Below are 84,218 nucleotides of genomic sequence, written 5' to 3'. Positions count from 1 at the left end.
GCATCGTGACAAACTTCATATCACAACCACCTGGACCTTCGATTCCCTGCGAGGGCCGTCCTGCCTGGCTCTCCAGCTACCGAAACGAACCGCTAACCCCTTACTTCCCGCTTCTCTTCGCCTCATCCAGAAGCGAAGAGGCCGAATTCTAGTGGGTGCTTCGGGGTTGCGCAAGGGGTTTGTGAAAAGAATATTAAAGGCGCGCAGAAAGCGTCTGCCGTCATGAGATACCGAGGACTGGATTCGTACCGAATAACCGTAGTGCGCCTCACACGATGATCACGTCGCGCATGCGCTGTCCCAGAGATCTCGTCTACGGAAGCTATCAGTCTTCCGACTACCATCCAGCGCGCGGCAAACCGCCAACGAGCAATTCACAAAAGCATTCGACGCTCACTCTGGGTTCAACGCCTCGCACAAGCTGGAAAAGAAAAAACCCCGCAGACCGTTACCGGGCGCGGGGTTGAACAACGTCTTGGTACTTCATGAAAAGCTAAACTGGTGCCGGCTGCAGGACTCGAACCCGCCACCTTCTGATTACAAATCAACTGCTCTACCTGATGAGCTAAGCCGGCGAAGTCAGCGATTTTACTTCATTTAACGACCTTGAGGTGACCTCGACCAGGCGATTTAGATCCATCGTCGTCGGGAGGAGGCTCGTCATCGCCTCGCGTGGACGCCGTCGTCTCACGATGCTCGATCCGCTCAGCCCCACTTTCCTCCGGACCCAGCTCCGACGAACGCGGTCCGTCCTCGCCCGACACATCCGGTGCCGCGCCGATCGCAGCGGAATCGACGGGAAACGCCATGCCCTGGCCATTCTCTCGTGCATAAATAGCGAGCACGTTGGTGACCTGCACCTCGATCTTGTGCGACTTGCCCGAAAAGCGCGCGCTGAACTCGATCCACTCATTGCCCATCTGCAGTTGGCTTGTGGCCTCGAAGCTGATGTTCAGCACGATCTCGTCGTTGCGCACGAACTGGCGCGGCACGCGCGTGCCGTTGTCGACCCGCACCGCGATATGCGGCGTAAAGCCGTTATCCGTGCACCACTCGTAGAGCGCGCGCAGTAGATAAGGCTTGGTGGATATTTCTTGCATCGACTTGCCCTCTATCGATGCGGAGCACCACCGGTCGAGCCGGCAAGCCCCGCAGTCGAATACGTTAGCGACGCATCACTTTTTCCGAAGGCGTCAGCGCTTCGATATAAGCCGGCCGGCTGAAAATCCGCTCGGCGTACTTCATCAACGGCGCAGCGTTCTTCGACAGCTCAATGCCATAGTGATCCAGACGCCACAACAACGGCGCAATGGCGACGTCGAGCATGGAAAACTCTTCGCCGAGCATGTACTTGTTCTTCAGGAAAATGGGGGCGAGTTGCGTCAGGCGATCGCGGATGGCATTGCGCGCCTTCTCGTGATTCTTTTCCGCTGCCTTGCCCTTCTCGTTTTCCAGCGTGCCAACGTGCACGAACAGCTCTTTCTCGAAGTTCAGCAGGAACAGGCGGGCGCGGGCGCGCTGCACCGGATCGGCGGGCATGAGTTGCGGATGCGGAAAACGCTCGTCGATGTATTCGTTGATGATGTTCGATTCGTACAGGATCAGGTCGCGCTCGACCAGGATCGGCACCTGTCCGTACGGATTCATCACCGCGATGTCTTCCGGCTTGTTGAACAGGTCAACGTCGCGGATTTCGAAGTCCATGCCCTTTTCGAACAACACCAGCCGGCAGCGCTGGGAGAACGGGCAAGTAGTGCCGGAGTACAAAACCATCATGATTAAAAGTCCCTTCAGAAAAACATAAGGGCCAGCGTGCGAAAAGCGCCTGCTAGGAGGCGCTTTGACGACGCTGACCCACACCGATCGCGGCGTGTTATTTAATCTGCTTCCAGTATGCCGCGTTGAGGCGCCACGCCAGAAAACTCAAAATACCCAAGAACATCAGGACCCAGACGCCTAGCTGTTTTCGCGTCTGCTGGGCCGGTTCCGACATCCACGACAGGTACGAAACCAGATCGGCCATAGCCGAATCATAATCTACTGGCGACATCGTCCCCGGAGTCACTTGGGTATAACCCGCGAAATGTTTGACCTTTTCGCCGGTTTTCTCATCGACTTCGGTATCGAATTTCGCCGTCCGCACGCCCTGCAATTCCCACAGCACATGCGGCATTGCGACGTTTTCATACACAAGATTGTTCCAGCCGGTCGGCCGGGTATCGTCGCGATAAAAACTCCGTAAGTACGTGTAGATCCAATCCTTGCCGCGTGCCCTCGCCTCCACCGACAAATCCGGCGGCGACGCCCCAAACCACGTTTTTGCATCGTCGGGGCGCATGGCGATCGTCATCGTGTTGCCGATCTTGTCCGTGGTGAACAACAAATTCGCCTGGATCTCCTTCGGATCGATGCCGATGTCCGTTAGCCGGTTGTAACGCATCAAATTCGCACTGTGGCAATTCAGACAATAGTTTACAAACAATTTAGCGCCGTGTTGAAGCGAAGCAAAATTATCGGCGCTATCGGGTGCGGCATCGAGCGGCACTTCTTGCGCATGCGCCGGGGTCAAGCCGAGCGCAATCAGCGCCGCGCCAATCACCGCGAGGGTAGAAAACCATTTTTTCATCGCGTGTCTCCTGTCGACCAGAGTTGGCGCTTTAGCGCCTTACTCTGGTCCCATGCAAGTTTGCTCGCGGTCGACCAGAGTTAACCTCTGGTCGCTGCAACGTGGTTGCTGTCTGGGGGCGCGGGGTCAGTGCGGCTTGAACCGCACGCGATCCGGCGGCTGCTTGAAGCGGCCACGCGTCGTCCAGAAGGGCATGCCGAGGAAAAACCCGAAATAAATCAACGCACAGATCTGCGCGATCAGCGTGCTGGCCGGCGACGGCGGTTTCGTGCCGAGATAGCCGAGTACCAGGAACGCAAACACGAAGACGCCATAGAAGATCTTGTGGAAGAGCGGACGGTATCGGATGGATTTAACGGGACTACGGTCAAGCCACGGCAGGAAGAACAGCGACACTACCGCAGTCCCCATCACCACCACGCCCCAGAACTTCGATTCCGTCAGCGCCATGAACACTACGACCAATAACGCCAGCACCGGCAATCCCAGCCGCCATTTGCCGCGCGCTCGCAGCAGCGCCAGCACGCCCAGCGCCGCAATTACGATCATCAGCACGATCTTGAACGGATCCGTGGTGGCACGCAGCATGGCGTAGAAAGCCGTGAAGTACCAGACCGGCGCGATTTCAGGCGGTGTCTGCAGCGAATTTGCAGGTACGAAATTGTTGGCTTCGAGGAAATAACCGCCCATTTCCGGCGCAAAGAAAATGATCGCAGCGAAGATGAACAGGAACACGCAGACGCCCATGAAATCGTGAACGGAGTAGTACGGATGGAACGGGATGCCGTCGAGCGGAATGCCCTTTTCATCCTTCTTCGCCTTGATCTCGATGCCGTCCGGATTATTCGATCCCACTTCGTGCAGCGCCACCAGGTGCGCGACGACCAGGCCGATCAGCACCAGCGGAATGGCGACCACGTGGAACGCGAAAAAGCGGTTGAGCGTCACGTCCGACACGACGTAGTCACCACGAATCCACAGCGACAGATCCGGCCCGATAAACGGAATCGCCGAGAACAGATTCACGATCACCTGCGCGCCCCAGAACGACATCTGACCCCACGGCAAGAGATAACCGAAGAATGCTTCGGCCATGAGGCACAGGAAGATCGCGCAGCCGAAGATCCACACGAGTTCACGCGGCTTGCGGTACGAGCCGTACATCAGCCCGCGGAACATGTGCAGGTAGACGACGACGAAGAACATCGACGCGCCCGTGGAGTGCATGTAGCGGATGAGCCAGCCCCACGGCACTTCGCGCATGATGTATTCGACCGATGCAAATGCGAGCGTTGCGTCGGGCTTGTAGTTCATCGTCAGGAAGATGCCAGTGACGATCTGGTTCACCAGCACAAGCAGCGCCAGTGAGCCGAAGAAGTACCAGAAGTTGAAATTCTTCGGCGCGTAGTACTCGGAAACGTGCGTCTTCCAGGTCGATGTCAGCGGAAAACGCCGGTCGATCCAGCCCAGGAAACCCGTTGTTTCCACTTCTTTGTCGGTCGCCGCCATTACGCTTCTCCCTTTTCGTCCTTGCCAATCACGAGTGACGTCGCCGAAGTGAACATATAGGGCGGGATGTCCAGGTTTTGCGGTGCCGGCTTGTTCTTGAAGACACGGCCAGACAGATCGTAGGTCGAACCATGGCATGGGCAGAGAAAGCCGCCTGGCCAGTCGTCGGGGAGATTGGGTTGGGCGCCTTCCTGGAAGCGCGGGGTAGGAGTACAGCCAAGGTGCGTGCAGACTGCTACGGCAACCAGCACGTTCTTGTGATCCGCGCGCGAACGGTACTCGTTGTTGCAGTACTCCGGCAGCGGCATCGTGAATTCTTTCTTCGACTGCGGGTCGGCGAGTTCCGGATCGGCTTTCTTGACATCGGCGAGCATTTCGTCGGTGCGGTTCAGAATCCACACCGGCTTACCGCGCCAGGCAACCGTCATCAGGTCGCCAGGCTTGAGACCTGATATATCCACTTCGACCGGCGCGCCCGCTGCCTTGGCTTTTTCCGACGGTGCAAACGACCCGACGAACGGGACACAAGCGGCTACGCCGCCCAGTCCGCCCGCTACGGTCGTCGTGATCAGCCAGGTTCGGCGGCTGCCGTCGACGCGTTGATCTTCGTTGTCTCGCATCACACGCCCCACTTCTAAGTTGGATTTATACCGTCAGTTCGTTCTACCGACGCTAGTGTGCGCGAATGGAGTCGTCATTTACAAGAGTTGAATAGCAAAAAACGCTCGAAGTCCTTCATTCTTAAGGGTTTCCCCGCACTTATCGCGACTATCGAATGAAGGGGTTATTTAACCCATCTCGATTATTTATTGCAGCGCAAGATAATCAGACAGGATTATCGATATCGATAAAGACATGCTCGATATCGAAATGCTCCGCCACATGGGCGCCGAGCGCCTGAACGCCGTATCGCTCGGTGGCATGATGCCCCGCCGCAATGTAGGCCACGCCGCTTTCCGCCGCGATATGCATGGTCTGCTCCGACACTTCACCGCTCACGTAGACGTCGGCGCCGGCGGCAATGGCTTCGTCAAAGAAGCCCTGCGCGCCGCCCGTGCACCATGCAACGCGACGCAGTTCCCAGTCCGGATTGCCGAACACGAGCGGCTTGCGTCCGACTTCGTTTTCGACCGTCGCGGTGAAATGTTCGAGCGACAACGGCACGGGCAACGACGCGATCCAGCCAAGATCCTGGTCGCCGAAACGGTTGTCCGCGATCAAGCCCAGACGCGCGCCGAGCTGGGCGTTGTTGCCGAACTCGGGATGCGAGTCGAGCGGCAGGTGATAGGCGAACAGATTGATGTCGTGAGCGAGCAGCGTTTTCAGGCGCTGATATTTGCGCCCCGTGATCTGCGGCGCTTCGTTCTTCCAGAAGTAGCCGTGATGCACGAGCACGGCGTCGGCGCCCCACTCGATCGCGGCCTCCAGAAACGCCCGTGAAGCCGTTACGCCCGTTGCCAGTTTCCCAACGCGGCGCGAGCCTTCAACCTGCAGACCATTCGGGCAATAGTCCTTGAAGCGCCCGATTTCAAGCAGATTGTTCAGATACAATTCTAGTTCGATCCGATCCATGAATTCCTCTATTCCATCAAATGCTTAGACGCTTCTGGCTGTTTTTTGCCCAAGCGGTGACCGTGCTTTTGGCGCTGATGTTCATCGTCGCGACCTTGAAACCGCAGTGGCTTCAACGCCAGGGAACGTTCGGCAAGCAGCTCGCCGAGCCGATCGTTGCGTTGCAGGAAGTTGCGCCGAGCATCGGTTCCCGGCCCGCCCAGTCGTCCTATGCGGATGGCGCGCAGAAAGCGATGCCCGCCGTGGTTAACGTGTTTTCGAGCAAGGACGGCTCACTACCGCCTGATCCGCGCGCGAAAGACCCGCTGTTTCGCTATTTCTTCGGCGACAAGAACAAGCGCAAGGGCGAAGAAACACCGGCGTCGAATCTCGGCTCAGGCGTGATCGTCAGCTCCGAAGGTTACATTCTAACGAACCAACATGTCGTGGATGGGGCTGATCAGATTGAAGTTGCCTTGGCTGACGGACGGACGTCGACGGCGAAAGTGATCGGCGTGGATCCGGAAACCGACCTCGCCGTGCTGAAGATCAACATGACGAACCTGCCCATCATCACGCTCGGCCGCATGGACCAGACGCGTGTGGGCGACGTGGTGCTGGCGATCGGCAATCCGTTCGGTGTCGGGCAAACGGTGACCATGGGGATTGTCAGCGCGCTTGGACGCAATCACCTCGGCATCAATACGTTCGAGAATTTTATCCAGACCGACGCCGCGATCAACCCGGGTAATTCAGGCGGTGCGCTTGTCGATGTGAACGGCAATCTGCTCGGCATCAATACGGCAATCTATTCGCGCAGCGGCGGCTCGCTCGGGATCGGCTTTGCGATTCCCGTGTCGACAGCGCGCAGCGTGCTGGAAAGCATCATCACCACAGGCACGGTCACGCGCGGCTGGATCGGCGTGGAACCGCAGGACGTCACGCCGGAGATCGCGGAATCGTTCGGACTCGAGCAAAAGTCCGGCGCGATCGTGGCAGGCGTGCTGCAAGGCGGACCGGCCGACAAGGCCGGCATCAAGCCGGGCGATATCCTGATCAGCATCAACGACGACACGATCACCGACACCACGCGCTTGCTGAACGTTGTCGCGCAGATCAAGCCGGGAACGTCGGTGAAGGTGCATCTCATGCGCAAAAGCAAAGAACTGGACCTGGCCGTGGTGATCGGCAAACGGCCGATGCAGCCCAAGCAACCCCAGGCGCCCGACGACCAAGGTGGTGGCGATCAGGGCGGGGATCAGAGTGACGAGTGAGGTAATGGCGGTGTTGTCCGCTCGTTGATCTGCGACTCTACGTGTCGCGCGCAATAAGAAAAAGGCCGTTTCTAACTCACGTTGGAAACGGCCTTTTCTCTTTCATATCGGGGCATCAATCACCCGCCACCTGAAACCCTCAATCCCCATCCCGCTTAGCGTCCTCCGCGGCTTCCGTTTCCTGCTCCTTGATCTTGTCCTTGCCCACGATAATTCGCGCCGCAATGATGCCGACCTCGTAAAGAATAATCAGCGGCACAGCCAGGATCAGTTGCGAGAACACGTCCGGCGGCGTCACCACCGCAGACACCACAAACGCGCCGACAATCACATACGGCCGGATCTGCCGCAACTTCTTGATCGTCACGAACCCCATTCGCGCCAGAATCACCACGATGATCGGCACCTCGAAGGTCACGCCGAACGCTAGAAACATGGTGAGGACAAAGCTCAGGTAATTATCGATATCCGTCGTCATTTCCGCACCGAGCGGCGCGTTGTAATGCGCCATCACGCGGAAAATGGTGGGGAACACGACGAAATACGCGAACGCCATGCCGCACAGAAAGAGGAAGTAGCTGCTCCCGACCAGCGGCACGACCAGCTTCTTTTCATGCTGATACAGCCCTGGCGCGATAAACGCCCAGATCTGGTACAGCACGATGGGCAGCGCAATAACCAGCGCGACCATCATGGTCACTTTCATCGGCACGAAGAACGAGCCGGTGACGTCGGTGACAATCATCTTGCCGTCCTTCGGCAAGTTTTGCATCAGCGGACGGGCGAGCAACCGGAAGATGTCGGGTGCCCAATAAACCAGGCCGATGAACACGACGATGACTGAAGCGCCTGCGCGGATGATACGGTCGCGCAGTTCGACCAGGTGCGAGATAAACGTCTCTTCGACGGGCTCGTCTTTAATCTGTTGCGGGTCGCTCACGCCGGCCCTCTGCTGGGATTCATCGATGGAAGGGAAAGTGGTAGACGCGCAATGAAAGCGTGGAAAACATCAGAAAAACCGCGTGGGACGGCGCAGCGTCTCAGGGGTATGCCGCGCCACGCGCGCCGCGCCTGATTGGACACGCGTCTTGCGCAACGTGGTGCGCTTGTACCAGTTCGGAATGGCGGTCTGCTTGACGCGCCAGTTCTTGCGTTTCGTGGGCGACGCGTTGCTGCTATTCGTGGAAGAACTCCAGGTGTCGCCCGAAACGTGAGTCAGATTCGGATCGCCACCGCCCGCCACACTGTCCGACACCGATGTGCCCTGGTTCCAGGCGTCGTTGAGTTCGTTTTCATGCTGGCGCAGATTGTCGTGAATCTTGTTCTCGACATTCGATGCCGCCGTTTCGAACTCGGTCCGCATCTTCTTCAACTCGTCGAGTTCCATCTCGCGCGAGACTTCGGCCTTGACGTCGTTGATATACCGCTGCGCGCGGCCGAACAGCGCCCCGGCCGTTCGTGCCACGCCGGGCAAACGTTCCGGCCCAAGCACTACCAGCGCGACGACGCCTATCAGCGCCATTTTGGTCAGACCAAGGTCGAGCATGGAATCGAAGATCCTGAAGGTGGCGAGTGGATGTGGCCGGTGCCGTGCTTACCGTATTTAAGCAGCTTGATTAGCGGTAGTCGCTCGAACGGGTCTTGTCCTTCGCTTCGACGTCGACCGCACCGTTGCGCGGCAGTTCACGCTGCTCAGCCGGCGTGGTTTCGCCTTCCTTCATGCCTTCCTTGAATCCCTTCACCGCACCGCCCAGATCGCCGCCGATGTTACGCAGCTTCTTCGTGCCAAAAACCAGTGCCACGATCAACAGAACGATCAACCAATGCCAAATACTCAACGAACCCATGACTGAAAACTCTCCTTGGCCTCGCCGCGCATGTTGCTCGCGACGAAGAATGTGGACCTTGCGGCCCGAGTCGGAGCATCGACGCCCCGATGTTTAAACCGATATTTTGCGCGCGCAATATTGCGATGGAAAGACGCTTTCGTTTTCATTACAGCCCAATTGCGCGATCAGGCGTATCCATCGAAAAATCCGTTCAGCCCATCCGGCGCCACGGACGCTCCCCAGCGAGGATGTGGGCGTGGATGTGATACACCTCTTGCCCGCCGCCCGGTCCTGTATTGATGACGGTCCGAAAACCGGTATCGCCGCCGGTGTACGCCACACCTAACTCGCCGGCAAGCCGTGCTGTCAGGCTCAGCATTCTACCAAGCAGCGGCGCATCGGCTTCGGTGCAGCTCGAGAGCGTCTCGATGTGTTTACGCGGGATCACCAGCACATGGACGGGCGCGGCCGGATTGATGTCGTGAAAAGCAACAAATTCATCGTCCTCATGGACTTTCTTGCTCGGAATTTCTCCCGCGGCGATCTTGCAGAAAATGCAGTTCTCTTGGCTCATGTGTCTCGCGGGATATCCCGATATGAATGAGGATTAAACGTTCAACATCAAACCCAGGCGCGCGGTTGCAACGGCTTGTTTTCGTACAAAAACAGCCAGCCCTTTATAACGCGATAAAGCGTCCAGATTCCGACAACGAACAAAATGGGGAAGCCGATGAACACCCAGAGCAACGCTACACCGATCACATGACCGAGCAGCGCCAGCCAGAAGGTGCGGATCTGCCATCGGAAATGTGCCTCATAGGGCGTACCGGCGACGTCATCGCGTTTCAGATAATTGATGATGATCGCGATCAGCACAGTCAGTCCACCGGTCAGCCAATACGCGGCGTAGAGCGCGTATAGCACATGCGTCAACGTACGCAAGCTGCGCAGGCGTTCCGATTCGGGCGAGTTCTCATAAACAGGCGGCGGATAAGGCTCGTAAGACTGATTCATTTCATCCTCCTCGGCGACCGGTCGAACTTGACCCGACCGTGTGGCTTAGCCGCCGTTTTCGTTCTGCTCGCGATCGCGGGATTTGCGCAACGCCTTCTCTTCGATCCCCGACATCCCTTCCCGCCGTTCAAGTTCGGCAATGACGTCTGCCGGACCGAGGTCGAAATGGGACAACATCACGAGACAATGGAACCACAAGTCGGCCACTTCGCCGACAAGCGCCTTGGGTGCGCCGCCGTGCCGCGTGTCCTTCGCGGCCAGCACGACTTCGGTGGCTTCCTCGCCGATCTTTTTAAGGATAGCGTCGTCACCTTTATGAAAGAGTCGGGAAACGTAGGATTGTTCCGGATCTCCACCCTTGCGGCTATCGATAATTGCGGCGAGGCGCAGCAGCGTGTCTTGCGTGGAAAGCGTGGCTTGAGTCATTACTTATAGATATGTTCGGGGTCTATCAAGACCGGATCGACCGCGACCCAGTCGCCCGTTTCCACCGATCCCTCGAATTTCTGGAAAAAGCACGAATGGCGTCCGGTGTGGCATGCAATGCCCGACACCTGCTCCACTTTCAACAAAACGACGTCTTCGTCGCAATCAAGCCGGACCTCATGCACGTGCTGGACGTGCCCCGATTCCTCGCCCTTGAACCATAAGCGTTGGCGTGAACGCGAGTAATACACCGCGCGCTTCAATTCGATGGTTTTCGCCAATGCTTCACGGTTCATCCACGCGAACATCAGCACGTCGCCAGTCGTCGATTCCTGCGCGATCACCGGCACGAGGCCGTTCGCGTCCCATCTGACTTTCTCGATCCAGCCCGCTTCTTCAGTTTGTGCAGTCACAGCTTAAATCCTCACCGAGATGCCCTGATCGGCCATGAAGCGTTTTGCCTCGCCGACCGTGTGTTCGCCATAGTGGAAGATGCTGGCGGCAAGCACCGCATCGGCGTGACCTTCGGTGATGCCGTCGGCGAGATGCGCGAGCGAACCCACGCCGCCCGATGCGATCACCGGAATAGAAATGGCGTCCGAGACCGCACGAGTTAGCGCAAGATCGAAGCCGCTTTTCGTGCCGTCGCGATCCATGCTGGTCAGCAGGATTTCACCGGCGCCGAATTCCGCCATCTTGCGCGCCCATTCGATCACGTCGAGCCCGGTGTTCTTGCGGCCGCCATGCGTGAATACTTCCCAGCGCGGGGTTTCGCCCGCGGCGCTGACACGTTTCGCGTCGATGGCAACCACGATGCACTGCGAACCATGTTTATCCGACGCATCGCGCACGAGTTGCGGATTCGACACCGCCGACGAATTCATGCTGATCTTGTCGGCGCCCGCGTTCAGCAGCCGGCGCACGTCTTCCACCGCGCGCACGCCGCCGCCAACGGTCAGCGGAATGAATACTTGCGATGCCACCTGTTCGATGATCGGCAGAATCAGGTCACGCTGGTCCGAGGTCGCCGTGATGTCGAGAAACGTGAGTTCGTCGGCGCCCTGGTCGTCGTATCGGCGTGCGATTTCCACGGGATCGCCCGCGTCGCGCAATTCGAGGAAGTTGACACCCTTGACCACGCGGCCAGCGGTGACGTCGAGACACGGGATGATACGTTTAGCGAGAGCCATGTTCTTGCGAGTGCCGTTTTTCTGCGAGTGAGTGCTTACGAAAGCGAGGCGGTTTGGTTGCCATTGTGCCCCGGCGCGGAAAGCACGCCGCACCGTCTGAACCGACTTGCGGCGCGCAGCGTCGACACGCTGAGCAGCAAGCCGTCCTGCATGGATTGGCCACCGGCAGGAAGCGCATAAAACGCTTAAATCAGGCGTGCTGAAAAGCTCACCGGGTGGTCGTCAAATTTACCCACGACTACACGGCGCGCTTCGCAACGCACGTCGATCAGGCGTCGTCGGCTTCGCGCAGTTTGTCGGCGCGTGCTTGTGCTGCAGCGAAATCCAGATCGCCCGAATAAATCGCACGTCCGCAGATCACGCCTTCAATGCCTTCGTCTTCCACTTCGCACAAGGAGTCGATGTCGCCGAGATTAGACAATCCGCCGCTCGCGATCACCGGGATCTTGACCGCTTGCGCCAGCCGCACAGTGGCTTCAATGTTGATGCCTTGCAACATCCCGTCGCGGCCGATATCCGTGTAGATGATCGCCTCGCAGCCGTAGTCCTCGAACTTGCGGCCGAGGTCGATGACTTCGTGACCGGTCAGCTTGCTCCAGCCGTCTGTTGCGACCTTGCCGTCCTTCGCGTCCAGCCCAACGATGATATGACCCGCGAACGCGGTGCACGCATCCTGCAGGAAGCCCGGATTTTTCACCGCGGCCGTGCCGATGATCACATACTCCAGACCGTCGTCGAGATACCGCTCGATGGTGTTCAGGTCGCGAATGCCGCCGCCGAGCTGCACCGGGATGTCGTTGCCGACTTCCTGGATGATCGCGCGAATGGCGTCTTCGTTTTTCGGCTTGCCGGCAAATGCGCCGTTCAGGTCGACGAGATGCAGCCGACGTGCGCCCCGATCGACCCATAGCCGGGCCATTGCCGCCGGATCTTCGGAAAAAATGGTCGCCTGGTCCATATCGCCTTGTTTAAGGCGTACGCAGTGACCGTCTTTTAGATCGATGGCCGGAATGAGCAACATAGAAATAGCGTTATCGGATAAGGGTTAATCGAACGGTTACAAACTTTGGCACAGCGCCTGTTTTGCCTACCGTTTCGCTAGTGTAGTACAAGTAATGCAAGGCTCGCGGCTGCAAACGGCATAAGCCAAAACGTTAAACGCGCGCTAAAACACCATCAAAACCGCGAACTTTACGGTTTCCAGTGTACGAAGTTTCGATACAGCCGCAAGCCCGCGTCAGCGCTCTTCTCAGGGTGAAACTGGGTCGCGAACAGATTGTCCCGCGCGATGGCCGAGGTGAACGGCGCGCCGTACGTCGTTTCGCCGGATGTATGCGCCGGATTGTCCGGGACGCCGTAATAACTGTGCACGAAATAGAAAAACGATTCGTCGGGCACGCCGTCCCAAAGCGCATGCCGCTGCGTCTGGCGCACGCGATTCCAGCCCATCTGCGGGACTTTGAAACGCGAACCGTCGTCCTGCAGCCTGCCTTCCAGTTCGAAGCGCACGACCTTGCCGGGTACCAGACCAAGGCCGTTCGTTCCCTTCGAGTCCCCTTCCTGACTCCAGTCGAACAGCATCTGCTCGCCGACGCACACGCCCAGCATGGGTTTGTCGCGGGCGGCTTCGATCACCGCTTGCTGCAGACCGGACGCGGCGAGATGCGCCATGCAGTCGCGCATGGCGCCCTGCCCCGGCAATACGACACGGTCGGCTGCGCGGATGGCTTCCGGCTGCTCGACGATCGCCACGTCCGCTTCCGGCGCCGCCTTGCGGAGCGCCTGATACACGGAGCGCAGGTTGCCCATGCCGTAATCCACGATTGCTATCGAAGTTTTCATCGAAGTATTCAGTTCAGCACGTTCTAGAACGCTATTTCAAAGAGGGCAGCAACGCCTTCAATCCGTTGACGATAAATTCCACCGCCAGCGCCGACAGCATCAAACCCATCAGCCGCGTACCGATGTTAATGCCGGTGCGGCCGACCCACCGTGCAATCGGTTCGGCGAGGCGCAGCGCACCGAAACACAGCACCGCCAGCACCGCGCCGATCATGACCAGCCCGATACGGTCATACCAGTGCGCCACACTTGCAGAATAGACGATCACCGTGCTGATAGAGCCCGGTCCCGTCAGCAGCGGAATGGCAAGCGGCACGACCGCGATGCTGTTTTTCATCTCGGCTTCGTGGCGCTCTTCCGGCGTGGACCGCGTGTTGCCGACCTGCGCGTTCAACATGTTGATCGCCATCAGCAACATGATGATGCCGCCGCCCACTTCAAGAGAGCCGACCGAAATCCCGAAGAACGCGATGATCTGCTGTCCGAGCAGCGCCGTCACGGCAATCACGCAGAAGACCGAAATGGACGCGATCCGGATCGTGCCAGCCTTTTCCGAGCTGGACATATCGGTCGTCAGGCTCAGGAAAAACGGGATCGCGCCGACCGGATTGATCAGCGCGAGCAACGAAATAAACGATTTGAGTAGATTCATCGCAGCCTGTCATGGCTCGTATCGACGCGGACGGCCCTGACGTGCTCAATCACGCTTGAGAACACGCCCGGTGTGTGCCGGCTTTCCGCGTTATTTAGAAGGCGCTTAAAGGCTGCCCTTGGTCGATGGAATCTGCCCTGCCGCGCGCTCGTCCAGTTCGACAGCCATGCGCAGCGCGCGTCCGAAAGCCTTGAAGACGGTTTCCACCTGATGATGCGCGTTGATACCGCGCAAATTGTCGATGTGCAGCGTCACGCCCGCATGATTCACAAAGCCGCGGAAGAACTCGATGGTGAGATCGACGTCGAACGTGCCGATGCGCGCACGCGTGAACGGCACGTGGAATTCCAGGCCCGGACGGCCCGAAAAATCGATCACGACGCGCGACAGCGCTTCGTCGAGCGGCACGTAGGAATGGCCGTACCGGCGAATGCCCTTGCGGTCGCCAATAGCCTTCGCCACCGCCTGGCCCAGCGTGATGCCGGTGTCTTCCACCGTGTGATGGTCGTCGATATGAAGGTCGCCATGCGCTTCGACTTCAAGGTCGAAGAGGCCGTGACGCGCGATCTGGTCGAGCATGTGGTCGAGAAACGGCACGCCGGTAGCAAGCTTTTGCTTGCCCGTGCCATCCAGATCGAGCTTCACACGGATCTGCGTTTCGCTGGTGTTGCGAACGACTTCCGCAATACGCATGGTGTTTCCTTGGAGACTTTTAAGAGATTTCAGTGCAGCGCGAGTTTCAGTGCGGCGATCATTTGCGCGTTCTCTTCCGCCGATCCCACCGTCAAACGCACGCAATTTGCCAATAACGGATGCATTTTACTCACGTTTTTGACTAAAACCCGCGATGTCAGCAGGGTTTCGAAGACGACGGCGGCATCGGGAACGCGAACGAGCAGGAAGTTGCCCGCGCTCGGAAAAACTGTCGCGCCGGGCAGCGCCTTGATCGCGTCTTCCAGATGCGTGCGCTCAGTACGAAGTTCGGCGGCCTGGGCATCGAGGACGTCGAGGTGATCGAGCATGAAGTCCGCCGCCGCCTGCGTCAGCACGTTGACGTTGTACGGGGGGCGCACTTTGTCGAATTCCGTGGTCCATGACGCCTTGCCCGCCAGGTAACCGAGACGGATACCGGCGAGGCCGAGTTTGGACATCGTCCGCATCACGACCACGTTGTCGAAATCAGCGGCGCGCGGCAGCCAGCTTTGCTGGGCGAACGGCTGATACGCCTCGTCGATCACGACCAGGCTCTTCGATGCCGCCGCGATCACGCGTTCAATATCCGCGTCGTCGTAAAGCGTGCCGGTCGGATTATTCGGATACGCGAGATACACGAGCGCGGGCGCGTGTGTTTCGATGGCGGCGATCAGCGCGTCGGCGTCGAGCGTGAAGTCGGCGTTCAACGGCACACCGATAAACTCGAGTTGAGCGAATTTCGCCGACATGGCGTACATCACGAAGCCGGGAACCGGCGCGACCACTTTGGCCCCGGGTTTCGCACACGCCGTCGACATCATGCTGATCAGTTCGTCCGAACCATTGCCGAGCAGCACTTCGCATGCGGCGGGCACCTGCATCGCGAACTTGATTTTCTCGAGCAACGCGGTGGGCCGCGGTTCCGGATATCGATTCAACGCAACGTCCGCGAGCCGTTCGCCCAACTCGGCGGCCAGTTTCGCCGGCAGCCGATACGGATTTTCCATCGCGTCGAGCTTCACGAGGCCGGTTGAGTTCGGCACGGGATAGCACGTCATCGCGAGGACGTCGGGGCGGAGAATGTCTTGTGGTCGTGTCATGATATTGCCGGACTCCAGCGCCGGACGTCGAGCGGCTCTAAGGCCGCCTCAATGTTGGATTTACTGCGACGTATTTTTCATCCGATATTCGGCGCTGCGCGCATGCGCCTGCAAGCCTTCGCCATACGCCAGTTCCGCGGCAATCTCGCCGAGCGTCTGCGCGCCTTCCGCGCTGACTTCAATCACGCTCGAGCGCTTTATGAAGTCGTACACGCCCAGTGGAGATGAAAACCGCGCGGTGCGCGACGTCGGCAACACGTGGTTCGGTCCCGCGCAGTAATCGCCAAGGCTTTCGCTCGTATAGCGCCCGAGGAAGATCGCGCCCGCGTGACGGATCTGCGCGGCCCAGTGATGCGGATCGAGCGCGGAAATCTCGAGGTGTTCCGGCGCGATGTCGTTAGCGATCGTGCAGGCTTCGTTCATGTGCGCGACCTTGATCAGCGCGCCGCGGTCTTCGAGCGAGCGCTGGATCACATCGCGACGGGGCAACGTGGGCAGCAATTCGTTGATCGCGTCTTCCACGCGCTGGATGAACGCAGCGTCCGGACACAGCAGGATGGATTGCGCGAGTTCGTCGTGTTCGGCTTGCGAGAACAGGTCCATCGCGACCCAGCGCGGGTCCGTGGTCGCGTCGCAGATGATCAGGATCTCTGACGGTCCCGCGATCATGTCGATACCCACCGTGCCGAACACGCGGCGTTTCGCCGACGCCACGTACGCGTTGCCGGGACCGCAGATTTTATCGACAGCAGGAATGGATTGCGTGCCGTATGCCAGCGCGCCAATCGCCTGCGCGCCACCGATGGTGAATACACGATCCACGCCGCCCAGCAACGCCGCCGCGAGCACGAGCGGATTCTTCACGCCGTCCGGCGTGGGCACGACCATCACGATTTCCTTCACGCCGGCCACACGCGCGGGAATCGCGTTCATCAGCACTGACGACGGATAGGCCGCCTTGCCGCCCGGCACGTAGATACCGGCACGATCCAGCGGTGTAACTTTCTGGCCGAGCACGGTGCCGTCGGCTTCCGTGTATTGCCAGCTATGGCTACCGCATTCGATCCGCTGCTTCTCGTGATAACCGCGCACGCGCGCCGCCGCCGCTTCCAACGCCGCACGCCGTTTCGGCTCAAGCCCTTCGAGCGCAGCTTCCAGTTCGGCCAGCGGCAATTCCAGCGACGCGACGCTCTCCGCTTTCAGCCGGTCGAACTTGTTCGTGTAGTCCAGGACGGCGTCGTCGCCACGCGTTTTGACATCGGCGAGGATGTGCGCCACCGAGCGCTCGATGGCTTCGTCCTCGCTCGCCTCGAACGCGAGCACCGCGTGCAGCGCCGTGTGAAAACCGTTGGCGCTGGAATCGAGTTTGCGAATCTTGATAGACATGCTGGTATCCGTTTGTTTGCCCTGCTTTTACGCGCCGACCGATGCGCGTTCGAACGCATCGAGATACGGCTTCAACGCAGCGCGCTTCAACTTCAGCGCGGCCTGATTGACGACCAGACGCGACGATATTTCCATGATTTCTTCAACTTCGACCAAATCGTTCGCACGCAAGGTATTACCGGAACTGACCAGGTCGACAATGGCATCGGCCAGACCGACCAGCGGCGCCAGTTCCATCGATCCATACAACTTGATCAGATCGACGTGCACGCCCTTCGCCGCGAAATGCTCACGTGCCACTTCAACATATTTTGTCGCGACCCGCAGCCGCGCACCTTGTCGCACCGCAGTTTCGTAATCGAAGCCATTCTTCACCGCCACCGACATGCGGCAGCGCGCAATATTCAGATCGATCGGTTGATACAAACCACCGCCGCCGTGCTCGATCAACACGTCTTTCCCCGCAACGCCGAAATCGGCAGCGCCGTATTCGACGTAGGTCGGGACATCGGTTGCACGCACGATGATCACGCGCAGGTTCGGGTTCGTGGTCGGCAGGATCAGCTTGCGCGACGTTTCGGGATCTTCGGTTACTTCCACGCCGGCTGCGGCGAGCAGCGGCAGGGTTTCATCGAAGATGCGTCCCTTCGACAACGCCAGCGTCAACATGGCGCCAGCCGGCACTGACGCAGAGGTTTGCAGCGAACTCATTGCTCGCTCCCGCTGCCCTTGATGCGCCGCACATTCGCGCCAACGGCCGTCAGCTTGCTTTCCATCCGGTCGTAACCGCGATCGAGGTGATAGATACGATCGATGAGCGTCTCGCCTTCCGCGCACATGGCCGCAATCACCAGACTCGCCGATGCCCGCAGATCGGTCGCCATCACCTTCGCGCCCGATAGTTTCTGCACGCCGTTCACCAGCGCCGTATTGCCGTCGATGGTAATGCTCGCGCCCAGCCGGTTCAGTTCCTGCACGTGCATGAAACGGTTTTCGAAGATCGTTTCGACAGCTTGCGACGTGCCGGTCGCGAGCGTGTTGAGCGCCATGAACTGCGCCTGCATGTCAGTGGGGAACGCCGGATATTCCGAGGTGCGGAAGCTGACGGCGGTCGGCCGTTTATTCATCCGCACGCGAATCCAGTTCTCACCTTCTTCAACCGATACACCCGCTTCGTGCAGCTTTTCGATCACCGCTTCGAGCAGCGAAGGATTCACGTTATGCAACGTCACATCGCCGCCGGTTGCTGCAACGGCGCACAGGAATGTGCCCGCTTCAATGCGATCCGGCACGACCGAATGACGCGCGCCGTGCAGCTTCTCGACGCCCTGGATCACCAGCCGGTCCGACCCGATCCCATCAATTTTCGCACCCATCGCGACAAGCAGATTCGCGAGATCGCTGACTTCCGGCTCGCGCGCCGCGTTCTCGATGACCGTTTCGCCTTCCGCCAGCACCGCCGCCATCAGCAGGTTTTCCGTGCCTGTGACGGTGATCATGTCGGTGACAATGCGCGTGCCCTTCAACCGCTTCGCCCGCGCTTCGATAAACCCATGCTCGATCACGATCTCGGCGCCCATCGCCTGCAAGCCCTTGATGTGCTGATCGACCGGACGCGCACCGATCGCGCAGCCGCCCGGCAACGACACCTTCGCTTCGCCGAAACGTGCGAGCAGCGGTCCGAGCACGAGAATCGATGCGCGCATGGTCTTGACCATTTCGTACGGCGCAACCAGATTGTCGACCTTCGATGCGTTCAGCCAGACCTTACCGTCCGCCGATTCCGAGCGCAGGCCCATCTGGTTGAGCAATTTGAGCATCGTGCGCACGTCTTGCAGGTTGGGCACGTTCTCCAGATGCACGTCGTCTGCCGTGAGCAGACTGGCGCAAAGAATGGGCAATGCCGCGTTCTTCGCACCCGATACGACGATTTCGCCCGAGAGCTTCGCGCCCCCGACAATCACGAGTTTGTCCATGCTTGGCGTTCCTTCTACGGAGCTTCCTGCTGCGGCGCCGTTATCGGCGTCGCGGTTGTCTTGAGTGAATCGCACTAAATTGTCAGCCAGTCGGTTACGGGTGGTGCTTTAACTTCAAATATGAAGAACGCTCAGGCGGGTTTCCACTCGGCCGGCGTCAGCGTTTTCATGCTCAGCGCGTGGATTTCCGCGCGCATGCGATCGCCAAGCGCCGCATACACGAGTTGATGACGCGCGATCGGCCGCTTGCCTTCGAACGCGTCGCTCACGATGGTCGCGAAGAAATGCTGGCCGTCGCCTTCTACTTCGACATGCTGGCATGCAAGGCCGCCGGCAATGTATTCCTTCACTTGTTCCGGAGTCGGCAACATGGAAGTCTCCTGAAAATTAAGCGAACTGATTAGTGACGCAGTTTGTAACCGCTTGCCAGCAGGCGCATCGCGATTCCCGCCAGTACGACGAAAAACCCACCGACTATGCCCAGGCTCGCGAGCGGACTCACGTCGGACATGCCGAAGAAGCCGTATCGGAAACCGTCGATCATGTAGAAAAACGGATTCAGCCGCGACACTTCGCGCCAGATTGGCGGCAGCGTATGCGTGGAGTAAAACACGCCCGACAGGAAAGTCAGCGGCATGATCAAAAAGTTTTGGAACGCGGCGAGCTGGTCGAATTTATCGGCCCAGACACCGGCGATCAATCCGAGTGTTCCTAGAATTGCCGAGCCGAGAATCGCGAAAGCCAGAATGTAGAGCGGCGCGGCGAAGCTCATGGGAATGAACCATACCGTGACGATAAACACGCCGAAACCCACCGCTATCCCACGCACCACCGACGCCAGCACATAGGCAAAATACATCTCCCAGTGCGACAGTGGCGGCAGCAGGACGAACACGAGATTGCCCGTGATCTTCGACTGGATCAGCGACGACGAACTGTTCGCGAACGCGTTCTGCAACACGCTCATCATGACGAGGCCCGGCACGAGGAAACTCGTGTAAGCCACGCCGGGATACACCTCGACGTGACTCGTCAGCGCGTGTCCGAAGATCATCAGGTACAGGAGCGCCGTGATGACCGGCGCGAGCACCGTTTGAAAGGCAACCTTGTAGAAGCGCAGGATTTCTTTGTAGAAGAGAGTACGAAAGCCGCTCATGAAAGGCCCTCGATGACTTCCGGCTCGTTCATCACCTGCACGAACACGTCCTCCAGATCGGCTTTGCGCACATCGATTTCATCGAACGTGCAGCCAGCCGCGCGACATTTCGCGAGAATCGGCTCGACGTCGTCGTAGCTTGCCAGCCGTAACAAATGATTCGTCCCGGACGCGGCGCGTGGATCGACCTCCAGCGAACGCAACTCGGCGGGCAATACGCCCTGCGAAAAACGCAACGCAAGCTGCATCCCGGCAAAGCGCTGCAACAGCGTGCTGGTTCGTTCCAGCGCGACCACTTCACCGCGACGCAGCATGGCAAGCCGGTCGCACAGCGCCTCGGCTTCTTCAAGATAGTGCGTCGTCAGCACGATGGTGTGACCTTCGCGATTCAGCCGCGAGATGAACTTCCAGAGCGTCTGGCGCAATTCGACATCGACACCTGCGGTCGGCTCGTCGAGCACGATCACCGGCGGCTTGTGCACCAACGCCTGCGCCACCAGCACACGACGTTTCATGCCACCTGACAGCGCGCGCGTGTTGACGTCGGCTTTCTCGGTGAGATCGAGATTGGCCATGATTTCATCGATCCAGTCGTCGTTCTTGCGCAGGCCGAAATAGCCGGACTGAATGCGCAACGATTCGCGGACGGTGAAAAACGGATCGAAGACGAGTTCCTGCGGCACCACGCCCAGCGAGCGGCGCGCTTGGCGGAAATCCGTGACCACATCGTGGCCGAGCACGGAGATGGCTCCGCTATCGGCGCGCGCGAGACCGGCGAGGATGCTGATGAGGGTAGTTTTACCGGCGCCGTTAGGGCCGAGCAGCCCGAAAAACTCGCCTTCTTCTACGACCAGGTTCACGCCTTTGAGCGCTTGCAGCTCTTTGTAGCGCTTTTTGACGTTACGTATTTCTATGGCTGACATGACAGTGCGCGCGCCAGTGGGGGCGGCGCCTCAATGTGTGCGGATCGGAACCGGAACCGGCCTTTACAAAAATGAAAGGCGAATAGCAGACCGAAAAAACGGTTGATTATAGGCCAAACGCGGCAGAGGTTCGCCGCAAGCGAGTCCGTAACAACCCTGTCAGGCGCGTTCGATCAGTAACGAACACGCCGATGACTCAACAGGACAGGGTCAATGTCGGAAGGTGAGGAGCGTGTCTACGCCATAGGCTTGCGCAAGACTGGCAAGCCCGGAGGGAAGGTTGATGACAACCAACGCCGCGCCGCGCGCCGCAGCCGCGCGTTCCCACGCGAGCAGCACGGCGAGCGCCGACGAATCGAACTGTTTGAGCGGCGCGCAATCCACTTCGGTTGCGCCCGCAGCGATCCGCGACAAACCCGCGTCGAGTGCGCTCCTGGCGCTGTCGTGCGTGAGCGTCGCGGCGGTTTCGAAGCGACTCACGATGCTTTGCCGCTCGCAAGTTGCTGATTACGCTGGGTGAGGAACTGCAGCAGCCCGTCCACGCCGTGTTGCTGGATCTGTTCGCTGAACTGCTGCTGGTAAGCCTGAATCAGCCACGCGCCGAGTACGTTGATGTCATAGACTTTCCAGCCCTGCGGCGTCTTGTACAAACGATAGTCGAGCTGGATCGGCGAACCGTTGTTGACCACCACCGAGCGCACCACCACGTCCGTATCGCTAGGATCTGCGCGGAACGGCTTGTACTCGACCTGCTGGTTGCGAACCTGCGCCAGCGCACCGGAATACGTGCGAATCAGCAACAGCTTGAACTGCTCGACGATCTGCTTCTGCTGCTCCGGCGTAGCCGTATTCCAGTTGCGGCCCATGACGAGACGCGTGGTGCGCGTGAAGTCCGTGTACGGCAGGATCTTCTCGTTCACCAGTTCCGTAATGCGCGTGATGTTGCCCGACTGGATCTGCTTGTCGGCCTTGATCTGGTCGAGCACCTGCGACGTGACCGTCTTCACCAGCCCGTCGGGGGTGGACATGTCGCCAGCCTGCGCGAACGCACCACTACAAAACGCCATCAGCACAGCAAACAGGGGAAGTAAAAATAGTTTTTTCATTACGGACTCTGCAAAAAAAGTGGCCTGGGTTTGAGCGCGGTGTTCACCATGAGTTCATCTTCCGCGCTCTATTCAGCCGTCATAACACTTTCGTTATATTACTGGTCAGCCATGATCCACGCTCACCGCAGCTTGAACGACGGGAACGACGGGATCCGCGGGGGCACCATTTGATCCGGCCGCACAGAAGTCGCGCCGGGCTCGCTCGCCGCAGCCGCACCGGAAGCCGCTTCCGATCCCGACGCCGCCACAGCCGGCGCCGCTGTAGCACTTGGAGCAGGCGCCGCGCCCACATCTTCGTACTTCGGCAAAGACTCGGTGCTGTCGCTCGCGCTGTTGTCGCCGCCGATCAAATACTGGCGGCGCTGCAGATACGCGTTGCGCACGAACGAATACTTGTCGAGCGCGGCGCCCGAAAGCACATCGCCGGCGCCAAGCAGGTTGGCCCGCGTGTTGATCAGTTGCACGCCAAAGAGCGTGGTGCGGAACCAGGCTGGGTCCACATAGCTCGTCACACTGCCGAAATAGTCGACAACCGTGCCCGCCGTATCGCGAACCGTACTCGGTCCCAGCAGCGGCAGCACCACGTACGGCCCCGCCGGCACGCCGTAATGGCCGAGCGTCAAGCCGAAGTCCTGGGTGTGCTTCGGCAGCCCGGCAACGCTCGCCACGTCGAAGAGGCCAGCCACGCCGAAGATCGAGTTCATCACAACACGCATGATGTCCGACACGCCATCCGCAATCTTCAACTGCACCAGGTTGTTTGCGGCCGTATAAATATCGCCGATATTGCCGAAGAAGTTCGTCACGCTGTCGCGCACCGGCTGCGGCGTTACATATACGTAACCCTTCGCAAGCGGCTTGAGCGCGACCTGATCGATCTTGTCGTTGATCGTGAACATCGTCCGGTTGTAACTCTCGAACGGATCGCCCTTGGTCGGCGTCGTTACGGTAGCGCACCCGGCAAGCATCGCCACCGCGACCATCACAGCCGCGCTATTTACGCGCATCGCCTGCATTTCTTCTTCTCCTTATTGATGCTGAGCCGAAGGCTGGCCCGTTTCGCGAGATCGGCCAAGTTTCGACTGCCTGGATTTGCACGACTCACTTACTTAGCCGTCGCGCTCGCACCCATCGCGCTCGCTGCGCCGGGAAATGCGGGCGCAGCAGGCGTTGCAGGTGCAGCGGGCGTTGCCGGGCTTTTCGATGCACCCGAATCCGCTGCCTTGTTGTACAGAAATTGCCCGATCAGATTCTCGAGAACGACCGCCGATTGCGTCATCGAAATGGTGTCACCGGCCTTGAGCATCTGGTCGTCGCCACCCGGCTCCAGGCCAATGTACTGCTCGCCGAGCAAGCCCGACGTCAGGATTTTCGCCGACGAATCTTTCGGAAACTGATATTGCTTGTCGAGATCGATCGTGACCAACGCCTGATACGTGTTCTGGTCGAAGCCGATCGAATTGACGCGGCCAACCGTCACGCCCGCGCTCTTCACCGGCGCGCGCGGCTTTAGGCCGCCGATGTTGTCGAATTTCAGCTTGACCTCGTAGGTCGGCTGAAACGACAGCGAACTCATGTTGCCCGCCTTCAGCGCGAGGAATAACAGCGCCACAAAACCCAGCACCACGAAGAGGCCGACCCAAAAGTCGAGAGCAGCAGTCTTTTTCATCGTCTTCCCAAAGAATCTTGTCGCAGTTTTTTGCGTGAAGGACAGTGCCCTCCACAACGTCCACGAACCGGTGAGCCGAATCGCCACGCAGGGGCGCAGCGGTCTCGACCGGAGTCGTTAATTGAACATCAGCGCGGTCAGCAGGAAATCCAGCCCGAGCACGGCCAGCGACCCGTACACCACCGTTTTCGTGGTCGCGCGCGACACGCCTTCCGGCGTCGGCTGGGCTTCATAACCCTGGAACAGCGCGATGAACGTGACGGCGAAGCCGAACACCACGCTCTTGATCACGCCATTGCCTACGTCACTCCATACATCAATGCCGCCTTGCATCTGCGACCAGAACGCGCCCTCATCCACGCCGATCATCAGCACGCCGACCACGTAACCGCCGAAAATGCCGACCGCGCTGAAAATGGCGGCCAGCGCCGGCATGGCGATGATGCCCGCCCAGAAGCGCGGCGCGACAACCACCTTGAGCGGATCGACAGCCATCATTTCCATGGCCGTGAGTTGCTCGCAGGCTTTCATCAAGCCGATCTCGGCCGTCAGCGACGTGCCCGCGCGGCCCGCGAACAGCAACGCGGTCACGACCGGCCCGAGTTCGCGCACCAGCGACAGCGCGACCAAGAGGCCAAGCGCTTGCTCGGAGCCGTACCGGTTAAGGGTGAGATAACCCTGCAAACCGAGCACAAAACCGACGAACAAGCCGGAAACCGCGATGATCAGCAGCGAATAGTTACCGACAAAGTGGATCTGTTTCGTGACAAGGCGCGGCCGGCGCAGTAATGGAAAGAATTCGACGACCAGGCGCAGAAACATGCGCGTGGCATAACCGATTGTGCCGAAGCCGCCGAGCACCGTGCGTCCGAGGGCGCTGATCATGCCTTCGCTCCGAGTCCAAAGTCCGCCGCCAGCGGCGTCGTACTGGAATAGTGAAATTTGAACGGACCGTCTGGCGTACCGTCGATGAATTGCCGCACCGACGGTTCCTGCGACGCCCGCAATTGCGCCGGCGTACCTTCGGCCAGGATCCCGCCGTTCGCGATGAAATACACGTAGTCCGCAATGGCGAACGATTCCGGCACATCATGCGTCACAAGAATCGACGTGGCGCCGAGTGCGCTATTCAGCGTGCGGATCAAATTAGCCGTAATGCCGAGCGAAATGGGATCGAGGCCGGCGAACGGCTCGTCGTACATCATCAGTTCGGGATCGAGCGCGATGGCGCGGGCAAGCGCCACGCGGCGGGCCATGCCGCCCGATATCTCCGATGGCGCCAGATCACGCGCGCCGCGCAGGCCGACCGCGTTGAGCTTCATCAGCACGAGGTCGCGCAGGAGTTCGTCGGGGAGGTCGGTGTGTTCTCGCAGCGGGAATGCGACGTTGTCGAACACGGTCTGGTCGGTGAAAAGCGCACCGAACTGGAACAGCATGCCCATTTTGCGGCGAAGTTCGTAGAGGCCTTCGCGGGTTTGCGTGCCGACGTCCTTGCCGCCGAACAACACCTGGCCGCGCTTGGCCTTGACCAGGCCGCCGATCAAACGCAGCACGGTCGTCTTGCCACAGCCGGAGCCGCCCATGACAGCCACGACCTGACCGCGCTTGAAACGCATGTTCAGGTTCGATAAAACGAGCCGGTCGCCGTAGCCAAAATCGACGTCGCGAAGCTCTAGCAAGGTCTCGGGAGAAGCTGACACGGGGGCTGGCAATCCTTTTACGCAAGAGGCCGAATTATAGGGCCTCTGCGTGACAGGTGTCGTGGCGGTCCCTTTCGACTGGTTTAACGATCCGAACTTTTTTCCGATTCCGGCGCATTATCGCGCGAATTCGTGTTGCAGCGCAGAAATGGCCGCCGGCACGTCTGCCGCTTCTGTAACAGCCCGCACGACTGCTGCACTGCCGACACCGGTTGACAAAATTTGTCGCAGAACGGAACCGTCAATGCCGCCGATTGCGACCAGCGGCACAACGCCGTCGAGCAGGCGTACATAGCGTGTCAGACGGGACAAACCTTGCGGCGCCGTTGGCATGACTTTCGTCGTAGTCGGGAACACCGCCCCGAGTGCGAGGTAGCTCGGTTTGAAATGCAATGCCTTCAGCATTTCGTAGTAGCCGTGCGTGGACAGGCCGAGCCGCAAGCCCGCTTCGGCAATCGCGTTCAGGTCGGCCGTTTCCACGTCCTCCTGCCCCAGATGCACGCCGTATGCACCGGCTTTGATAGCTTCGCGCCAATGATCGTTGATAAAAACTTGCGCGTAATGCCGGGCGCCCGCGGCCACGGATCGCTCGATTTGCTGCTTGAGATCGCCGGAATCGGTGGTTTTACGGCGTAATTGCGTCGTTTTAACGCCGTGATCGAGAACCCGCTCGACCCAGTCCGCGCTCGGCAGGACGGGATATAAGCCCAGCCTGTCCGGGCAATGGGGGAACGGTTTCGAAGGCGGCGCGGGCAAATTCGCCACCGTCGGGAAGACGGAAAATTCGACGGGCCACGCATCGAGTTCATCCAGGTTGGCCGGACGCCACGCGAGCGCCAGCACAAGCGCGTCGTGCGGCTCGAAACCGCAATCGAGGAACGCAGCCAGCGCGGCCGGCCAATCATCGGACCATTCACCTTTCAGCGTGTAATCGGCGCTGTTCAGCTTCAGCGTGGCCAGGCCCGCTTCCAGGTTCAGCAGACCGACGCCCTCCGGCAGCGGTTTTTCAAGGCCACCGCCCACGATCAAATCCCCTTCCGACGGATGATCCGGCGTGCTCAGGCAAATTCGCCATTGTTTCGATCCCGCCGGCCAGTCGCCCAGCCGCCGCCGGATCTGCTCGGCGGCTTCCAGCAGTTCATCGGCGGGCGGCCAAAACACTTCTTTCTCTTGCGACAACATGCTCATGCAGCGCTCCCGTCTTGATGCCAGAACGGCATGCCGACCACCGGCGTGCTCGCTTGTGCGCTATCACGCTCGGCCATTGGCCCGGCGAGATAGGCCATTCGCCCCGCCTCGACGCCCAGCGCAAACGCACGCGCCATCTGCGGCGGGAACGTCGCCTGTGAGACGGCTGTGTTCAGCAACACGCCGTCGAAACCCCACTCCATCACCTGGCACGCGTGCGACGGCACGCCAAGACCGGCATCGACGATAAGCGGCACATCCGGCAGCCGCTCACGCAAGGTGCGCAATCCGTATGGGTTCGTTACCCCTTTACCCGTGCCGATAGGCGCGCCCCACGGCATCAACGCCTCGCAGCCGACATCGAGCAGGCGCCGGCCAATCACGAGATCCTCTGTGCAGTACGGCAGCACCTTGAAACCGTCGCGGATCAGCTTCTCGGCAGCTTCCACGAGGCCGATCGGATCGGGTTGCAGCGTGTAGTCGTCGCCGATAAGTTCGAGCTTCAGCCACGGGGTATCGAAGAGTTCGCGCGCCATGTGGGCCGTGGTCAGCACTTCGTCCACTGTCTGGCAGCCCGCGGTGTTCGGCAGCAACGCGACGCCGTGACGCTTGAGGACATCGAAGAAACCGGCCTCGCCCGTGTTCGACTGGCGCCGCAACGCGACGGTGACCATGCCGGGACGGGCGGCATCGATGGAATCCGACAGCGATTGCAGCGACGGATAGCGCGATGTCCCCAGCAGCACCCGGCTCGGGAATGACGTGCCGTAGAGCGTGAGGGTATCGGCGGTGGTGATCGTGGAAGTCATGATTCGATTCCTTTAGTTACGCTCAGCCGCCGGCGACTGGCGAGACGATGTCGAGTTTGTCGCCGGCGTTGAGCGCCTTCGATGCATGTTCGGCACGCGCGACGAATTGCCCGTTCAGCGCCACGGCAAACGGCGGTTTTGCGCCGAAGGCCGCGAGGGCGTCGGTGACGGTGGCCGCGTCGGGCATGGAGAACGGCTGTTGATTGATGTGAATGTTCATGATGAATCTCAAAGCACGGGCGCCGCGTGTTCGCAGCGCAGCAAGGCTGACCAACGGGCTTGGCGGCGCCAGTCGTCGAAGGAATCGGGGTCGGTGATCGTGCCGCCGAGCAGCGCTTCGGCAAGCGCTCGGGCGGAGTCGGCGACTTCGGGCGCGATCATATAACCGTGTCGATACAAGCCGTTCACCCGCAAGGTTCGTGCGCCGTCCCAGACAATCGCCGGTCGATGGTCGGGCAACGTCGGCCGGCATTGCGAATTCAGTTCGAGAATGCGCGCCTCGCCAAAACCGGGGTGCACTGCGAACGCCGCGCTCAGGAGTTCGAGCGCTGAGCGCACGGTCATCGGCGACATGTCTTCGCCTTCTACTTCAGTCGCGCCGATCACGTAGAGGTCGTCCTGTTTTGGCGCGATGTAGAGCGGGTATCGCGGATGCAGCAGCCGCACGGGCCGCCTCAGGCCAATACCCGGCGCATGCACACGCGCCACTTCGCCGCGAATGCCCCTTAACGCGGGCCACGCCGGTTTACCGCCGAGACCACGGCAATCGATGACGAAATGCGCGTCCGGCGGGGTATCGATTGTCGTATTCCAGTGGATATCGACATTACGCTCGGCCAACCCCGCCGCCAGAGCCGTCAGCACCTGCCGGTTATCGAGCTGGCCTTCGTTCGGTAGCAGCCAGCCTTGCGCGAAGCGCGTGCCGAGCGACGGTTCCGCCGCCGCGACCTGTGCGCCGGAAAGCTTGACGAAACCGCTCTGAAAGAGCGCCGCAGGCGCGTTCGCACGCAAACGGCGCTCGAACAACGGCGCTTCGGCGCGATCGCCGGCGTGCCAGACGACCAGCGTGCCATTGCGCTGGAAAAACACCGGTTCGGGCAACTCGGCGATAAAACCCGGCCAGCGCTCCAGCGACGCCGCCCCGAGTTCCGTAATCAGCAATTCCGCGCTGGCGGCTTCGGCGAGCGGTGCGAGCATTGCCGCCGCGACCCAGGCCGCCGATTGCGTGCCAGCAGCGTCGCCACGGTCGTACAGCGCCACGCGATGCCCAGCGCCCGCCAGCAGCCACGCAACCAGCCGCCCGCACAATCCACCGCCGACGACGGCGAAATCGTCTCGCCCGGACACATGGGACCTGGTGGAATGGGCAGTGGAATGCATAACGGTGTTCACGATGACGACGTCTCCTCAGCAGGCGCTGCAGAACGCACGGAGCACAAAGCACGGAAGTCGAGATCGGGAGGGACGCCCGTTTCGAGCCCTGGTTGCGCGCTCGGCGCACAAAACATATTTCAGGGACGAAACCACGGCGAGAGAGCGGCTCGGGAGCACATTGCGTGCGCTTCCTGGGCCTGCAAAGTACTGGAAGAAACTGGAAACGCGGCGGTCTCCGGAAACTTCCCTCGCCGGTATTACCCGGATCGGGTGCAAAGGGACTCTCTCAGCCTCGCCGCGCATTCTCCGTTCTGGTTAGTCGGGAGACGCGTGCCGAAGCACCCCTGTTTCGTCATCGATCATTAAAACATAAAAGCGAAACGGCCCGCAAACGGGGAAGGGCCGGGGGCAGCCCGGGACAAATCCGGACAGCCTTCCCTTTCGTTCGTGCAGCGCGCACTCTGGCACAATGCCGCGAACGCCGGGGTCGTCTGCGGCGCATGCATGGTCGGGCAAGCGCCCGGCTGTTGCGTTGCATCAGCACGGCGAGGATTAAGGAACAGTTAAGTCACGCCCGAAACAATGCTCCGGCGCGCTGTCTTTAATGGTCTCTTACGATCACGATCGTTAAGGCGGAGCTGAACCATCCGCATCGATACCGCCAAGTTACAACCTGCCGCCGAGCCGGCACGTCTTCAGGAAGCTCATGACCACCACACCTCCCGGCAACACCGAACAAAACGCCGACAAAGTGTCGGCGTGGAGTCTTATCAGGCCTTACTGGGTATCGGAAGAACGCGGCATTGCATGGCTTTTGTTGATCGCGATCATCGCGATCAACATGACGGTCGTGTACATCAACGTCCGCCTGAACAAATGGAACGCGGACTTCTACAACGCGCTGCAGACCAAGAACGTCACCGACTTCCCGCATCTGCTGATGATCTTCACCGGCCTTGCGTTTGCGTACATCCTGCTCGCCGTGTACGGCCGCTATCTGCGCCAGATGCTCGGCTTCCGGTGGCGCCAATGGCTCACGCACCGCTACCTGGAACAATGGCTTGGCGATAAAGCCTTCTACCGCATAGAACGCGATCGTCTCGCCGATAACCCCGACCAGCGGATCGCCGATGACCTGCAGTCGTTCGCCTCGACCACGCTGGCGTTGTCGCTGGATTTGTTGTCCACGCTCGTCACGCTCGTGACCTTCATCACGATCCTGTGGACGCTGGCGGGCGCGCTGAGCTTCTCGTTGTTCGGTACGCCGCTCAACATTCCGGGCTACATGGTCTGGGCTGCCGCGCTGTACGCGGTGCTCGGCTCGCTCGTAATTCAGCGCTTCGGCCATCCGCTGGTATCGATTAATTATCAGGCGCAGAAAGTGGAAGCGAACTTCCGTTTCGGCCTGATCCGCATTCGCGAGAACGCCGAGCAAATCGCGTTCTACGACGGCGTATCGACGGAAACCAATAACGCGAAAACCATCTTCCAGACGATCCGCCAGAACTACTGGCAGATCATGAAATACACGAAACGCCTGACCTTCGTGCTGTCTTTCTACGGTCAGATCGCGCTGATTTTCCCGATCATGGTCGCAGCGCCCCGCTACTTCGCGGGCGCGTTCTCGTTCGGCGTGCTGATGCAGATCAGTTCGGCATTCGGCACCGTCAGCGACTCGTTTTCATGGTTCATCAATAGTTATTCGACCTTGGTCGAATGGCGTGCCACCGTGAACCGGTTGCGCGAATTCAAGCGCGTGATGCGCTCCACGCACATCAAGGAAGCGATCTCGCCGGCGACTGCCCACGGCGGTATCAACCTGCATTACACGAGCACCGACGCGTTGACCACGACCGGGCTGAAGCTCGCGTTGCCGAACGGTACGCCGCTCGCGACGGTAGCGGATATCGCGGTGAAACCGGGTTCGCGCTGGCTTGTGCACGGGCCGTCCGGTTCGGGGAAAAGCACGTTGATGCGCGCGCTGGCCGGCTTGTGGCCGTTCGGCGATGGCACGATCGACGCCCCCGTCGATGCCAAGCTGATGTTTATCCCGCAGCAGAGCTACTTGCCGATCGGCACGCTGAAGGCAGCGTTGAGTTATCCGTCGGCAGGAGAAGCGTTCTCCGATGCAGACTGCCGCGAAGCCTTGCGCGCCTGCAATCTGAACGCGTACGGCACGCGTCTGGAGGAATCCGGGCACTGGGCAAAGATGATGTCGCCGGGCGAACAGCAACGGCTGGCGGCTGCCCGCGTGCTGCTGCACAAGCCGGACTTCATGTTCCTCGATGAAGCCACCAGCGCGCTCGACGCCGAGAACGAGATGCTGATCTACACGGCGATCATCGATGCCTTGCCGAACGCCGCGATCGTCAGCGTGGCGCATCGCGAGTCGGTGTCGGGGTTCCATGAGAACCGGATCGAGATCGAGCGCGCGGGCGCTGAGAGTCTGGCGGTTTAACGTCGGCGTGCTTATTTGAGGTCCGCTGAACGCTGACGTTGCAGGCGTTTGCATCTCACGTTCACGGGCCTTTTCAATTCGAGAGCATCCGGGAAGCAGGTTCTTTTTGGCCTGCTTTTCGCGTTTAATGACGCACCGTAGAATGTTCCCGCGCCTGCGCCTTGCAGGCTTTGAACGGGAGACGGGATGCGCGCGTTCGAGTGGTTCACCGAGTTGACGACGCGCGAGCGCCGCACGCTTTACGCAGGTTTCGGCGGTTACGCCGTCGATGCCTTCGACTTCATGATCTACTCGTTCCTCATTCCCACGCTGATCGCCGCGTGGGGCATGACGAAGAGCGAAGCCGGAATGATTGCGACGAGTTCGTTGATTTCATCGGCTATTGGCGGCTGGCTCGCGGGCATTCTCTCCGATCGATACGGCCGCGTGCGCGTGTTGCAGTGGACCATTGGCACGTTCGCGTTCTTCACCTTTCTTTCCGGTTTCACGCATTCATTCGGGCAGTTGCTCGCCACGCGCACGCTGCAAGGCGTGGGCTTCGGCGGCGAATGGTCCGTGGTGACCGTGATGATGGCTGAGACCATCCGTGCGCCTCAGCATCGGGCGAAAGCCGTGGGTACCGTGCAGAGCAGCTGGTCGTTTGGCTGGGGCGCAGCGGCGATTCTATATTGGGCGTTCTTCGCACTGCTGCCGGAAGATACCGCCTGGCGCGCGTGCTTCTGGATCGGTATCCTGCCGGCGCTATGGATTCTCTACATTCGACGCAACGTCTCCGATCCCGACATCTACGTAGCTACGCGCCGCGCTCGCGATGCCGGCACTGAAACCGCCACTTTCTCCGATATCTTCAAGGGTTCGCACCTCAAGACAACGATACTGGGCAGCGCGCTATGCACCGGCATGCTCGGCGGCTATTACGCGATCACCACGTGGCTGCCGACCTATCTCAAGACCGAGCGACATCTGTCTGTGTTCAATACGAGCGGTTATCTCGTGGTGCTGATCGTCGGCTCGTTTCTTGGTTATGTGTTCGGGGCCATTCTCTGCGACAAGATCGGGCGGCGCGCGTCGTTCGTGCTGTTTGCCATCGGCTCGTTTGTGCTCGGCATGATCTACACGATGATCCCCATCACCGACCACGCAATGCTGCTGCTCGGTTTTCCGCTTGGCATTGTCGTGCAGGGGATTTTTGCAGGCGTTGGCGCTTATTTATCGGAGTTGTATCCGAACGCGATTCGCGGCTCGGGACAGGGGTTTTGCTACAACCTCGGGCGTGGGCTGGGATCGTTCTTTCCGATTCTCGTCGGCGTGTTTTCGCAGGGCATGTCGCTTGTTAAAGCGATAGGCGTCGTCGCGGGGACAGGGTATCTGCTGGTGATTGTCGCTGCGTTGTTGCTGCCGGAAACGCGTGGTAAGGCGCTAGGTGCGGTGAGCGGGTAAGGGCTTTTCGTTGCACGATAACGCTGGTTTTTTTGCGTTGGAAAGTCGTTTCAACTACCGTTGAAACGACCTCTTTCTTCGTCCTGAAAGCGGCAAGCACGAGGAGTTTGTCGTCGTCGGAATGGTGGACGAGGTGAACGTCCATCACGCTCTCTTTGCCAGCGAAACGTTCTTCACCGGGTGCGTGAAAGTGGAACTGGACCAGTTGATAGGCGTGGTCGCCAAGGGCGATGCTGTCGGTGCCGGGTGCTGCGTTGAACTGGATGGAGTGCCCGGAGTTGGTGATATCGATTGGAAGGGGCTGATAGTTGATTTTCAGGCGGGGCATATCGGTGGGGGCTTTCTTTGCGCCCTCGATATTGATCGGCGATTCGGCGCGGCCACCTTCGCAAGCGTGAAAGTCTTTGCTGATTTCGCCCCAGTGCTCGGGTCCGTGTTCGCCGTTGTAGGTCCAGTCGTGGTTCGGTTCGGCAGATGCGGCGAGTGCAACGAAGGCCGTTAATAGGAACGCGCCGCTGGACAATCGTTTGATCTTGTTCATTATTATGCCCCTGAAATTGTGAGGGCATGAGCATGCGCTGACGGATAACGCGAGGCTATCGGAGAAGTCGCAATAGCGGGTGACGGAAAGGCAAACGATGAGATGGACGGCTCGGCTCGGGACCGCAGGGATTAGGAGACTCTGCGTTCACAAACGAAAAAACCGGGCCAAAAATCAGCCCGGTCCAATCCACGTCCTGCAAGAAACAAACGCTTACCGTGGCAATTCACTAGACCCCATCAAAAACGCATCGACGGAACGGGCACACTGCCGCCCTTCGCGGATAGCCCACACGACGAGCGACTGGCCGCGCCGCATATCGCCGGCGGTGAAGACCTTGTCAACAGAGGTGAAGTACGCCCGATCGCCTTCAGTCGCGGCACGCACATTGCCGCGCGCGTCCTTATCCACCCCAAACGCCTCGAGCACCGGCGATGCGGGCTGCGTAAAGCCCATCGCCAGCAGCACTAGATCGGCTTTCATTTCGAACTCCGAACCCGCCACCTCCTGCATCTTCCCGTCCTTCCATTCGACGCGGACAGCGATCAGCTTCTCGACCTTGCCGTTCTTGCCTTCAAAGCGCTTGGTAGCAACCGACCAGTCGCGCTCGCAGCCCTCCTCATGCGACGACGACGTACGCAACTTGATCGGCCAGTACGGCCAGACCAGCGGCTTGTTTTCCGTCTCTGGTGGCTGCGAAAGCAACTCGAACTGCGTCACGCTTTTAGCGCCATGCCGATTCGATGTCCCGACACAATCGGAACCCGTATCGCCGCCACCGATCACGACAACATGCTTGCCCTTGGCAATCAGCTGATCAACGACCGTATCGCCCGCATTGACCTTGTTCTGCAGCGGCAGGAATTCCATCGCGTAATGGATGCCTTGCATTTCGCGCCCCGGTACCGGCAAATCACGCGGCGTTTCCGAGCCACCGGCAATCACGACAGCATCGAATTGCTCGCGCAGCTCATCGGGCGAAATGGTTTCACGCGATGAATTCGCGATATGCCCCGGCAGCGGGTCCCGACCAATAAACACGTTGGTCCGGAACGCCACGCCTTCGGCCTCCATCTGCCGCATGCGCCGGTCGATCAGCCACTTTTCGAGCTTGAAATCGGGGATGCCATAACGCAGCAATCCGCCGATGCGATCGTTCTTCTCGAACACCGTCACGTCATGCCCAGCGCGTGCCAACTGCTGCGCAGCGGCCAGTCCCGCAGGCCCCGATCCGACCACGGCAACCTTCTTGCCGGTCTTGTGCTTCGACGGCATTGGTGCGACCCAGCCTTCGGCCCAGGCTTTATCGATGATCGCGTGTTCGATCGACTTGATGCCGACCGGATCGTCGTTGATACCAAGCGTGCACGCCGTTTCACACGGAGCCGGACAAATACGCCCCGTGAACTCCGGAAAGTTATTCGTGGAATGCAGCACTTCAATGGCCGTCTTCCAGTTCTGCTGGAACACCAGGTCGTTGAAATCCGGAATGATGTTGTTCACCGGACAGCCGTTATTGCAGAACGGGATGCCGCAATCCATACAGCGTGCGCCCTGGATCTTCGCGTTCTCGTCCGACAGTGCGTGAACGAATTCCTTGTAATGCTTGACGCGAGCGAGCGGCGCTTCGTAGGTCTCATGCTGGCGCTCGAACTCGAGAAAACCGGTTGCCTTGCCCATGTGGTTCTCTTTCTCTGTATTGGGGGGTTAATCCACCCTTCGACGTCCAACGCCGAAGGGCCGTACTAGATCAGAAACAGCCAAAGCTCAGGCCGCGATCGCGTCTTTCGCTTTCTTCGCGCCCAACTCACCGAGCGCCCGCTTGTATTCCGTCGGGAAGACCTTCACGAACTGACGGCGCGACGCATCCCAGTTCTCGAGCAAGGCTTTCGCGCGCGGCGAACCGGTGGACTGGAAGTGCTGCTCGATCAGGTTTCGGAGCAACACTTCATCGGTTTCACCGGTGTGCCACAAAGCGCGGTCGACGGTGCGTTCCTGTTCGGCCTGTTGCAGCACCGGATCGAGCGCGACCATCGCCTTGTTGCACTTGCTGCCGAAGGTACCGTCTGCATCGTAGACAAACGCTACGCCGCCCGACATGCCCGCCGCGAAGTTGCGCCCGGTTTCGCCGAGAACAACCACCGTGCCCCCGGTCATGTACTCGCAACCGTGATCGCCGGTGCCTTCCACGACCGCCGTTGCACCCGAGTTACGCACGGCGAAACGCTCGCCCGCGACGCCGCGGAAATACGCTTCGCCTTCAATCGCGCCATACAGCACCGTATTGCCGCAGATGATGTTTTCTTCCGACTTGCCGCGGAAGTCGTTAGTCGGGCGAATGATGATGCGCCCGCCCGACAGACCCTTGCCGACGTAGTCGTTGCCATCCCCGACGAGATCCAGCGTGATGCCCTTTGCCAAAAACGCGCCGAAACTCTGCCCTGCCGTGCCCTTCAACTGGATGTGAATCGAGTCGTCGGGCAGGCCGTCATGGCCATACTTCCTTGCGATCAGACCGGACAACATCGCGCCGACCGTGCGGTTCACGTTGCGCACCGGTTGAATGAATGACACGTGCTCGCCCTTCTCGATAGCCGCCTTCGACTTCTCGATCAGAACGTGATCCAGCGCTTTCTCGAGCGCGTGATCCTGGGTCTCGACATGACGCGTCGCGATCTCGCCGTTGTTCGGCACTTGATAGAACACCTTCGAGAAATCCAGACCCTTCGCCTTCCAATGCTCGACACCCTTCTTCGTATCGAGCAGTTCGGCGTGACCGATCAGGTCGTCGAATTTGCGAATGCCCAGTTGCGCCATGATTTCCCGCACTTCTTCAGCGATGAAGAAGAAGAAGTTCACCACGTGTTCCGGCTGTCCCGTGAACTTGGCGCGCAGTACCGGATCTTGCGTCGCGACGCCGACCGGGCAGGTGTTCAGGTGACACTTGCGCATCATGATGCAACCCTGGACGACGAGCGGCGCGGTCGCAAAACCGAATTCATCGGCGCCGAGCAGCGCACCGATCACCACGTCGCGGCCAGTCTTCATCTGACCGTCCGCCTGCACGCGGATACGACCGCGCAGGCGGTTGAGCACCAGCGTTTGCTGCGTTTCGGCCAGACCCAGTTCCCAAGGCGTGCCGGCATGCTTCAGCGACGACAACGGCGAAGCGCCCGTACCGCCGTCATGGCCGGCGATTACGACGTGATCGGCCTTCGCCTTGGCAACGCCTGCGGCAACGGTGCCCACGCCCACTTCCGACACCAGCTTCACCGAAATACTCGCCTTCGAGTTCGCGTTTTTCAGATCGTGAATAAGCTGCGCCAGGTCTTCAATCGAATAAATATCGTGGTGCGGCGGCGGCGAAATCAGGCCCACACCCGGCACCGAATACCGCAACTTGCCGATGTAATCGCTGACCTTATGACCCGGCAGTTGTCCGCCTTCGCCCGGCTTCGCACCCTGCGCCATCTTGATCTGGATCTGATCCGCCGACGACAGGTACTCCGCCGTGACGCCGAAGCGTCCGGACGCAACTTGCTTGATTCGCGAGCGCAGCGAATCGCCGTCTTTCAACGGGATATCGGTGACGACTTCGTCGCCGATCACGGAGCGCATGGTGTCGCCGTTCTTGATCGGAATGCCGCGCAGTTCGTTGCGATACCGGTTCGCGTCTTCGCCACCTTCACCCGTGTTCGACTTCCCGCCGATACGGTTCATGGCCACAGCCAGCGTGGCATGCGCTTCGGTGCTGATCGAACCCAGCGACATCGCGCCGGTCGCAAAACGCTTGACGATTTCCTTCGCCGGTTCCACTTCATCGAGCGGAATCGCCTTCGCCGGATCGACCTTGAACTCGAACAAACCACGGAACGTCATGTGACGCTTGGTCTGGTCGTTGATCAGGTGCGCGTATTCCTTGTACGTCTGGTACGAGTTGCTGCGCGTGGAGTGCTGCAGCTTGGCGATGGCATCCGGTGTCCACATGTGCTCTTCACCGCGCACGCGATACGCGTATTCACCGCCCGCATCCAGCATGTTTGCGAGCACGGGGTTCTCACCAAACGCCTCACGATGCAAACGAATGGCTTCCTCGGCCACGTCGAAAATGCCGATACCGCCGACCTTCGATGCCGTGCCCTTGAAGTACTTCTCCACGAGATCGCTGGAGAGCCCGACCGCTTCGAAAATCTGCGCGCCGGTGTACGACATGTACGTGGAAATGCCCATCTTCGACATGACCTTGTACAAGCCCTTGCCCACGGCCTTCGTGTAGTTGTAGATGGCTTTATCGGCGGAAAGATCGCCCTTCAGGCCTTCGGCCATTTGAGCGAGCGTTTCCAGCGCGAGGTACGGGTGCACAGCTTCCGCGCCGTACGCGGCGAGCAGCGCGAAGTGATGCGTCTCGCGCGCCGATCCCGTTTCCACGACCAGACCCGTGCTCGTGCGCAGACCGTGCTGCACGAGATGCGTATGGATAGCGGACGTAGCGAGCAGCGCCGGAATCGCCAGGTTGTCGCGATCCATCTTGCGATCCGACACGATCAGCATGTTGTAGCCGGACTTCACCGCATCCACGGCTTCCGCGCACAGCGAGGCCAGACGTGCTTCCACGCCTTCGTTGCCCCATGCCACGGGATAGCAGATGCTCAGCTCGTACGAACTGAACTTGCCGCCGGTGTATTTATCGATCGCGCGAATCTTCGCGATGTCCTTGAAGTCGAGCACAGGCTGCGAGACTTCGAGACGCATCGTCGGGTTGATGTTGGTCGTGTCGAGCAAGTTCGGCTTCGGGCCGACGAACGACACCAGCGACATCACCATGTTCTCGCGGATCGGGTCGATCGGCGGGTTCGTGACCTGCGCGAACAACTGCTTGAAGTAGTGATACAGCGTCTTGTTCTTGTTGGACATGACGGCCAGCGGCGAGTCATTCCCCATCGAACCGACGGCTTCCTCGCCTAATTGCGCCATGGGGGCCATCAGGAACTTGACGTCTTCCTGCGTATAGCCGAACGCCTGCTGACGATCCAGCAATGCAGCCGCTTCACGACGCTGCGTTTCGACGTCCTCGGCCTTCGGCTCGATCTCGTCGAGCTTGATGCGCACGGCGTCGATCCAGCTCTTGTACGGCTTGCCGTTCGCGAGGTTGTCCTTGAGCTCCTTGTCGTCGATGATCCGGCCTTGCTCCATGTCGATCAGGAACATCTTGCCCGGCTGCAGACGCCACTTTTTCACGATCTTCGATTCCGGCACCGGCAGCACGCCCGATTCCGATGCGAGGATCACGAGGTCGTCGTCGGTGATGACATAACGCGCCGGACGCAGGCCGTTGCGGTCGAGCGTGGCGCCGATCTGGCGGCCGTCGGTGAATGCGATCGCGGCGGGGCCATCCCACGGCTCCATCATCGCGGCGTGATATTCGTAGAACGCGCGGCGGTTGTCGTCCATCAGCGTGTGCTGTTCCCATGCTTCGGGAATCATCATCATCATGGCGTGAACGAGCGGATAACCCGCCATGACCAGGAGTTCAAGGCAGTTATCGAACGATGCCGTGTCTGACTGGCCCGGATAGATCAGCGGCCAGAGTTTCGGCAGGTCGTCGCCGAGCACGTAGCTGGCGATTGCGCCGGTACGCGCGTTCAGCCAGTTGACGTTGCCCTTCACGGTGTTGATTTCACCGTTGTGCGCGATCATCCGGTACGGGTGCGCCAATTCCCACGCGGGGAACGTGTTGGTGGAGAAGCGCTGGTGCACGAGCGCGAGTGCCGACACCGTGCGTTCGTCTTGCAGGTCGCGGTAATACACGCCGACCTGACCGGCCAGCAGCAGGCCCTTATAAACGATGGTGCGCGCCGACATGGACGGCACGAAGTATTCCTTGCCGTGCTTGAGCTTGAGGGCCTGGATGCGGTGACTGGCGGTCTTGCGGATCACGTACAGCTTCCGCTCGAGCGCATCCGTCACCACAATATCTTTCCCGCGGCCGATAAAAATCTGCCGGATCAGCGGCTCGCTGGCCTTCACGGTCGGCGAAATCGGCATGGTGGCGTCGACGGGGACATCGCGCCAGCCGAGCACGATCTGGCCTTCGGCCTTCACGGTGCGTTCCAGTTCCTGCTCGCACGCGAGACGCGACGCGTGCTCCTTCGGCAAGAAGATCATGCCGACGCCGTACTCGCCTTCCGGCGGCAGCGTCACGCCCTGCTTAGCCATCTCCTCACGATAAAACCCGTCGGGGATCTGAATCAGGATGCCCGCGCCGTCGCCCATCAGCTTGTCGGCGCCGACTGCGCCGCGATGGTCGAGGTTCTCGAGGATCTTCAGACCCTGCTGGATGATTTCGTGGCGCTTCTTGCCCTTGATATGCGCGACGAAGCCGACGCCGCAGGCGTCGTGTTCGTTGGCCGGGTCGTACATGCCCTGCGCGGCGGGAGCGGAACCGAGAGTCGGCGGCAGTTGATCGTTCATGGGTCACCGTGTTCTGTGGGGGGCCGAGAGCGGCCGTTGAACATGTTTTTTGTATTGCTCGCGCCACCGGCAGGCCAAGACCCTGAACCTGGGCGAAAAACGCGAAGCCGGTCGTGCAAACGGACGCGATGCGTCCCGAACTGCCGGAAAACGAAATATACGCGATTAATCAAAAAGTTGGCAACCAAAACACGATGATCTGACACCTATTATCGAGTTGGTGCACGATTGCCCCATTTAATTAGTTCCATATCAATAAAGACCAAAAAATAAACGGCATCCCGATTTTTGTCGTCATGCCGTTCGGTCATTCTTCAGTTCGGGCGCAAAAACTCCGTTAATGGGTCTGAGGAGTCTCGCGAACCTTGCGCGGACGGCCGCGGGGCAGCGGTGAGACGCGCCGGTTGGCGGCTCGCCCGGCCCATTCCCTGTAGGAGTCGCTGCCGAGCACCCAGCCCTTGAGCGTTGCCTGAAGCAGCCGGTTGGCTTCGCGTTCGTCGAGCGGTTGCTCGCATAGCTCCGTATAGGCGCGCTGGCGTTCGAACGGCGTATTGCCGAGCTTCCAATAGAGCGGATGGTCGGTAATGAGGCTGTCGAGCGTCAAGCCGATGTGATGGCGGTAGCTCGACCATTTGTAGTCTTGCGGGAGAGCCGCGAGTTCGGCGTGCACCGGCGCCATCTCGACCACCCGGCTCGCCAGCAGGAAGTAGGTTTCGCCTTCGATCACCGTCGCCCGGTAGCGGCCCTCCCACAAGGTGCCGCGACGGGCATAACGGCGATTGAAGTGCGCGACGTAGCGCCGGCCGACCGCCTGCATGGCTTTCGGCAGGCTGGCTTCGTCGCGGGGGGTGACGAGCAGATGCACCGCACCGGGCATCAGCGCGTAGGCGTGAATGGCGAGATGGTGGTCGCGGGAGGCCGTTCGGAGGCATTCGACGAAAAGCTCGTAGTCCGGAGCTTCGACGAAAGCGGGCTGCTGGTCGAGACCGCGCAAGATGACGTGCTGCGGCTGTTCGGGAACGTAGAGTCGTGCAAGCCGTGCCATGCTGGATTTTCCGTTGGTCGAGCGTTGGTCGGGTTCGGGGTATTCCGGCGGTCCGTCAAAGCCACATTCTGGGCCACCTTGAAATTTTTCGTTCAAGTGCTGTGAGGCGCATATCAGCCGGGAAAATCAGGAGCTTGGCACCGCGCTAAACCAATTGGAGCCAGCATTCTTCTTAGGGAAAACGCTCTGCGGCCAAGCATGGTTTGTTTCAAATGTTCTGTTCATAATTAGCGTGCTTTTTCGGAGGAGCACTCAATGACAATAAAACGGGTTGTTACGGGGGTCACCGCGTTCGCATGCATGTCTGGCGCGGCGCATGCACAGTCGGCAAATACTTTTTTCGTCACCACCGGCTGGTTCCATTTCGCTCCAATCTCCAGCAGCGGCCCGCTCAAGGAAACGAGCGTCGGCGGATCGCCAGTCGGCATTGAAGTGCCGAATACCGGCGCTAGCCTGTCCAACGCCGATACCGCAGGTTTCACCGCGGGCTACTTTGTCACCGACCATATAGCCGGCGAATTCGTTTTAGGCATTCCGCCCACCTTCGACCTGAAGGGCGAAAAGTCGTACTCGCAATATGGCACGCTCGGTTCGGCCAAGCAGTGGAGCCCGACGCTGCTGCTGAAGTACTACTTCATGCAGCCGCAGTCGAAGATCCGCCCGTACGTTGGCATCGGTGTGACACGGGTGTGGTTCACCGACGCAAAAATTACGAATACCGGTTTCGAAACTAACGTGCTGCATGGTCCGACCGATGTATCGACGGATAGTTCGTGGGCTCCCGTGTTTAATGCAGGCCTTACATACGCGTTCAGCGAACACTGGTTCGCCGGTTTTTCCATCTCCTTCGTGCCGCTTCACGCCACCGCTAAGCTGACAACCCAGGCGCAGACGCCAACAGGCCAGCTCACCGTGACGTCGGAAGCAAAACTCAAACTGAATCCGATCGTGACGTATCTGAACGTCGGATACCGGTTTTAAACGCACCCGCCTGGCCCGCTGTTCCTGCTGCTCCACCTACGCCAGGCGAGAAACAAACGCCGTCCCGAGGGTTCCTCGCGACGGCGTTTGATTTTTCAGCGTTTGTAAAATTGACACGCTGACGACCTTTTTCAGGTAAGCCAGCGCAGTTTCTACTTTTCCCTGAACTTCTATTTTTCACCGGACGCCTTGCGCGGCAAGCCTTGGCCGTGCGATGTTGAACGCGTCGGGTCAATCGGCATCCAACTTGCTCACCTTCAGTTTTTCCGCTATTTCGCGGCCCATCCACGATTCATCCATCGACGGAGCGATCCTATGAACGCATTCCCCAATACGCGAGATGCCATCGGAGATTCATGGAACTCCACCAGCCGCCGTGCACGCCGGATTTCGCGTCACAGCCGCGAAGCAGCACAGGATATCGGCAGCGAATTGCGCACGCTGATTTCGGAAATTGAAGAAACGTTGTCGGAAGGGACATCAGCCGACGTCGCTGTGCTGCGGGCCCAGTTGAGCAAGAGCGTGGATTCGGCACGCGCGCGTTTGAACGACACGCACGACGCGGTACGCGCTCGCGCGAATACGGCCCTGGCCGATGCGGACACCTATATTCACGACAAACCGTGGCAAGCCATTGCCCTGGTGGGCGGCCTGGCGCTGGTGGCGGGCGTGTTGCTGGCCCGCGTCCGATAAGCGTTTTGCTTGTGCAGACAAAAAAACGCGCGCCGGAATCGCTTCCGGCGCGCGTTTTCTAATGCGTTCGCTTTTTCAGTTCAATCGAGAAAATCCGCGCCGATCACATCGATACGATCCGTACAGATCGCGTCGACACCCCATTGCGCGAGCTCACGCGCCCGCTCCGGGTCATTGACGGTGTAGGCGAGAATCCGCAAGCCGGAATCCTTGATCTCGGCAACCAGCCGCTCGTCCAGCGTCTTGTGGTCAGCATGCAGCGATACGCACGACAGCGCGGCGGTTTGCGCCCGCCAGTCGCCGGGAATGGTTTCGTAGAGCATGCCGCGCGGCAGATCGGGCGCAGCCTCGGCGGCCGCCGCAAGCGCAGCATAGGAAAACGACGACAACAACGGCGCCGGTTCCGCGCCCGACCACAGGCGCGCGGCCTCCCGCGCCACTAAAACACCCGTTTCCTCGTCGCGCCCTTCGCACGGCTTGATTTCGATATTCGCCGCCAATCCATGCGTAAAACAGCGTTCGGCAACCTGAGCGAGCGTCGGCATGCGTGCACCGGCGAAACGCGGGTCGAACCAGCTACCGGCGTCGAGTCGTTCAAGTTCTTCGTAGCGGAAGGTTTTCGCCGCGCCCCGACCGTTCGATGTGCGCTCGACGAGGTCATCGTGTAGTAAAAACACGACGTTATCCGCCGATAACTTCGCGTCGAACTCGATCATTTTCAGGCCGAGCCGGGCGCCGGTATCGATACCGTCGAGCGTGTTTTCCGGCGCGACTTTCCCGCCGCCACGATGCGCGACGATGCGCGGATAAGGCCAAATTTTCATCGTTAATGTCCTTTTAGTTCACGCGCAAACCGGTCGCCGGATCGAAGAAATGCAGCCGGTGGGCCGGTAGCGCCACTTCCAGCGCCTCACCTCGAGCCGGACGATGTTCATGTGGCAAACGTGCCGCGACATCGTGTTTGCCCCAACGGCCATGCGCGAGATTATCGGCGCCGAGGAGTTCGCAGGAATCGGCTGTCAAGGTCGCGTGCGCGCTCTGCTGCCCCGGCAGCATGTGTTCCGGCCGGATGCCTAACACCCACTCGCGGCCCTTCAGCTCCTGCTGCAGCGTTTGCATGCCCGCGAGCGGCAGGCGCGGCCCATTGCCCGCGACGTCGAAGGTCGAACCGTCGTCCGATACACGCCCTTCCAGCAAATTCATTGCCGGAGATCCGATAAAACTCGCGACAAACACAGTCGCCGGGCGCTCATAAACCTCGGTCGGCGGTCCGATCTGCTCCGCGCGGCCGCGATTCATCACAATCACGCGTTGAGCGAGCGTCATGGCCTCGATCTGGTCGTGCGTGACGTAGAGGCTCGTGGTCGCGAGACGCGCATGCAGCCGCTGGATTTCCAGCCGCATTTGCACGCGCAACTTGGCGTCGAGGTTGGACAGCGGTTCGTCGAAGAGAAACACCGCCGGTTCGCGCACGATCGCGCGGCCCATCGCCACGCGTTGCCGCTGGCCGCCGGACAACTCGCGCGGCTTACGCGCCAGCAGTGGCTCGAGCTCCAGGATCTTCGCCGCGTTCTGCACGCGCTTATCGATCGCTGCCCGATCCACGCCGCCGATCTTCAACGCGTACGCCATGTTCTGCGCAACGCTCATGTGCGGATAAAGTGCGTAGTTCTGGAACACCATCGCGATGTCGCGATCTTTCGGCTCCAGCGTATTCACCACTTTCTCGCCGATGGAAATCGTCCCTTCGGACACGCTTTCCAGCCCCGCGACCATCCGCAGCAAAGTCGACTTCCCGCAGCCCGACGGTCCGACCATGACGACGAATTCGCCGTCGGTCACTTCCACGTCGATGCCATGCAGAACGAACTGCTTGCTGTCGTAGGTTTTCTTGACGCCTTGAAGGCTCAGTGCAGCCATCGGACCGCCTTCATTTAAGTGCGCCCGCGACCGTCGCAAAATGCGCGACCGCGATGCCGGGTTCATAGAATTTGTGCAGCAACTCACGCCACGTCTGGTAGTCGGCGGAGTTGCGGAAACCTTCCTGATGCGCTGCGACCGTTTCCCACCGCACGAGCAGCACGTACTGCGAGCCGTTGTTCGCGTCGGCGCCGCGCACCAGTTCGTGCGAGAGATAACCCGGTTGCGCCGAGATGATCTTCCCGGCTTCAGCGAACGCCGCTTCGAACGCGGTTTCTTCGCCGGCTTTCACCGGCAGTTGAGCAATTTCCAGGATCATTGAATGAGCCTCCGTTATTTTTCGGAATCGACGAGACCGCGCACGAACCAGCGCTGCATCGTCAGTACGACTGCGAGCGGCGGCAGCATGGCGAGCAGCGTCGCGGTCATGACCAACTGCCACTCGGTAGCCGTGTCGCCGGAAGCGATCATGCTCTTGATGCCGACCACCGCCGTTTGCAGCGACTGGTCGCTGGTGATCAGGATCGGCCACAGATACTGATTCCAGCCATAGATGAACGTGATCACGAACAGCGCGGCAATGTTCGTCTTCGACAGCGGCAGCACCACGTCCCACAAGAATCGCAACGCGCCCGCACCGTCGATACGCGCCGCCTCCATCAGTTCATCGGGCAGCGTCATGAAGAACTGGCGGAACAGGAACGTAGCCGTCGCCGATGCGATCAGCGGCAGCGTCAGACCGGCGTACGTGTTGCTGAGATGCATCGATGAAACGACCTGAACCGTCGGGAAAATCCGCACTTCCACCGGCAGCATCAGCGTGATGAAGATTAGCCAGAAGGCCAGGTTTTTAAACGGGAAGCGGAAGAACACAATGGCGTAGGCCGACAGCATCGAGATCGAGATCTTGCCGATCGAAATCACGAGCGCCATGACAAGGCTGTTCAGCAGCATGTGGCCAAACGGCGCCGCCGCGTTGCCGCTGCCGTGCGTCCAGATGTTCGCGATGTTCTCGAACAAGTGCGTGCTTGGAACCAGCGATAGCGGCACGCTGAATACTTCCGCCTCGCTCATGGTGGCCGCGCAGAAGGCGATGTACACCGGAAACACCACCAGCAGCACGCCCAGGATCAGCACCGCATGGCAAAAGAGGTCAAAACCGCGACGATTTTCGATCATGAGTACTGCACCCGACGTTCGATAAAGCGGAATTGCACGACCGTCAGCGCCACCACAATCAGCATCAGCACGACCGACTGAGCGCCGGAGCTGCCTATATCGAGCCCTTGGAAGCCTTCGGCGAAGATTTTGTAGATCAAAGTCTTTGTGGACTGGGCGGGGCCGCCACCGGTCGCGGCATCGATGACTGGGAAGGTATCGAAGAAGGCGTAGACCACATTGACAGTCAGCAAGAAGAAGCTAGTCGGCGAGAGCAAGGGCAAAGCGATCCCGAAGAAACGCCGTACAGGACCCGCACCGTCAATAGCCGCCGCCTCGATCAACGAGCGCGGAATGGCCTGCAGACCGGCGTAGAAAAACAGGAAGTTATAGCTGACCTGTTTCCACACCGACGCCAGCACGACCAGGAACATCGCCTGGGAACCATTCAGCGCGTGGTTCCAGACAATGCCGTATTTCGCGAGCGCATAGGTCACCAAACCAATACTCGGATTGAACAAAAACGACCAAAGCACAGCGGCAATAGCCGGCGCAACCGCGTACGGCCAGATCAACAGCGTCTGATAAAGCTTCCTGCCTCTTGTCACCCGATCGGCGCACGCGGCCAGCAGCAACGAGATCACGAGCCCCGAAACGGTGACAAGCGTGCAGAAAATAATCGTTGTGTTGAACGACGAGAGATAGAGCGGATCGGTGAAGATTTGCTTGAAATTCGCCAGCCCGACAAACTCGCTCGATGTCCCGAACGCGTCCTGACTCTGCGTGGCCTGCCACAGTGCTTCGCCGGCCGGCCACAGAAAAAAGAGCGCGGTGATCGCGAGTTGCGGCGCGACCAGCAGGTAAGGCAGCAGGCTCGTATTGAACCGCGATCGTTTTTCCATGGCGCGTTTAGCTTCCGGCCTTTTCGAAACGGCGCAGCAGATCGTCGCCACGCGAAGCGGCTGAATCCAGTGCTTCCTTCGGCGTTTTCTTCTGCGCCCAGACCTGCTCGAGCTCTTCGTCGACGATCGTACGGATCTGCGGCATGTTGCCCAGGCGCAAGCCCTTCGTGAACGGCAGAGGCGGTTTGTTCAGCATCTGTTTGATCGCGGTATCGGCGCCGGGATTCTTCTCGTAGAAGCCCTGCTTTTGCGTCAACTCATAGGCAGCCGTGGTGACCGGCAGATAACCCGTGTCCTGATGCCATTTGGCAGCCACTGCCGGCGAGCTCAGGTAAGCGAGGAACTTGGCGACACCCTTATACGTTGCCGGATCTTTCCCGGAGAGCACCCAAAGACTCGCGCCGCCGATAATCGCGTTCTGCGGTGCGCCCTTCACGCTCTCGTCGTAGGGCATCATGCCTGTGCCGAAATTGAACTTCGCGTACTTCTTGATGTTGGCAAGCGAGCCCGACGAGTTGGTCAGGATGCCGCAATCGCCGCTATAGAACTTCGATACCGCCTCGTCCTTGCGGCCGACATACGTGAACGTGCCTTCCTTCGCCATGTTCTGCAGGAACTGGATGTGCGCGACCTGCAGCGGCTTGTTGAATTCGAGCACGGCGTCGGTGCCGTCGAAGCCATTATTCTTCGATGCGAACGGCACGCCGTGCCACGCGCTGTAGTTCTCCAACTGAATCCAGCTCTGCCAGCCCGACGAATAACCGCACATTCCCGCCGCCTTCAGCTTTGTCGCATCGGCTTCGAGTTCGCCCCAGGTCTTCGGCGGATGGGTCGGATCGATGCCGGCTTTCTTGAACGCGTCCTTGTTGTAATAGAGGACGGGCGTCGAACTGTTGAACGGCATCGAAATCAGGTGGCCCGTTTTCGAGTCGCTGTAATAACTTGCAATGGTTGGTACGAATGCTTTCTCGTCCAGCGGAACGCCGGCCTGCTTGAATACATCGGAGACAGGAATCACGGCTTTCTTGGCCTGGATCATCGTGGCCGTGCCGACTTCATAAACCTGCAGGATGGCCGGCGCGTTGCCGCTGCGATACGCCGCGATGCCCGCAGCCATCGTCTGGTCATAGCTGCCCTTGAAAACCGGCACGATCTTGTAATCGCTTTGCGACGCGTTGAAGTCGTTCGCAATATCATTCACGCGCTCGCCGAGTGCGGATTCCATCGCATGCCAGAACTGGATTTCGGTGGCGGCCTGTGCCTGACTTGCGCCAAAGGCGAGTATGGCGGCAACGGAAAAGGCGCCCGCCAGCAACTTACGACTACTCATGAGTAACCTCTCCTTGAACCCCGGTGGAGTTTTTTGGTTGGAACAAGCGCGGAACGCGCCTGGAACGCGCGATTCTAATTGTCGTCCATGACGAATAGACGACCGTACTCTTTTAATGCGTAACGATCCGTCATGCCTGCTATGTAATGCGCGATAAGACGCGCCTGCGTGCGGCCTGCAGGTGTCTCGCTGCTGTGGGGGTCGTTGGCGGACTCTTCGGCAACCGGGCCGCGTGCCTGATAAGCCGGCGGCAGCAGGCGCGGGTCGTCGTTGAACGCCTTGAACAGGCCGCCCACCACGCGCCCCGCTTTGTTCGCCATCCGCATTACCCGGTAATGGCGGTACAGGTTCTTGTAGAGGAAGCGCTTGAGTTCGGTCGCCTGGGCGGCGACGTTCTCGCCGTGCGTGACGATCGCCGGCGCATTGCGGACGTCGTCGACCGATTGTGGATTCAAGCGCGCCAGATTCGCACTGGTCGTTTCGATCAAGTCCACGATCAACGTGTTGATGATCCGGCGAATGGTCTCGTGAATCAGCCGGCGCCCTTCGATATCCGGATACTCGCCGCGTGCCGCTTCGTAATGTGTCTGCCACAGTGCGACGTCGGCGAGTTGGTCGAGCGTGATCAGGCCGGAGCGCAGGCCGTCGTCGACGTCGTGATTGTTGTAGGCGATTTCGTCGGCAACGTTTGCGATCTGCGCTTCTATCGACGGCTGCTTGCGATTCAAAAACCGCTCGCCCAACGCGCCGAGCTTCAGCGCGTTTTCATGCGAGCAGTGTTTGAGGATTCCTTCGCGGGTTTCGAAGCAGAGGTTCAGGCCGTTGAACGCGCCGTAGTGTTCTTCCAGTTCATCGACGACCACGAGGCTCTGCAGGTTGTGTTCGAAGCCGCCGTGATCGCGCATGCATTCGTTTAGTGCATCCTGTCCGGCATGGCCGAACGGCGTATGGCCAAGATCGTGCGCCAGCGAAATGGCTTCGACCAGATCCTCGTTCACGCGAAGATTACGCGCCACGGAACGCGCGATCTGCGCGACTTCCAGACTGTGCGTCAGCCGCGTACGGAACAAGTCGCCTTCGTGATTCACGAAAACCTGCGTCTTGTATTCGAGCCGCCGGAATGCCGTGGAGTGGACAATGCGATCGCGGTCACGCTGGAACTCGGTGCGCGCAACCGGCGGTTTTTCGTCGAAGCGGCGACCGCGCGACTCAGCCGAATGCGCGGCATACGGTGCGAGATGTGCTTCAAGCGCGAAGCACGTCGGCGTGATGCTGGAAACCTCGAATGTCTTGTCGCTCACCGGCTGCTCCGAATCATCGTCGTTTGCTTCGTCGTGTTTTTCGGGGAAACGGCCGTGCCTCGACGCAGCGTCAAGGAGAGTCGGCGCGATGCCCCAATCTGGAACGTCTCGCGGCTTGGCGGTTACCGCGAATTACCATCGCTTTGTTCGTGACAGCGGTCGCGCCTCAAAACAGCATTAGGAAAACCAATTAGGGAAACCATCGCGAATACCTCCAGAACCTGGATTGTCTCGCTGCTTACCCGTTGCTATGAACCATGTCGGTCTTCGTGGCGGCGAACGCCCCTGAGCCTTCGTCAAGAAAGTCAGCGCACTGTTGAGCCCAAATGACTTGCGATTGAGCTTCGTCGCAAAACCGCTGTTGAACGCAGCCGGTCAGACGCTGGCCGCGAGCGTTGCGCGCACTGCCTCGTCCGGTGCACCCGTGATCTTTGTCTTGCCGAAACGCTCGAGCAGGATGAATTTGATCTCACCCGCTTCGGCTTTCTTGTCGACTTTCATCAAGTCGATATACCGATCCGCGCCAAGGGCCGGCGCCTTGACCGGCAACTTCGCCGCCGCGATCAACCGCGTGAGGCGCGCGCGCGAGTTCTCATCGAGCCGGCCGAGCCGCACCGACAGATCCGCTGCCATCACCATGCCGCATCCAACCGCCTCGCCATGCAACCATTCGCCGTAACCAAGGCCCGCTTCGATCGCGTGACCGAACGTGTGGCCAAAGTTGAGAATGGCGCGCAAGCCGCCTTCGCGTTCGTCGGCGGCAACCACCGCTGCTTTCACCTCGCACGAGCGCTTCACCGCATGCGCAAGCGCGGTGGCGTCGCAATCGTTCAAAGCCGGGATGTTCGCCTCGATCCAGTCGAAGAATTCGCTCTCGGCGATGGCGCCCGTCTTGATCACTTCCGCGATACCCGCAGCGAGTTCGCGCGGCGGCAGCGTCCGCAGCACCGCGATGTCGGCGATAACAGCTTGCGGCTGATAAAACGCGCCGATCATGTTCTTGCCAAGCGGATGATTGATGCCGGTCTTGCCGCCCACCGACGAGTCGACCTGCGCAAGCAGCGTGGTCGGCACCTGGATAAACGGCACGCCGCGCATGTAGCTGGCGGCGGCAAAACCCGTCATGTCGCCGATCACCCCACCGCCCAGCGCAATCAGCGTGGTCTTGCGATCGGCGCGCTCGGTCAGCAACGCGGTGAAAATCTGGTTGAGCGTCTCGAGATTCTTGTGCGCCTCGCCGTCGGGCAGCACGACGGTCGTGACTTTTTTGCCGAGCGGCGCGAGGGCGGCACGCAGCGCGTCGCCATAGAGCGGGTCGACGGTCGTGTTGGTAACAATGGCGACCGACGAGCCCGTAATATGCGGCGCGTACAGTTCGGTCCGGCCAATCAGCCCGGCGCCGATATGGATGGGGTAGGCGCGATCGCCCAGTTCGACGTTGACGGTAATCATGGCGGACATTATGACGTAGCCGGCTTGACGATGCCGGCCATCTCCAGTTGCATCAACACCATGTTGACGAGGTTGTTCACGGTTGGGCGGCCGGTTTCCACGATGAAATGCGCGCACTCCTGATACAGCGGATCACGCGCCTTATAGAGCGCTTCGAGCTTGCCACGCGGGTCGTCGGTCTGCAGCAGCGGCCGGTTCTTATCGCGCCGCGTGCGTTGCCACAACTCGTGCGGCGTGGCGCGCAGATAGATCACCAGCCCGCGATTCTTCAGATGTTCGCGATTCTCCGGCCGGAGAATCGCGCCGCCGCCGGTCGCCAGCACGATATTCTCGCGCCGCGACAGTTCGTCGATCACATCCGCTTCGCGCTGCCGGAAGCCTTCCTCGCCTTCGACCTCCCAGATCACCGGAATGCGCGCGCCCGTGCGGGCCTCGATTTCGTGGTCGGAATCGATGAAAGAACGCTGTAACCGGCGCGCGACCGCCCTCCCCACGGTGGTCTTCCCAGCCCCCATGAGTCCGACAAAAAATACGTTCGCGTTCGCTTGCCCGGCTTCCAACTCGCTTCCTTGTGCATTGATTCCGGTCCCGATTCTGGTCCCGTTCGTGCGGGAGCTTAAGGGCAAAAGGGCCGCTTTGTCGAGTCGGGAAGGCTTGCCGGCGGCCTTCACAGACGCGCCGGAACGATATGCGGGGTAATGAAAATGACCAGTTCGCTGCGTGAATTACGGCGCGCGGTATGACGAAAAAGCCAACCCAATACCAGGATTTTACCGAGCAGCGGGACCCTCGTGACATCTTCGCGTTCGTCGGTGGAATATATCCCGCCGATTGCCACCGTGCCGCCGTCCTCCACCTCCACGCGTGTCTGGACATGCTTCGTGTTGATCGCCGGGCCGGCCGCGGTCTGCTCGCCAACGCTGTCCTTCGATACATCGAGGTCGAGGATCACGTGACCATGCGGCGTAATTTGGGGCTCGACCTCCAGTTTCAGCGCGGCCCGGCGGAACTGTACGCCAGACACACCGTTGCCGACCTTCGCCTGATACGGCAATTCGGTGCCCTGCTCGACCACCGCCGTCACGCGATCCGCCGTGATCACACGCGGCCTGGACACAATCTGCCACGGCCTTCGTTTGCCAGCGCGCGCAACTCTACGTTGAGCAACCGCGTGGCCTGCGCGGCGAATAGCGTCAGGCCGGCGGTCGCGGCGTCGAACCCGCCGATTGGCCGCGCCGATAAATCGAAGACCGCGCCGTCCGCGCCCGCTACAAGACCGCGCGCGGTAGCGTCGCCGGTGGGCGTCATCGACAGCTTCACGCCAAGATTGCGTGAAAAACCGGCGTCACCTTCCACGATGCGCACCTCGATCATCACCTGCGGCCTCGGCTGGTCAATGTGGCCGACGCCGGCAACGCCATTGCACAACGTAGCGAGCGCAGCACACCCCGCGCCGGCAGTCGTGAAAAGGCCTCGCGCAACGCGGCCGAGATAGCGACCCGGTCGATGAAATCGCCCCCTACGACCGCGCCCGGCTCAAGCCGAACCTCCTCCAGCCGCTCGACGCAAACCGGCCGGTTCGCCTGCAGCCGCTTGCTGAGCACGGCGAGCCTGACAGCCTCTTCACTAATGTCGATACCCGCCGTGAACCGGCGCGTGACGGTCCAAACCGACCCGCGCAATGCTGCTTGCGTACCCATGCTCATCCGCTCTTTCCAGGCCGCGCGTCGAACCGTTCGGGCGCTGGCAATGAAACGATTGTGGGCTGCGGCGGTGGTTGCCACCATTCGCCCAAGTGGCTAACGTAAAGGGAGAATGCGGCTTAAAAGCGCCGCTGCCGGCAGGCACAAAACAAGCGTAGAGAAACGTCAAAAGGACGCGATGCAAACGTTAGCCGTGTCAGTCCGTCAACGCTTATCGTGATCAAACAGGTGTCCCCGCGACCTGCGCGCAACACCCAAGTAAGCCAGACGAAAGCCGTAAAGTTGGGCAGCTATAATCGCGGGACCGTTTTTTGGTGGTGCCATGCAATCTCAGTCTCCGTCGTCCCCGCCGTCCCGTCATCCTGACTCTCCAAAGCGCGTTCGTCCGCTCTGGATCAGGCTTCTGCTCGGATTGTTAGTTTGTATTGTCGGGCTGATCATCAGCGCGGGGCTGGTGCTCGGTTATGCGCTAGTGGTTGCCCAGCCCAATCTGCCGTCGCTCGACGCGCTCACCGACTACCGCCCGAAAGTGCCGCTTCGTGTCTACACGGCGGATCACGTGCTGATTGGCGAATTCGGCGAGGAACGGCGCAGTGTCGTGCGGATTCAGGATGTGCCGGATTACCTGAAGAAGGCCGTACTCGCCATCGAAGACGCGCGTTTCTACGATCACGGCGGTGTCGACCTGACCGGCATCCTGCGTGCCGGCACGGTGGCGCTAACGAACGGCCATGCGTCCCAAGGCGCAAGCACGATCACGATGCAGGTTGCGCGAAATTTCTTCCTGTCGAGCGAAAAGACCTACACCCGCAAGATCTACGAGATGCTGCTCGCGTACAAGATCGAGCGCGCGCTGACGAAAGACCAGATTCTCGAGGTCTATATGAACCAGATCTATCTGGGACAGCGCGCTTACGGATTCGCGAGCGCCGCGCGGGTTTATTTCGGCAAGGATCTGAAGGACATTACGCTCGCCGAAGCCGCCATGCTCGCCGGCTTGCCTAAAGCACCGTCGGCGTATAACCCGGTGGTCAATCCAAAGCGCGCGAAGGTGCGCCAGCAATACATCCTCGAACGGATGCTCGAACTGCGCTACATCACGCAAGAGCAATACGACGCCGCCGCCAAGCAACCGCTCGTAGTGAAGGGTGCAGGGCGCGAGTTCAGCGTGCACGCCGAGTACGTGGCGGAAATGGTGCGCCAGATGATGTACACGCAGTATCGCGAGGAGGCTTATACGCTGGGCCTGAACGTGGTGACAACCATCGATTCCGCCGATCAGGACGCGGCTTACCGCGCCGTGCGCAAAGGCTTGATGGACTATGAGCACCGGCATGGGTATCGCGGACCGGAGGGGTATATCGATCTGCCCACGGACCCGGACGACCGTGAACAAGCTATCGACGACGCCCTCATCGACCATCCCGACAACGGCGAGATCGTCGCGGCCGTCGTCACTGAAGCGAGCCCGAAGGAGGTCAAGGCGAGTTTTATCGATGGCAACGTGGCAACGGTTCAAGGCAACGACCTGCGTTTTGTCGCCAATGCGCTGAGCACGCGGGCGCAGCCGAACCAGCGCATCCGTCTGGGCGCAATCGTGCGTCTGATGAAAAACGACGACAACAACTGGGTCATCACGCAACTGCCGCAAGTGGAAGGCGCGTTCGTTTCCATCGTCCCGCAGGACGGCGCGATCCGCGCGCTGGTGGGCGGCTTCGATTTCAACAAGAATAAGTTCAATCACGTCACGCAGGCGTGGCGCCAGCCGGGTTCGAGCTTCAAGCCGTTCATCTATTCGGCATCGCTGGAAAAGGGTTTGTCGCCGGCAACCATCATCAACGACGCACCGCTCTATTTCAGCGCCGCCGAAACGGGCGGCCAGGCGTGGGAGCCTAAGAACTACGGCGGCGGTTTCGACGGCCCGATGCCCATGCGCACGGCATTGATGAAATCTAAAAACCTGGTCTCTATCCGCATCCTGAGCAACATCGGCCCGAAGTATGCGCAAGGGTATGTGACGAAGTTCGGTTTCGACGCATCACGTCAGCCGGCCTATCTGCCGATGGCGCTCGGTGCAGGTCAGGTCACGCCGCTGCAAATGGCGACGGGGTATTCGGTGTTTGCAAACGGCGGATACCGGGTGAATCCGTACCTGATCGCCGACATCACCGACCCGCGCGGCGCCGTGGTGTCGCATCCGCAGCCGCTGATCGCCAGCGACACAGCGCCGCTTGCCATCACGCCGCGCAACGCCTACGTGATGAACAGCCTGCTGCAAAGCGTGGCCCAACGAGGCACGGGCGCAAGAACGAACCAGTTGAAGCGCACTGATCTCGCCGGCAAGACGGGCACGACCAACGATTCGCACGACGCGTGGTTCGCCGGTTACCAGCATTCTCTGGTGGCAATTGCATGGATCGGCTACGACACGCCGCGCAGTCTCGGCGACAAGGAAACGGGCGGCGGACTCGCGTTGCCGGTGTGGATGGAGTACATGAGCCGGGCATTGCGCGGCGTGCCGGAATACAAGTCGACGATGCCACCCGACGTGGTCTCGCTAGGCGGCGAACTGTATTTCGACGACTTGACGCCGGGGCACGGTTTTGTGGCAACTATCGGCGTCAGTCAGGCCGTGCCGGAAGATGTCAGCGGCACGTCGCCGGCTGCGCCCGCGCCGCCAGTTGGCGAGCAGGAAAAGCAGGACATCATGAATCTGTTCAAGGGGCATTGAACACAATTAACCTAAGCCCCGGCCGGTCCGGGGTTTGGGTTGAACGCTCTGCTGAAAACTAAGCTGAAAAGCGAATCGGTTCGCCGGCCTGTTCGCTGGCGTATCGGCTGAGCGCCTCGAAAAACTCGCTGCCGTCGCGCGTGTTGCGCCACGCGCCGTCCACATATTTATAGTGAAAGCCGCCCGCCTTTGCCGCGAGCCAGACCTCGTGCATCGGCGGCTGCAAGTTGACGATCAGCTTCGTGCGGTTCTCGAATTCAAGCGTCAAAACATTACCGCTGCGCTCGAATTCCACATCGGCTTCGAGGCCGTCCACGTCCCGCTCGATGGCCGCCAGCGCAGCCTCGGCGAGGGTCAGGTATTCGTTGTCGGTCATGCTAAACTCCATCGATTAATTAGTCAGGGACAGTAATGCAAGTCGTCTTCCGGATGAGCGCGATTGTAGCGGCTTTGGCCATTTCCGCCGGCACGCTGCTCGCCGCCTGTGGTCAGCGTGGACCGCTCTATTTGCCCGTCGCCCCGCCGATCCCGGCTCGTCCCGCCAGTCTGCCGCCGTTGCCGGCGAGCGGTGCGAAAAACGCAAATGCGCCGGCCGCAGCGTCGTCCGCAATCGACACCGGCGACGTTCCGGACACATCCGGCACGGCGCTTTCGCTCTCCCCGGATGACAACATGAAATCGCCCGCGTCAGCATCAGAACCCAAAGCCGCTTCTGCTTCCTCCGGCGAATAATCTTTGCCACACCGCACGCGCTCCCAGCGAGCGCGTCAGCCGAACCAGAAAACTCATGACTCAATCCGCATTCTCCCGCGCCGAAGGCGTGTTGCAAGTCGAAGGCGTCTCGGCCGTATCGCTGGCCGAACAGTTCGGCACGCCCCTGTACGTTTACTCGCGCAGCGCGCTGACCGACGCGTATAAAGCTTACGCCGATGCTTGCAACGGCCGTCGCGCCACCATCCACGTGGCCGTGAAAGCCAACAGCAATCTCGCGGTGCTGAACGTGTTCGCACGACTGGGCGCGGGCTTCGATATTGTCTCGTCGGGGGAACTGGCGCGCGTGCTGGCCGCGGGCGGCAAGGCGGAAAACACAGTGTTCTCGGGCGTGGGCAAGTCGGCGGCGGAAATGCGCGAGGCACTCGATGCCGGCGTGAAGTGCTTCAACGTCGAATCCATTCCCGAGTTGCACGCGCTGAACGAAGTGGCCAAGGCCGCGGGCAAACAAGCGCCGGTGTCGCTGCGCGTGAACCCCGACGTCGATGCCAAGACGCATCCGTACATTTCCACGGGCCTCAAGTCGAACAAGTTTGGCGTGGCCTTCAGCGACGCTCGCGCGACTTACGCGCAAGCAGCGGCCATGTCGAATCTCGACGTGATCGGGATCGACTGCCATATCGGTTCGCAGATTACAGAAGTGAGCCCGTATCTCGATGCCGTCGACAAACTGCTCGACCTCGTCGAGCAGATCGAAGCGGACGGCACGAACATCCATCACGTCGATGTCGGCGGTGGACTCGGCATCAGGTACGACGACGAAACGCCGCCGGCTATCGGGGAATTCGTGCGCGCGGTGCTCGCGCATATCGAAGAACGCGGGCACGGTCATCGCGAAGTGTATTTCGAGCCGGGCCGCTCGCTGGTCGGCAATGCGGGCGTGTTGCTCACGCGCGTGGAATATCTGAAGCCCGGTGCGGAGAAGAATTTCGCCATCGTCGATGCCGCGATGAACGACCTCGCGCGCCCTGCGATGTATCAGGCGTTTCACCGCATGGAAGCCGTGGAAAAGCGTGCGACGAAAGCGCAGGTCTACGACGTGGTCGGCCCCGTTTGCGAAAGCGGTGACTGGCTTGGCAAGGATCGGACGCTCGCCATAGAACAAGGTGATCTGATCGCGATCTTCTCGGCGGGCGCCTACGGTTTCGTGATGAGCTCGAACTACAACACACGCCCGCGTGCCGCCGAAGTGATGGTCGATCGTGAACGTGCGCGGCTGGTGCGCGAACGCGAAGAAGTGAAGCAGTTGTTCGCCGGGGAATCGATTTTCCCGGACTGATTGCTAGCACGAGTCCAAGCGGCAAACAAAAAAGGGCGACGCCATTCAAGTGTCGCCCTTTTTTATTCGCGTGACCCGGCCGGCTAAACCGCGCGCCCTTGCGCAATCCTCGACCGCAGCCAGACAATCACCCGCCACGCCAGCAACACCACCACGATCGAGCCATAGATCTTTGGCAAGATGAGATCGTGCTTGCCCGCTTTCATCCACCAGAAGTGCAGGATCGCGAGCACGACGATCGGATAAATCAGGCTATGCAGCGTTTGCCAGCGCCGCCCGAGTTTTCTCACCATCGCTTTCGGCGACGTCACGGCCAAAGGAATCAGCAGCACGAAGGCCGAGAAGCCGACCAGGATAAACGGCCGCTTGACGATGTCCTTGAGAATCGCCAAGACATCGAACCATTTGTCGAACCAGATGTACGTCGTGAAGTGCAGCGCGACATAGAAGAACGCAAATAGCCCGAGCATGCGCCGAAAGCGCAGGAGCGCGTTCAGGCCGGTCAGCCGACGAATCGGCGTGACAGCAAGCGTGATGCACAGGAACACGAGCGTCCAGAGACCGGTCGAGCGGGTGATGAACTCGATCGGATTCGCGCCCAGTCCGCCCGTGACGCCGAGCAGCACGATGCGCGCGAGCGGATACAACCCGCCCAGAAACACTGCTACTTTCGCCGGCACGATCCAGTTTGTGCTGCTCGTCGCGCTGCGCGTCGCCGGCCTTGGTTTTACATCGGAAGCCGAAGCCATTCCGTCTCCCTAGAAGTTGGCCTTCAGATCCATGCCCCGATACAACGACGCGACCTGATCGCCGTAGCCGTTGAACATCAGTGTCTTGCGCTTCGGCGTGAAAAACCCGTCCTCGCCAATACGCCGTTCCGTCGCCTGACTCCAGCGTGGATGATCGACGTTCGGATTCACGTTCGAGTAAAAACCATACTCTTTCGGCGCATATTCGCTCCAGCTCGTTTTCGGCTGTTGCTCGACAAAACGGATCTTCACCAGCGATTTCGCACTCTTGAAGCCGTATTTCCAGGGCACCACGATACGCACCGGCGCCCCGTTCTGATTCGGCAGCACCTCGCCGTACAAACCGACAGTCAGCAGCGCCAGCGGATTCATCGCCTCGTCCATGCGCAAACCTTCGGAATAGGGCCAGTCGAGAATGGGGTCAGACAGCCCCGGCATCTGCGACGGATCGGCCAGCGTGATGAACTGCACGTACTTCGCGTTGCCCGTCGGCTGCGCGCGCTTGATGATCTCGGAGAGCGGAATGCCGATCCATGGAATCACCATCGACCACCCTTCCACGCACCGCAACCGGTAAATACGCTCCTCGAGCGGCGCGAGTTTCACGATTTCGTCGATGTCATACACCTTCGCGTTCTTGATCTCGCCTTCCACCGATATCTTCCACGGCCGTGGCCGCAGCGTGTGCGCGTTTTGCGCCGGATCGGCCTTGTCGGTGCCGAACTCGTAGAAGTTGTTGTAGCTCGTGATGTCCTTGAACGAGGTGAGCTTGTCCATGGCGACGAACTTCGTGTTCGTGGTCGCGGCGAGCTTCTGACCCTTTGCATCGGGCGATGTCATCGTTGCGAGCGCTTCGCCGTTCACGCCGACAAGACCTGTCGCGGCCAGCGCGCCAGCCGCCCGCAATACGCGTCGGCGGTTCTCGAAGAACGCTCGCGGCGTGATTTCACTGCGGGCGATGTCGTCGCCGAAAAGCTGGCGCTTATGTTTGATAACCATCTCAATGCTCCTGGAATTCGTGTTGCGGTCCGCGTCGTCGCTATAGCTATATTCGTGGCAAACACTGAATCGGTTTCACCTATTCCGCCCGGGCAATAAAAAAACCGCCAGCAAGCCTTGCGTGGCGGTTTTTCGAGACGGCGTGAGCGTCGGATCTTACAGTTTGCCGTAGCTATGCAGGCCGGAGAGGAACATGTTGACGCCGAGGAAAGCGAACGTGGTGACCAGCAAACCCGTCAGCGCCCACCACGCGGCGACCGAGCCACGCAGACCTTTCATCAGACGCATGTGCAGCCACGCGGCGTAATTCAGCCAGACGATCAGCGCCCACGTTTCCTTCGGGTCCCAGCTCCAGTAACCGCCCCACGCTTCGGCGGCCCACAGTGCGCCGAGAATGGTCGCGATGGTGAAGAACGCAAAACCGACGGCGATCGACTTGTACATCACGTCGTCGAGCACTTCGAGCGACGGCAGGCGATCCGCCAGAATACCGCGCTCCTTGACCAGATACGTGACGCCGACCATGGCCGCCAGCGCAAAGCTGCCATAACCGATGAAGTTCGCCGGCACGTGGATCTTCATCCACCAGCTTTGCAGCGCGGGCACGAGCGGCTGGATTTGCTGGGCATCGCGGGAGATGGAATACCACATCAGGAAGCCGACGGCGGCGCTGATCACCAGCAGCACGAACGCGCCCATTGCACGCGTGCTGTAGTGCTGCTCGTAGTACAGATAAAACAGCGACGTGATGAGGCAGAAGAGCACGAATACTTCATACAAGTTCGAAATGGGGATATGGCCCACGTCCGAGCCGATCAGGTAAGACTCGTACCAGCGCACCATCAGACCGGTGAAGCCCATCAACACTGCTGCCCAGGTCATCTTCGAGCCAATCGCCCCGCCCGTGGGCGAACGCGAAATCAAGCCGATCCAGTAGAACACCGTGGCCAGCACGAGCAGCGCGCTCATCCACAAAATGGCCGACTGGCTGGACAGGAAGTATTTGAGGAAGAAATTGGTATCGGCGCGCGCAAGATCCGAGTGATAAAGCTGCAACGACGACAGCGACAACAACGCGATGCACGCAATCAGCAGCCGCACCGGCTTCCAGCGCCATCCGAGCACCACGAACGTGGGCACGGCGCAGCAAAGCACCAGCTTGTCGTAGTAGTTCATGAACGGGTGATACCGGTACAGCGCGAAGCCTGCGCCGGCGACCATTGCTAGCGCGAACAGCCAGTCGGTCACACCGAGACGCTTGAGAAACGGACGTTCGTCGAACAGGGCGGAATCGACGGGTACTTTGCCCGCGCGCTGTTGCGCCGAAGTCGAATGCGAGGAGGCTTGTGTGAGGTCCATGATCTTACCGAGTTGAATCCTGCGGGCCGGTGGACTTCGCGTCCGCGGGCGTTTCCGGTGATGGCGATACCGGCTGTGGCTTGACACCGAGCATGGCGCCGATCGCGTCGCGCGTTTGCGCGAATTCCTTCTCGAAATCGAGCGTACGGCGCGCGGTGGACATGGCCATCAGCACACTCGTGCCGCCCGTTGTTGTGTCTTTGAGCCAGAACCAGAGACGACGTTCACGCACGTAGAACATCGAGAAAATGCCGAGCACCAGCAGAAGGCTGCCAAGATACACCACTTTTTTACCCGGTGCGCGTGTCAACTGGAACACCGAAGCCTGGATCTGCTTGAACGAATCGAGTTGCAGAAAGACCGGCGATCCGTACAGAAAGCTGTCCGAAAGCGCATTGATCGACGATTGCACGAACTGCGTATTTTTCGCGTCCGGTTGCGCTTCCGGCAGGCCGTTTTGGGCGCGGGAAATCTGCCACAGGTCCCACGTCGCGCCTTCCAGCATTCTTAGCAATAAGCCTGCCGCCTTTTCCTGTTCGCCCTTGGGCACGGATTTATCGATAAAACCCGCGATCGCCTGGAAACCGCCCAGCACGGCGCCCGGCTGTCCCGGCACAGCCGCCACGCCGGTTTCGTCAGCGCCGGCGAACAGGTTCAGCACGCGTGACGCACTTTCTTCCAGATGTTTCTGCAATTCCGCGTTGGCTTCCGGCACCGAGCGTTGCGCGAAACGACGCGCCGCTTCGTCGCGCAACGCAGGCGTTTCTAGCGCAGCGCGCAGGTTCATCCACTGTTTGACGGAGCTTTGTTCGTCGGCGGGAATGCGCAGGTAGCGGAACGGATCGTTCGGGCTGAGACGCATGCCAGCGAGGAACATCTGCTGGCCTTGAACATCGACGGGCAGCATGTAGTTGTTGAACTCGCGCGCCTGGCCGTCCGTGCCACGCACCTTGTATTGCACCGATGGCCCCACATTACGCAAATCCGTCGGTTTCGACGTCTTCGCGCCGGAACCGAGCCGCTCATCGAAAGCCTGCTTCAGCGTCTGCGTTTGACCGACACCGCGGGCGTCGATTGAACCGTTGCCATCGGTGACGTTTTCCACGTTGATGGCGCGGAAATCGGTGAATTCCACACTTTCACCCTTGCCGCCGATGATCTGCGGACTCACCGGCGCCGTACCGCCGATCGCGCCGTCGAACGGCGTGGTTTTCGCGCTGCCGCCGGACATGGGCCAGGCGGTCATTGAGAGTTTCGACCCGCCGTCCTGGAAGCTCGATTGATAGATCGAAATACCGTCGTAGGTGAACGGTTTGTTCACTTCCACGCGCGCCGGGATGCGCTTGCCGGTCGCGTGATCGATCACGACAATATCGCTCGCGAACAGCTTTGGCATGCCAGTCGAGTAATAATCGACGATGAATTTATCGAGCTGAATGGAGAACGGCAGGTCCTGGATCAGCGAGCCGTCCTGCTGGTTCAGAATGGCTGTTGCAACGTGCTGCCCTTCCGGCACCCACGCGTATCCACGGAACGTCAGGTTCGACGTCGGCAGCCGGTGATTCGGCGCAATGTCGTTGATGACTTCGTTCGACGCGATCGGCGTCTTGTTGAAGAGCCACATCTGCAGCTTGATAGGCAGGTTGCTGTCGAGCAAACCGCCAATGCAGATGATCACAATAGCCAGATGCGCCGAGATATAACCGAGCTTCGTCAGCGCGCCGCGCTTCGCCGCGATCAGCGTCGCGCCGCTGTCGGTCTCGCGCGTCACGAACTTGTAGCCCATCTTGCCCGCGAGCCGTTGCAGCTTGGCGGCGGTATCGGTGCGTGTTGACGGCACCAGCGGAAACTCGCCCTTGTGGTGGAACGCGCGCAGGCTGCCTTCACGCACCCGATCCTTCCAGCTCTTCATGTCCGCGATCATCTTCGGGCCGTTGCGGATCACGCACAGCGACACCGAGATCACGAGGAAGATCAGGATCAGCATGAACCACCACGCGCTGTACACGTTGTAGAGGCTCAGGCCGCGGAAGATGTCGGCCCAGAACGGACCAAACTGGTTGACGTAGTTCGGGTACGGATCTTCCTGCGTAAGAACCGTGCCGATGATGCTTGCTATCGCGAGAATGACGAGCAGCGAGATAGCAAAGCGCATCGAACTAATTGTTTCGATGGCCTGACGCACGCTGCTACGGTTCGACTTCGACTGCAATCCCGACGTGGTGACGCTCATTCAAACTCCGGCTGAACAGCAAAAAAGGGTGGAGACGCAAGCGGTCGATGACCGGCGTCCCACCCTTTTTTCTTATTTGCGTGCCGGCCTCGTCGGACCGGCTTCGTAATGTGCTCGCACTATGACGAACGCATGTGACGTCCGGACGACGACGATGCGCGCATCTTAATGCAGACCTGCGCTCAGTGCAGACCGCTGCCCTTTAATGCAGGCCGGCGATGTAGTCCGCGACCGCTTTCACTTCCGCTTCGTTCAGGCGCAGGGCGATGGTGTGCATCGGCTCACTGTTGTTGCGCGTGCCCTGCGCGAACGCGGTGAGTTGCGCCGCCGTGTAGTCGGACCACTGGCCCGACAACCGCGGATACTGCACCGGCACGCCCATGCCCGTTGCCCCGTGACACGCGGCACACGCCGGAACGCCTCTATCGGCTATACCGCCACGATAAATCTTCTGCCCGAGCGCCACGGTGTTCTTGTCGCGCGCGTAGCCCGGCTTGGCCTTCTGCGTCTCAAAATAGGCCGCCACGTTGACCATGTCCTGATCGTTCAACGCGCCCGCAATGCCCGCCATGATCGGATTCTTGCGCGCCGGCTCTTTCGCGCCCGGCTGCGTCTTGTAATCCTTCAACTGCTTGACGATGTACTCGGCATGCTGGCCTGCGAGCTTCGGAAACGCGCCGCCGGCACTGTTGCCGTCCGCTCCGTGACACGATGCGCAAACCTGGGTGGCAATTGCCTGGCCCCGTGTCACGTCAGGCTTGGCGGAGGCTCCGGGGGCGCCCGTCTCTGCCGCTTGCGATGTGACTGTCCAGCCTACCAACCCCGCTCCGAATGCTGCTGCTAATTCCAGGACCATCAGAGTCTTGTACAGTCGGTTCATTCGCGTACCCTGTTTTTCGTCTTGTGAGAATTGTGAGGTTCTGCAAAACGACGGTTACCGATGCACTGCAAGACACCCGACAGAGGACTCGATACGGATTAAAAAGTCACCCGTTGCGCGCCCCGAAATCTGTCTTCAAACCTGTCTCACTCCTTATCCCGCTTGGGTCTTGCGTGCCCTGGCTGGTCTTCGTACAACCGTCGTATTGTACAATAACTCGCTAAACGCAAAGACGCCAGTCGGGGCAAGCCCAGTATTCAGTGGCTCCTTACAGCTCGAGTTTCCACAGAATTTCACTTTCGGTCTTCCCATGTCGTCATTTCTGCTCCATCAAGCCCGTTTCTTTACGACGGTCAATCACCTGCGCGATCTGCCTCCGACGCCACAACCGGAGATCGCATTCGCAGGACGCTCGAACGCGGGCAAGTCGACGGCCATCAACCTGCTATGCAATCAGAAGCGGCTGGCATTCGCCAGCAAGACGCCGGGGCGCACGCAGCACATCAACTACTTCGCCATAGGCCCGGCGGACCAGCCCAAGGCGCATGTGGTCGACTTGCCGGGTTACGGGTACGCGGAAGTGTCGGGCAATGCCAAGCTGCACTGGCAGCAATTGCTGTCCACGTACCTGCAAAGCCGCGCGCAGCTGGTCGGCATGATCCTGATGATGGACTCGCGCCGCCCGCTGACCGAACTCGACAAGATCATGCTCGACTGGTTTGCGCCCACCGGAAAGCCGATTCACGCCTTACTGACCAAATGCGACAAATTGACGCGGCAGGAAAGCACGAATACGTTGCGCGCGACCAAGAAAGCATTCGATGAGTACACGGCAGCGGGATATCGCGGCGAATTGACGCTTCAACTTTTTTCAGCGCTGAAGCGCGTCGGGCTCGACGAAGCGCACGAGAAAATCGAGAGCTGGCTGATTCCCAAGGCTACCGAGGAAACCGCTCCGGAAGACGAAGCGCAGTGAATACGGAAGTGCAGCCTGGACGGGTTGCGGACCCGATTTATGTCGCCAGACATAAAAAAACCCGCCGCATGACGGCGGGTCAAACAGCCTGATCGAATCCTTTACGATCATCACAGGCACCCGCTCAGGGAGGAGAAGCGGGGAGGTCGGCGCTAAGCGCCTAGCTCGCTCGGTATGATATACCATTGTCTCGAAAAGGTTCTGAACGCGCCCGCGCCCTGTGCCTGCGGCGGTTGTGCGACGTTTCGGGCAGCGTTCGTGGCCGCTGATCCAGCACCCGCTCCCCGATTCCCTGATCGGGTTATCCTCGCGTTATCCATCACCCCCACGCAAAGTCATGAGCTTCTACCCACATCATCGCCCGCGCCGCATGCGCCGTGACGACTTTTCGCGTCGCCTTATGCGCGAAAACCTGTTGACCACAAACGATCTGATCTATCCGGTGTTTATCGTCGAGGGATCGAATGTGCGTCAGGCCGTCCCGTCAATGCCCGGCGTCGAGCGCACATCCGTCGATTTGCTGATGAAAGTCGCCGAGCAGTGCGTCGAGCTGGGCGTGCCCGTCATCTCGCTGTTCCCGGCCATTGAACCCTCGCTGAAAACGCCTGACGGCCGTGAAGCGACGAATCCCGAAGGCCTGATTCCGCGTGCCGTGCGCGCATTGAAGAAAAACTTTCCCGAGCTGGGCGTACTCACTGACGTGGCGCTCGACCCGTACACCAGTCACGGACAGGACGGCGTCCTCGACGAACATGGCTACGTCATCAACGACGAAACCAGCGAAATTCTAGTAGAACAGGCACGTGCGCAAGCCGAAGCGGGCGTGGATATTGTTGCGCCGTCGGACATGATGGACGGGCGCATCGGCGCGATTCGAGAAATGCTCGAGAGCGACGGACACATCCACACGCGGATCATGGCGTACGCCGCGAAGTATGCGTCGGCGTTCTACGGCCCGTTCCGCGATGCTGTTGGCTCCGCTGCGAACCTCGGCAAGAGCAACAAGATGACGTACCAGATGGATCCGTCGAATTCCGATGAAGCCTTGCGCGAAGTGCGGATGGATATCGAGGAAGGCGCGGACATGGTCATGGTCAAGCCGGGCATGCCGTATCTGGATATTGTGTATCGGGTGAAAGAAGAGTTTCGCTTTCCAACGTACGTGTATCAGGTCAGCGGCGAGTACGCGATGATCAAAGCCGCCACGCAAAACGGCTGGCTCGATCACGACAAGGCGGTGATGGAGTCGCTGCTGGCATTTAAGCGCGCGGGCGCAGATGGCGTGCTCACGTACTTTGCGCTGGATGCCGCACGGCTTTTGCGGGCTGCTTCGAAGTAAAGGTTTTTGCGCCTTGAAAAGGCGACGCTTTTGCGTTGAAAGCGTCGCCGTTGGAATACGTCAGATCTTGGGGCTTTCTGTTAGAGGACGGCCGTGTGGACCGTCCTGCTTCGGGATCGCTATCCGGCTTCCTCGGCACGGCAGTACACGACCCACGCTCGCGGAAATGCGGTGAGCTTGAGCGGTGACGCTCGAGCCAAGCGGATCTGTCCGGCGCGGAGGCGATTGATCGCGAAATCAAGTGGCCCACACAGCGAACCCTCACACCAGCGGCAGACAGATCTCCGTGAGCAAGTCAGCAGGTGCCGTCTCCTTGGGGTTGTTCAGGTACTCCTCGAATGCCGGCGCATCGGCGGCTTCCCGGCCCGACTGCACGAGCCACGTCCCATATAGCCACTGGTAAGCCGAGTGCATATCGCTGTAGGGTCCCTGATGCCGCAGCACCGCATACTGACCGCCACGCAGCGGCGTCAGCGCGACCGGCGCGGCGACGTCGATATCGACGTCGCGCGGCAACACCACCCCAGCCTTGGACCTCAACTCTGCTTCAGCCACGATCCCCGGATCGTCATAGAAGATGCCGATCATCCGCATCTCGGCAGACAGCAAATTCCTGCCGGCCAGCCAACCGATCAGCGAGTCGAACGCCTTGCCAATCTGCATATATGACCCGACATGATCGACGGATACAACGTTCATCGCCGGGACCTCACGAATCACCACTTCGCGCATCACCATTTGATCGTCTCCTGATAGCGCCGGCCGAAACCGGCTATGAGTGCCTTGCTTGCGATACTGCGCTGGCGGCATCCCGAACGCCGCCCTGAACGTGCGTGAAAACGACTGCAAACTGCTATACCCCGAGCGTTCTGCAACCTCCGCGATCGGCATTGCCCCATTAGCCAGATAGCCAGCCGCGCGATGCAGCCGCAATCTGCGCACGGTCGTCGCGACTGTCTCGCCGTACATCGCCTGATAGATCCTGTGCCAGTGATACGGCGACAAACACGCGATCCCGGCCAGCCAATCGATATCCAGAGGCTGGTCGAGGTGATCGTAAATATGATCGAGCACGCGGTTTAGTCGCGCTTCGTAACGGGCTCGATGGGGCAGATCGTTCATGAGCGTGTCGATGAGAGAGCGAGCGTTGAGTACAGGCAAAAATACCACGCCCCGATTTACCAAATCCTGCGGACTTGAGATTCCTAAGTCGGTCGGATCGGTTTCTGGCCGACAGCATTGCCCGCCGCTGAAGCACATCTTCGCGGCCTGTCACTTATCGTGCCGCCCTTTACATCGCTTATCCGAGAGAAACGACGCACCTTCGCGTGCTCCGAACGTGCGTCACTTTTCTCACATCAGAATCAGGTCGTGGGCGCGGATAGTTTGTCCAAGCTCTTCAAGAAGGTATCCGCCGACTCATACCCCACGACTCGCACCACTTCGTTTCCCTGCGCGTCGAAGAGGATGATGCCCGGCGGCCCGAACAGTTTGAAGCGCTTGAGCAACACCTGATCGTCGGTGTTGTTTGCCGTGACGTCCGCGCGCAGCAGGTTAAGTTGCGCCAACCGCGCCCGCACGCGTGGATCGCTGAACGTGAGATGTTCCATCTCCTTGCACGATACACACCAGTCGGCGTAGAAATCGAGCATGGCCGGACGGCCGGCCGCTTTGAGCGCCAAGTCCAGTTCCGCTGACGATCTGACCGGCGCGAAGACTTCTCCGGGCGCGGACTGCTGCGCGCTGGCTTCAGCGCCGGACCCCGTCCGCGCTGCGAACACGGCGAGCGGCCGAAGCGGATCGGTGGAACCCGCAGCGAGTCCGACAAGCAACGCAGCGCCCCAGATGGCGAGTGCGGCGCCGAATCCTCGGCCCAACCGGCGCCATATCGATACCACCGGCGCACCTGAAGTGAAAAGCCCCAACGCCGCCGCAGCAATAAGCAGCCATAACGCCGCCAACGCCATCTGCGCTACTGCGCTCAGCGCTGGCCAGACGATCCACAAAGCCGCCGCAAGCAACACGACGCCGAAGAACACCTTCACGCCGTCCATCCAGTTCCCCGCGCGAGGCAGCAACGTCCCAGCGCCGAGTCCAATGATCAGCAGCGGTACGCCGAGCCCGACGCCCATCGAAAACAGCGCCGCGCCGCCGAGCAGCGCGTTGCCCGTATGCGCGATAAACGCGAGCACGGCGAAGAGCGGCGCCGTCATGCATGCACCAACCACAAGTGCCGACAACGCGCCCATTACGACAACGGCTGCGACCTTCCCGCCCGATCGTTTCTGCGACGCCTGATTAACGCTGTTCTGCCAACGCGCCGGCAATGCGATATCGAAACCCGCAATCAGCGTGAGCGCGAATAGTGCCAGCAACACGCCGAACGCGCCGAGGACCCAGGGGTTCTGCAGCCACGCACCGAGGCTCTGCCCGATCATCGCGGCGAGCACGCCCAGCGCCGTGTAGACGAGCGCCATGCCAAACACATACGCCGCCGATAACCCAAACCCACGCGAGCGCGTAACACGCGCACCCTCGCCGATGATGATCGCCGAAAGAATCGGAATCATCGGGTAAGAGCAAGGTAGCAAGCTCAACACGACGCCCGCAACGAAGTACAAGCCGACTATCGCAAAAAAGCCGCCGCTTTCGAGCAACGATTGCGCGTAATCGGCGTTGGTCGCACGGTCGTACCAAGGGACGTCAATGGTGTTAGCTGATTGTGTCTGACCGTTCGCGCTGGCCGCTTGCAAGGCTGCACCACTCACACGATAAGTACGCTCCATCGGCGGATAACAGATGCCCTGATCGGCGCAGCCTTGGGACGTGACGGCGATATCGAAGGGGCCGGAAGCCTGCTTCACAGGAATCCGGATAACGAGTTCGCCGCGATACGTTTCCACGTCCTTGTTAAACGTCTGATCGAAGTGAACCTTGCCTGCTGGCAATTGCGGTTCACCCAGCGTTGCGGTGCCGTTTTTCACCGCAAACGCAAAACGCTCGCGATACATGTAATAGCCATCTGCGACCTTATATCGCACGTCGATCTCGCCCGGTTTTTCAGTGGCATTGAATTTGAACGCAACCGCCGGATCGAGAAAATCGTCAGCGGCGCGGCTCGGCGAGAACGAGCCAAGCAACAATACGAGGCACGACACCAGCATGAGAACTGCGTCGAGCGGCCGGCGCGCAGAGAAAGCTAGGGGCTTAAACATTAAGAGGACGTTGAGTTTCCGCGGTGATCCATTGTCCATAAGCGGCCGACGCATCGGCCTGCCACGAGACAATTTCAGGTGTTTCATAAGGATGATTCGTCTCGATAAAGCGCGTGAGTTCGTCACTGCGTGCGAGGCTCGTCTTGAACAGGAGTTGAAGCTCCTCGGCAGCCTCTACCTTACCTTTCCACCGATACAGCGACTTGACCCTGCCCAGCTCCGTCACGCAGGCGGCAAGCTGTGCATCGATAGCTTGCTTTGCGAGCGTTGACGCCGCCTCGCGATCAGGTAGCGTCGTAAGAACTAGGACAACGGGCATGTTCACGGAAAGCTCCGATGCGGTGGATATGCATGCAATCCTAGCACTGGATGTCGACAACTCACATTCAGCCGATTGGCCTATGAGCCGCGACACAAGCTGCCGCGCAACCCGCAGCACAATAGAAAAAGGCCAAGCAAAGCTTGGCCTTTTTTCAATCAACAGCGTACTAGCTTATTCAGCTTCCTGCACGTCGTCGCCTTCAGCGATTTCCGGACGATCCATCAGCATGACCAGCGCCATCGGCGCGTTGTCGCCTTGACGGAAGCCGAACTTCAGGATGCTCAGGTAGCCACCCGGACGCGTTTCGTAACGCGGGCCGAGCACCTCGAACAGCTTCGCGACGGAGTCGCGATCGCGCAGGCGGTTGAATGCCAGACGACGATTCGCCAGCGACGGCTTCTTGCCGAGCGTGATCAGCGGCTCAACGACTTTACGGAGTTCTTTAGCCTTCGGCAGCGTCGTCTTGATGACTTCGTGCTCGATCAGCGAGTTCGACATATTACGGAGCATAGCCAGACGGTGGCTGCTCGTGCGGTTCAGTTTCCGCAAACCATGTTTATGGCGCATTTTGAATTTCCTGATTAATCAAGTTTAGATCCAGCTCTTCTATTACGTCTCTTGAGAAAACTCATGAGCGCACGGGCCGGTCGTAGAAAAAGCAAGATGCGGATTTTAAAGGAAAATCCGCATCTTTGCCAGTCAAGCGTACTGCTTGTACCTTACTTGTCGAGACCAGCCGGCGGCCAGTTTTCGAGCTTCATACCCAACGTCAGACCACGCGATGCCAGGACTTCCTTGATCTCGTTCAGCGACTTGCGACCGAGATTAGGCGTCTTCAGCAATTCGTTTTCCGTGCGCTGGATCAAATCACCGATGTAATAGATGTTCTCGGCCTTCAGGCAGTTCGCGGAGCGAACCGTGAGTTCGAGATCGTCCACCGGACGCAGCAGGATCGGATCGATCTGCGGCGCGCGCGACGGTGCTTCTGCGGCAGCTTCCGTGCCTTCCAGCGCGGCGAACACCGACAACTGATCGACCAGGATACGAGCCGATTGACGAATCGCTTCCTCGGGCGAAATCACGCCGTTGGTTTCGATGTTCATCACGAGCTTGTCGAGGTCAGTACGCTGTTCAACGCGAGCGCTTTCAACGGCGTAGCTCACGCGGAGAACCGGCGAGAACGACGCATCCAGCACGATACGGCCAATGATCTTTGCCGAATCTTCGCCGTAACGGCGCACGTTGCCCGGCACATAGCCGCGGCCCTTTTCGATCTTGATCTGAACGTCGAGCTTGCCGCCCTTCGAAAGATGCGCGATCACGTGACCCGGATTGATGACTTCGCAGTCGTGCGCGAGTTCGATATCGCCGGCCGTGACAACGCCTTCGCCTTCCTTGCGCAGCGTAACCGTGACTTCGTCGCGGTTATGCAGCTTGAAAACGACGCCCTTCAAATTCAGCAGCAGATTGACCACATCTTCTTGCACGCCGTCGAGCGTAGAATATTCATGCACGACGCCTGCAATCGTCACTTCGGTCGGCGCATAACCAATCATCGACGACAGCAGCACGCGCCGAAGCGCGTTACCCAAGGTGTGACCATAGCCCCGTTCGAACGGCTCCATGACCACTTTCGCGTGGCTGTCGCCAAGCGATTCGACTGCAATAATCTTGGGCTTCAACAAACTGGTTTGCATAGGTTTTCCTTTTCAATACCCTCGGCTCGTTACGCCGATAAGGCTGACCGGTGACAACCCGAAAATAAACAGCCGAGGCAACCCCTTGCCTTCCGCAATCAGGGTGCCGCGGCCGCTAATCCGATTAACGCGAATACAATTCGACGATCAGGCTTTCGTTGATATCGCCAGCGATGTCAGCGCGATCCGGCATCGCCTTGAATGTGCCTTCAAACTTCTTGGCATCGACAGCGACCCAGCTCGGCATTCCGCCTTGCTCAGCCAAGTTCAGCGCTTCCAGAATCCGAACTTGCTTGCGTGACTGTTCGCGAACAGCAACGACGTCACCCGCCTTAACTTGCATCGACGGAATGTTGTTGACCACGCCGTTCACCGTGATCGACTTGTGGCCGACCAACTGGCGCGCTTCAGCGCGCGTCGAGCCGAAGCCCATGCGATACACGACGTTGTCCAGACGCGACTCGAGCAATTGCAACAGGTTTTCGCCCGTCGGGCCCTTGCGGCGATCAGCTTCAGCGAAGTAACGGCGGAACTGACGTTCGAGCACGCCGTAAATACGCTTCACTTTTTGCTTTTCACGCAATTGCGTGCCGTAGTCGGACGTACGAGCGCCCGACGTGCGGCCGTGCTGGCCCGGCTTGCTATCGAGCTTGCACTTGTCGGCGAGCGAACGGCGTGCGCTCTTCAGGAAAAGATCAGTACCTTCACGGCGGGACAGCTTTGCTTTAGGACCGGTATAACGTGCCACTTTGCATCCTTAATAATTGATCACGCGAAGCTCGTTCGCGCTAGTTCGAACTCGATGGATCGAACGGTGGGCTTAGTCAGTATTCTTAACGCTGATTCCATAACGCAAGCAACCTGTCGACGCGCGAGCGTCAACAGGTCAAGGCGCTACGCGACGTCTTAGATACGACGACGCTTCGGCGGACGGCAACCGTTGTGCGGAACCGGTGTCACGTCGGAGATTGCGGTGATCTTGATGCCAAGACCATGCAGCGCACGCACCGCCGATTCACGGCCAGGACCGGGGCCCTTGATCCGCACTTCGAGGTTCTTCACGCCGTATTCCATCGCCACGCGACCAGCCGATTCGGCTGCAACCTGAGCTGCAAACGGGGTCGATTTACGCGAACCCTTGAAGCCCTGGCCACCCGACGTTGCCCAGGCGAGTGCATTGCCTTGACGATCGGTGATCGTGATGATGGTGTTGTTGAACGACGCGTGAACGTGAACCACGCCCTCGGCGACGTTCTTCTTGACCTTCTTGCGAACGCGTTGCGCCGCGGAGTTGTTCGAAGCCTTAGCCATTACGTTTTCCTGTAACTATCAATTCCGCTTACTTCTTCAGCGATTGCGCTGCACGACGCGGACCCTTGCGGGTACGGGCATTCGTACGCGTGCGCTGACCACGCATGGGCAAGCCCTTGCGATGGCGAACGCCACGGTAGCAGCCCAAGTCCATCAGGCGCTTGATATTCATCGTCACTTCGCGACGCAGGTCGCCTTCGACGATGAACTTACCCACTTCTTCTCGCAGCTTTTCGAGGTCTGCGTCAGTGAGGTCTTTGACCTTCTTCGAAAACTCCACACCAGACGCCACGCAAATGTTGCGAGCGCGCGTGCGACCTACACCGAAAATTGCCGTGAGGCCGATTTCGGTATGCTGGTGATTCGGGATGTTAACCCCTGCGATACGAGCCATTGTTTTTCCTCAAACAAAAAGCGCAAGCAAAAGCGCGGCGTTCAGCCTTGACGCTGTTTGTGGCGCGGATCAGAGCTGCAAATCACGCGCACAACGCCCTTGCGCTTGATGATCTTGCAATTGCGGCAAATGCGCTTAACCGATGCCATCACTTTCATGATATTACCCTTTTTTCAAATCACTTCGCCCGGAACACGATCCGTGCACGAGACAGATCGTAAGGCGTCAATTCAACCGTTACCTTGTCGCCTGGAAGAATGCGGATGTAATGCATCCGCATCTTCCCGGATATGTGCCCAAGAACCACATGGCCATTTTCCAACCTAACCCGGAAAGTAGCATTGGGAAGGTTTTCAACTACCTCACCCTGCATCTGGATTACATCGTCTTTGGCCATAGTCCTTACTAGCGCATAGGGACGTTGCTGCCTTTGAAGTTCGCCTTCTTCAGCAGCGATTCATACTGTTGCGACATAACGTAGGACTGCACCTGCGCCATGAAATCCATCGTGACCACGACAATGATCAGCAGCGACGTTCCACCGAAATAAAACGGTACGTTCCAACGCAGAACCAGAAACTCCGGCAGCAAGCAAACGAACACGATGTAGATCGCACCGGCCAGCGTCAAACGCGTGAGGATCCGGTCGATATACCGTGCTGTCTGGTCACCTGGACGAATCCCGGGAACGAAGGCACCACTCTTCTTCAGGTTGTCGGCCGTCTCTCTGCTGTTGAACACCAACGCGGTGTAGAAGAAGCAGAAGAACACGATCGCCATCGCGTACAACAACACATACACCGGTTGACCGGGCTTCAGAGCCTCAGCAACGCTGTGCAGCGTGTTCGCAAACCAGCCGGTCCGCGCACCCGAACTAAACCAGTTCAGGATAGTTGCCGGGAACAGGATGATCGACGACGCGAAAATCGGCGGAATCACACCCGACATATTCAACTTCAGCGGCAAATGCGACGACTGACCGCCATAAATCTTGTTTCCGACCTGACGCTTGGCGTAATTCACGAGGATCTTGCGCTGACCGCGTTCGATGAACACCACCACGAACGTGACCGCCGCAATCAGCAGGACGACAATAATCGCCGAGATGATACTCATGGAGCCGGTACGAACCAGTTCGAAGAGACCACCGATTGCGTTCGGGAAACCCGCCGCAATACCACCGAAAATGATGATCGAGATGCCGTTACCCAGTCCGCGCTCCGTGATCTGCTCACCCAGCCACATCAGGAACATCGTGCCTGTCACCAGCGTCACTACCGTCGTCAACCGGAACACCATGCCTGGATCAATAACGAGCCCAGCCTGATTTTCCAGCGCCACCGCAATACCAAAGGCTTGAAACGTAGCCAGAACAACCGTGAAGTAACGCGTGTACTGCGTGATCTTCCGCTGCCCTGCCTGCCCTTCTTTCTTCAGCGCTTCCATTTGCGGCGATACGATCGACAGCAGCTGCATGATGATCGACGCCGAGATGTACGGCATGATCCCAAGCGCGAAGATCGTGAACCTCGACAGTGCGCCACCCGAGAACATGTTGAACATGCCAAGAATGCCGCCTGACTGGCTCTGGAAAAGCTTCGCCAGCTGATCCGGGTCAATACCCGGCACCGGAATATGCGCACCGATACGGTAGACGATCAGCGCCAGCAGCAAGAACATTGCACGCCGACGCAGATCGCCGAACTTCGCAGCGCTTCGACCGGATTTTGCGAGACTCGGGCTATTAGCCAAGAACCTTCTCCGATGCTTTCGCTAACAACGACAACACGCGCTCGTTACTCAGCGAACGAGCCGCCGGCGGCTTCAATCGCAGCACGGGCACCCTTCGTAGCGCTGAGGCCCTTTACCGTGATCTTGCGCGTCAGTTCGCCCGTCTTGATGATCTTTGCGCTCGTAATGAGCACGCCGAGCAGACCGGCTTGCTTCAAAGCCAACAAATCGACTTCGTCGACCGGCAGCTTTTCGATATCCGACAGGCGCACTTCGCCAACGAACTCGTGCGTCAGCGAGGTAAAACCACGCTTCGGCAGACGACGTTGCAAAGGCATCTGACCGCCTTCGAAGCCGACTTTATGAAAGCCGCCCGAACGCGATTTCTGACCCTTGTGACCGCGACCTGCAGTCTTGCCGAGGCCGGAACCGATACCGCGGCCAACGCGACGCTTTGCGTGCTTCGCGCCTTCTGCCGGCTTAAGGTTATTCAAATCCATATTCAACTCCTTGATCCTTGGTCAGCCGCTTAGCTGAGGACTTTGACAAGGTACGAGACCTTGTTGATCATCCCGCGCACTGCCGGCGTGTCCTGCAGTTCGCTAACCGAGTTGAGTCGGCGCAGGCCCAGACCACGCACCGTTGCACGATGCGTTTCACGGGTCCCAATCAGGCTCTTCACGAGCTGAACCTTGACAGTTTTATCAGACATGGTGACCACCTGGCTTAGCCCAAAATATCTTCGACGGACTTGCCGCGCTTCGCCGCGATGTCGCCCGGGGTGGACTGCTTGCGCAGACCGTCGAGCGTTGCACGAACGAGGTTGTACGGATTCGTCGAACCGTGGCTCTTCGCCACAACGTTTTGAACGCCCATCACGTCGAACACTGCGCGCATCGGGCCGCCGGCGATAACACCCGTACCATCCTTGGCCGGAGCCAGGAGGACTGCGGATGCACCGTGCTTACCGTGCACTTCGTGTTGCAGCGTACCGTTCTTCAACGGCACCTTGAACATGTTGCGGCGTGCTTGTTCCATTGCCTTTTGAACAGCAACCGGAACTTCCTTCGCTTTGCCTTTGCCCATGCCGATGCGGCCGTCGCCATCGCCAACCACGGTCAGTGCGGCAAAACCGAGAATCCGGCCGCCCTTCACAACCTTGGTCACGCGATTGACCGCAATCATCTTTTCACGGAGGCCGTCGTCGCGTTCTTCAGCCTTCACATTCGCTTGCATCTTTGCCATGACGAATTCTTCCCTTAGAACTTGAGTCCGGCTTCGCGTGCCGCATCAGCCAGCGCTTTCACGCGGCCGTGGTAACGGAAACCCGAACGGTCGAAGGCGACGGATTCGACGCCGGCAGCCTTGGCCTTTTCAGCAATACGCTTACCGACCGCGATCGCAGCGTTGACGTTGCCGCCCTTACCGGTCTTGTCGGCCAGTTCGGCACGCACTTCAGCTTCGAGCGTCGACGCGCTTGCCAGCACCTTGGTGCCGCACGGCGAGAACACTTGCGCATAGATATGCGTGTTCGTGCGATGCACAGCCAGACGTGCGACCTGCAGCTCAGCGATCTTGACGCGCGTCTGTTTAGCGCGGCGCAGGCGAGATTGAGTCTTATCCATGATTGCGCACCCTTACTTCTTCTTCGTTTCTTTGAGGATGACGACTTCGCCGAAGTAGCGCACGCCCTTGCCCTTGTAGGGCTCCGGCGGACGGTAACCGCGAACTTCCGCAGCGACCTGGCCAACTTTCTGCTTGTCGATCCCCTTGATCACGATTTCGGTTTGCGTCGGGGTTTCAACCTTGATGCCTTCCGGCATCGCGTGCACCACGGGGTGCGAGAAACCCAGCGACAGATTCAGCTTGTCGCCCTGCGCCTGCGCGCGATAACCAACGCCAACCAGCGTCAGCTTGCGCTCGAAACCCTTCGTAACGCCATTCACCATGTTCGCCACGAGGGCGCGCATCGTGCCCGACATCGCATTCGCTTCACGGCTTTCATCAGCCGGTGCGAAGTTGAGCGTGCCGTTGTCGTTTGCTACCGTAACAAGCGGGTTGGCCGCTTGCGTAATCGTACCCAGCGGGCCCTTGACGGTGATTACTTCGCCGCTAAAGGCCACTTCCGCGCCTTGCGGCAGCGTAATCGGGCTTTTACCTACTCGAGACATGTTTCTTCTCCTTTTCGGCTTAAGCGACGTAGCAGAGGACTTCGCCGCCGACGCCGGTCTGGCGCGCCTTGCGGTCGGTCATCACACCCTGGGGCGTCGACACGATTGCAACGCCAAGACCGTTCATGACAACCGGAATGTCGTTACGACCGCGATACACACGCAGACCAGGCTTCGAAACGCGTTCAATGCGCTCGATAACCGGACGGCCAGCGTAGTACTTCAACGCGATATTCAATTCCGACTTCGCACCTTCAGACTTCACTGCGAAATCGTCGATATAACCTTCGTCCTTCAAAACCTGCGCAATCGCAACCTTGACTTTCGACGAGGGCATTGTCACCGACACTTTCTCAACCATCTGCGCATTGCGGATGCGAGTCAGCATATCGGCGATAGGATCACTCATACTCATTTAGATATCTCCTATTACCAGCTCGCCTTGGTCAGGCCAGGGATTTCGCCGCGGAAAGCGATTTCGCGAATCTTGCTGCGTGCCAATCCGAATTTGCGGAACGTGCCACGCGGACGACCCGTGATCGCGCAGCGATTACGCTTGCGAGTGGGGTTCGAGTTGCGGGGCAGTTGTTGCAGTTCGAGACGAGCGGCATAACGCTCTTCGTCCGACTTGCTCGCGTCATCAATGACCGCCTTCAGCGCCGTACGCTTGGGAGCGTACTTTGCAGCCAGGCGCGCACGCTTCTTTTCACGTTCGATCAGTGCCAGTTTAGCCACGGTAACCTCAGTTTCTGAACGGGAACTTGAAGCTGGCGAGCAGTGCCTTCGCTTCATCGTCAGTCTTCGCGGTCGTCGTGATGCTGATGTTCAGCCCACGAAGCGCGTCGATCTTGTCGTAATCGATCTCGGGGAAAATGATCTGCTCTTTCACACCGATGTTGTAGTTGCCGCGACCGTCAAACGCACGACCCGATACACCGCGGAAGTCACGAACCCGGGGGAGCGCAACCGTCACGAAACGATCGAGAAATTCGTACATGGCCTGGCCGCGCAGCGTAACCATCGCGCCGATCGGGTAGCCCTGACGAATCTTGAAGCCAGCGATAGCCTTGCGTGCCTTCGTGATAACCGGCTTCTGGCCAGCAATCTTCGTCAGGTCGCCAACGGCGTTTTCGATGATCTTCTTGTCGGCGACGGCTTCGCCAAGACCCATGTTCAGGGTGATCTTGGTGATGCGCGGCACTTCCATGATGGACTTGTAGCCGAACTTCTCAACGAGGCCGGGTACAACCTTCTCTTTATAAAATTCTTGCAGACGTGCCATTTTTTACTCCGCGTCAGACGCTAAGCGTGGCACCGGTCGACTTCAAGAAGCGAACCTTCTTGTCGCCTTCGACCTTGATGCCCACACGTGACGCCTTGCCATTCGCGTCGACCAATGCGACATTCGAAATATGCAGCGGCATCGTCTTGGCTTCCACGCCACCCGTCGTACCCTTCATCGGGTTCGGCTTGACGTGCTTCTTGACGAGATTGATACCCTCGACCGTCACACGCTCTTCGCCAACGGACAGCACGACGCCGCGCTTGCCTTTGTCTTTGCCAGTGGTGACGATAACTTCGTCACCTTTGCGAATCTTGTTCATCGCGACTCCTTACAGCACTTCCGGCGCAAGCGAAACGATCTTCATAAATCGTTCACTACGCAATTCACGCGTAACCGGTCCGAAAATACGCGTACCGATAGGCTCGAGCTTGGCATTCAAAAGTACGGCGGCATTACCGTCGAACTTGATCAGCGAGCCGTCCTGGCGGCGCACGCCCTTGGCCGTACGAACGACCACGGCGTTGTAGATTTCGCCCTTCTTCACGCGTCCGCGCGGCGTTGCTTCCTTGACGGTCACCTTGATGATGTCGCCAATGCTAGCGTAACGACGCTTCGAGCCGCCGAGCACCTTGATGCACATCACTTCACGTGCACCCGTGTTGTCGGCAACTTCAAGCCGAGTTTCGGTCTGAATCATGGTTTATCTTTCCCAACTTAATCCAGCTACGCCACCATGGCGCACCCGGTCAGTCTTGGTCCCGTCAGCCTGGTGGCTGCTTGGGTTAGAACAGGCAGCGAGGGCAGACGAAACCCGCCATCGCAATCCGGTGAATCTGTCAGCACAAGCTTGGCGCCTGCACCGGCTTCCCCCACCAACTTCGCCCGCGATGGGGCTCCCACAAAGAGGGAAGACCGAAATTATAACGCATAATTTCGGTCTGGCAAGCGAAAGTTACTGCGATACTTCTTTTACCGCTTTTTGACGCTTAGATGACGCGCGCCGACTCGAGCAACTTCGACACAACCCAGGCTTTCGTCTTAGAAATCGGACGGGTTTCCTGGATCTCGACGAGATCGCCTTCGTTGTACGTGTTCGCGTCGTCGTGAGCGTGATACTTCTTCGACCGTACGACGTACTTGCCGTAGATCGGGTGCTTTACGCGATGCTCGACCAGCACGGTGACCGTCTTTTCCATCTTGTTGCTGACGACCTTGCCGACCAGCGTCCGCTTGAGCGAGGTTTTTACGCTATCGTTCATTTCTGGTTCGCCTTCTCAGTCAGGACGGTCCGCACACGAGCGATGTCGCGACGAACCTTCTTCAATTGACTGTTGTTGGTCAATTGCTGGGTCGCGAGTTGCATGCGCAGGCCGAATTGCGCCTTCAGCAGGTCCGTCAGCTCTTGATTGAGAGCGGCCTGGTCTTTCTGGTGAAGTTCGGAAGCCTTCATCATTGCTCCTTAGGCGCCGAGCTGGCGAGAAACGAAGTACGTCTTCAGCGGCAGCTTAGCTGCAGCCAGACGGAACGCTTCACGTGCCAACTCTTCAGTAACACCGTCCATTTCATACAACATCTTGCCCGGTTGAATCTCTGCGACGTAGTACTCAGGGTTACCTTTACCGTTACCCATCCGTACTTCAGCCGGCTTTTGCGAGATCGGCTTGTCCGGGAAAATGCGGATCCAGATACGGCCGCCACGTTTAATGTGACGCGTCATTGCACGACGCGCCGCTTCGATTTGGCGCGCGGTCAAACGGCCGCGACCGATAGCCTTCAGGCCATATTCACCGAACGACACTGCGTTGCCGCGCGTCGCCTTGCCGGTGTTACGACCCTTTTGCTCTTTGCGATACTTTCTGCGTTTCGGTTGCAGCATCGTTATTCTCCAGTCTTCCCGTCGCCGCCGGCACCGCCAGCACGACGGGGAGCGCCACGGCGCGCACCTGCGTTTGCCGGGCCACCACCTTCACCGTCACGACGCGGACGGCGATCGCCACCCGGACGTGCGTTGCGGCGCGGACGCTTGTCTTCGGCTACTTCTTCGACCACCGGTGCATCGTTGCGGCCCAGCGTGTCGCCCTTGTAGACCCACACCTTGACGCCGATGATGCCGTAGGTCGTCTTCGCTTCCGAGGTCGCGTAGTCGATATCGGCGCGCAACGTATGAAGCGGAACGCGACCTTCGCGATACCACTCCGTACGAGCGATTTCGATACCGTTGAGACGGCCTGCGCTCATGATCTTGATGCCTTGAGCACCCAGACGCATGGCGTTTTGCATCGCACGCTTCATCGCGCGGCGGAACATGATCCGACGCTCGAGCTGTTGCGTGATCGAATCAGCGATCAGCTGTGCATCGGTTTCCGGCTTACGGATTTCTTCGATGTTGACGTGGACCGGAACGCCCATGCGGCGTTGCAGTTCCGACTTCAACAGCTCGATGTCCTCACCCTTCTTGCCGATCACAACGCCCGGACGCGAGCTGTAAATCGTGATACGTGCGTTCTTTGCCGGACGCTCGATGACCACCCGACCAACCGAAGCGTTCTTCAGCTTCTTCTTCAGGTACTCACGAACACCGATGTCTTCCTGCAGCATCGACGCGAAATTGGTGTTGTTCGCATACCAACGCGACGCCCAATTTCGGCTGACAGCCAGACGGAAGCCTGTCGGATGAATTTTTTGTCCCATCGTATGGCTCCTTAATTCCCGACCGTCACAGTGATGTGACAGGATTGCTTCTCGATGCGGTTACCACGGCCTTTTGCGCGCGCGGTGAAACGCTTCAGTGAAGCGGCCTTGTCGACCATGATGCTCGTTACTTTGAGCTCGTCGATGTCGGCGCCTTCGTTGTGTTCCGCATTCGCGATCGCCGACAGCACGACCTTCTTGACAATACCCGCCGCCTTCTTCGGCGAGAACGTAAGAACGTTCAGCGCCTTGTCGACCGGCAAACCACGGATCTGGTCAGCCACAAGACGCGTTTTCTGCGCCGAGATGCGGGCACCGCGATGAATAGCTTTTACTTCCATCTTGATAGCCCCTTATTTCTTGGCCTTCTTGTCGGCTGCATGACCCTTGAACGTACGGGTCAATGCGAACTCGCCAAGTTTGTGGCCGACCATGTTTTCCGAAACATATACCGGGACGTGTTGACGGCCGTTATGCACGGCGATCGTCAGACCGATGAAGTCCGGCAGGATCGTCGAACGACGCGACCAGGTCTTGATCGGTTTCTTGTCACGCGCAGCTGCGGCAGCCTCAACCTTCTTCAGCAAATGAGCGTCGCAGAACGGACCTTTTTTAACAGAACGTGCCATTGCTTACTCCTTAGCGCTTGTGACGGCGCTGAACGATCATCGTCGTCGTGCGCTTGTTGCTGCGGGTACGATAACCCTTAGCCGGGGTTCCCCACGGGCTGACCGGATCGCGACCTGCTGCCGTCTTACCTTCACCACCACCGTGCGGGTGATCGACCGGGTTCATTGCAACGCCACGCACCGTCGGGCGGATACCGCGCCAGCGGTTAGCACCAGCCTTACCGATTTGACGGAGGCTATGCTCTTCGTTGCCAACTTCACCAATCGTCGCGCGGCACTCAACGTGCACACGGCGAATTTCACCCGAACGCAGGCGAACCTGAGCGTACGTGCCTTCGCGAGCCAGCAGCATGGCGGACGTACCAGCCGAACGCGCCATTTGCGCGCCCTTGCCCGGCAGCATCTCGACACAGTGAATCGTCGTACCGACCGGAATGTTGCGAATCGGCAGGGTGTTACCCGAGCGGATCGGCGCTTCCGAACCCGACATCAACGACTGACCCACCGTCGCACCCTTCGGAGCGATGATGTACTTGCGCTCGCCGTCTGCGTACAGAACCAGCGCGATGTTCGCGCTACGGTTCGGATCGTACTCAAGACGTTCGATCTTTGCCGGAATGCCGTCCTTGTCGCGACGGAAATCGACCATACGATAGTGTTGCTTGTGACCGCCACCTTTGTGACGCGTCGTGATGCGACCGGAGTTGTTCCGGCCGGCGGTCACGGACTGTGCGTCGAGCAGCGCTGCGTGCGGCTTGCCCTTGTACAGATCCTTGTTGACCACCTTGACCATCGCGCGGCGACCCGGCGAAGTCGGCTTAACTTTTACGATTGCCATGATTACTTGGCCTCCGCTTCAAAGTTGATTTCCTGGCCGGGCTTCAGGCAGACATACGCCTTCTTCACGTCTTTGCGCTTGCCCATGAAGCGGCCAAAGCGCTTGGCTTTACCCTTCGTGACCAGCACGTTGACGGAATTGACTTCTACCTTGAACAGCAGCTCGACAGCAGCCTTCACTTCCTGCTTCGTGGCATCGGGCGCGACTTCGAACACAACTTGCTCGTTCTTGTCGGCCACCAGCGTCGCCTTTTCGGAGATCACCGGCGCGAGCAGGACCTGCATCAAACGATGATCGTTCTTGCGAATCTCGCTCATGACAGCAACTCCTCGATCTGGGCGACCGCAGCCTTCGTAATCAGGATCTTCTTGAAGTAGATCAACGAGAGCGGGTCGGCGTAACGCGGCTCGACAACGGCCACGTGGGCCAAGTTGCGCGACGCGAGGTACAGGTTTTCGTCGACCGTGTCAGTGATGACCAGGACAGACTCCAGACCCATTGCCTTGAATTTTTCGGCCAACAGCTTGGTTTTCGGCGCCTCGAGCGTGAGCTCGTCGACTACCGAGATACGGCCTTCACGTGCCAACTGCGAGAAGATCGAGCAGAGACCTGCGCGATGCATCTTCTTGTTGACCTTGTGCGAAAAGTTTTCTTCCGGCGAATTCGGGAAGATACGGCCACCGCCGCGCCACAACGGGCTCGACGACATACCGGCACGAGCGCGGCCCGTACCCTTTTGACGCCACGGCTTCTTGGTCGTGTGCTTGACTTGCTCACGATCCTTCTGCGCGCGGTTACCGCTACGTGCGTTGGCTTGATAGGCCGTGACGACCTGATGGATCAGGGCTTCGTTGTAATCGCGACCGAACACGACGTCCGATGCGTTCACACCCGTGCCTTCCTGACCATTGGCGCTCAGGAGCTTAAGTTCCATTATTTCGCTCCTTTCACAGCGCGAGCCTTAACAGCCGGCGTCACGAAGACCTTGCCGCCCTTAGCGCCAGGAACAGCACCACGGACCAGCAACAGATGACGGTCAGCGTCGATACGAGCGATCACGAGGTTTTGCACCGTAACCGTTTCGTCGCCCATGTGACCCGTCATGCGCTTACCCGGGAAAACACGACCCGGATCCTGCGCCATACCGATCGAACCAGGGACGTTGTGCGAGCGCGAGTTACCGTGCGATGCGCGACCCGAAGCGAAGTTGTGACGCTTGATGGTACCGGCGTAGCCCTTACCGATCGACACGCCTTGCACGTCGACTTTCTGACCTACTTCGAAGATGTCCGTACCGATCACGGTACCGTTCGACAACTCGGCAGCCTTAGCGGAATCGATCTGGAATTCTTTGAGAACTTCACCAGCTTGTACGCCGGCTTTGGCAAGGTGACCTGCCAGCGGCTTCGTCACGCGCGATGCGCGGCGAGTGCCGAATGCAACTTGAACGGCGATGTAACCATCCGTTTCTACAGACTTGATCTGCGTCACGCGGTTGTCCGACACGTCCAATACGGTGACGGGAATCGAATCCCCTTCAGGCGTAAAGATACGGGTCATGCCAACCTTGCGACCTACGAGTCCAAGGCTCATCGTTTTCTCCATTCCCAACTGCGATTGGTCGGGGCTGATTTACAAAATGCCGGCCGATTCACGAGAATCGCGCCGACTTTTTTGCGCAAATGCGCGAAAAGCCTTGGAGTATAACAAGGCTTTTCGTTTTCCGCAAGCAATCAAAGACTTAGCGCTACTCCTCGCGAGAGCGGCGCTGGGTGAAACTTATTGCAACTTGATTTCCACGTCGACGCCAGCCGGCAGGTCGAGCTTCATCAACGCATCAACGGTCTTGTCCGTCGGATCGACGATGTCCATCAGGCGTTGGTGGGTGCGGATTTCGAGCTGATCGCGCGACGTCTTGTTGACGTGCGGCGAACGCAGAATGTCAAAACGTTGAATACGGGTCGGCAGCGGCACCGGACCACGTACGATTGCGCCAGTCCGCTTAGCCGTATCGACGATTTCAGCTGCCGATTGATCGATCAGACGATAGTCGAAAGCCTTCAGGCGAATGCGGATTTTCTGGTTTGCCATGACAATTCCTTGAAAGAGCGAGACGGTGTTGCACCGTCGATTTGGTAAAAGAGCATGGAGCCGGACACCAGCAAGGTGCGTGCGCCCGGCTCCGGGCACGACTACGAATTACAGCTTTTTTGAAGCAAGCTCAGGA

97 protein-coding genes, 1 tRNA gene, 1 pseudogene and 1 riboswitch are annotated in these 84,218 nt (G+C 59.4%); of the genes and pseudogenes, 10 read left to right on the top strand and 89 right to left on the bottom strand.

The genetic code is table 11. The annotated features are described in order from the left end of the window. Positions 1–499: 499 nt before the first annotated feature. From EOS_RS04595 to EOS_RS04565, 7 genes are all read right to left on the bottom strand, one after another. A tRNA-Thr gene (locus EOS_RS04595) sits at positions 500–575 on the bottom strand. Positions 576–593: 18 nt separating this feature from the next. Continuing rightward, positions 594–1,100, bottom strand: a complete 507-nt coding sequence (locus EOS_RS04590) for a ClpXP protease specificity-enhancing factor (protein ID WP_047845414.1) — start codon at positions 1,098–1,100, stop codon at positions 594–596. Between the two features lie 64 nt (positions 1,101–1,164). After that, positions 1,165–1,776: a glutathione S-transferase N-terminal domain-containing protein gene (locus tag EOS_RS04585; RefSeq protein WP_031362199.1), complete on the bottom strand. Its 612-nt coding sequence runs from the start codon at positions 1,774–1,776 to the stop codon at positions 1,165–1,167. Between the two features lie 97 nt (positions 1,777–1,873). Continuing rightward, positions 1,874–2,626: a cytochrome c1 gene (locus tag EOS_RS04580; RefSeq protein ID WP_047845413.1), complete on the bottom strand. Its 753-nt coding sequence runs from the start codon at positions 2,624–2,626 to the stop codon at positions 1,874–1,876. Positions 2,627–2,752: 126 nt separating this feature from the next. After that, a complete protein-coding gene (locus EOS_RS04575; protein ID WP_047845412.1) occupies positions 2,753–4,135 on the bottom strand; it encodes a cytochrome b in 1,383 nt (460 codons plus the stop codon). Beyond that, on the bottom strand, positions 4,135–4,755 hold the full coding sequence (gene petA, locus EOS_RS04570) for a ubiquinol-cytochrome c reductase iron-sulfur subunit (RefSeq protein WP_047845417.1): 621 nt from the start codon (positions 4,753–4,755) through the stop codon (positions 4,135–4,137). Before petA ends, EOS_RS04575 begins: the two co-directional genes overlap by 1 nt. A gap of 205 nt (positions 4,756–4,960) precedes the next feature. Continuing rightward, the gene (locus EOS_RS04565) at positions 4,961–5,707 is read right to left on the bottom strand and encodes a Nif3-like dinuclear metal center hexameric protein (RefSeq protein ID WP_047845411.1); all 747 of its coding nucleotides are present in this window, start codon (positions 5,705–5,707) and stop codon (positions 4,961–4,963) included. Between the two features lie 20 nt (positions 5,708–5,727). Here EOS_RS04565 and EOS_RS04560 point away from each other — a divergent pair, with 20 nt between their 5' ends. Beyond that, positions 5,728–6,960 carry a S1C family serine protease gene (locus tag EOS_RS04560; protein WP_047845410.1) on the top strand — a complete coding sequence of 411 codons (1,233 nt, stop codon included), beginning with the start codon at positions 5,728–5,730 and terminating at the stop codon, positions 6,958–6,960. Positions 6,961–7,099: 139 nt separating this feature from the next. On the opposite strand, the gene tatC is transcribed toward EOS_RS04560, so the two are convergent. The 29 genes from tatC to EOS_RS04415 form a co-directional block, all read right to left on the bottom strand. Beyond that, a complete protein-coding gene (gene tatC / locus EOS_RS04555) occupies positions 7,100–7,900 on the bottom strand; it encodes a twin-arginine translocase subunit TatC (protein WP_047845409.1) in 801 nt (266 codons plus the stop codon). Positions 7,901–7,969: 69 nt separating this feature from the next. Further along, the gene (gene tatB / locus EOS_RS04550; RefSeq protein WP_047845408.1) at positions 7,970–8,506 is read right to left on the bottom strand and encodes a Sec-independent protein translocase protein TatB; all 537 of its coding nucleotides are present in this window, start codon (positions 8,504–8,506) and stop codon (positions 7,970–7,972) included. 70 nt (positions 8,507–8,576) lie between these two features. Next, positions 8,577–8,807 carry a Sec-independent protein translocase subunit TatA gene (tatA, locus tag EOS_RS04545; RefSeq protein WP_047845407.1) on the bottom strand — a complete coding sequence of 77 codons (231 nt, stop codon included), beginning with the start codon at positions 8,805–8,807 and terminating at the stop codon, positions 8,577–8,579. A 193-nt stretch (positions 8,808–9,000) separates the two neighbouring features. Then, positions 9,001–9,363, bottom strand: coding sequence for a histidine triad nucleotide-binding protein (locus EOS_RS04540; RefSeq protein WP_047845406.1), 363 nt, complete (start codon positions 9,361–9,363; stop codon positions 9,001–9,003). 47 nt (positions 9,364–9,410) lie between these two features. Further along, on the bottom strand, positions 9,411–9,803 hold the full coding sequence (locus EOS_RS04535) for a DUF4870 family protein (protein ID WP_047845405.1): 393 nt from the start codon (positions 9,801–9,803) through the stop codon (positions 9,411–9,413). 45 nt (positions 9,804–9,848) lie between these two features. Next, complete coding sequence (locus EOS_RS04530; protein WP_047845404.1) at positions 9,849–10,229, bottom strand: phosphoribosyl-ATP diphosphatase; 381 nt, start codon at positions 10,227–10,229, stop codon at positions 9,849–9,851. Further along, entirely contained in the window at positions 10,229–10,642 is a 414-nt protein-coding gene (hisI, locus tag EOS_RS04525) for a phosphoribosyl-AMP cyclohydrolase (RefSeq protein ID WP_047845403.1), read from the bottom strand. Before hisI ends, EOS_RS04530 begins: the two co-directional genes overlap by 1 nt. A gap of 3 nt (positions 10,643–10,645) precedes the next feature. Continuing rightward, positions 10,646–11,419, bottom strand: a complete 774-nt coding sequence (gene hisF / locus EOS_RS04520; protein WP_047845402.1) for an imidazole glycerol phosphate synthase subunit HisF — start codon at positions 11,417–11,419, stop codon at positions 10,646–10,648. Positions 11,420–11,687: 268 nt separating this feature from the next. Further along, entirely contained in the window at positions 11,688–12,440 is a 753-nt protein-coding gene (gene hisA / locus EOS_RS04515) for a 1-(5-phosphoribosyl)-5-[(5-phosphoribosylamino)methylideneamino]imidazole-4-carboxamide isomerase (protein WP_047845401.1), read from the bottom strand. Positions 12,441–12,610: 170 nt separating this feature from the next. Then, positions 12,611–13,261: an imidazole glycerol phosphate synthase subunit HisH gene (gene hisH, locus EOS_RS04510; protein WP_047845400.1), complete on the bottom strand. Its 651-nt coding sequence runs from the start codon at positions 13,259–13,261 to the stop codon at positions 12,611–12,613. A 31-nt stretch (positions 13,262–13,292) separates the two neighbouring features. Beyond that, complete coding sequence (locus EOS_RS04505; protein ID WP_047845399.1) at positions 13,293–13,913, bottom strand: MarC family protein; 621 nt, start codon at positions 13,911–13,913, stop codon at positions 13,293–13,295. Between the two features lie 105 nt (positions 13,914–14,018). Continuing rightward, positions 14,019–14,606 carry an imidazoleglycerol-phosphate dehydratase HisB gene (gene hisB, locus EOS_RS04500; RefSeq protein WP_031362181.1) on the bottom strand — a complete coding sequence of 196 codons (588 nt, stop codon included), beginning with the start codon at positions 14,604–14,606 and terminating at the stop codon, positions 14,019–14,021. A gap of 29 nt (positions 14,607–14,635) precedes the next feature. Beyond that, positions 14,636–15,706 carry a histidinol-phosphate transaminase gene (hisC, locus tag EOS_RS04495; protein WP_047845398.1) on the bottom strand — a complete coding sequence of 357 codons (1,071 nt, stop codon included), beginning with the start codon at positions 15,704–15,706 and terminating at the stop codon, positions 14,636–14,638. Between the two features lie 60 nt (positions 15,707–15,766). After that, positions 15,767–17,092, bottom strand: a complete 1,326-nt coding sequence (gene hisD, locus EOS_RS04490; protein ID WP_047845397.1) for a histidinol dehydrogenase — start codon at positions 17,090–17,092, stop codon at positions 15,767–15,769. A 27-nt stretch (positions 17,093–17,119) separates the two neighbouring features. Then, positions 17,120–17,803 carry an ATP phosphoribosyltransferase gene (gene hisG / locus EOS_RS04485; RefSeq protein WP_047845396.1) on the bottom strand — a complete coding sequence of 228 codons (684 nt, stop codon included), beginning with the start codon at positions 17,801–17,803 and terminating at the stop codon, positions 17,120–17,122. Continuing rightward, a complete protein-coding gene (murA, locus tag EOS_RS04480; RefSeq protein WP_047845395.1) occupies positions 17,800–19,068 on the bottom strand; it encodes a UDP-N-acetylglucosamine 1-carboxyvinyltransferase in 1,269 nt (422 codons plus the stop codon). The genes hisG and murA overlap by 4 nt, the downstream gene beginning before the upstream one ends. Before the next feature lie 131 nt (positions 19,069–19,199). Then, entirely contained in the window at positions 19,200–19,439 is a 240-nt protein-coding gene (locus EOS_RS04475) for a BolA family protein (protein WP_047845394.1), read from the bottom strand. A gap of 29 nt (positions 19,440–19,468) precedes the next feature. Then, positions 19,469–20,224 (bottom strand): ABC transporter permease, encoded by a 756-nt coding sequence (locus EOS_RS04470; RefSeq protein ID WP_047845393.1) that lies wholly within the window; start codon positions 20,222–20,224, stop codon positions 19,469–19,471. Next, positions 20,221–21,147 (bottom strand): ABC transporter ATP-binding protein, encoded by a 927-nt coding sequence (locus tag EOS_RS04465; RefSeq protein ID WP_047845392.1) that lies wholly within the window; start codon positions 21,145–21,147, stop codon positions 20,221–20,223. Before EOS_RS04465 ends, EOS_RS04470 begins: the two co-directional genes overlap by 4 nt. 210 nt (positions 21,148–21,357) lie before the next feature. Continuing rightward, entirely contained in the window at positions 21,358–21,627 is a 270-nt protein-coding gene (locus EOS_RS04460; RefSeq protein ID WP_082163211.1) for an STAS domain-containing protein, read from the bottom strand. Beyond that, positions 21,624–22,253, bottom strand: a complete 630-nt coding sequence (locus tag EOS_RS04455) for an MlaC/ttg2D family ABC transporter substrate-binding protein (protein WP_047845390.1) — start codon at positions 22,251–22,253, stop codon at positions 21,624–21,626. Before EOS_RS04455 ends, EOS_RS04460 begins: the two co-directional genes overlap by 4 nt. Positions 22,254–22,375: 122 nt before the next feature. Then, positions 22,376–23,272, bottom strand: a complete 897-nt coding sequence (locus tag EOS_RS04450; protein ID WP_047845389.1) for an MlaA family lipoprotein — start codon at positions 23,270–23,272, stop codon at positions 22,376–22,378. 89 nt (positions 23,273–23,361) lie between these two features. Beyond that, on the bottom strand, positions 23,362–23,925 hold the full coding sequence (gene mlaD, locus EOS_RS04445) for an outer membrane lipid asymmetry maintenance protein MlaD (RefSeq protein WP_047845388.1): 564 nt from the start codon (positions 23,923–23,925) through the stop codon (positions 23,362–23,364). Positions 23,926–24,042: 117 nt separating this feature from the next. Further along, on the bottom strand, positions 24,043–24,810 hold the full coding sequence (gene mlaE / locus EOS_RS04440; RefSeq protein ID WP_047845387.1) for a lipid asymmetry maintenance ABC transporter permease subunit MlaE: 768 nt from the start codon (positions 24,808–24,810) through the stop codon (positions 24,043–24,045). Further along, positions 24,807–25,625, bottom strand: coding sequence for an ABC transporter ATP-binding protein (locus tag EOS_RS04435; protein WP_047845386.1), 819 nt, complete (start codon positions 25,623–25,625; stop codon positions 24,807–24,809). Before EOS_RS04435 ends, mlaE begins: the two co-directional genes overlap by 4 nt. A 117-nt stretch (positions 25,626–25,742) precedes the next feature. Further along, the gene (gene thiE / locus EOS_RS44165) at positions 25,743–26,813 is read right to left on the bottom strand and encodes a thiamine phosphate synthase (RefSeq protein WP_075645284.1); all 1,071 of its coding nucleotides are present in this window, start codon (positions 26,811–26,813) and stop codon (positions 25,743–25,745) included. Beyond that, positions 26,810–27,622, bottom strand: coding sequence for a thiazole synthase (locus tag EOS_RS04425; protein ID WP_047845385.1), 813 nt, complete (start codon positions 27,620–27,622; stop codon positions 26,810–26,812). Before EOS_RS04425 ends, thiE begins: the two co-directional genes overlap by 4 nt. 22 nt (positions 27,623–27,644) lie before the next feature. Continuing rightward, positions 27,645–27,842, bottom strand: a complete 198-nt coding sequence (gene thiS, locus EOS_RS04420; RefSeq protein ID WP_047845384.1) for a sulfur carrier protein ThiS — start codon at positions 27,840–27,842, stop codon at positions 27,645–27,647. 8 nt (positions 27,843–27,850) lie between these two features. Further along, positions 27,851–29,002 carry an FAD-dependent oxidoreductase gene (locus EOS_RS04415; RefSeq protein ID WP_047845383.1) on the bottom strand — a complete coding sequence of 384 codons (1,152 nt, stop codon included), beginning with the start codon at positions 29,000–29,002 and terminating at the stop codon, positions 27,851–27,853. 220 nt (positions 29,003–29,222) lie between these two features. Further along, a riboswitch (TPP riboswitch) is annotated at positions 29,223–29,352 on the bottom strand. Between the two features lie 350 nt (positions 29,353–29,702). Here EOS_RS04415 and EOS_RS04410 point away from each other — a divergent pair. After that, positions 29,703–31,454, top strand: coding sequence for an ABC transporter ATP-binding protein/permease (locus tag EOS_RS04410; protein WP_047845382.1), 1,752 nt, complete (start codon positions 29,703–29,705; stop codon positions 31,452–31,454). 186 nt (positions 31,455–31,640) lie between these two features. Further along, positions 31,641–32,894: an MFS transporter gene (locus EOS_RS04405; protein ID WP_047845381.1), complete on the top strand. Its 1,254-nt coding sequence runs from the start codon at positions 31,641–31,643 to the stop codon at positions 32,892–32,894. On the opposite strand, the gene EOS_RS44160 is transcribed toward EOS_RS04405, so the two are convergent. The 4 genes from EOS_RS44160 to EOS_RS04385 form a co-directional block, all read right to left on the bottom strand. After that, the gene (locus EOS_RS44160) at positions 32,788–33,435 is read right to left on the bottom strand and encodes a carbonic anhydrase family protein (RefSeq protein ID WP_075645283.1); all 648 of its coding nucleotides are present in this window, start codon (positions 33,433–33,435) and stop codon (positions 32,788–32,790) included. The two genes, EOS_RS04405 and EOS_RS44160, sit on opposite strands and share 107 nt — an antisense overlap. A gap of 213 nt (positions 33,436–33,648) precedes the next feature. Next, positions 33,649–35,115: a glutamate synthase subunit beta gene (locus tag EOS_RS04395; protein ID WP_047845379.1), complete on the bottom strand. Its 1,467-nt coding sequence runs from the start codon at positions 35,113–35,115 to the stop codon at positions 33,649–33,651. Between the two features lie 87 nt (positions 35,116–35,202). Continuing rightward, the gene (gene gltB / locus EOS_RS04390; RefSeq protein WP_047845378.1) at positions 35,203–39,906 is read right to left on the bottom strand and encodes a glutamate synthase large subunit; all 4,704 of its coding nucleotides are present in this window, start codon (positions 39,904–39,906) and stop codon (positions 35,203–35,205) included. Positions 39,907–40,243: 337 nt separating this feature from the next. Next, a complete protein-coding gene (locus tag EOS_RS04385; RefSeq protein WP_047845377.1) occupies positions 40,244–40,951 on the bottom strand; it encodes a transposase in 708 nt (235 codons plus the stop codon). 255 nt (positions 40,952–41,206) lie between these two features. On the opposite strand from EOS_RS04385, the gene EOS_RS04380 reads away from it, so the two are divergent. Together EOS_RS04380 and EOS_RS04370 are read left to right on the top strand one after the other, a co-directional pair. Continuing rightward, positions 41,207–41,932, top strand: a complete 726-nt coding sequence (locus tag EOS_RS04380) for an OmpW/AlkL family protein (protein WP_047845376.1) — start codon at positions 41,207–41,209, stop codon at positions 41,930–41,932. A gap of 315 nt (positions 41,933–42,247) precedes the next feature. Beyond that, on the top strand, positions 42,248–42,625 hold the full coding sequence (locus EOS_RS04370; RefSeq protein WP_047845374.1) for a DUF883 family protein: 378 nt from the start codon (positions 42,248–42,250) through the stop codon (positions 42,623–42,625). Positions 42,626–42,705: 80 nt separating this feature from the next. Here EOS_RS04370 and ugpQ read toward each other — a convergent pair whose 3' ends face one another. The 11 genes and pseudogenes from ugpQ to EOS_RS04315 all read right to left on the bottom strand — a co-directional run bounded on the left by ugpQ (position 42,706) and on the right by EOS_RS04315 (position 52,388). After that, positions 42,706–43,449, bottom strand: a complete 744-nt coding sequence (gene ugpQ, locus EOS_RS04365; RefSeq protein WP_047845373.1) for a glycerophosphodiester phosphodiesterase — start codon at positions 43,447–43,449, stop codon at positions 42,706–42,708. Between the two features lie 13 nt (positions 43,450–43,462). Next, complete coding sequence (locus tag EOS_RS04360; protein ID WP_047845372.1) at positions 43,463–44,545, bottom strand: sn-glycerol-3-phosphate import ATP-binding protein UgpC; 1,083 nt, start codon at positions 44,543–44,545, stop codon at positions 43,463–43,465. 10 nt (positions 44,546–44,555) lie between these two features. Next, positions 44,556–44,864, bottom strand: a complete 309-nt coding sequence (locus tag EOS_RS04355; RefSeq protein ID WP_047845371.1) for an antibiotic biosynthesis monooxygenase family protein — start codon at positions 44,862–44,864, stop codon at positions 44,556–44,558. 14 nt (positions 44,865–44,878) lie between these two features. Further along, positions 44,879–45,724: a sn-glycerol-3-phosphate ABC transporter permease UgpE gene (ugpE, locus tag EOS_RS04350; RefSeq protein ID WP_047845370.1), complete on the bottom strand. Its 846-nt coding sequence runs from the start codon at positions 45,722–45,724 to the stop codon at positions 44,879–44,881. Beyond that, a complete protein-coding gene (ugpA, locus tag EOS_RS04345; RefSeq protein WP_047845369.1) occupies positions 45,721–46,605 on the bottom strand; it encodes a sn-glycerol-3-phosphate ABC transporter permease UgpA in 885 nt (294 codons plus the stop codon). Before ugpA ends, ugpE begins: the two co-directional genes overlap by 4 nt. Before the next feature lie 7 nt (positions 46,606–46,612). Further along, complete coding sequence (gene ugpB, locus EOS_RS04340) at positions 46,613–47,935, bottom strand: sn-glycerol-3-phosphate ABC transporter substrate-binding protein UgpB (RefSeq protein WP_047845368.1); 1,323 nt, start codon at positions 47,933–47,935, stop codon at positions 46,613–46,615. 74 nt (positions 47,936–48,009) lie between these two features. Continuing rightward, positions 48,010–49,236, bottom strand: coding sequence for a deoxyguanosinetriphosphate triphosphohydrolase (locus tag EOS_RS04335; RefSeq protein ID WP_047845367.1), 1,227 nt, complete (start codon positions 49,234–49,236; stop codon positions 48,010–48,012). 375 nt (positions 49,237–49,611) lie between these two features. Beyond that, positions 49,612–50,688, bottom strand: coding sequence for a 3-dehydroquinate synthase (gene aroB, locus EOS_RS04330; RefSeq protein WP_047845415.1), 1,077 nt, complete (start codon positions 50,686–50,688; stop codon positions 49,612–49,614). A gap of 8 nt (positions 50,689–50,696) precedes the next feature. Next, positions 50,697–51,203 carry a shikimate kinase gene (locus EOS_RS04325; RefSeq protein WP_407639106.1) on the bottom strand — a complete coding sequence of 169 codons (507 nt, stop codon included), beginning with the start codon at positions 51,201–51,203 and terminating at the stop codon, positions 50,697–50,699. 152 nt (positions 51,204–51,355) lie between these two features. After that, positions 51,356–52,086 (bottom strand): annotated as a pseudogene (locus EOS_RS04320) (type IV pilus secretin PilQ); the annotation flags it as partial. Next, positions 52,062–52,388 (bottom strand): type IV pilus biogenesis protein PilM, encoded by a 327-nt coding sequence (locus tag EOS_RS04315; protein WP_152693074.1) that lies wholly within the window; start codon positions 52,386–52,388, stop codon positions 52,062–52,064. The gene EOS_RS04315 and the pseudogene EOS_RS04320, both read right to left, overlap by 25 nt. 325 nt (positions 52,389–52,713) lie before the next feature. On the opposite strand from EOS_RS04315, the gene EOS_RS04310 reads away from it, so the two are divergent. Next, on the top strand, positions 52,714–55,122 hold the full coding sequence (locus EOS_RS04310; RefSeq protein ID WP_047845364.1) for a penicillin-binding protein 1A: 2,409 nt from the start codon (positions 52,714–52,716) through the stop codon (positions 55,120–55,122). Positions 55,123–55,180: 58 nt separating this feature from the next. On the opposite strand, the gene cyaY is transcribed toward EOS_RS04310, so the two are convergent. Continuing rightward, on the bottom strand, positions 55,181–55,498 hold the full coding sequence (cyaY, locus tag EOS_RS04305) for an iron donor protein CyaY (protein ID WP_047845363.1): 318 nt from the start codon (positions 55,496–55,498) through the stop codon (positions 55,181–55,183). Positions 55,499–55,533: 35 nt separating this feature from the next. Between cyaY and lptM the strand changes: the two genes are divergently transcribed. Both lptM and lysA read left to right on the top strand, forming a co-directional pair. After that, a complete protein-coding gene (lptM, locus tag EOS_RS49135; RefSeq protein WP_075645282.1) occupies positions 55,534–55,854 on the top strand; it encodes an LPS translocon maturation chaperone LptM in 321 nt (106 codons plus the stop codon). Between the two features lie 55 nt (positions 55,855–55,909). Further along, positions 55,910–57,172 carry a diaminopimelate decarboxylase gene (lysA, locus tag EOS_RS04295; RefSeq protein ID WP_047845361.1) on the top strand — a complete coding sequence of 421 codons (1,263 nt, stop codon included), beginning with the start codon at positions 55,910–55,912 and terminating at the stop codon, positions 57,170–57,172. A gap of 83 nt (positions 57,173–57,255) precedes the next feature. On the opposite strand, the gene msrQ is transcribed toward lysA, so the two are convergent. The 5 genes from msrQ to EOS_RS04270 form a co-directional block, all read right to left on the bottom strand. Continuing rightward, positions 57,256–57,921: a protein-methionine-sulfoxide reductase heme-binding subunit MsrQ gene (msrQ, locus tag EOS_RS04290; protein WP_047845360.1), complete on the bottom strand. Its 666-nt coding sequence runs from the start codon at positions 57,919–57,921 to the stop codon at positions 57,256–57,258. Positions 57,922–57,930: 9 nt separating this feature from the next. Further along, positions 57,931–58,920: a protein-methionine-sulfoxide reductase catalytic subunit MsrP gene (msrP, locus tag EOS_RS04285; protein ID WP_047845359.1), complete on the bottom strand. Its 990-nt coding sequence runs from the start codon at positions 58,918–58,920 to the stop codon at positions 57,931–57,933. A 156-nt stretch (positions 58,921–59,076) separates the two neighbouring features. Beyond that, a complete protein-coding gene (ccsB, locus tag EOS_RS04280; RefSeq protein ID WP_047845358.1) occupies positions 59,077–60,279 on the bottom strand; it encodes a c-type cytochrome biogenesis protein CcsB in 1,203 nt (400 codons plus the stop codon). Between the two features lie 4 nt (positions 60,280–60,283). Continuing rightward, on the bottom strand, positions 60,284–62,512 hold the full coding sequence (locus EOS_RS04275) for a cytochrome c biogenesis protein ResB (RefSeq protein ID WP_047845357.1): 2,229 nt from the start codon (positions 62,510–62,512) through the stop codon (positions 60,284–60,286). Positions 62,513–62,714: 202 nt separating this feature from the next. Then, positions 62,715–63,392 carry a c-type cytochrome gene (locus EOS_RS04270; protein ID WP_047845356.1) on the bottom strand — a complete coding sequence of 226 codons (678 nt, stop codon included), beginning with the start codon at positions 63,390–63,392 and terminating at the stop codon, positions 62,715–62,717. A gap of 310 nt (positions 63,393–63,702) precedes the next feature. Between EOS_RS04270 and yihA the strand changes: the two genes are divergently transcribed. Together yihA and hemB are read left to right on the top strand one after the other, a co-directional pair. Then, positions 63,703–64,368 (top strand): ribosome biogenesis GTP-binding protein YihA/YsxC, encoded by a 666-nt coding sequence (yihA, locus tag EOS_RS04265; protein WP_047845355.1) that lies wholly within the window; start codon positions 63,703–63,705, stop codon positions 64,366–64,368. Positions 64,369–64,705: 337 nt separating this feature from the next. Then, positions 64,706–65,707 carry a porphobilinogen synthase gene (hemB, locus tag EOS_RS04260; protein WP_047845354.1) on the top strand — a complete coding sequence of 334 codons (1,002 nt, stop codon included), beginning with the start codon at positions 64,706–64,708 and terminating at the stop codon, positions 65,705–65,707. Between the two features lie 261 nt (positions 65,708–65,968). Here the strand turns inward: hemB and EOS_RS04255 are convergent, their stop codons facing one another. The 32 genes from EOS_RS04255 to rpsJ form a co-directional block, all read right to left on the bottom strand. After that, positions 65,969–66,829 (bottom strand): AraC family transcriptional regulator, encoded by an 861-nt coding sequence (locus tag EOS_RS04255; protein ID WP_047845353.1) that lies wholly within the window; start codon positions 66,827–66,829, stop codon positions 65,969–65,971. 242 nt (positions 66,830–67,071) lie between these two features. After that, positions 67,072–68,922, bottom strand: coding sequence for a protein-disulfide reductase DsbD (gene dsbD / locus EOS_RS04250; RefSeq protein WP_075645281.1), 1,851 nt, complete (start codon positions 68,920–68,922; stop codon positions 67,072–67,074). Beyond that, positions 68,915–69,241 (bottom strand): divalent-cation tolerance protein CutA, encoded by a 327-nt coding sequence (gene cutA / locus EOS_RS04245; protein ID WP_200908608.1) that lies wholly within the window; start codon positions 69,239–69,241, stop codon positions 68,915–68,917. Before cutA ends, dsbD begins: the two co-directional genes overlap by 8 nt. A gap of 174 nt (positions 69,242–69,415) precedes the next feature. Beyond that, positions 69,416–69,811: a 50S ribosomal protein L17 gene (rplQ, locus tag EOS_RS04240; protein WP_047845350.1), complete on the bottom strand. Its 396-nt coding sequence runs from the start codon at positions 69,809–69,811 to the stop codon at positions 69,416–69,418. Positions 69,812–69,963: 152 nt separating this feature from the next. Further along, the gene (locus tag EOS_RS04235) at positions 69,964–70,941 is read right to left on the bottom strand and encodes a DNA-directed RNA polymerase subunit alpha (RefSeq protein WP_047845349.1); all 978 of its coding nucleotides are present in this window, start codon (positions 70,939–70,941) and stop codon (positions 69,964–69,966) included. Between the two features lie 124 nt (positions 70,942–71,065). Beyond that, the gene (gene rpsD, locus EOS_RS04230; protein WP_047845348.1) at positions 71,066–71,689 is read right to left on the bottom strand and encodes a 30S ribosomal protein S4; all 624 of its coding nucleotides are present in this window, start codon (positions 71,687–71,689) and stop codon (positions 71,066–71,068) included. A gap of 158 nt (positions 71,690–71,847) precedes the next feature. Next, positions 71,848–72,252, bottom strand: a complete 405-nt coding sequence (gene rpsK / locus EOS_RS04225) for a 30S ribosomal protein S11 (protein ID WP_006052224.1) — start codon at positions 72,250–72,252, stop codon at positions 71,848–71,850. Positions 72,253–72,280: 28 nt separating this feature from the next. Then, on the bottom strand, positions 72,281–72,646 hold the full coding sequence (rpsM, locus tag EOS_RS04220) for a 30S ribosomal protein S13 (RefSeq protein WP_047845347.1): 366 nt from the start codon (positions 72,644–72,646) through the stop codon (positions 72,281–72,283). 41 nt (positions 72,647–72,687) lie between these two features. Continuing rightward, positions 72,688–72,804, bottom strand: coding sequence for a 50S ribosomal protein L36 (rpmJ, locus tag EOS_RS04215; RefSeq protein ID WP_004199844.1), 117 nt, complete (start codon positions 72,802–72,804; stop codon positions 72,688–72,690). Positions 72,805–72,824: 20 nt separating this feature from the next. Next, a complete protein-coding gene (gene infA, locus EOS_RS04210) occupies positions 72,825–73,043 on the bottom strand; it encodes a translation initiation factor IF-1 (RefSeq protein WP_047845346.1) in 219 nt (72 codons plus the stop codon). An 8-nt stretch (positions 73,044–73,051) separates the two neighbouring features. Next, positions 73,052–74,398: a preprotein translocase subunit SecY gene (gene secY, locus EOS_RS04205; protein ID WP_047845345.1), complete on the bottom strand. Its 1,347-nt coding sequence runs from the start codon at positions 74,396–74,398 to the stop codon at positions 73,052–73,054. A gap of 44 nt (positions 74,399–74,442) precedes the next feature. Further along, positions 74,443–74,877 carry a 50S ribosomal protein L15 gene (gene rplO, locus EOS_RS04200; RefSeq protein ID WP_047845344.1) on the bottom strand — a complete coding sequence of 145 codons (435 nt, stop codon included), beginning with the start codon at positions 74,875–74,877 and terminating at the stop codon, positions 74,443–74,445. Positions 74,878–74,906: 29 nt separating this feature from the next. Beyond that, positions 74,907–75,089: a 50S ribosomal protein L30 gene (gene rpmD / locus EOS_RS04195; RefSeq protein ID WP_047845343.1), complete on the bottom strand. Its 183-nt coding sequence runs from the start codon at positions 75,087–75,089 to the stop codon at positions 74,907–74,909. 14 nt (positions 75,090–75,103) lie between these two features. Then, a complete protein-coding gene (gene rpsE / locus EOS_RS04190) occupies positions 75,104–75,622 on the bottom strand; it encodes a 30S ribosomal protein S5 (protein ID WP_031361566.1) in 519 nt (172 codons plus the stop codon). Between the two features lie 14 nt (positions 75,623–75,636). Beyond that, positions 75,637–76,002, bottom strand: coding sequence for a 50S ribosomal protein L18 (rplR, locus tag EOS_RS04185; protein ID WP_047845342.1), 366 nt, complete (start codon positions 76,000–76,002; stop codon positions 75,637–75,639). Between the two features lie 12 nt (positions 76,003–76,014). Next, entirely contained in the window at positions 76,015–76,548 is a 534-nt protein-coding gene (gene rplF / locus EOS_RS04180) for a 50S ribosomal protein L6 (protein WP_047845341.1), read from the bottom strand. A 19-nt stretch (positions 76,549–76,567) separates the two neighbouring features. Then, a complete protein-coding gene (rpsH, locus tag EOS_RS04175) occupies positions 76,568–76,963 on the bottom strand; it encodes a 30S ribosomal protein S8 (protein ID WP_031361569.1) in 396 nt (131 codons plus the stop codon). 14 nt (positions 76,964–76,977) lie between these two features. Beyond that, positions 76,978–77,283, bottom strand: coding sequence for a 30S ribosomal protein S14 (rpsN, locus tag EOS_RS04170; RefSeq protein ID WP_031361570.1), 306 nt, complete (start codon positions 77,281–77,283; stop codon positions 76,978–76,980). Between the two features lie 7 nt (positions 77,284–77,290). Then, a complete protein-coding gene (gene rplE / locus EOS_RS04165; protein WP_035933066.1) occupies positions 77,291–77,830 on the bottom strand; it encodes a 50S ribosomal protein L5 in 540 nt (179 codons plus the stop codon). A 13-nt stretch (positions 77,831–77,843) separates the two neighbouring features. Next, positions 77,844–78,152: a 50S ribosomal protein L24 gene (rplX, locus tag EOS_RS04160; RefSeq protein ID WP_047845340.1), complete on the bottom strand. Its 309-nt coding sequence runs from the start codon at positions 78,150–78,152 to the stop codon at positions 77,844–77,846. Positions 78,153–78,161: 9 nt separating this feature from the next. After that, positions 78,162–78,530, bottom strand: coding sequence for a 50S ribosomal protein L14 (rplN, locus tag EOS_RS04155; protein ID WP_006052212.1), 369 nt, complete (start codon positions 78,528–78,530; stop codon positions 78,162–78,164). Between the two features lie 289 nt (positions 78,531–78,819). Beyond that, positions 78,820–79,092 (bottom strand): 30S ribosomal protein S17, encoded by a 273-nt coding sequence (rpsQ, locus tag EOS_RS04150; protein ID WP_031361574.1) that lies wholly within the window; start codon positions 79,090–79,092, stop codon positions 78,820–78,822. Further along, positions 79,089–79,283 carry a 50S ribosomal protein L29 gene (gene rpmC / locus EOS_RS04145; RefSeq protein WP_047845339.1) on the bottom strand — a complete coding sequence of 65 codons (195 nt, stop codon included), beginning with the start codon at positions 79,281–79,283 and terminating at the stop codon, positions 79,089–79,091. Before rpmC ends, rpsQ begins: the two co-directional genes overlap by 4 nt. 9 nt (positions 79,284–79,292) lie before the next feature. Beyond that, positions 79,293–79,709 carry a 50S ribosomal protein L16 gene (gene rplP, locus EOS_RS04140; protein WP_031361576.1) on the bottom strand — a complete coding sequence of 139 codons (417 nt, stop codon included), beginning with the start codon at positions 79,707–79,709 and terminating at the stop codon, positions 79,293–79,295. Positions 79,710–79,711: 2 nt separating this feature from the next. Beyond that, a complete protein-coding gene (gene rpsC / locus EOS_RS04135; protein ID WP_047845338.1) occupies positions 79,712–80,524 on the bottom strand; it encodes a 30S ribosomal protein S3 in 813 nt (270 codons plus the stop codon). A gap of 11 nt (positions 80,525–80,535) precedes the next feature. Then, complete coding sequence (gene rplV, locus EOS_RS04130; protein ID WP_031361578.1) at positions 80,536–80,865, bottom strand: 50S ribosomal protein L22; 330 nt, start codon at positions 80,863–80,865, stop codon at positions 80,536–80,538. A 12-nt stretch (positions 80,866–80,877) separates the two neighbouring features. Then, positions 80,878–81,153, bottom strand: coding sequence for a 30S ribosomal protein S19 (gene rpsS, locus EOS_RS04125; RefSeq protein WP_031361579.1), 276 nt, complete (start codon positions 81,151–81,153; stop codon positions 80,878–80,880). A gap of 10 nt (positions 81,154–81,163) precedes the next feature. Continuing rightward, positions 81,164–81,991 (bottom strand): 50S ribosomal protein L2, encoded by an 828-nt coding sequence (rplB, locus tag EOS_RS04120; protein WP_047845337.1) that lies wholly within the window; start codon positions 81,989–81,991, stop codon positions 81,164–81,166. Between the two features lie 2 nt (positions 81,992–81,993). After that, positions 81,994–82,308 (bottom strand): 50S ribosomal protein L23, encoded by a 315-nt coding sequence (rplW, locus tag EOS_RS04115; RefSeq protein ID WP_031361581.1) that lies wholly within the window; start codon positions 82,306–82,308, stop codon positions 81,994–81,996. After that, complete coding sequence (gene rplD / locus EOS_RS04110) at positions 82,305–82,925, bottom strand: 50S ribosomal protein L4 (RefSeq protein ID WP_047845336.1); 621 nt, start codon at positions 82,923–82,925, stop codon at positions 82,305–82,307. The genes rplW and rplD overlap by 4 nt, the downstream gene beginning before the upstream one ends. Continuing rightward, entirely contained in the window at positions 82,925–83,584 is a 660-nt protein-coding gene (rplC, locus tag EOS_RS04105) for a 50S ribosomal protein L3 (protein ID WP_047845335.1), read from the bottom strand. The genes rplD and rplC overlap by 1 nt, the downstream gene beginning before the upstream one ends. Positions 83,585–83,770: 186 nt before the next feature. Further along, positions 83,771–84,082, bottom strand: a complete 312-nt coding sequence (rpsJ, locus tag EOS_RS04100; RefSeq protein ID WP_031361584.1) for a 30S ribosomal protein S10 — start codon at positions 84,080–84,082, stop codon at positions 83,771–83,773. Between the last annotated feature and the right edge of the window lie 136 nt (positions 84,083–84,218).

The organism is Caballeronia mineralivorans PML1(12) (assembly GCF_001028175.1).
GTDB lineage: Bacteria > Pseudomonadota > Gammaproteobacteria > Burkholderiales > Burkholderiaceae > Caballeronia > Caballeronia mineralivorans.
The sequence above is the reverse complement of the archived record's forward strand: the minus strand, read 5'-3'. Positions and strand labels throughout refer to the sequence as shown.

Excerpts from the sequence above, each read along its gene's own strand:
- EOS_RS04590 (WP_047845414.1), bottom strand. The coding sequence starts at position 1,100 with ATGCAAGAAATATCCACCAAGCCTTATCTACTGCGCGCGCTCTACGAG.
- EOS_RS04585 (WP_031362199.1), bottom strand. The coding sequence starts at position 1,776 with ATGATGGTTTTGTACTCCGGCACTACTTGCCCGTTCTCCCAGCGCTGC.
- EOS_RS04580 (WP_047845413.1), bottom strand. The coding sequence starts at position 2,626 with ATGAAAAAATGGTTTTCTACCCTCGCGGTGATTGGCGCGGCGCTGATT.
- EOS_RS04575 (WP_047845412.1), bottom strand. The coding sequence starts at position 4,135 with ATGGCGGCGACCGACAAAGAAGTGGAAACAACGGGTTTCCTGGGCTGG.
- petA (WP_047845417.1), bottom strand. The coding sequence starts at position 4,755 with ATGCGAGACAACGAAGATCAACGCGTCGACGGCAGCCGCCGAACCTGG.
- EOS_RS04565 (WP_047845411.1), bottom strand. The coding sequence starts at position 5,707 with ATGGATCGGATCGAACTAGAATTGTATCTGAACAATCTGCTTGAAATC.
- EOS_RS04560 (WP_047845410.1), top strand. The coding sequence starts at position 5,728 with ATGCTTAGACGCTTCTGGCTGTTTTTTGCCCAAGCGGTGACCGTGCTT.
- tatB (WP_047845408.1), bottom strand. The coding sequence starts at position 8,506 with ATGCTCGACCTTGGTCTGACCAAAATGGCGCTGATAGGCGTCGTCGCG.
- tatA (WP_047845407.1), bottom strand. The coding sequence starts at position 8,807 with ATGGGTTCGTTGAGTATTTGGCATTGGTTGATCGTTCTGTTGATCGTG.
- EOS_RS04540 (WP_047845406.1), bottom strand. The coding sequence starts at position 9,363 with ATGAGCCAAGAGAACTGCATTTTCTGCAAGATCGCCGCGGGAGAAATT.
- EOS_RS04535 (WP_047845405.1), bottom strand. The coding sequence starts at position 9,803 with ATGAATCAGTCTTACGAGCCTTATCCGCCGCCTGTTTATGAGAACTCG.
- EOS_RS04530 (WP_047845404.1), bottom strand. The coding sequence starts at position 10,229 with ATGACTCAAGCCACGCTTTCCACGCAAGACACGCTGCTGCGCCTCGCC.
- hisF (WP_047845402.1), bottom strand. The coding sequence starts at position 11,419 with ATGGCTCTCGCTAAACGTATCATCCCGTGTCTCGACGTCACCGCTGGC.
- hisA (WP_047845401.1), bottom strand. The coding sequence starts at position 12,440 with ATGTTGCTCATTCCGGCCATCGATCTAAAAGACGGTCACTGCGTACGC.
- hisH (WP_047845400.1), bottom strand. The coding sequence starts at position 13,261 with ATGAAAACTTCGATAGCAATCGTGGATTACGGCATGGGCAACCTGCGC.
- EOS_RS04505 (WP_047845399.1), bottom strand. The coding sequence starts at position 13,913 with ATGAATCTACTCAAATCGTTTATTTCGTTGCTCGCGCTGATCAATCCG.
- hisB (WP_031362181.1), bottom strand. The coding sequence starts at position 14,606 with ATGCGTATTGCGGAAGTCGTTCGCAACACCAGCGAAACGCAGATCCGT.
- hisC (WP_047845398.1), bottom strand. The coding sequence starts at position 15,706 with ATGACACGACCACAAGACATTCTCCGCCCCGACGTCCTCGCGATGACG.
- hisD (WP_047845397.1), bottom strand. The coding sequence starts at position 17,092 with ATGTCTATCAAGATTCGCAAACTCGATTCCAGCGCCAACGGTTTTCAC.
- hisG (WP_047845396.1), bottom strand. The coding sequence starts at position 17,803 with ATGAGTTCGCTGCAAACCTCTGCGTCAGTGCCGGCTGGCGCCATGTTG.
- murA (WP_047845395.1), bottom strand. The coding sequence starts at position 19,068 with ATGGACAAACTCGTGATTGTCGGGGGCGCGAAGCTCTCGGGCGAAATC.
- EOS_RS04475 (WP_047845394.1), bottom strand. The coding sequence starts at position 19,439 with ATGTTGCCGACTCCGGAACAAGTGAAGGAATACATTGCCGGCGGCCTT.
- EOS_RS04470 (WP_047845393.1), bottom strand. The coding sequence starts at position 20,224 with ATGAGCGGCTTTCGTACTCTCTTCTACAAAGAAATCCTGCGCTTCTAC.
- EOS_RS04465 (WP_047845392.1), bottom strand. The coding sequence starts at position 21,147 with ATGTCAGCCATAGAAATACGTAACGTCAAAAAGCGCTACAAAGAGCTG.
- EOS_RS04455 (WP_047845390.1), bottom strand. The coding sequence starts at position 22,253 with ATGAAAAAACTATTTTTACTTCCCCTGTTTGCTGTGCTGATGGCGTTT.
- EOS_RS04450 (WP_047845389.1), bottom strand. The coding sequence starts at position 23,272 with ATGCAGGCGATGCGCGTAAATAGCGCGGCTGTGATGGTCGCGGTGGCG.
- mlaD (WP_047845388.1), bottom strand. The coding sequence starts at position 23,925 with ATGAAAAAGACTGCTGCTCTCGACTTTTGGGTCGGCCTCTTCGTGGTG.
- mlaE (WP_047845387.1), bottom strand. The coding sequence starts at position 24,810 with ATGATCAGCGCCCTCGGACGCACGGTGCTCGGCGGCTTCGGCACAATC.
- thiE (WP_075645284.1), bottom strand. The coding sequence starts at position 26,813 with ATGAGCATGTTGTCGCAAGAGAAAGAAGTGTTTTGGCCGCCCGCCGAT.
- EOS_RS04425 (WP_047845385.1), bottom strand. The coding sequence starts at position 27,622 with ATGACTTCCACGATCACCACCGCCGATACCCTCACGCTCTACGGCACG.
- thiS (WP_047845384.1), bottom strand. The coding sequence starts at position 27,842 with ATGAACATTCACATCAATCAACAGCCGTTCTCCATGCCCGACGCGGCC.
- EOS_RS04415 (WP_047845383.1), bottom strand. The coding sequence starts at position 29,002 with ATGCATTCCACTGCCCATTCCACCAGGTCCCATGTGTCCGGGCGAGAC.
- EOS_RS04410 (WP_047845382.1), top strand. The coding sequence starts at position 29,703 with ATGACCACCACACCTCCCGGCAACACCGAACAAAACGCCGACAAAGTG.
- EOS_RS04405 (WP_047845381.1), top strand. The coding sequence starts at position 31,641 with ATGCGCGCGTTCGAGTGGTTCACCGAGTTGACGACGCGCGAGCGCCGC.
- EOS_RS44160 (WP_075645283.1), bottom strand. The coding sequence starts at position 33,435 with ATGAACAAGATCAAACGATTGTCCAGCGGCGCGTTCCTATTAACGGCC.
- EOS_RS04395 (WP_047845379.1), bottom strand. The coding sequence starts at position 35,115 with ATGGGCAAGGCAACCGGTTTTCTCGAGTTCGAGCGCCAGCATGAGACC.
- gltB (WP_047845378.1), bottom strand. The coding sequence starts at position 39,906 with ATGAACGATCAACTGCCGCCGACTCTCGGTTCCGCTCCCGCCGCGCAG.
- EOS_RS04385 (WP_047845377.1), bottom strand. The coding sequence starts at position 40,951 with ATGGCACGGCTTGCACGACTCTACGTTCCCGAACAGCCGCAGCACGTC.
- EOS_RS04380 (WP_047845376.1), top strand. The coding sequence starts at position 41,207 with ATGACAATAAAACGGGTTGTTACGGGGGTCACCGCGTTCGCATGCATG.
- EOS_RS04370 (WP_047845374.1), top strand. The coding sequence starts at position 42,248 with ATGAACGCATTCCCCAATACGCGAGATGCCATCGGAGATTCATGGAAC.
- ugpQ (WP_047845373.1), bottom strand. The coding sequence starts at position 43,449 with ATGAAAATTTGGCCTTATCCGCGCATCGTCGCGCATCGTGGCGGCGGG.
- EOS_RS04360 (WP_047845372.1), bottom strand. The coding sequence starts at position 44,545 with ATGGCTGCACTGAGCCTTCAAGGCGTCAAGAAAACCTACGACAGCAAG.
- EOS_RS04355 (WP_047845371.1), bottom strand. The coding sequence starts at position 44,864 with ATGATCCTGGAAATTGCTCAACTGCCGGTGAAAGCCGGCGAAGAAACC.
- ugpE (WP_047845370.1), bottom strand. The coding sequence starts at position 45,724 with ATGATCGAAAATCGTCGCGGTTTTGACCTCTTTTGCCATGCGGTGCTG.
- ugpA (WP_047845369.1), bottom strand. The coding sequence starts at position 46,605 with ATGGAAAAACGATCGCGGTTCAATACGAGCCTGCTGCCTTACCTGCTG.
- ugpB (WP_047845368.1), bottom strand. The coding sequence starts at position 47,935 with ATGAGTAGTCGTAAGTTGCTGGCGGGCGCCTTTTCCGTTGCCGCCATA.
- aroB (WP_047845415.1), bottom strand. The coding sequence starts at position 50,688 with ATGATTACCGTCAACGTCGAACTGGGCGATCGCGCCTACCCCATCCAT.
- EOS_RS04325 (WP_407639106.1), bottom strand. The coding sequence starts at position 51,203 with ATGGGGGCTGGGAAGACCACCGTGGGGAGGGCGGTCGCGCGCCGGTTA.
- EOS_RS04315 (WP_152693074.1), bottom strand. The coding sequence starts at position 52,388 with ATGGGTACGCAAGCAGCATTGCGCGGGTCGGTTTGGACCGTCACGCGC.
- EOS_RS04310 (WP_047845364.1), top strand. The coding sequence starts at position 52,714 with ATGCAATCTCAGTCTCCGTCGTCCCCGCCGTCCCGTCATCCTGACTCT.
- cyaY (WP_047845363.1), bottom strand. The coding sequence starts at position 55,498 with ATGACCGACAACGAATACCTGACCCTCGCCGAGGCTGCGCTGGCGGCC.
- lptM (WP_075645282.1), top strand. The coding sequence starts at position 55,534 with ATGCAAGTCGTCTTCCGGATGAGCGCGATTGTAGCGGCTTTGGCCATT.
- lysA (WP_047845361.1), top strand. The coding sequence starts at position 55,910 with ATGACTCAATCCGCATTCTCCCGCGCCGAAGGCGTGTTGCAAGTCGAA.
- msrQ (WP_047845360.1), bottom strand. The coding sequence starts at position 57,921 with ATGGCTTCGGCTTCCGATGTAAAACCAAGGCCGGCGACGCGCAGCGCG.
- msrP (WP_047845359.1), bottom strand. The coding sequence starts at position 58,920 with ATGGTTATCAAACATAAGCGCCAGCTTTTCGGCGACGACATCGCCCGC.
- ccsB (WP_047845358.1), bottom strand. The coding sequence starts at position 60,279 with ATGGACCTCACACAAGCCTCCTCGCATTCGACTTCGGCGCAACAGCGC.
- EOS_RS04275 (WP_047845357.1), bottom strand. The coding sequence starts at position 62,512 with ATGAGCGTCACCACGTCGGGATTGCAGTCGAAGTCGAACCGTAGCAGC.
- EOS_RS04270 (WP_047845356.1), bottom strand. The coding sequence starts at position 63,392 with ATGAACCGACTGTACAAGACTCTGATGGTCCTGGAATTAGCAGCAGCA.
- yihA (WP_047845355.1), top strand. The coding sequence starts at position 63,703 with ATGTCGTCATTTCTGCTCCATCAAGCCCGTTTCTTTACGACGGTCAAT.
- hemB (WP_047845354.1), top strand. The coding sequence starts at position 64,706 with ATGAGCTTCTACCCACATCATCGCCCGCGCCGCATGCGCCGTGACGAC.
- EOS_RS04255 (WP_047845353.1), bottom strand. The coding sequence starts at position 66,829 with ATGAACGATCTGCCCCATCGAGCCCGTTACGAAGCGCGACTAAACCGC.
- dsbD (WP_075645281.1), bottom strand. The coding sequence starts at position 68,922 with ATGTTTAAGCCCCTAGCTTTCTCTGCGCGCCGGCCGCTCGACGCAGTT.
- cutA (WP_200908608.1), bottom strand. The coding sequence starts at position 69,241 with ATGCCCGTTGTCCTAGTTCTTACGACGCTACCTGATCGCGAGGCGGCG.
- rplQ (WP_047845350.1), bottom strand. The coding sequence starts at position 69,811 with ATGCGCCATAAACATGGTTTGCGGAAACTGAACCGCACGAGCAGCCAC.
- EOS_RS04235 (WP_047845349.1), bottom strand. The coding sequence starts at position 70,941 with ATGCAAACCAGTTTGTTGAAGCCCAAGATTATTGCAGTCGAATCGCTT.
- rpsK (WP_006052224.1), bottom strand. The coding sequence starts at position 72,252 with ATGGCTAAGGCTTCGAACAACTCCGCGGCGCAACGCGTTCGCAAGAAG.
- rpsM (WP_047845347.1), bottom strand. The coding sequence starts at position 72,646 with ATGGCTCGTATCGCAGGGGTTAACATCCCGAATCACCAGCATACCGAA.
- rpmJ (WP_004199844.1), bottom strand. The coding sequence starts at position 72,804 with ATGAAAGTGATGGCATCGGTTAAGCGCATTTGCCGCAATTGCAAGATC.
- infA (WP_047845346.1), bottom strand. The coding sequence starts at position 73,043 with ATGGCCAAAGACGATGTAATCCAGATGCAGGGTGAGGTAGTTGAAAAC.
- rplO (WP_047845344.1), bottom strand. The coding sequence starts at position 74,877 with ATGGATTTGAATAACCTTAAGCCGGCAGAAGGCGCGAAGCACGCAAAG.
- rpmD (WP_047845343.1), bottom strand. The coding sequence starts at position 75,089 with ATGTCTGATAAAACTGTCAAGGTTCAGCTCGTGAAGAGCCTGATTGGG.
- rpsE (WP_031361566.1), bottom strand. The coding sequence starts at position 75,622 with ATGGCAAAGATGCAAGCGAATGTGAAGGCTGAAGAACGCGACGACGGC.
- rplR (WP_047845342.1), bottom strand. The coding sequence starts at position 76,002 with ATGGATAAGACTCAATCTCGCCTGCGCCGCGCTAAACAGACGCGCGTC.
- rplF (WP_047845341.1), bottom strand. The coding sequence starts at position 76,548 with ATGTCTCGAGTAGGTAAAAGCCCGATTACGCTGCCGCAAGGCGCGGAA.
- rpsH (WP_031361569.1), bottom strand. The coding sequence starts at position 76,963 with ATGAGTATGAGTGATCCTATCGCCGATATGCTGACTCGCATCCGCAAT.
- rplE (WP_035933066.1), bottom strand. The coding sequence starts at position 77,830 with ATGGCACGTCTGCAAGAATTTTATAAAGAGAAGGTTGTACCCGGCCTC.
- rplX (WP_047845340.1), bottom strand. The coding sequence starts at position 78,152 with ATGAACAAGATTCGCAAAGGTGACGAAGTTATCGTCACCACTGGCAAA.
- rplN (WP_006052212.1), bottom strand. The coding sequence starts at position 78,530 with ATGATTCAGACCGAAACTCGGCTTGAAGTTGCCGACAACACGGGTGCA.
- rpsQ (WP_031361574.1), bottom strand. The coding sequence starts at position 79,092 with ATGAACGATAGCGTAAAAACCTCGCTCAAGCGGACGCTGGTCGGCAAG.
- rpmC (WP_047845339.1), bottom strand. The coding sequence starts at position 79,283 with ATGAAGGCTTCCGAACTTCACCAGAAAGACCAGGCCGCTCTCAATCAA.
- rplP (WP_031361576.1), bottom strand. The coding sequence starts at position 79,709 with ATGCTGCAACCGAAACGCAGAAAGTATCGCAAAGAGCAAAAGGGTCGT.
- rpsC (WP_047845338.1), bottom strand. The coding sequence starts at position 80,524 with ATGGGACAAAAAATTCATCCGACAGGCTTCCGTCTGGCTGTCAGCCGA.
- rplV (WP_031361578.1), bottom strand. The coding sequence starts at position 80,865 with ATGGAAGTAAAAGCTATTCATCGCGGTGCCCGCATCTCGGCGCAGAAA.
- rpsS (WP_031361579.1), bottom strand. The coding sequence starts at position 81,153 with ATGGCACGTTCTGTTAAAAAAGGTCCGTTCTGCGACGCTCATTTGCTG.
- rplB (WP_047845337.1), bottom strand. The coding sequence starts at position 81,991 with ATGGCAATCGTAAAAGTTAAGCCGACTTCGCCGGGTCGCCGCGCGATG.
- rplW (WP_031361581.1), bottom strand. The coding sequence starts at position 82,308 with ATGAGCGAGATTCGCAAGAACGATCATCGTTTGATGCAGGTCCTGCTC.
- rplD (WP_047845336.1), bottom strand. The coding sequence starts at position 82,925 with ATGGAACTTAAGCTCCTGAGCGCCAATGGTCAGGAAGGCACGGGTGTG.
- rplC (WP_047845335.1), bottom strand. The coding sequence starts at position 83,584 with ATGAGCCTTGGACTCGTAGGTCGCAAGGTTGGCATGACCCGTATCTTT.
- rpsJ (WP_031361584.1), bottom strand. The coding sequence starts at position 84,082 with ATGGCAAACCAGAAAATCCGCATTCGCCTGAAGGCTTTCGACTATCGT.